Source organism: Sphingomonas sp. PvP055 (genome assembly GCF_040546365.1).
Classification (GTDB): Bacteria; Pseudomonadota; Alphaproteobacteria; order Sphingomonadales; family Sphingomonadaceae; genus Sphingomonas; species Sphingomonas echinoides_A.
The window spans coordinates 1017472-1132814 of record NZ_JBEPNS010000001.1 but is presented as its reverse complement, the minus strand read 5'-3'; the positions used below and the strand labels follow the sequence as shown (position 1 = coordinate 1132814).

The window sequence follows — 115343 nt, the reverse complement described above, 5'->3', positions numbered from 1 at the left end:
AAGCCCGCCTGATCGGACCCCGACGGACCGGTGACGCTCAGTCGCCGGTCCAGTCGGGGACGCGCTTGGTCCGTGCGAGAAAATCGCCGACACCCCTCCGGAAATCCGCGCTGCCATAGACCTGGTCGATCAGATCCTCGATCGCGGGCAGATCCGCGTGGGTCATGCGACGGATCGTTTCCTTGGTGACGCGCGTCGTCAGCGGCGCATTCTCGATCGCGCGAGCACACAGTGCCGCAACTTCAGCGTCGATCGCATCGCGCTCTACGATCTGGAGCAGGAAGCCGCTGTCGAGCAATTGCTCCGCAGTTAGAAACTGGCCGAGCAATACCATCCGCTTGGCGAACTGCACCCCGACCGCAGCCCCGATCCGCGCGACGCTCGCCGCCGACAGGCAATTGCCGATCGTCCGCCCAATCGGCGAGCCGAACCGCGCATCGCTGGTGGCGATGCGGAAGTCGCAGGCGGACGAGATATTGAGCCCCCCGCCGACCGCCCAGCCCTCGACGATCGCGATCGTGGTGCAGGGGATCGCATCCACCGCCGCCATGCATTCGTCGATTTCGCGCTCATAGGCGACGCCCTGCGCGCCCGTGGTGAAGTCCGCAAACTTGCTGATGTCGGTGCCCGAGATGAACGCCTTCCCCCCAACCCCGCGGAACGTCGCGACACGGATTGCCGGGTCCGCCGCAATCGCGCGTGCGGCATCACGCAGCGCGATCCACATTTCGCCGGTCAGCGCATTGTGCGCGGACGGATTGTCGAACCGGATATGCGCGGCATGACCGTCGCGCTCGAACAGAAGCTGTGCCGCGCTCATTCCGCCGTCTCCGGCTCGGCGGCAAGCAACCCGCGCTCGACCAGTTCGCGCCGGATCTCCGCGCTATGTTCGTTGATCAGCGGTGGCGGCAGGCGAACTTCCTGCGGCGTGCCGCGCATCTTGACCGGAAAGCCGAGCGCCTTGAATTGACCCTCGACCGGATGCGGGATCATCTGGACCATGTCGCGCGCGATCGCCTGTTCGCTCTCGACCGCCTCGCCGTAATCGAGGATCGGCGCGGCGGGCACGCCCGCTTCGAGCAATGCGTCGATCCATTCCTGCTTGGTCCGCGTCAGGAAGGTCGGCGCGAGATCCTCGATCAGCACCAGCCGGTTGGCGACGCGGTTGGCGTTGTTGGCATAGCGCGGATCATCCTGCAGCTCGGCGCGCCCGATCACCGCGATGAACTTGAGCCACAATCCCTGATTCGCCGCGCCGATCACGAACCAGCCGTCCGACGCGAGCACCGCCTGATACGGCGCGGACATCCGATTGGCCGAACCGATCGGCGTCGGCGACTTGCCCGTGCCCCACAATTCGGTCGTTTCCCAGATCGACAGGCCCATCGCGGCCTCGAGCAGCGACGCATCGATATATTGCCCCTGCCCCGAGGTCTGCCGCCCGATCACAGCACTGAGGATCCCGTAAACCGAGAACAGCCCCGCCCCGAGATCAGCGACCGCGATCGAATTCTTGGCGGGCTCCATGCCCGGAAAACCGTTGGAGCTGAGCACGCCCGACATCGCCTGCGCGATCAGGTCGAACCCGGGACGCTGCGCCCAGGGCCCGGTCTGGCCGAACCCCGAGATGCTCGCGTAGATCAGTCGCGGGTTGATCGCCGCGAGGGTGTCGTAATCGATGCCAAGCCGCTTCGACACGCCGGGACGCGCATTCTCGACGACGATGTCGGCGGTCTTGACCAGCGCGTAGAGCACCTCGCGGTCGGCATCGTCCTTGAGATCGAGCGTGATGCTGCGCTTGTTGCGGTTGAGCGCCAGGAAACCCGGGCTGTCCTCGCCCTTCAGGCGGAACCCCATGGAATGCCGCGTCGAATCGCCGACGCGCGGGGGTTCGATCTTGATCACGTCCGCGCCCATGTCGCCAAGCAGCATGCAGCAGAACGGTCCGGCCATGACCTGCGATATGTCGAGTACACGCAGACCCGCGAGCGGCAAGTTTGGCATCCGGTTTTCTCCCCTTGAAACTCGCCTTTAGCCGACGAACGCTCCGGATCATATTGTATATGATCCGACAGGTTGCTAGCATCCTCCCATAATCGAAACAATGCACGCTGCCAAAATTGCTGGTGGACGCGCATGATAGGAGAGATTGCCTTGAACCACCGGACCGTGCGACGATCATCCCGTGTCGGCATTGCCGCGACACTGCTGGCGTTGCCACTAGCCGCAGCGATCGGGCAAAGCGGGGGCGGGAAGAGCGCAACCGACTGGGCAAGCTACGGACGCGACGAGGGGCATGCGCGCAATTCCCCGCTGACCGAGATCACCCCGGCGAACGTCGCGCAGCTGCAACCTGCGTGGACGTATCACATGCGCCCCGCAGGAACGACGGGCGAGACGATCCCGATGCCCGACGGCGTACCGCAGAAGTTTCGCACCGGCTTCTCCGCGTCCGAAGCGACGCCGGTGGTGGTCGATAGCGTGATGTATCTCGCGACCCCGTATCGTCGCGTCGTCGCGCTGGATGCGGCGACGGGCAAGGAACTGTGGGTGTTCCCGCTCCCGGCCAACGACCAGCCGTCGACTCGCGGCGTCGCCTATTGGCCGGGGAGCAAGGGCATCGCGCCGCGCGTCGTGTTCGGCGGACGCGCGGGCAAACTGTACGCGCTCGACGCCAAGACCGGGAAACCGGCCGTGGGCTTCGGCACCGAGGGCGCGATCACCATGAAAACCCCCGAGGTGATGAACGGCACGCGCGCGCCGCTCGGTATGAGCGGGCCGCCTGCGATCTATCGCAACCTCATCATCACCGGATCGCGCGTCCAAGAAATGCCGACCAAGGGCGCGGCAGGCGACGTGCGCGCCTGGGATGCCGCCACCGGCAAGCTCGTCTGGACCTTCCATTCGATCCCGCAGCCGGGCGAAGCCAATTTCGGAACGTGGGACGGCGAGAGCTGGAAGGGGCGTTCAGGGGTCAATGCCTGGACCTTCGTCGTCGTCGACGACAAGCGCGGCATCGCCTATCTCCCGCTCGGCGCGCCGACATTCGATCGCTGGGGCGGGGACCGCAAGGGCAAGAACCTATACGGCAATTCGATCGTCGCGGTGGACGCCAAGACGGGCAAGTATCTCTGGCATTTCCAGACGGTGCATCACGACATCTGGGATGTCGACGTGCCAGTCGCGACGCTGGTCGACATCAAGCGTGGCGGGCGGACGATCCCGGCGATCGTGGTGATGAACAAGATGTCGATCATGTTCATCCTTGACCGCGTCACCGGCAAACCGGTGTTCGACGTGCGCGAAGTCCCGGTGCCGACCGATACCGACGTTCCCGGCGAACAGCCGTGGCCGACGCAGCCGATGCCCGCCAAGCCCGCGCCGCTGACGCGGCTGAGCTGGAACGCGGACGAGATCGTTGACGGACCGCCTGCACTGCGCGCGGCGTGCGAGAAGATGGTCAAGGATCTGACGATCGTCCCCAGCAAGATGTTCCAGCCGCTGCGCGCGGACTCGTCGGTCAACTTCTTCCCCGGAAGCCTCGGCGGGAGTGATTGGGGCGGCGGGTCGTTCGATCCTTCAACCGGGCTGTACGTCATCAACCTCAACCAGCTCGCGAGCCCGCAACAGCTCGCGCAGCAGCCCGACGGCAGTTGGGGAATGAAGCGCGGCTATGCCTATTTCAGCGATCCCGAGAGCGGAATCCCGTGCCACAAGGGCAAGGCGGGCGAGCTCGTCGCGGTGTCGGTCGCGACCGGCGAGGTCGCGTGGCGGACGACGCTCGGCAGCAATGCCGATCCCGCGCTCAAGGATGTCGGCGTGCTCAGCGCGGGCGGGCCGATCACGACGGCGAGCGGCGTAACCTTCATCGGCGGGACGCGCGACGCGATGTTCCGCGCGTTCGAGACGCGCACCGGCAAGCCGCTGTGGACGACGACGCTGCCCGCCTCGAGCTACAGCACGCCGATGACCTACCGCCCGCGCGGCGGCAAGCAAATGGTCGCGGTCGTCGCGACCGGCGGGTTCGCATTCCAACCGGCGACGAGCGACGCGGTCGTCGCTTATTCGCTTCCATGAGGTGTACGATGGCGTTCGGCAAAGTGCTTCTTTCGGGGGCGGTCGTCGCCTTCTTAGCGGCGGTGCTGCCTGCCGCTTGGGCGGTTCAGGCGCCGCCCGCGCCCCCAACCGCCCCGCCGACCGCCCCGCCGCCCGCCTTGCCCCCCGGCCCGGGGCTGGTGCTGATCAACGAGCGCTGCGGGTTCTGCCACGCGACAACGCAGGCGACCGGGGTGCGCAAGACGCGCGCGAACTGGGAGGCGGTCATGCAATCGATGGTCGACCGCGGTGCCGAGCTGACGCCAGAGGAACAGGCGGTGGTGACCGACTATCTGGCGACCAACAACGCGCCGGTTGAAACCGCCGGCGCGGCACCGGCGGGAACCAGCACACCCTGACGGCTTCACATCCGTCGTCCCGGCACGACCAGGTCAGCGCATCCGTATCAACCGCTACCGCGCATAGCGCGGCAGCACGCCCGCGACCTTGGTGCGCAACCGATAAACGCTCGTCGAGGCGGTAATGTACAGCGTCCGACCATCCCCGGCGAACGCAAGGTTCGCCGCGACTTCAGGCAGCCGGATCTGGCCGAGCACCTTGCCCTGCGGGGTGATGATCCGGATCCCGCCCGGCCCGGTCGCCCACAGATTACCGCGCGTATCGACCTTCATGCCGTCCGCGCCACCCTCTCCGCCGTCGGGCATGGCGATCACGGTGCGCCGCGCGCCAAGCTTGCCGCCCGCCGCGACGGGATAGGCGTAGATCGTGTTGACCGCATAATCGCTGACGTAGAGCGTCGCCCCATCAGGCGAAAAGGCGATCCCGTTGGGCAGTGCAAGATCGTTAATGACGGGCGTCAGCGTGCCGCCGGCGTAGCGCCACACTGCGTTATACGGCAGCTCCTTCGCGGGATCCTTGTTCATGCCATTGAACAGCCCGAACGGCGGATCGGTGAACCACAAAGCCCCGTCGCGCGCGAAGACGAGGTCGTTGGGGCTGTTGAGCCGCTTGCCGCGATAACGATCGACCACGCCGGTCACGCGCATCGCGGAATCGACCCGCGCGATCCGCCGTGCGCCCATCTGCGCCATCAGCACGCTGCCGTCCTTGTCGGGCGTCATGCCGTTCGGCCCGATGTTCTTGCCCGGCGGGGGATTGGGCAGGCCGCCGGCATTGGCGATCAACTGCTCGACCTTGCCCGCCGCGTCGACCGCGCGCATCCGGTCCCCCGCGACATCCGAGAACCACAGTCGCCCCTTATGCCAGAGCGGGCCTTCGGTGAAGGTGAAGCCAGTCGCGACGCGCTCGACCTCAGCAGTCGGCGCGATCAGCGCGTCGAGTGCGGGATCGACCCGCTCGACCTGCGGCGCATTGGTCTGCGCGGTCGCACCGACCGCGACGGTCAGCGCCAGCACAGCCACGGTGCGCCGCGCGAAAATCGACACGCGCATCATACCGCGTCGGTCAGCAGGACGAGATAGTCCTTGTTGAGCACCGTATCCTCGATCAGCGGCCAGACCTGCTGGTGGATCGCCGACTTGACCCAGACCTGGCGCTGCGCCTCGCTCTGATAGGTGAGCTGGAAGCGATAGTTGATCCCCGCTGCGGGCGCCGGACCGCCCTGAATGACGGTGCGCAGCTTGAGCATCTTGAGATCGAGAAAGCCGCGTCCGCGAAAGCTTTCCGCCGCCGGGCGGAAGCGGGTGTGGAACGCAGCAAGCATTTCCTTCTCGCGCGCCGGATCGATCGCAAGGTCGCAATAGAGCACGATCGCCTTACCGCCAGCGGCGGCACGCGGCGATTGCGCGACAGCGATCGCCGGGATCGTCGCGCTGGCGCCGGTCGCGCCGAGCAGTTTGAGCAAAGTCCTGCGGTGCATGTCTCTTCCCTTCGTAAATATGGAGGTTAGCGGCGCGGCGTGGTCGCGGCGGCGTAGGCAGCCTTGGCGGCCTGATCGCGCGCGATTCCGATCACCATGAACTCGAGCGGCGCGGCGCCACGCTGGCGGATCGCGCGCGGCTGATCGACGTCGACCGGGACCGCGTCGCCGGTGCGGACGGGAACGGCTTCCCCGGCGATCGTCATCTCGCCTTCGCCGCCGACGACATAATAGACTTCGCTCATCCCGGCCTTCGTCGCGCTGCCGACCGAGGCGCCGGGCGGAACCAGCAGGTGATCGACAAAGCTCCACGGTGTCGCAAACACGCTCGGCTGCAGCGCGCGGCGATACAGCACCGCGCCCTGCCCGCCGTCCATCGCCTGCATCGGGCGCAACAAAGCGCGGTCGAGCCGCATGCTGATGAACTGCGGCACCGGATCGATCGCCGCGCCGACGCGTGAATCGCCGAGGTCGAACGTGTCGTAGCGCTTGGTCATCCCGACATTGACGTTGAGCCATTGCAGCGGGCGGTCGCCCGCATTGTAGATGGCGTGCGCATGCCCCATCCGGTCGGGCACCGCCGCCGGACCGGCGAGCGTCGACGTACGCCCGTCGATCGTGAACTGCGCGTCGCCGTCGAGGATGACGAACATCTCCTCGCACTGGTTGTGGAAATGCTGCCCGATCCCGCTCCTGGGCGCGATTTCGCCGCGGTGGATGAAGATCAGGTTGGTGCTCAGCGCGTCGGTGCCGAGCAGCGGCGCGAACGCCATGCCCCCCGCGCCGGAATGGACTGCGGTCAGCTTGCGGAACTTGGCGGGATCGGTGTGGCCGACCTTGTCCGCCACCGGACCCGCAAACGCGGCGGTCCCGATCGTGCCGATAAGCACCGTCGCGATCGTCCAGCCCCAGCGTGAGATGCGCATCGCCAACCCTCCCCAATCCTGTCCGCCGGTGTCTGACCGGTCTTTACGCAGCGCTATAGTATGCCTACACCATAAATCCTATAGGATATTATGCGGGCTTACCGCAAGCAGGGGAGGCGTTTGATGGGCAGCACCGTTCGCTCGACGATTCGAATCCAGCTCGTTTTCATGCTGTTCGTGATCAGCGCGATCGCGTTTCTCGACCGGACCAACATTTCGGTCGCGGGCGTCCAGATGCGCGCGGAATATGGCATCGACAAGATCCGGCTGGGCTATGTCTTCAGCGCGTTCCTGATCGGCTACGCCGCATTCCAGGTGCCCGCCGGATGGCTTGCCGCCCGGCTCGGCCCGCGCAAGCTGCTGACGTTCGCGTTGCTGTGGTGGGGCGTGTTCAGCATCCTGACCGCGCTCGTCCCGCCGCAGGGGCAGCATGCGATCCTGTTCCTCGCGCTCGTCCGCTTCGGGCTCGGGATTGGCGAAGCGGCGGTCTATCCCGCGGGCAACCAGTTCGTGTCGCGCTGGATTCCGGCGCAGGAGCGCGGCAAGGCGAACGGCCTGATCTTCGCCGGAGTCGGCGCCGGATCGGGGCTGACCCCGCCGCTGATCACCGCAATCATCGCCGGGTCGGGCTGGCGCGCCTCCTTCTATGTCTGCGCCGCGATCGGCATCGTCGCGGCACTGATCTGGTACACGATCGCGCGCGACCGGCCGCAGGATCACGCCTCGGTCAACGCCGCCGAGCTCGCGCACATCGAGGCGGGGCTTACGCGACCGCCCGAGGACACCGTCGCGATCCCTTGGCGAGCGATCCTGTCGAGCCGCAACATGTGGGGGCTGTTCCTCAGCTATTTCGCGTTCGGCTATGTCATCTGGATCTTCTTCTCGTGGTTTTTCATCTACCTGGCGGAAGCGCGCGGGCTCGACCTCAAGTCGAGCGCGCTGCTCGGGATGGCGCCGTTCCTCGCGATGACCGCGGGGTGCCTGATCGGCGGCGTGCTCAACGACATGATCTCGCGGCGGTTCGGGCTGTACTGGGGGCGGTCGGGTCTCGCGATGGTGTCGTTCGTGCTGACCGGCGTGTTCCTGCTGATCGGATCGCGCGTCGACAACGTCCCGCTCGCGGTGATGACGCTCGCGCTCGGGGGCGGGGCGATCTACCTCTCGCAGAGCGCCTTCTGGTCGGTCACCGCGGATATCGCGGGGCGGCACACCGGGGTCGTCTCGGGGGTGATGAACGTTGGCTGCCAGGTCGGCGGTGCGATCACCTCGACGCTGACGCCGTGGATCGCGGCGGAATATGGCTGGGTCGCGGCGTTCGGCATGGGCGCGACGATCGTGCTCGTCGGCACGATCGCCTGGGCCTTCGTCGACCCGCGCCGCCTGATCGAGCCCGCGCCCGAGCCGATGCTCAGCGCGGTGTCCGCACCAGCCTTACCGTGATCGGCGACTGACCGGGCGCGTCGAGGAAAGTCGTGCCGATCACGCTGCGCCGAAGCCGCACCGCAGTCCCCGCGGCGGGCGGCGCGGCGCGGTCGGTCGCAGTGTCGAACGTCCGCCCGTCGTCGAGCGTCAGCCGGTACAGGCCATAGCGCTGCCGCGTGACGGTCGCGATCCGGCCGGTCGGTGCATCGCGGATGATGTCTGCGCTCGACGTGCTGGCGGGAAGCGCGGCGACAGGAACCGGTGCGGGTGGGATCGCCACGAGCGGCGCTGCGTTGGGTACGGCGGCGGGCGCGGTCGCCAACGGCGCTGCCGGACGCGCACTCGGTTCTGCGCGTTCCTGTGCATCGTAACAGGCGAGCCGCGCAGCCGAGTCGGCAATCGTCCGGCATGCCTGCGCCGGTGGCGCAGAACTTTGCGCGGTGGTCGCAAGGAAACCCAACAGGACGGACACGATCATACCGACTTCCCCGGAATAAGGCTTAAGGTCGCAACGACGACGGGTGTTGCCGGTTGCTTTGTAGAGCAGAATAGCATCATATCATATATGATAAGCGACCGATCACTTCGGCGCGACGGGGAGATTGAGCCATGAAGATCCATCCGATGCAAGCCGCGTGTCCGCTGCTGTTCGCCGCGCTGCTTCCGGCGACGGCGGCTGCGATGCAGGCCGCGCCGCCCCCCGCATCCGCACCCGCGCCGTCCGAAGCCACCCCGCGCGCGCGCTTCACCCCGCCGCCGCCGATGCGCGTCTGGGCGCCCAAGAAGACGCCCTACTCCGCCTATGTCGCACCCAACAAACCGTGGTGGAAACTCGCCGACGTGCTCGCGCTCCACAAGAACGAGAAGCGCTGGTCGCAGCCGATCATCCGCAACAAGGACATCGTCGCCGACTGGCACCAGATCGCCGCGGGCGAGAGGACGCAGGCGGTCGCCTATTCCGACAATCGTACCGCGATCATCGTGTGGAGCGGCACCGCGACGGTCAGCATCGACGGGCAGGCGCCGTTCACCGCGCGCAAGGGGTTCGAGCTCGACATTCCGTTCCGCGTCCCCTTCACGCTCGCGGCGACCGGCAGCGAACCGTTGCTGTATTTCGAGATCCATGCCGCCAGCGACATGCCGCTCTACCCGGTCGAAACGACCACGACCAAACCCAAGGCAGTCGATGGCTTCGTCTATGAGCAGCGCCTCGCGACGGGTGGCCCCGGCGGGTATGACGCGGCGAACAAGCCGTACCTCGATTATTACACCGACGTAGTCGGCGGCGGCGCCCGTCCGGGCGCGTTCATCGCAGCGCAGCATCTGTTCGTGAACAACATCCGCGGCCGCGCGACGGTGACGCCGCCCGCGTCCAACCTCGGCCATTATCATGTCGGCTACGACGAATTCTGGTTCGTGATGGAAGGCAATGTCGATCTGCAGGTCGAAGGCATCCCCGTCTTCACCGCCTCCGCCGGCGACGTGATCAGCGCGGCACAGGGCCGCTGGCACCGCGCGAGCTTCGGCGGTCCCGTCGGCCAGATGGGAACGCGCGTCGCGGTCAACCCCTATGCGTCGGGAATGCACGGCTACACCGTCGAATCTGGCGGGCGGCAGTAGCGGCTATTCGGCGAGCGGCTGGCTTCCCGCGATGGTGAAGCCCGGCGCGACCGGCGGCGGAACGGTCTGGTCAAACAAAAGCGCCGCCCCGGACTGGGATATCCGGGGCGGCGCACGGTAGCGCGAAGATTAGAACTTCACGCGCAATCCGAGCTGCGTCAGCCGTCCGAGCGGGTTGGAAACGAAGCCGTTATAGCCCGCCGCCCCGCCGAGGATGCCGCCCGTGTTGCCGTTGTAGAAAGGCGGGTTGGTGTCGAACAGGTTCTGCACGTCGACGAACACCTGCCATCCGCGCGCGAAGCTTTCGCCGCCGAACTCATATTGGACGTGGAGGTCGAACGTATTCCCGTCCTTGACCGGATCGCCGCCGCCATTCGGGTTGCCAGCCGCATCGACCGTGATCGGCAGGACTGAGGTGGAGCTGAAGTTGCGATACCCCCCGATGTGGTTCCAGAACAGGTCGGTCGAGAACCCGCTCAACGTCCAGCCCAATTGCGCGCGGTTCTTGAACTGCACCGACGGGAAAGTCGTGTTGTAGCCCGAGGTGTTGAGAATGCTGAACTCGCTGCCGCCCCCGAAGTTCTGCTTGAACTTGGTGAAATAGGTTAGGGCGGTTCCGATCGTGAACTGCCCCAGCCCGGACTTCGGCGTGTGGTAGCTGAACTGCGCATCGATCCCCTCGACCGTCAGGTTGAGCGCGTTGCGCGAACTCTGGTCGATCAGATAATAGACCGCAGGCGGCACTGCGCCCGAGATCGTCGCCCCGTTGGCGATATTGGCGAAGGTGTCGATCTGCGCCTGGGTGCAGCTCGCCGGGCACAGCGTCAGCAGGTTGCGCAAGCCCGCCGAATTGACGATCGCGGTCGGGCTCGGCGAGGATACGCCGCCGATGAACGTGTTGTGGAAATAGGTCCCCGCCGCAACAAATCCGGGCAAGAATTGCGGCGCGAAATCGACCCCGACCGACCAGCTCCGGCCGCGCTGCGGCACTTCGTTGGTGAACCCGCCTCCGAGCTGACGCCGCAGCCCCGAATTGCCTTGTCCGATCTGGCAAACGGCAACAGCAGTTGTGCAGGCGTTGCTGGTATTCGCCGCGACCGCACCGGGGATGTTGACCACCGCCGGATAGCTTGCGGTCGGCACGCTGATCACGCCGTTGGTCCCGATGCTGCCAGAGGCGTACAGATAGCCTTGGCTGGGATCGCCGATCACACCGATCGGCGGGGCGACGAATGCCTTCGACCAATTGCCACGGATCTTGAGGCCTTTGACGATTTCCCAATTCGCCGCAAATTTAGGATTGGTCGTGTCGCCGACGTCGCTGAAGCTATCGTACCGCACCGCCGCGCTCAGATCGACTTTGTAGAGCAGCGGGATTTCCATCTCCGGCGAAATCACCGGGATGTAGACTTCGGTATAGACCGACTTGATCTTCCGTCCGTAGTTGTAGACGCGGAAGTTGGACCCGGTAGTGGTCGGGCCGGTGTTGTTCGATCCCGAAATCTTCTGCGTTTGCTCCTGCCACAGATATTCGCCGCCGAGCGCAACCTTGAGCTGGCCGGCGGGCAGATCAAACAATCCCCCTTGTACGCCGAGCCGGATCTGGTTGAACGTATTGTAGTTCGTATTCTCGCTGTTCGCGCGGTAGAGGTTGCGCAACACGGTCGCAGACGTGCGGTTCGAACCGACCGGGTTCCATACGTCGAGCGCGTTGGCCGTCGTCAGCGGCAGGTTGAGCGCGATGACGTTCTGCCCGGCGATATTCGTCGCGGTCGTGCTGCCCGACGACTGCGCCGTGCCATTGAGCGCAAGCAACGCGCAGGCGCCGCAGAAGCCGTTGACCGTATTGAGCGCCGAGCGGTTCCACCCGAACGCATCGCTCAGCGTCACCGTCCAGTTGTCGGTGATTTTATAGTCGAACACCGCGGTCGAATAGATCACGTCGCTCTGCGACTCGCTCTCGCCGTATTGACCGTCGGGCGTGACCGCGAGGTAGTTGATGACCTCGCGCGTGGCATTGGGCGATCCGGCCGGTGCGCGGAAGAACGGGTTGACCTGTCCGGGAATCGTGGTTCCGCCCGGGCCAAACGCCGTGGCAGCGGTGATCCCGCCGGGGCCGAACGGTGAATGCGTCTTCTGCCGGTTGTAGTTGAGCATGTACTGCACACTCAGCTTGTCCGAAAAGTCGTTGACGACTTTAACGAGGACGTTGCCTCGCCCCTGGCCAGGGACCAGAACACCATAGACCGAGTTGTTGCAGGGCGAATTCGCCTGCGTGTTCGCGACGGTGGATGTGCCGTCGGGCGAAAGGTAGACACCGGAAGGCACCGCACCCGAGGAAACACTTGTGACCTGGATCGTCGCCGGGTTGCACTGGAAGCTGTTCGTGTTGGTCCCGCCGATCGGGCGATAGTCACCGAGACTGGTGAAAGGCCGGTCCCGATTGTACAGCGTGTTCTGCTCTACGATCGACCCCGCGACATAGACGCCGCCGGACGTCCAGGTCTTGCCCCAGATGAAATTGCCCGTGGCGTTGTGATAGTCTTTGGCGAAGCCGTACTGAACGTTGGACTCGAACCCGTCGAACGTTCGCCGCGTGATGAAGTTGACCACGCCTGCAACCGCGTCCGACCCGTACACAGACGATGCGCCGTCGGCGAGAACCTCGACTCGCTGGATCGCGCTGACCGGGATGATGTTGGGATCGGTCTGACTAAACTGTGTCCCGCCGCCCGGGAGTCGCAAGCCATCGACGATGACGAGCGTCGTGTTCGACGACGAGCCGGCGAGACTGTGGATCTGCGGAGAATAATAAGAGAACCCGTTCTCGCCTTGGGCAAGCGAACCCGCGGTGCTGATCGACGGAACGGTGTTGACCAGTTGCGACAGGTTGACCGGAGCGGTCTTCTCGATCGTCTGGGCACCCACCGAAACGAGATTGGACCCGATCGGCGCAACGCCGCGAATGGCCGTCCCGGTCACGATGATATCGGGATCGCCGGCAACCGGCGTGGGTACCGCAGGGCGGTCCTCTTCGGCCTGGTCAGCGGGTTCGGCGCTCCCCGGGGAGGCGGTGGGTACTGGCGGAACGGACTGCGCAAAGGCAGTTTCCGTAAGCAACAGCGCAATAGACAAAGCGGTACCTGACGCAGCAATGCTGCGCAAACGCGATCTAGCCATCCTACTCCCCTTTTTTTATTACTCTTATCGTATCGTATAGGATTTTTAAGTGCAATTATTTTTTTGGCATTCTGCGATTTTGTTTTATGAATGTTAATGTTCGTGAAATGGTCAATCGGCGCCACGATATTACGCCGACCCATCTAAGTGGCGATCTGACCGAACCCTCGATACGCCTGACGCAATAGGTGAAGCTGTGCGCAGCGGCGGCGTAGCGGACGGAAAGTCCGCCCAAGCGCGCACGCAACCGGCCGGTCTCGATCGATACAGAAGCGGCCGCGCGCTACGCCTGCTTGGTGCCTGCCAGCATCTGTGCGGTTATGATGATCAATCGAACGAGCGTTTCAGGCTCCCGGAAAACCGGGGCCTGGTCGTCAAGCGCGCAGCAAGATCCGACGTGACTCGCCTTCGGGATCGTCGACCATTCGGCAATGGTTGTCGAACACCATCGTCTGGCAACGGACCGGGTCGCTGGGGCTCCAGGTCAGCCCCGGCTGGCTGGGGTTGCCCGTTCGCGCGAAGGTCGCCCACGCCCCGGCCATGGTGCGCGCCAGTCGCTGCGCCTCGGGGGTATTGCCCGTGCCCTGTTCACACCGCGCGGTATTGTCGAAGCAAAAGGCGAGGTCGGCAGTATGCCACGCGCCCGCCACCCCATCGAGCTGCGGCGACTGCCACTGGAACAGATATTGATAGACCGGTGCGCCGCCCTGCGCGTGTTTGAGCCGCACCATATCCTGCACCCGATTGCGATAGGCGATGCTTTGCACGCCGTAGGACAATGTGCGAACCGCCTTTTCCGGGTGCGCCTTCCGCATCGAGGCGATCAGCGCATCGGCCTTGCCTGCGCCGAGCTGCCCGGTCAGGTCCTTGCGCCACTCGACCTCGCTCGGGTTCGATCCCCAGCGCATCCCCTCTTCACTGGTATTGCCGATCAGCATCGGCACGGTGCGCGACACCTCGGGCGCGACATCGGCGAACGATCGGACGTCGATCACCTTGCCGTCGAGCGTCGGCCCGCCGCCCACGCGCGGCGTTGCCGGCGGCCCGCCCAGGCCACGCACCATCGGCCCGTTGATTTCACCGGCCACGGTGCCGCTTGCGGCAGAAAGGTCGGCCCACGCCATTTTCTGGAGCGCCGCGATGTCGTTTCGCGCGATGCCGAGATGCTTGACCAGCCGCCGTGAATATTCGCGGGACTGCTCCGCCGTCGGCAACGCGCCGCCGCCCCCCGATTGCGCCGCGGCCCGGTGGATCAGCCCCTTGCCGGATTGCATGCCGAGCAGCGTGGTGACCTTCGACCCGCCGCCCGACTGGCCATAGATCATCACTGTGTCGGGGTCCCCGCCGAATGCGGCGATGTTTTCCTGCACCCAGCGCAACGCCGCGATGCAATCGGTCATGCTGACATTGACCGATTCTTCATAGGCCGACCCACCCACCTCGGTAAGGTCGAGGAACCCCAGCACGTTGAGCCGATGGTTGATCGACACCTGCACCACGTCGTGATGCCGTGCCATCTGCGCACCGTCGTGCGAGGCCAACTCATACGACGATCCGAAGGCGAAGCCGCCGCCATGGAAATACACCATCACCGGGCGATGGCCGCTGAGCGACGGCGTCCAGACGTTCAGCTTGAGCATGTCCTCGCCCTGGAAACCGTCGTCCCATTGCTGCAGGAACGTATGCTCGACCGCGCGGAAATTATGCGGCGTCTGCGGGCTGTTCGCGCCATAGGCGAGCGCGTTGTACGGCTCGGTCCACGGCTGCGGCGGCTTGGCGGGCAACCAGCGGTTTTCGCCGCCGGTGTCCTGCCCGTACGGAATGCCCTTGAAGGTGAAAACGTCGCCAGCGACATAGCCGCGCACGGGGCCATATCGCGTTTTGGCCATCGCGCTGCGCGGCGTCGTGCCGTCCCGCCCGGGTTTGCGCGACGCGGTGCCGATGCTTTGCGCCTGCGCCGCAGGCAGGGCCAGGCCGGCGCCTGCCGCCATCGAGGCAATCAATGCACGCCTACGGTCGATGAGCGGTCCGGCCATATCCTGTTCCCCTATCGCCGCCTCGTTTCGGGCGTGTATCGAGCGAAGCGTAAAAGCCGCTATCCACCGCGTCAATAGTCATACAAGATGCGCGAAAGATGGGGGAGAATATCGTATGCGTGTCGTGCCTCTTTTGCTTGCGCTTGCAGCCGTAACGATCGGTTCGATCGTCCATAGCCAGGAAGCAGAACACGGCAGCGGCCCCTATCCCGCGATCTTCGAAGCGCGAGCCGATCTTCCGAACCACGTCGTCTATCGCCCCAGCGATCTTGCACCGGCGCGTTCGGACAAGCTGCCTATCTATGTGTTCGGCAATGGCGGATGCAGCGCCGACGGCACCAGTTCGCGCAACCACCTGCTCGAGATCGCGTCGCACGGATATCTGGTCATCGCCTCGGGTACGATCCCGCGCGCCGCCCCACCGGCGGCCCCTGCCCCGCCGAAGCCCGGTGCGAAGCTGACGACCGCGACCGAAACGCGCCTGCTCACCGACGCGATCGACTGGGCGCAGCGCGAGAACCGCCGCGCCGGCAGCCCGTTCGAGGGCCGGATCGCGACCGACAGGATCGCCGTGTCGGGCTGGAGTTGCGGCGGCCTGCAGGCGCTGAACGCCGCGCAGGACCCGCGCGTTACGACGTCGGTCATCATGAACAGCGGCTTTTTCGCCGCGGGGACGAACCCTTTGAGCGGGGTGGTATCCGACAAGGCGCTGCTCAAGACGCTGCACGGCTCGGTCCTCTATATCCTGGGTGGCCCGACCGACATTGCCTATCCCAACGGCACCGACGACTACCGGCGACTGGAGACCATTCCCGCGGCAATGGTGAACATCCCGGTCGGTCATGGCGGCACCTATATGCAACCGCATGGCGGCGTCGGTGCCGAAGTCGTGACGGCATGGCTCGATTGGAAGCTGAAAGGGACAAAGGCCGCCGAAGCGCGGTTTACTGGCCCCGCATGCGGCCTCTGCACCGATCCGCGGCTGACGCTGGAACGCAAACACTTCTGAGATAGGCCGATGTTCGCCTACGCCGGCACGGGCCGATTTGCGGACATTCCTAGACCCGTATGGCCACCATCTCGGTGCGCGAACGGACGTGTATGCGTGATCGGCCCCTATTTCAGGACGCGCGCCGGGTTGCCCGCGACGGTCGCGCCAGCGGGAACATCCCGCGTCACGACACTGCCTGCGCCGATGATCGCATTATCATCAACGGTGATGCCAGGCAGGATCAGTGCCGCACCGCCGATCCAGACGTTCCGGCCGATGACGACCGGCCGACCGAACTCGAGCATCTGGCCACGCTGATCCGGATCGCGCGGATGATCGGCGGTGAGGATCTGCACCCCCGGACCGATCTGCGTGCCTGCACCGATCCGCACTGCCACTACGTCGAGCACCGTGCACCCGAAATTCAGGAACACGCCCTCCCCCAGATGAAGGTTATAGCCATAGTCGCAGTGGAACGGCGGTCGGATCGTCGCACCCAGACCCGCGTGACCAAGCCCTTCTGTCAACAACGCATGGCGGTCAGCCGGCGTCGCTGTCGATGACCGGTTGTAGCGGTCGAGCCATTCAGCAGCACGCGCCGCGTCCGCAACGAGTTCCGGGTCGTCGGCGACGTAAAGCTCACCCGCCAACATCCGTTCCTTTTGCGTCATCGCGATCAACTCAGGTCGTGGAGGTCTTTGCCCAACGGCGCGGTGATGCTCAGGTCGGAAAAGCGCACCTCCAGTCCGGCCCGTTCGGGCGTGCACGCCATCGGTCCGACCTGATAGGCGGAGGCGATCGGAAAGGGCGCTAGTCTAACCAGCGGCCAGGTCTTGCCGTCCGCCGAAACCTGCAACCGCAGGACACCCTTGGCAACCGTCGCACGCATCCAGAAATCCTGTGCGTCATGCTCGTAGGGGCCGGTTGCCCAGTCGGACTTTCCATCGGTCAGCACGCTGCTCAACATCGCGCGCCCGTCGGACAATTCGATCCCCGCCTTGACCCAGCGTCGCTCGTCGACCCGAACCATGATGCCAGCCTGATCATAGAGCTTTTGATACTGCCCGCGAATGCGCAGTTGGGCGGTGAAGGCGGCAGGCGCGGCGAAACCGAGAAAATGACCGCTGTCCCGCGTGAAGCCGTAATGCGTCTCGCGCCAGAAATCGCTGCCCTTGTCGGTAACGAGGGTCAGGTCGCCACTGGCTGCGACCTTCCACGACTTGGGTGCATTCAGCCAATGGCCATCACGGCGTCCGAGCGCCAAGGTTGCCGAGTCCTGCGCCGCCGCGCCGCCAGCATTGCCCGCGACCGCAAGTGCAGCAGCACCCCCGATTACCGCTCGCCTGCTCACTCGATCCTCGGTCATAGCCGCTCCCTTCCAATCACCCTCGATGTTATGTACATATGTACACATGTCGAAAACGGGGTAAAGAGGCGATGAACCAGCAGACCCGGCCCAACGATCCGGCACGCCGGCAGCGCATCATCGATGCGACGCTTGCGGTCATCGCCGATCTCGGGACCGCGGCGACGACCCATCGCCGCATCGCGGAGGCGGCGCAGGTGCCGCTCGGTTCGGTCACTTATTATTTCGCGACGTTGGAGGATCTGCTCACCGCGGCCTTCCTGCAACTCGCTGAGGAATCCTCAGCGGCCTTCCGCGCGCGCATCGCGGCTGCGACGGACCGCGCCACGGCGTGTACGGCCGTCATCGACATCATCGCGAACCAGATTTGGGCGGAACCGCGCACGCTGCTGTTGAGCTACGAATTATACGCCTTTGCAGCCCGGCACCCACCGGTCGGCGCGGTCATGCAACGTTGGATGGACAGCAGCCGTGCCGCTCTGGGCCGCTTCTTCGACCCGCTCACCGCACGCGCGCTCGATGCGCTGATCGAGGGGATCGGCATCCACAATTCGATCGACCCTGCGCCTCTCGATCGCGAAGCGATCACGATCATCGTCGAGCGGATTGCCGGATGATACCTTTGAAAACGAGGGCGCTAACGCAGGGTCTTAGCGGACACCCAAGAGCGTTGGGCCCTTTCGCTGATTGCAAATGCAAGATACGGACGTCGCTTACCAGCCCGTAAGAAAACGCCCGATGCTTGAAAGTCCTCTCGAAGCGCGCCTGTCGAAGCACCTGGCGCTGACCTTTTCGGAGCGTGACGCGCTGCGCTGGCTCGAACGTCGCGAACGCTCCTTTCGCTCCGGGCGACGTCGTCGTCCACGAAGGCGAGAGCTGCGACAGTCTGTATATCGTGGCAAGCGGCTGGCTGCACGGATCGGTCAAGCTCAAGGACGGCGGGCGACAGATCCTTCGGTTCTACTTCGTCGGCGACATAACCGCGACCTTCTCGATCGCCTGGGGATATAGCGCCGCGACGCTCCGCGCGGTCAGCGACACCACGCTCTACGAAATGCCCAAGGCCGCATTCGGGCGGCTGTTCCGGGATCATCCGCGGCTCGGGGCATTGCTGTTCGCGGTGGCGGCATCGGAGCAAGTCGCGATGGCGGACCGGCTGACGTCGGTCGGGCGAACCGACGGATTCACGCGCATCGCCACGCTGCTGCTCGACATCCGTTCGCGGTTGCGCATCGTCGATGGCCATGCGGGATCGACGTTCGAACTCCCGTTGACCCAGCAGGATCTCGGCGACGCGGTGGGGCTGACCAAGACGCATGTCAGCCGCTCGCTCAAGGCGCTCGAGGAAACCGGGCTGGTCGAACGCAACGCGCGCGTCATTCGCATCAACGATGTCGACCGGCTCGCCGAACTCGTCGACTTCCATGATCGCCACGGCGAAGTCGCGACCGACTGGTTGCCCCCGGTCGGTGCGCGCGGTGACATGGATCACTCCGAAACCCGCGTGCAGGAACATATGTAACGGCCGAAACGCTTTTTCGCGTCGCGCGCCCGATTCTACGAAGTCCATCCCTACCAGCTGGTTAACGATCCCGTTGGCCCATAGCGGGCCGCAGTAGGGATTGAGACATGGCAGAACGGCTTGGCGTGGCGATCGTAGGCGTGGGTGGCGCGGTCGCCACCACCGCGATCGCGGGTATCGAAATGATCAAGGCAGGGTCGAACAGCCTCAACGGGCTTCCCCTCGCCGACCGCGACGTGGCCGGCATGGTCGCCTACCGCGATCTGGAATTCGGCGGATGGGATCTGACCGAGGACTCGCTCGGCGCGTGCGCCCTGCGGCACGGCGTGATCGGCGACAAGGAACTGGCTGACGGCGCCGCCGCGCTCAACACCATGCGCCCGTGGAAGGCGGCGGGCAGCACCGGCTATTGCGCCAATATCGACGGTACCAACAAGCTCGAGAGCGGTCACCGCGCCGCCATCCAGCAGATCCAGTCCGATTTGCGGCGCTTCTGCGCGGAAAAGGGGCTCGACCGGGTCGTCGTCGTCAATCTCGCCTCGACCGAGCGCGTCCCGCATGCGGACGACGCCGCGCTGCAATCGCGCGAGGCGTTCGAGCGCGGGCTCGACGAGGATGACGCCGCGATCAGTCCGGCGATGCTCTACGCTTATGCTGCGATCGACTCGGGCACGCCCTACGCTAATTTCACGCCGTCGGTCGCCGCCGACATCGCGCCGCTCGCGGAGTTCGCGGAGGAGCGCAACGTTCCTGTCGCAGGCAAGGACGGCAAGACCGGCCAGACCTTCATGAAGACGGTGATCGCGCCCGCGCTACGCGACCGGGCGCTCCACGTCGACGGCTGGTTCTCGACCAACATCCTCGGCAATTCGGACGGCTTGGCGCTCGACGATCCCAAGTCGCTGGCGTCGAAGCTCGGCACCAAGGGGAGCGTGCTCAACGACATCCTCGGCTATCCGGTCGAGGATCACATCATCATGATCCATTATTATCGCCCGCGCGGCGATGACAAGGAAGCGTGGGACAACATCGATCTGACCGGCTTCATGGGCCAGAAGATGCAGCTGAAGCTCAACTTCCTGTGCAAGGACTCGATCCTCGCCGCGCCGCTCGCGATCGAAATCGCGCGGTGCCTCGACCTCGCGCAACAGCGCGGCGAAGGCGGCGTGCAGGACCAGATGGGGCTGTTCTTCAAGCTGCCGCAGACGAGCGGCGGCCGCAAGCCGGTCCATGCGGTCCCCGAGCAGCAGGCGATCCTCGATCACTGGCTCGACGGCAAGACCGCGTGAGCCAAACGCCCTTGTCCGGCGCGGCGGAGGCCCTCGTGCCCTCCGCCGGGCTGACCCCCGCCGCGCTGCCGTTCCTGCGCGAGCTGGGCGACCTCAAGCGCGTCTTCTCGGCGCAGGCGCCTGGCTCGATCGCGGAGCGGCTGTTCGGGCTCGGCTGGGCGGCGCTGCTGCGCGGCGATCCCCCCGCCGCGGTAATGGCGCAAGTCGTGAGCGCGGCGTTGGTATCGGCGCGGCTGGGGGATCTCGATCTGGCGACGCTGGCCGCGCTCGGGCTTGGCGACGATACGGTGACCGTGCTCGAACGCGCGTTCGACGAAGTGACCGGCAACCTCGATCCAGCGCTCGCGCAGCGGCTGCGCGCGGCGCTCGCGCAAGGGCGACCCGCCCCGGGCACGGTACCAAGCTTCGTCGGCAAGCTCGCGCGCCAACCGCGGGCGGGCGTCACTTGCCCGGGGCAACCCCGCATTCTGTTGCAGCCGGCGGAGAACCACGCCGAACACTGCCTGATGGTCGCGGTGTACGGCGTGCTCGCCAGCCCGTGGCACGGCGCGGACCCGGTCGCGGTGTTCCTCGCGGGCATGGCGCACCACTTCCACAATGCCGACATGCCCGACAGCGGCTATTCGGGCGAGATGCTGCTCGGCGACCGGCTCGACACCGCGATCGCGACCGCGCGTCAAGCGTGCCTCGATGAACTCACGGCGACCGCGCCTGACCTGGCGACGGTGGTGACGGCGGCGCTCATACCGATCGGGGGAGACGTTACGCCAGAGGCACGCGCGTTCCACGTCGCCGACGTGCTCGACCGCGTCCTCGAGATCGAGCAGCATCTGCGCGCCGCACGACTGACCATGGAAATCGTGCTCGACGAATACGGGCTGGTCCATGACGGCCCGGTCAAGGCGTTCCACGACCGCATTCTCGCCGACGCCGGGCTCGCCTGATGCCCGCATTGGTGTTTCCCGATATGCCGCTGGTGTCGCCCGTTACGGGGCGCGCGCTTGCGCATGACACGCCGCATTCGCTCGCCGCACCGGGCGAGCGTTGGCCGGTGGTCGACGGCATCCCTTATCTCCGGGTCGACAGCGAAGGGCTGGCGGCGGTCGCGCTCGATCATCTAGATGCGGGCTGCCCCGATGACGCGCTGGTTGCGTTGCTGACCGATCAGGATGCGTGGTGGACCGGCCCCGCGACCGACCTGACCGAACTCAAACGGCTCGTCCGCGAACGCGACACGCTGTCGCTGCGCGAGGCGATGGCGCTGCTGCGGCTCGGCCCGGTGGCGGACTATTTCGCCTATCGCTGGAGCGACCCGACCTATCTCGCCGGGCTGGCTTTGCTTGAAACGCACGGCTCCGCCCCGGGGAGCGCATTCGAACTGGCGTGCGGGATTGGCCATTACCTGCGCGAGCTGACGCGTCGCGGGACAGAGTGCCTCGGCGCGGACGTGGTGTTCGCCAAGTGCTGGCTGGCCAAGAACTGGGTCGCGCCCGATGCTCGGTACGTCGTGTTCGATGCCGCCGCGCCGTGGCCGATCGCGGACGCGCGGTTCGATCTGGTGATGTGTCACGACGCCTTTTACTTCCTCCCCGATCAGCCACGAGTCGCCGCACGCCTGCGCGCCGCGCGGACGGGGGGCGGAATGCTCGCGATCAGCCATCTCCACAATGCCGGCCACGCGGCGGGGGCGATGGGCCCCGCGCTGTCCGCTGCAGGGTGGGCGGCGCTGTTTCCGGATGCGCGTGTCTATGACGAACGCGTGCTACTCGACGCACTGATGACCTGCGCAACGCCGACTCCGAGCGGCTGGACGGAGGATCCATCGGTCGAGGCATGGTCGCTGGTGGAGGGAGCCGGTGCCCCCCGCCCCGTCGTGAAGGGCCTTGCCCTGCCCCCGGCGGAGGCGACGCTGCGCCGCAACCCGCTGATCGATGCGGATGGCGCGGTGCACTGGCCGTCCCCGCGCTATCACGCCGAATATGGCGGAGGATGCTACTGGGCGATGGCCACGGACGCGCGTCCGTTCGCGGCGAACGACGTCCGCCTGCGCCGCCTGGTCGATTTGCCGGAGCGTTGGTGATGCGGTGGGGCATTGTCGGCTACGGCTGGGTCGCGCGCGACTATATGGCGCCGGGGATCGCCGCGGCGGGCGGGGTCGTGACCGCAATCGCCGACCCCTCGCCCGCATCGCGCACCCGCGCCGCGGCGGCAGGGATCGCCGCGTTCGAGACGACCGAGGCGATGCTCGCATCGGGCCTGTGCGACCTCATCTATATCGCGACCCCCAACGATGCGCATCTCGCCCCCGTCCGCGCCTGTGCGGCGGCGGGGATTCCGATGCTGTGCGAGAAACCGATCGCCGCGTCACTCGAACAGGGCGAGGCGATGGCGGCGGCGGTCGCAGACGGCCCGCTCTACGGCACTGCATTCGACCAGCGCCATCACCCCGCGCATCGCCGGATCGCGGAGGCGGTCGCGGACGATGCGATCGGTCGCCCGGTGGCGATCCGTATCCTCTACGCCTGCTGGGTCGATCCCGACTGGACCCCCGACGGCGGCGCGCACGACAATTGGCGCGCCGATCCGGTCCGTGCGGGTGGCGGCGCGGTGATCGATCTCGCGCTCCACGGTCTCGATCTCGCCGAGCGACTGCTGGGCGAACCGCTGGTCGACCTGGCGATCGCGCTGCAACGCCGGATTCACGCCTATGCGGTCGACGACGGCGGGATGCTGAGCGCCCGCTCGGCGTCGGGCGTGCTGTTCCAAAGCCACGTCGCCTATAATTGCGCGGAGAACCTGCCGCGCCGTCGGCTCGAGGTGCTGGGCGAGCGCGGGTTGCTGATCGCGACCGACACCATGGGCCAGACCGCAGGCGGCACGCTGGTGCAGCAATGCGGCAGCACCGGCGCGCAGACGCCGCTCGCCTTCGACACCGCGACATCGCCCTTCGCCGCGCAGGCCGCTGCGTTCATGGCGGCGGCACGCGGCGGACCGCATGATTTTTCGATGCCCCGCGATCTGGCGCTGATGCGGCTGTTCGACCGGGCCTATCAGGAAGCACGTTCATGCCTTTGAGCTGGTTCGCCTGCGCCAATTGCGGGTTCTGGCAGCGCCATTTCGCGCCGCCCGATTGCCCCGTCTGCACCGATGTCCGCAACGACCTGCCCGAGGACGGCTGGCGCTTCCTCCCCGAGGCCGACGTCGCTGCGACGCATGACGGTGCCGCGCGCGAAGTTGCACCCGGCTTGTGGGCGTTCACCACCACGCCTGCGCTTGGGCTCGCCGGGACCGGCTGGTTGATCGTGCGCGACGGCGGCAACATCGCGTTCGAGGCAGCACCCTATTATTCGGACGCGATGCTCGAGCAGATCGAAGCGCTCGGCGGGATCGCGTTTCTCGCGGCGAGCCATGCGCACGGATACGGCGCGCTGTTCCAGCTTCAGCGCCGGTTCGACCCCGACGTGGTCGCGATCCAGCGCGACGATCTGCAGCTCACCAAGGCGTTCCGCGTCACCATGCCGTTCGACGACACGCTCGAACTCGCGCCGGGCTACACGCTGCATCATGTCGGCGGGCATTATGAGGGGCAGGCCGCGCTCCACGATGCGCCGGGACGTCGATTGTTCTGCGGCGACATGTTCAAGATCGATCAGGACCCCGCCGGCCGCTCGCACGCGATTTCGAGCCACAAGGCGTTTCACAAGGATATCCCGCTGACTCACGCCGAACTCCGCCGCTACCGCGACGCCATCGCCCCGCTCGATTTCGACGCGGTGCTGACCCCGTTCGAATATGCCCCCGAGGTCAATCGCGCGGTGACGCTCGCCGCGCTCGACGACGGGCTGGCGCGCGCCCCCGGCGTGCGGAGGCTCGCGCTGTGAGGACCGGGCTCCCCGCCGATCTCGGCCCTGCCGCGCATGCGTATCTAGACGCGTTTCCCAAGGGCGATGTCGTCGCCTTCCCGATCCACCCGCTCGACCGGCTCGGGCTGCCCGTGTGGGTCGTCGCGCTGTTCCCGGAGGATCCCGCGCTTGCGCGGGATCATGCCGTACGGCGTCGGCTATGGCGCGACCGACGAGGCGGCGGTGCTCGGCGGGCTTGGCGAGATCGCCGAGATGGTGTGGCCGACGCTGACGCTCGGCGCGCGCGCCAAGACGCGCGGGAGCTATGCCGAGCTGGTCCGCAGCCTCGGTGCGCGCGCTGTCGCCGATCCGCTGACCCTGTGCCTCCCCGCGGGGTCGCCGGTCGATCATGCGACGGTGCTCGAATGGGTGGAGGCCAGGCGTTGGGCGGATGGCTCCAGCGTGCTCGTGCCGATCGACCTCGCGGCCTATTCGTCGAAGGAACTCACCCCCGGCTACCAGCCGTTCACCACGATCATTTCGAACGGGATGGGCGCCGGCCCCGACCTCGACTGGGCGATCGGGCACGGGCTGTGCGAGATCCTCCAGCGCGACGGCAACGGGCTGCTGTTCCGCGCGCTCGACCGCGGGGTGATGCTCGATCTCGACATCAGCCTCGCGCCGTCGACGCGTGCGATCCTCGACCGGTTCGACGCGGCGGGGATCCGCGCGATGCCGAAGTTCGCGACCGACCAGTTCGGGATGCCCAACCTCTATTGCGTCGGGGTCGACCAACAAACGCCCCCCGCCGCGCCGATCATGGTGACCGCCTGCGGCGAGGCGTGTCATTCGGACCGCACCGCCGCGCTCGACAAATGCCTGACCGAATTCGCTGCCAGCCGCGCGCGCAAGGCCTTCGCGCATGGCCCCGCCGATCTCGTCGCGCAGGTCGCGCCCGCGGGCTATGTCGCGCGGTTCATGGCGCAGGCCGGGGGTGCCGCGAAATCGAGCGACAGTCGCGCGTTCGACGCGATGCGCGACTGGACCGGGCGCGATGCGGCTACCTTGCGGGGGTGGCTCGCCGAGTCGGTCCTGTCCGAACGCGGATCGCACCGCTTCGACGCCTTGCCCACGCTCCCCGCACCTGACGGCCATGCGCGCGCCGCCACCGCCCGCGCCGCGGTCGAGGCGGCGGGGTTCGACGTGCTCTATGTCGACATGTCGCCCGCCGACCGCGCGATCTCGGTCGTTAAGGTCATCGTCCCCGGCATGGAAGTCGAGACCATGAGCTATTACCGGATCGGCGCGCGCAACACCGAGAAGCTGCTCGCGCTCGAATCGCCGCTGATCCGGTTCGGGGCGGACGAAAGCCAGACGCTGCGCCGCATTCGCCTGACTCCGGCGGATGCCGAACGGCTTGGCCACCCCCTGTTCGACACCGCCGCCGCCGACGCGCTCGTCGGCCCACTCTACCCGCTTTACCGCGAGCCCGAGGCGCATCACGTCGCCTTTGCGCGCGAACGGGGGACCGCATGACCCTGCGCTACGCCTACAACACCAACGGCGCGGCGAACCACCGGCTCGACGATGCCCTGCGGCTGATCGCGGATTCAGGCTATGCCGGGGTCGCGCTCACGCTCGATCATCATCACCTCGATCCGTTCGCGCCGCGCTGGGAGCAGGAAGCGGACCGCGTCGCCGCGCTGCTCGCCACGGTGTCGCTCGGCAGCGTGATCGAGACCGGCGCGCGCTATCTGCTCGATCCGCGCCAGAAGCACGAACCGACGCTGATCACCCCCGACGCGGACGGGCGCGCGCGGCGCGTTGCGTTCCTGTGCCGCGCGCTCGACGTGGCGGCGCGGCTCGGCAGCGAGACCGTGTCGTTCTGGGCGGGCGTTCCAAAGACGGGCGTCGATTCCGCCGAGGCAAGATCGTGGCTCGACGCGGGGCTGGAACAGGTGCTCGACCATGCCGAGCGTGTCGGCGTCGACGCGAGTTTCGAGCCGGAACCGGGGATGCTGATCGAAACGGTCGGCGATTACGACACACTCGTCGAACGCCATCCGCGGCTCAGGCTCGCGCTCGACACCGGCCATTGCCTCGTCACGCAGGACATCGACCCAGCGGATGCGATCCGGCGCTATGCCGACCGGATCGGCACAGTCGCGGTCGAGGACATGCGGCGCGGCGACCATACGCATCTGCCTTTCGGTGAGGGCGACATGGACATGCCCGCGGTGCTCGCAGCGCTTGAGGCGATCCGCTTCACCCGGCTGGTCTGCGTCGAACTGTCGCGCGAAAGCCCACGGGCACACGCCGCGATCCCCGAATCGATCGCCTATCTCCGGAGCATCGCGGCATGAGAGTGTGCTTTGTCTCGCGCCGGTTCTTCCCGGCGATCTCCGGCATGTCGATCTACGCGATCAACCTTCTGCGCCAACTCGTCGCGGGCGGAGACGACGTGACGATGGTGAGCCAATATTACGGCGATCCGGCGCGTGCGGCTGTTTACGGCGGCGGCCCGCCGCCCGCGGTGCCGGGGGTGCACGTGATCGGGCTCGAAGCGCTGGGCGAACAGGATAACGGCGATTTCGAGCGCGACATCGACGCCCTGGTCGACGCCATCGCACGCGAACATGCGCGCGCGCCGTTCGACGTGCTCCACGCGCAATATGGCTATCCGACCGGCTGGGCGACGATGATCGCTGCCCGCCGCCTCGGCCTGCCCTGCGTCGTGTCGATTCAGGGCGGCGATGGCCACTGGGTCGGCTCATGCTGCGAGACGCACCGGCTCGCGATGGTGCGCGTGCTGGATCATGCAGGGGCGCTGCTGATCGGCGGCAAGAGTTTCGCGGGCGAAGTCCACGACCGGCTCGGCACCGCGCTCGACCGGTTCACGATCGTTCCGGGGGCCGTCGATACCGCCCATTTCACCCCGGCACGCGAGGACGCGCCCGAAGGGCCGGTCCGCCTGCTCTACCACGGCCGCGTCGACCGCCGCAAAGGCGTGCTCGACTTCCTCCAGGCGCTACCGGAGGTCCGCGGCGACTGGCGCGCGACCATCTCCGGCATCGGCCCCGACGTCGAGCCTGCACAGGCGCTTGCCACCGACCTTGGGCTCGGCGATCGCGTGACGTTCAGCGGCTATGCGGACTATGACGCAGTCCCCGAACTCTACCGCGCGCACGATGTCTTCGTGTCGCCGACCTATGCCGAGGGGTTTTCGAACACCATCCTTGAGGCGATGGCGTGCGGTCTCGCGGTCGTCTCGTGCCATGCCGTGGGTGTGGTCGACTGCATCCGTGATGACGAGAATGGCATTCTGACCGATCCTGGCGATGTACCGGCGCTGACGGCCTCGCTGACCAGGGTCGTTACCGATCCGGGCCAGCGCACGCGTCTGGCGACGGCCGCGCTGGAAGAATGCCGCCGGGTGTACAGCTGGGACGCGGTCGGGCGGCAGATCCGAGGAATTTACCACGACCTGCGTCATCGTCCGCAAACCGCGTTCGACACGGCGCTGCCGATGACGCCTTGCCGCTTCCGCAGCGAGCCGCATCTGCTGTGACCGACCGATGAAGCTGCTCGCGCTATCGCCCCATCTGGACGATGCCGCCTTTTCCGCTGGCGGGCTGCTTGCGTCGTGTGTCGATCAGGGGTGGGCCGTCACGGTGGCAACTTGCTTCACCGGCAACGTCGCGCACCCGACCGGGTTCGCGCTCGCGTGCCAGCTCGACAAGGGGCTGGGTCCCGACGTCGACTATATGGCGCTGCGCCGTGGCGAGGATCAGGCCGCGTGCGAAGCTCTTGGCGCACGCGCGATCCATTTGCCGTTCCTGGAGGCACCGCACCGCGGTTATACTTCGGCAAAGATGCTGTTCGCCGAACGTCTCCCCGAAGACCGGATCGTCGACGATGTCGCGGCGGCGTTGGCCCGGCTCCTCGCGACCGAACGGCCCACGCTCGTCCTCGGGCCGTTATGCCTTGGCAACCATGTCGACCATCACGTCGTTCTGGAGGCGATACGGCGATCCTGTGCCGGTCATACCGTATTGCTGTGGGAAGACTGGCCTTATGCCGACCGCGAAGACCGCGTTGCCGCCATGCCGGCGGTGATCGAACAGCTTACGCGCGAAACGCGCGCGCGGCGGATCGCCGCCTGCGCGGCGTATGGGTCGCAACTCGGCTTTCAGTTCGGCGGGGTCACGGCGATGACCGAGCGGACCGAAAAAATCACCGAGGAACGTTTTTACCCGCTCGACGCGTTCTGATCCGGCAACCGCCGCCACACCGCGTCCCCTTTTTCCAGGCAGAGCTATCATCATGACCGAAGTTTCCGTCGTCACCCTGGCAAAGGGGCGTCCAGACCATCTCGTCAACGTCGTCCGCGGGTTGATCCGCCAGACGCTGATGCCGCGCGAACTGATCGTCGCGGTCATGCAGGACGATCTGTACGATTTGCCCGAAGCGCCGTTTCCGATCCGGCAGGTACAGGTCGTCGCGGATGCCCTGCCGCTCGCTTCGGCGCGCAATACCGCCGCCCGCGTAGCGACCGGCGACCTGATCGTGTTTCTCGACATGGATTGCATCCCGACACCGACGCTGCTCGCCGACTATGCCGGGTTCCTCGAGCATTTCGACGGGTTGCTAATGGGCGAGGTCCTGTACCTGCCGGGCGGCGCAACCGACGGCGATTGGCAGTATGACCGGTTCGCCGAGATTGCGGTGAAGCATTCGGACCGCCGCGGCCCTCCGCCGGAGGGCATCGAGATCTGCACCGACTATCGCTGTTTCTGGTCGCTCAACTTCGCGATGCGGCGGACGACGTTCCTCGGCCTCGGCGGCTTCGACGAGCGCTATGTCGGCTATGGCGGCGAGGATACCGATTTCGGCAAGGTCCTCGACGAAGCCGGTGTCGCGATCGCGTGGATCAAGGGCGGTCTCGCCTATCATCAATATCATCCCCACCACATGCCGCCGGTGCACCATCTCGACAGCGTGATCCGCAATGCCGAGCTGTTCGAAACCAAATGGGGCTATCGGACGATGGGCCACTGGCTCCAGGCATTCCGCCTGATGGGCCTGATCGACCTGACCCCAGGTCGGTCGATCCGGATCCTGCGCCGCCCCGACGCCGCCGATTTCGCGCTGACCGGGCAGCAAAGTCACCAGCCCTATGCCAATACGGCGACCGTCATCCGCCTGCTCGAAGACCGGCTGGCAGCGACCGAGCGCGCCGTTGCGGCCGAATGACCGCCCGATGAGAATCGCTGTCCTCTGCCATGTCCGCCAGCCCATCGCCCAGCCTTTTGCCGGCGGGATGGAATCGCAATGCTGGCATCTGGCGGCAGGGCTCCAGGCGCGCGGGCACGACGTCGTGCTGTTCGCGTCGGGGGACAGCGATCCTCGCTTCACGATCGATGCCGTGATCCCGACACATTACGACCGGACCTTCCCCGGTGCCGAGCATCGCGGCTTCGCACCGCTGATCGCGCATCTCGACGATAGCTATGCCGCCGCCTGCGACCGGATCGCCGCGGGTGGCTTCGACGTGCTGCACAACAACAGCCTGCATCGCTTTCCGCTCGAGCCGGCGCGGACCGCGCGCGTGCCGACCGTCACGTCGCTGCACGTCCCGCCTTATGACGCGCTCCGCTGGTTCGTGCACGCCAGCATCGCACCGACTCACCGCCTCACCGCGACCTCGGCCCACCATCTTGCCGCCTGGTGGCCGGACGGCCCACCACGCGAGGCCTCGGTGCTGCACAATGGCATCGACCTCCAGGCCTGGCCGTTCGTCCCCGAGGGCGATGGCAGCGCGGTCTGGTTCGGCAGGATGACGCCGGACAAGGCCCCCCATCTGGCAGTGCAGGCGGCGCGGATCGCGGGCGTCCCGCTCACGCTGTTCGGACCGATCGAGGATCGGGACTATTGGGACGCCGACGTCGTGCCGTTGCTGGGCGGCAGCATCCGATATGGCGGGCATCTGGACGCGGCGGCAGTGGCGTTCGAGATCGGCCGTGCGTCGGCGTTCGTGTTCACCCCGTGCTGGGACGAACCGTTTGGCCTGGTCGCGATCGAGGCGATGGCCTGCGGCCTGCCGGTCGCGGCGTTCGACCGCGGCGCCTTGCGGGAAGTCATCGGCGAGACGGGGTGCTTCGCGCCGCCCGGCGACGTTTCCGCCCTCGCTCGTGCCATCACGACCGCGATCCAACGCCCCCGCGCGCCGCAACGCGATCGCGTCGCGAAAGCCTTTACCCGTGATCGGTGGCTCGATCGCTGCGAGGACCTTTACCGGGACGTGGTCGGCCGCGACCAGGGGCCGTCGGCATGACGGCGAGGGATCATCTGGCAGACCGGCACGCGCTGCTCGCAGCGGCCTATCGAACACATGTCACGCATGGTTCACGCTACGCGCTGGTCGATTTTCCGGACCATGCGAATGTCGGCGACAGCGCGATCTGGCTTGGCGAACTCGCACTGTTGCGACAGATCACGGGGCGCGATCCGTGCTACGTTTCGACCTGGCATGATTTCGACCTTGCTGCCTTCCAGGACGCTTGCACCGACGGGATCCTGTTCCTGCATGGTGGCGGAAACCTCGGCGACATCTGGCCGCATCACCAGCGGTTCCGCGAAGACATCCTGACACGGGTTCGCGATCGGACGGTCGTGCAGCTACCGCAGTCGATCCACTTCCGCGTGCCGGCGCAGGTTGCCCGGTTCGCCGCGCTCGTCGCCGACCACCCGGATTTTGTCCTGTACGTCCGCGACACCCGCAGCCTGGACTTCGCGCGCGAGCATCTGGCCTGCCCGACGCACCTCGCGCCGGACTCGGCCTATGCGCTCGGCCCGCAAGCGCGCGCCGCACCGCAGGGTGACGTGCTGATGCTGATGCGCACCGACGACGAACGCCAGGGCTATGCGATCCCGCCGAGCGACCCAGCCGTGGTCGTCGATTGGCTCGACGACGATGCCGATCTTCCGGTCGGAGTCGATGCCAAAGCGCGCGAGGCTCAAGCGCTCGCACGCGTCGACCGCGGGCTGCGGTTGCTCGCACGGGGCCGGATCATCGTGACGGACCGGCTGCACGGTCACATCCTCGCGGACTTGCTCGGTATTCCTCACGTCGTGCTGGACAACGACTACGGCAAGATTGCCGCGTACATGGATGCCTGGCCCGTCCGCGATGTAACCGTCGCACCGGCCATGACGATCGAACAGGCCCTGGTTCTTGCCGAACGACTTGTCGACGCGAAATGACGGCCGCCATCGACGTCAGTCTGCTCATCTTCACGCGCAATCGAGCGGCTTCGCTCGCGGCGACCCTCAAGTCCGTGGAGCGGGCGGCGAAGTATGCCGGCGGCACGTCCGTCGAGGTCATATTGGTCGACAATGGCTCGGTCGACGACACCCCGGAGCGATTGGCGGAATGGCAAGGCCGGCAGGCTTTTCCGGTCCGTCTCGTCGACGAACCGCACGCAGGGCTCGCCCGCGCGCGCAACGCCGGGCTCGCGTTCTGCAACGGGCGGATCGTGGCAATGACCGATGACGATTGTGTCCTGCACGAAGCGTATTTCACCGCCGTCTGCGCAGCGTTTGACCGGGTCAGCGGACCGGCGATTATCGGTGGCCGTATCCTGCTGGGGAACCCGGCCGATCTCCCCGTCACGATCAAGCTCGAGGACCACCCGATGATCGCGCCTCCGGGTGGATTCCCGGGCGGTTTCGTCATGGGCGCGAACCTGGCGTTCAGCGCCGATATCCTGCGGTCGACGGGATGCTTCGATGAACGCTTCGGTGCCGGTGCGCCGTTCGTTTCCGCAGAGGACACGGATCTCCTGTTTCGCGCAGCAGGTCTCGGTGTCGCCATTCGCTATGACCCGCTGATGGTGGTCGATCATCATCACGGGCGCCGCGATACGAGCGATGAAACCCGGTTGCTCGCGGGCTACAGCTTCGGGGACGGCGCCCTGTACGCCAAATATCTCTTCCGCGACCAGCGCGCGCGTCGTGCGATCATCGCGGATATTCTTGCGGTCCGCTTCGACTGGACACAGCCTGTGCGGACGCATGCGGGGATCCGTCGGTTCTACTGGTTTCGGCTGAGCCATAAGGTGCGGGGATTCGCCTACTTCTGGCGGATCGCGCTCACGGCGCGCCGGCAGCGACTTCGGTCACGCGATGGCGATCCGGCGGGTCTGTCGGCGGTTCGTCCTGCTGTGTCGGCAACGCGGCCGCATCGCTGGCGGCACGATCGCGCTGGACGCGAGCCACTGTCGCGTAGTGACCGCGCACGACCATAACCTCACGCCGGGCATGATCCGGCATCGCACGGAGCAGGTCTATGCCCCGCTCCAGCGCGACCGCGGCGTGTTCGACACCGCGGATCGGCAGGAGGCCGAGGCCCCTGCTCGCAAACTCGCCTGACCGCTTCCGGCGCCCGCGTGACGAGCGCGTGTCAGATGTGGGGGAACGGGGAAGACGGCGCAATTGTCCGGATTTCGGTCATCGCCGCTCCCGGCGCCCGGCGTCTCGGCCTCTGGTTACGATCGTCAAGGCGGATTGACGCCTGTCGCATAAGGCGTTGAAGCCTTTCGCCCGGCTTTCTACCAGGACCGTGTTGGTTCCTTGTCTCGCCTCCCGTCCGCCAACCGCGCACGGAAGCATGCATGAACTCGAATATTCAGGATTCTGAGCCGCAATGAATTATCGCCATTCCTTCCACGCTGGCAACAGTGCCGATGTCGTGAAGCACAGCCTACTGATTGCCCTCGTGCGGGCCTTGCAGCAAAAACCGGGCGCGTTGACCCTGATCGACACCCATGCCGGCTGCGGAGTGTATGATCTGGAGGGCGAGGAGGCCGGGCGCACCGGCGAATCCACCCAGGGCGTGCTGCGGGCCCTGGCCGACCCAAACCCCTTGCTGAGCGACTACCACGCCGCCGTAAAGGCAGTGAATGGCGAGGCCGAGACACGCTTCTACCCCGGTTCGCCGCGAATTCTGGCGCAGCTTCTGCGCCCGCAGGATTTCCTGATCCTGAACGAAAAACACCCTGAGGACGCCTATACCCTGCGCGGTGCGATGCGCGATACATCCGCTGCCGTGCACGAGCGCGACGCCTACGAGCTTTGGCTGGCGTTGCTGCCGCCCCGCACCGCGCGCGGCGTGGTGGTGGTCGATCCGCCGTACGAGCAGCTTGATGAACGCGCCCGTATCACCGCCACCCTGGCCGCCGCGCACCGCAAGTGGGCGCATGGCGTGACGGTAATCTGGTATCCGCTGAAAGACCGCGCCACGCATTGGCAGTGGACGGAACAGTTGCGCAAACTCGGCATCCCGAAAATGCTGCGGGTGGAGCATTGGTTGTACGATGACGATCAGCCCGGCATCTATAATGGCGCGGGCCTCTATATCGTCAATCCGCCCTACGCCTTCACGCAAGCGCTGCCGCCGCTGCTGGAAACCTTGCGCGCCGTGCTCGCGCCAGAGGGGCATAAGGGCGAGATCACGACCGATTGGCTGCGCGAATGAAGGAACCCCCTCCTCGCTGCGGCGCGGTCGCCGGTTTCCGTCGGTAAGGTCCTGCCTGACGGCCTTCACAAACTGCCTTTTCCCCGGAAATCAAAGACACGAAACCACTGGTCCGCGCCGTAATCTCTGCTAGCGCGCTCGCGTTGATCATGGTTTGGCAGGCATCTTCATGACGGTCGTCGCAGCGTATCTGTATCGGAACGGCGCCCGCATTCGGGAGATCGCGATCGACGAGAAGGTCGATTGCGCGCGCGACAAGTCCGAATTCGTCTGGATCGGGATCGCAGATCCGCTGGAAGCCGAATTGCGGACGCTCCAGGCGACCTACGGGCTCCACCCGCTCGCGGTCGAGGACGCCTTGAAGGCGGATCAGCTACCCAAGGTCGACATCTATGGCGATCAGTTGTTCGTCGTCGCCCGGACCGCGCATCTCGAGCATGCGGGAATCGCCTATGGCGAGACCGCGATCTTCGTCGGGCACAGCCACATCATCAGCGTCCGCCACGGTTCGGCGCGCGCACATACCGAATTGCGCGCCGACCTGGAGGCCGCACCGACGCTGCTGATGCACGGCGTCGACTATGTCCTCCACGCGATCCTCGACTTCGTCGTCGACGGCTATCTGCCGATGGTCGAAGCGATCGAGGAAGAGGTCGTGGAGATGGAGCGGCACACCATCGACAATTTCCTCGGCCGCGACGAGATCACGCGCATTTTCGCGCTCCGCCGGGAATTGATCCGCTTCCAGCGCATCCTGGTGCCGATGGGCGAAGTCGCGGGCAAGTTCGTGCGGCTCGACCTGCCGTGCATCGACCGCGAGGCGAAACCCTATTTCAGCGACGTCCTCGACCACGTCCGACGCGTCCAGGCGATGGTCGACGACCTGCGCGAGGTCCTGACCTCGGTCTTCGAGTTCAGTAACCTGCTCGAACAACAGCGCACCGGCGCGATCACGCGCCAGCTTGCGGCATGGGCCGCAATCCTGGCGGTGCCGACGGCGATCGCCGGAATCTACGGCATGAATTTCGAACACATGCCGGAGCTGAAGACGCAATACGGCTATTTCGTCGTGCTCGGGGTGATCGTCGTGATCTGCACCGCGCTGTTCGTCTGGTTCAAACGCACCAAGTGGCTTTAGGCGGCAGCGGTCAAGGACCGCGCCGGTTCCACCACCCGCCCCCCAGCGCCTGGAACAAGGCGGCGGTATCGACATAGCGCGCCGCCCGCACTTGCTGGAGCGTCACCGACGCCTGCCAATAGGCCTGCTCCGCGCTCAGCACCTGCAGCGGGGCAACGGCGCCGAGCCGGGCCTGTCCGCGCGCGATGGCAAGGCTGTCGGTCGCCGCCGCCTCGGCCCGCTCGGCGGTGTGGAGTGCTTCGGTATCCGCACCGATCGCGGCGAGCGTGTCGGAGACGTTCTGGAAAGCCCGCAGCACCGCGCCGCGATATTGCGCCTTGGCCTGGTCATACCCCGCCTCGGCCGCGCGCTGGCGATGCCGCAGCGTGCCCCCGTCGAACAGCGGCGCGGTCAGCCCGCCGACCACGCTCCAGAGGATATTGTCGGGCGCGAGCAACGTCGCGAACCGCGTCGATGACCCGCCCGCGCTGCCACCAAGCGTGATCGCGGGGAGCCGCGCGGCGATCGCCACCCCGACCTGCGCACCGGCGGCATGGAGCGTCGCCTCTGCTGCACGCACATCGGGCCGTTGATCGACCAGTGCGGCCGGAAGGCTCAACGGCAGATCCCGCGGCAGCGCGATTTCCGCAAGCTCGAGGCGCGGCTGTGCGCGATCGGGCATTTGTCCCGCCAGCACGGCGATGAGATCGCGCTGTTGCGCGAGCTGCTGGGTAAGCGCCGGCAACGCTTGTTGGGTCTGGGCAAGCAACGTCTGTTGCGCGGCGACGTCGGCGCGCGCGACATCGCCCAGGCGCAGGCGCGCGCGCAGGATTTCCAGAATACGGCCCTGCGCGGCGATGCTCTTTTCGACGGCAGCGATTTGCGCGCGCAACGACGCCTCGGTGATCGCCGCGACGACGACGGTCGAGGTCAGCGTCACATACGCCGCCTCGGTCTGGAAGCGTTGCGCCTCGGCCGCGGCGGCGCTGCTCTCTGCCTGACGACGCACCCCGCCGAACAGGTCGACCGTGTAGCCGACGTTCAGTTGAGCGGTGCTGAGCGTGTAAAGGTTGCTGTTCGACTGAAGCGGCGACGCCAGCACGCCAGGATTGCGCGCGCGCGCCGTCGAAGCGCCGACACCAACGCCGGGCAGCAACGCCCCACGATCGGCCTTCGCCAGTTCCTGCGACTGGCGGAGCGCCGCACGGGCAGCCGCGAGATCGGGGTTGGCGGCGATCGCCCGGCGCACCAGCGTGTCGAGCGCCGGCGAATGGAACAGCGTCCACCAGTCGGCGGGAATGTCCGCCCCGGCAACCACCACCTGGCTGTCGGGTTGGGCAGGCTGCGTCTTCGGCACGTTCGCATAGCCCGCATCCACCGGCGCGGACGGTCGCTGGAACGCAGGGCCGACCGCGCACCCCCCGACCAGCAGGAACGCCAGCGACGCCGTAGCGCGAAGGGCGGAATTCAGGCGCATCGGATCAGGCTCCCGTCTCTGGCTGCGGTGTCCGGCGTCCCGACTGACGCGACACCGCGCGTTCGATCACGAAATAGAGCGTCGGGATGACGAACAGCGTCAGCGCGGTCGCGACGATCAGCCCGCCGACGACCACGGTCGCCAGCCCGCGCTGGACGTCGCTGCCGACCCCGGTGTTGAGCGCGGCGGGCAGCATGCCGATGGTGGCGACGGTCGCGGTCATCAGCACCGGGCGCAACCGCTCGCCCGCGCCGTGCAGCACCGCCTCCAGCAGCCCCTCGCCATCGACGCGGTGGGTGTTGAGGTTCGACACCATGATGATCGCGTTCTGGATCGCCACGCCGAACAGCGCGATGAACCCGACCGCCGACGCGACGTTGAGCGTCGCGCCGGTCAGATGCAGCGCGACCAGCCCGCCCAGCGTCGCCAGCGGCACCGCGCCGAGGATCAGCAAAACCTGCCGGAACAGCGCGAACTGGATGTAGAGCAGCAACGCCATCGCCCCGAACATGATCGCCAGGATCATCCCCAACCGGCTTTCCGCCCGCGCCTGATTCTCGAACTGCCCGCCCCATTCGAGACGATAGGCACCCTTGTCGAACCGCACCTTGGCGGCGATGTTGGCCTTGGCGTCGCGCAGGAACGAGGTCAGGTCGCCATCGCGATAGCCGAGCTTCACGGTCAGATGGCGATGCCCCATCTCGCGCGTGATCGTGCTCTCCCCGGACTTGAGCGAAACCGCTGCCACCGCCGACAGCGGCACCTGTGCGCCGGTCGACGTCGTGATCGGCAGGGTGCGGATTTCGGCGACGGTGCTGCGGACCGCAGCGGGGAACCGCACCGCGATATCGTAGCGCCGGTCCCCGACGTACATCTGGTCGATCCCCTCGCCGCCGATCCCGGTCTGGATGAGATCGGTGATGTCCCCCGCACTCACCCCGAGCCGCGCGGCGGCGGCGCGATCGACCCGCACCACCAGCTGCGGCAGCGGCGGCTCCTGGTCGAGCGCGACGTCGGCGGCGCCGGGCGTTGCGTCCAGCACGTCGACGATCGCCGCGCCGATCCGGCGCAACTCGCGGAAATCGTCGCCATAGATCTTGATGACCAGCTCGCTGTGCGCGCCCGCCATCTTGTCGTACACACCGTCGATCATCGGCTGGCTGAACCCGACGTGGAAGCCCGGCATCGTCTTGAACCTGGCATCCATCCGGCGGATCAGATCGGCCTTGCTGTCCCCGGCGGGCCAGCTGCCATAAGGGTTCAGCCCCACGCTCGCCTCGATGTGCGAGGGCGTGAAGGGATCGGTGCCGTCGTCGTTGCGACCGAGCTGGGTGACGATATGCGACGTCTCGGGGAAGCTGCGGACGACGCGACGCAGCTCGCTCGCCATCGCTTTGCCCTTCTCCAGTGAAATTCCGCTCGGAAGCTGGACCTGCAGCCAGATCGAGCCCTCGTCGAGCGCCGGCAGGAACTCCCGCCCCACCGACGCGCCGAGCAGCACCACCGCCAGCGCCGCGGCACCCGCGATACCGTAGATGAGCATCGGCACGTCGAGGCAGCGGCGCAGCACCACCGCATAGCCACGATCGATCCACGCCAGCACCGGATTATGGAAGGTCTTGGCGGGCTTGCGTAGCGCGATATAGGCAAGGCCCGGCACCAGCGCGAGCGACACCAGCAGCGCGCCCAGCAGCGCATAGCCAACGGTGAACGCCATCGGCGTGAACAGCTTGGCCTCGATCCGCTGGAACGCGAACAACGGCATATAGGCGGTGATGATGATGATCGTCGCGAAGAAGATCGGGCGGCCGACCTGAACGGCGGCATCGGTCGCCTCGGCACGCGTCAGCGGCTTGTCGGGCCGCGCTTCGCGGCGGCGGAGCAGCGATTCCATCATCACGATCGCGCCGTCGACGATGATCCCGAAATCGATCGCGCCGAGCGACAGCAGATTGGCCGGCACATGCGTCAGGTTCATCAGGATGAACGCGATCAGCATCGCGAGCGGGATCACGATCGCCACGATCAGCGCACTGCGCGCACTGCCCAGGAACAGGATCAACACGATCAGCACGAGGCCGACGCCTTCGAACACCGTGTGCGACACCTTGTCGACCGTCGTGTGGACGAGATCGGAGCGATCGAGATAGGGCACGATCCGTGCCCCCTTGCGCGCCAGCGCCGCATTGAGCTCCGCCACCTTGGCATGGACATCGTCCATCACGCGCGACGGGTTCTCGCCGCGCAGCAGCGTGACGATCCCTTCGATCGTGTCGCCATGGCGGTCCTTGCCGACGATCCCGTGCCGCTCGACCTGGCTCAGCCGCACCGTGCCGAGATCGCGCATCAGCACCGGCGATCCACCCTTCTGCGTGACGACGACGCTGCCGAGGTCGGTCAGGTCATGCAATGCCCCGACGCCGCGCACGACATAGCCCTGCTCGCCGCGCGTGATCACGCTGCCGCCGGTGCTGTGGTTGTTCGCGGTGATCGCCCCCTCGACCGCCTTCAGCGAAAGGCCGAAACGCTCGAGCTGGGCGGGGTCGAGTTCGACCTGATATTGCGTGGTGATGCCGCCGAAATTGTTGACACCCGCCACGCCCTGGATCTGCGACAGCGCGGGGATGACCTCCCATTGCTGGAGTTCGGACAGTTCGCGCTGGCCGAGCGTGTCGGATTCGAGCGTGTAGCGATAGATTTCGCCGATCGGCGAGGTCAGCGCGTCGAGCCCCGGCGTGATGCCCGTGGGCAGCGTGACCCCGGTGATCCGTTCCTGGATGCGTTGCCGCGACCAGTAGTCCTCCGACCCGTCGCGGAACACGAGCGTGATCAGCGACAGGCCGAACGTGCTCTTGGAGCGCATGATCGCCAGCCCCGGCGTCCCGTTGAGCGCGCGTTCGAGCGGCACGGTGATCTGTTGCTCGACCTCCTCGGCGGCAAGACCGGGCGCCTGGGTGATCACCTGCGAGCTGACGTCGGCGATGTCGGGATAGGCTTCGATCGACAACTGCCGCCACGAATACCAGCCATAGGCGGCGATGAAGACCGCGATCAGCAGCACGATCTGGCGCCGCGTGATGGCGAGCCGGATGAACCGCTCAATCATCGAGCAATACGCCACCCGTGGCGATCACGCGCTGCCCGGCCGCGAGGCCGTGCGGGATCGCGGTGCGCGCGCCCTGCTCCGTGCCGGTGTCGACGGTGCGCCGCTCGAACGTCCAGGGCGCGACCTCGACATAGACCGTGGTCGCATCGTCCTTGAGCAGCAGCGCCGTGGTCGGCACGCTCGGCGCCGCTGTCGTCGGCGCGGTGAAACGGACGCTCGCGAACATCCCCGGCTTGAAGCGCCCGTCCGGGTTGGCGACGGCGATTCGCACCTTGGCGCGGCGCGTGTCGGGATCGAGCAACGGCGCGATCGACTGTACGCGCCCGGCAACGGTCTCGCCGGGATAGGCCGCGAAGCTGATCCCGACCGGCTGCCCCGCGCGGATCGCGGCGAGATCCCCCTCGGCGACGTTGGCGGTCACCCAGACCGTGCCGATGTTGGCGACCGTCATCAGCGGCGCCGTCAGGTCGGTCCAGAACGCGCCGGGTGCGGCGGCAAGCTCGGTGACGACCCCGGCGGACGGCGCGGTCAGCGTAAGGCCATTCCCGCGCCGTGCTCCGGACGCGCCGAGCTGGCGCAACCGCGCGCGCGTCCGCGCCGCTTCCGCCTGCGCCGCGGCATAATCGGCTTGCGCCTGCTGCACGTCCTTGTCGGCGGCACCGCCGATCGCCTTCACCCCCACCGCGCGGTCGCGCGCCGCGCTCGTCAACCGCAGCTGGCTCTGCGCCCGCGCATCGTCCGCAAGCGCCGAGGACATGTCGGGCGACGCGAGTTCCGCGAGCATCTGTCCGCCGCGCACCCGATCGCCGAGCCGCACGCCGAGCCGGACGATTCGCCCTGCCAGCGGCGTCAGGATGCGGCTCTGCGCGGCGGGATCGGCCTCGACCACGGCGGGCGCGGCAATCTGCTGCGCGATGTCCGCATCGCTAACTGCGGCAATGGTAAGCCGCGCGCGCAGCGGCGATCCTGCCGGAACCACGACCCGGTTCCCGTGCACGATGAACGCAGGCGCCTCCACGGGCGGCAGCGACGGCTTTGCCGCGCACCCCGCCAGCATCAGGGCGGTAAGCACGAGCGCGGTCGATCCGAGGATCGTGCGCGGCATTAATCCGCGACCGCCGCGTGCGAACGGCGTCGCCTTGAAGCCGTTCGGCATCGCAATCCCCCTGGTCAGTCCCCGTCATCGCACCGGACGAACATCCGATCGACGAACCGTCGCGGGCGTCCGGGCATCGGCCGACCCCGGGCTGATAGGTCGCGCCGCCGGTTGGGGCGACAGTCCATTCGGAAAGGCTCGCTATACGAAGGTATAGCGCGCCCGCGCTTCCGATTGGAACCGCGCGCGCCGCGCTCTATGCAGGGGGACCTCGCATCCCCGTCGTGGCCATCGACGCCACGGTGCCGCCCGCGAGCATGAAGGCGCAGAACACCATGAGCGACGCTCCGCGCGCACCATCAGGACCGATTCCGGCGGCGGCCGCCTGGGGATATCGCGCGTTCCAGTCGCCTGCGGTGCGGGCGCCCGTGATGGCGCTGGTGATGGCCGCCATCTTCATTTCCGACACGCTGACCGATCTGGAGATCGCGACCGCGATCTTCTACATCGCGGTCATCCTGCTCGCGGTCGGTCGCTTCCCGCGCCGCTATGTCGTCGGTCTTGCCGGGATCTGCCTCCTGCTCACGCTGGTCAGTTTCCTGCTGACCAAATCGGGCTCGCATGAGGCAGGCGTGGTCAATCTCGCGATCAGCCTGTCCACGATCTGCATCACCACCTATCTCGCGTTGAAGATGGTTGCGGCGGAAGGCGCCGCCTATGAAGCACGCGCGCAATTGATCCGAGTGGCGCGGGTGACGAGCCTCGGCGAACTGGCCGCCTCGATCGCGCATGAGGTGAACCAACCGCTCGCGGCGATCGCGAGCAGCGGCGACACCGCGCTCCGCTGGCTGAGCACGGAGCCGCCCGGCGTGGGGCGTGCGCGCGACGCGATCGACCGGGTGATCGCCGATGCCAACCGCGCCAGCACCATCATCGCACGGGTACGCGACCATGCGCGCAGCGCACCGCCGCAGCGGCAGGCGATCCGGATCGACAGCGTCATCGAGGAGGCCATCGCCTTGTCGCACGCCGAGCTCGACCGGCAGGACATCGCGCTTGATCTGGCGATGGCCGACCAGCTCCCGCTGGTGCAGGGCGACCGCGTCCAGTTGCAGCAGGTGCTGTGCAACCTGATCCTGAACGCGATCGAAGCGATGGCGACCGTCCCGCCGCACCGCCGATCGCTGGCGATCGCCGCCGTCTCCGACGCGAACGGCGATATCGAGCTTTCGGTGAGCGACACCGGGCCGGGCATCCGCGAGGAGCATCTGCCCCGCCTGTTCGATGCGTTCTGGACCACCAAGCACGGCGGAACGGGAATCGGCCTGACGATCATCCGCACGATCGTCGAGGCGCATGGCGGCGCGATCTGGGTCGACCGGATGAAGCCCCACGGCGCGCGCTTCCATGTGCGGCTCCCGGCGAATGGGAGCGCCGCCGCATGACCGCGGATACGCAGCCTGCTCCCATGGTCTATGTCATCGACGACGATCCCTCGGTCCGGGCGGCGCTGGAGGATCTGCTCGCCTCGGTCGGCCTCGCGGCGACGCTGTTCGGTTCGACCCGAGCCTTCCTTGATTCCACGCCGGTCGATGCACCCGCCTGCCTCGTTCTGGATGTGCGGATGCCCGGCCAGAGCGGCATGGAGTTCCATCGCCAGCTGGTGGAACGCGGGAACCGCTTGCCGGTTGTTTTCATCACCGGGCATGGCGATATAGCGATGTCGGTGCGCGCGATGAAAGCGGGTGCGATCGAGTTTTTGGCAAAGCCGTTCGACAATCAGGCACTGCTCGACGCAATCCATCGCGGAATCGCGGTAAACGAGACGCACCGTGCGCAAAATCGACGGCAAGATGCGTTGAAACGGCGCTACGATGCGCTTTCTGACGGCGAAAAAGCGGTCATGGCGCGCGTCGTGCGGGGCCTGCTCAACAAACAGATCGCGGGCGAGCTCGGCGTCAGCGAGATCACCGTCAAGGTCCGCCGCCGTCAGGTGATGGTAAAGATGGGCGCTACCTCCTTGCCGGAACTGGTCCGCCTGTCGGACGCGCTCGCGATCGCCACATAGGATCCAGCATCGTACCGCCGGCCTTGCTCAGACCGTGTAGCGAGCGCCAAAATTGCACCGCGCGCCAATGCCTTGGAACAACCGGATGCGCTAGATCGCCGAGCGTTCCGCACCGCGCGGCACGGGGCGGCCACCGGAATCCTGCCCAAACACCGCCATGTCGAGGATCCCGGCACGCTTCGCGACGATCGTCGGGACCAGCGCCTGCCCCGCGACGTTGACGGCGGTGCGTCCCATGTCGAGGATCGGGTCGATCGCAAGCAACAACCCCGCGCCCTCCAGCGGCAAGCCAAGCGTCGACAGCGTCAACGTCAGCATCACGGTCGCGCCGGTGAGCCCCGCGGTCGCGGCGGACCCGATCACCGACACGAAGGCGATCAGACCGTAATCCGACGCATGCAGCTGCAAGCCGAAGAACTGCGCGACGAAGATCGCCGACAAGGCCGGATAGATCGCCGCGCACCCATCCATCTTGGTCGTCGCGCCGAGCGGTACCGCAAACGCCGCATAGGCCCGCGGAACGCCCAGACCGTGTTCGGTGACTTGCTCGGTCATCGGCAGCGTGCCCACCGAGGAGCGCGACACGAACCCCAGCTGGATCGCCGGCCAGGCGCGTGCGAAAAAGCGCAGCGGGCTCAGGCCGTTGGCGAGCAGCAGCAGCGGGTAAACCACGAACAGCACCAGCGCGAGCCCGAGATACACCGCGCCCGCAAACGCACCGAGCGCGGACAGCGAGCTCCAGCCGTAGCGGATCACCGCATCGCCGATCAGCGCTGCGGTACCGATCGGCGTGAGCGCGATGACCCAGCGCAACAGCCGCCGGAAAACGATCAATGCGGACGCGTTGAACGCGAGGAACCCGGCCCCGCCCTCCCCGGTCCGCACCGCCGCCGCGCCGATCGCGATCGCCGCGACGATGATCTGCAGCACGTTGAACGACACCGCGGTCTTGGCGACGCCATCCTCGATCGTGGTCGACGCGCCGATCCCGAACACGTTGGCGGGAACCAGCCCCTTGAGGAAATCGAGCCACGACCCGCTGCTCGACGGCAACTTGGCAGCGGCGCGGTCGATCCCGGCGTGCAGCCCCGGTTCGATCACCAGCCCCAGCACGATCCCGATCGTCACCGCGATCAGCGCGGTCAGCGCGAACCACAGCAGCGTCTGCACGACCAGCTTCGCCGCATTCTCGAGGTCGCGCAGCGCCGCGATCGACGCGACGATCGCGGTGAACACCAACGGCGGGACCAGCGCCTTCAACAACTGCACGAAAATCTGGCCGAGCGTATGCAGCGCCTCGGCCAGCACCGCAGCCGCAGGGCCATCGAAGCTGCGCCCGGCAAAACCCAGCGCGAGCCCGATCGCCATGCCGAGCAACACTTGCGCGCCGAACGGCAGACGCAAGGCCGAGCGCGAAGTCGGCGCGAGTGAAGACATGAAGAAGCTCCGATATCGTGAGTCGCCCGTCTGCGCAGGCGTTTGCGCGAGCGCGCGCAGGACAGCACGCTATTGGCCCAATCGATCCGCCACGTCCGCAAAGCCATGCTTGCACCGACCGAAGCAATTCTTTTATATCATACTGACCTGGTGGGATATGATCGGTGCCGGAGGTTCTCATGACGACCCACACTGCATTCGCCGAGCGGTCATACCCCGCGACCCCGCCGTCCCCGGTTCACGCGGCGGTCGCGGATCTGCGGAACGCGCGCGATGCCTGGCGGAACCGTCAGGACGAGGCGCGCGACGTCGCGAGCTTTCCGTCCCGCAGTGCGCTGGAGCAGGTCGTGGGGTTGCTCTCCGCCACGCTGTATCCGCGCCGTCTCGGGCATTTTCGGGGATCCCCGCTTGAAGAAGACCAGTTCGTCGTCGCGCGGCTGCTCGCCGCGCTGACCGAACTGGAGCGCGAAATCGGCGCGGAACTCGGCTATTGGCAACAGGAGGCCGGCCCGTTCGACCCCGATCATGCCGCGACGATGGTGCGGCTGTTCACCGCGACGCTGGGCGACATCCGCCGCCTGGTCGACAGCGACGTCGAAGCCGCGTTTCTCGGCGATCCCGCCGCGCGCAGTGTCGACGAGATCCTCGTCTGCTATCCCGGTGCGATCGCCAGCCTGCACCACCGCATCGCGCATGAACTCCATAATCTCGGCGCGCCGATCGTCGCCCGCGTCATCTCGGAGATCGCCAACGAGCACACCGGGATCGACATCCACCCCGGCGCGACGATCGGCGAGAGCTTCTTCATCGATCACGGCACCGGCGTGGTGATCGGCGAAACCGCGATCGTCGGCGCGCGCGTCCGCCTATACCAACACGTCACGCTCGGCGCGCGCAGCCCGGTCGGGCTGACCCGCGACGATGTGCGTGAACGCCATGCGCGCCACCCGATCATCGGCGACGACGTCGTGATCTATGCCGGAACGACGATCCTCGGTCGCGTGACGATCGGCGCGCGCGCGACGATCGGCGGGAATGTCTGGCTGTTGTCGGACGTTCCGGCGGACAGCGTGGTGGTCCAGCCCGAGGCGATCCGCCTGGACGACGCCGCCGGGCTCGACCTACGCGACGTGCTCCAGCGGGCGGCAGCGCAATGATCCACGCCCGCTTCCAGCGCTCTGCGCTCGCGTCCGGTCCGGCGCGCCCGGTGATCGGCGTGCTGTGCTGCAACGAAACGCGCGATCGCCCGGTGCAGGCGGTCGCCACGCGCTTCATCACGCCGCTGACGCGATTTTCGGACGCGGCGGTGGTGCTCGTCCCCGCAGTGCGCGACGACGCGAACATCGCCGCGCTCACGCTGCTGCTCGACGGCCTGCTGCTAACGGGCTCGCGCTCGAACGTCGCGCCCGAATGCTATGGCGGCGCGCCCTTGCCCGCGGGACAGCGCTGCGACCCCGACCGCGACGCGGTGGCGCTCGCGCTGGCGGGCAGCATGATCGAAGCGGGCAAGCCGGTGTTCGGCATCTGTCGAGGTTTGCAGGAGATCAACGTGCTGTTCGGCGGAACGCTGTCCGCCGCGACCTGTGCGGAACGCCATCACCGCGGATCGTGGGACGGCTGTTACCAGGCGCTGTTCGGCCATGGCCACGATGTCGAGCTCGGCGCGGGCGGCGTGCTCGCGGCATCGACCGGGCGTCGGCGGATGCGCGTCAATTCGGTCCACGAACAGGGCATCGACCGGCTCGGCACTGGGCTCACAATCGAAGCCACCGCCGCGGACGACGGGCTGATCGAGGCGGTCCGCGCGCGTCCGTGCGGTGCGGACGTGCTCGGGGTCCAGTGGCACCCCGAATGGGATGCCGACCGGTCCGCCGAAAGCCGCGCGTTCTTTGGTTTGATCGGGCAGTCGCTGCGCATCGCAGCGGCCGCGCGATGACGGTTCACCACTCTGAAAGGGTAAGGATGCTACGCACTTTTCTGACGGCGGCGACACTCGCCACCACATTGATGACGGTCTCTGCCTGCGCCAAGCATGACGATGCGGCAAATGCGGTGATCATCAACGAAACCGTGCCGAACGATCCGGCCGCAGCGGATGCCAACACCACGGCGCCGGACGCGTTCGACAACGATATTGCGGCGGCGAACGATGCCGCCCCGCTCAATGCCGCCGATGCTGCCGGCAACGCGCAATAGCCTTTCGATCCGATGGGTCGATGACGGACACGCTGGGTAAGCTCCCGCGTCCACCTTGGCCTGGCACTTCGCGTGCCGGGCCAATTTTTTCCCCGCGCCCATAACGGATTTCTTTGCGTCGCCGTCGACAGCGATCTGTCACGGGATCGTCATAAACGCGCCAGAACGCACAGCGTCTGCACGCATCTTCAAAAGGGACCGCTGTCATGATCACCCCTCGGCCGTTGTTCGCCGTTGCCGTTTCGACGCTTGCGCTCGCGGTCTCGACCAGCGCGCAGGCACAAGTCGCGCCCGCTGCCGCGCCCGAGGCGGCATCCGCCAGCCCCGCCGAAGCCCCCGCCGAGCCCATCGACATCGTCGTCACCGGCACGCGCACGACCGGTCGCTCGCGGCTCGACAGCGCCGCGCCGGTCGACGTGCTCAGCGCCGCCACGCTGCAACGGCAGGGCACGACCGAACTCGCCAGCGCGCTTGCCGCAGTGGTCCCGTCGATCGATTTCCCGCGCTCCTCCGCCGTCGATGGCACCGATTCGGTCCGTCCCGCGACGCTGCGCGGCCTGTCGCCGGACCAGACGCTGGTGCTCATCAACGGCGTCCGCGCGCATACCTCGGCGCTGATCAACACCAACGGATCGGTCGGGCGCGGCGCGGCGGCGGTCGATCTCAACACCATCCCCTCGGTCGCGCTCGACCGGATCGAAGTGCTGCGCGACGGCGCGGCGGCGCAATATGGCTCGGACGCGATCGCCGGCGTCGTCAACCTGCGGTTGCGCGAAGCGCGCAGCGGCGGCGGCGCGACCGTGACCTACGGCCAGTACATCACCGACGTGACCACCGCGCGCGGTAACCGCAGCGAGCGCGACGGCGAGACCGTGACGGTCGCGGGCTGGCAGGGCATCGGGCTGGGGACGGACGGGTTCCTGACGCTGTCGGGCGAATATCTCGACCGCAACCCGACCAGCCGGGGCGACTTCGACCCGCGCAAGACCCCGATCCGGGTCCGCTCGCGCTTCGGCGATCCGGATGTCCAGCAGTACAGCGGCTACATCAACGCCGGGAAGCCGCTCGGCGACACCGGCTGGACGCTCTACGGCTTCGGCGGATACCAGTATCGCGACAGCACCAGCGCCGCGACCCCGCGCATCAACGGCGGGACCGACAACAACGCCAACGCGGCCGCGCTCGCCAGCCTCTATCCCGACGGGTTCACCCCGCTGATCAACGTCGTCTCGAACGACCTGACCGCAACCGGCGGGATCCGCGGCGAACTCTCCGGCTGGAAGGTCGACTTCAACTTGTCTTACGGGCGCAACCAGTTGAACTTCGACACGCGCAACTCGGGCAATTCGACGTACGGCGCGGCATCGCAGACCAGCTTCTACGACGGTAAGCTGACCTACGACCAGCTGGTCGGCGGGATCGACGTATCGCGCGAACAGCCGTTCGGGGAAGGCACGATCAACATCGCCTGGGGGCTCGAATATCGCCGCGAAGGCTTCAAGATCGGCGCGGGCGAGCCGACCTCGTACAACCGTGCCCCCGGCGCGAGCAGCGCGCTCGGCTCGGGGGCGCAGGGGTTCCCCGGGTTCCAGCCGTCGAACGCCGTCAACGAGCACCGCGACAACGTCTCGGGCTATGTCGATCTGGAAGCCAAGCCGATCGACGGGCTGACGCTCGGCGCGGCGGTACGTGGGGAAAGCTATTCCGACTTCGGCGAGACCGCGACGGGCAAGCTGACCGCGCGCTATGATTTCACGCGCTGGTTCGCGCTGCGCGGCACGGCCTCGACCGGCTTCCGCGCGCCGTCGCTCCAGCAGCAGTTCTTCACCTCCACGTCATCGGTGCTGACCAACGGCAATATCGTCGAGACCGGCCTGTTCCCCTCGACCAGCCTGGTCGGCCGTGCGCTGGGCGGGCAAGCCCTACAGCCCGAACGCGCGCGCAACCTGTCCGCCGGGTTCGTGATCCGCTCGGGCGGGTTCGATCTGTCGGTCGATGCGTATCACATCAAGATCCGCGACCAGATCGCGCTGTCCGAAAACCTCAGCGGCGCGGTCGTGATCGGGCGGTTGCGCGACGAGGGGATCACCGCGGTCACCGCGGGGCGCTATTTCCTCAACGGCATCCGTTCGACCACCAAGGGGATCGACGTGGTCGCGCATTACCGCAAGGCGACCGGGGCCGCGGGCACGTTCGACCTAACCGCCGCCACCAACATCAACGACATCAAGGTCACCCGCGCGCCGGCGCCCGCGACGATCACGTCCTCCACGGGCACCACCACGCTCCCGATCTTCAGCCGCCAGCGGATCGTGTCGTTCGAACAGGGGACCCCGCGCGAGAAGGTCGTGGGCACGATTGACTGGTCGCTCGACCAGCTCGGCGCGACCGCGCGCGCGTCCTATTACGGCGACGTCAACCAGCCGAGCAGCACGGGCTTCGCCGCAGACGACATCCACACCGGGCGCCATACGATCTTCGACCTGGAGCTGCGCTACAAGGTGATGCGCAATCTCAACCTCGCGGTGGGGGCGAACAACGTGTTCGATACCTACCCGGATTACGTCCGGATCGCTTCGTCGCGCGGGACCGCGCTCAACAGCACCGGTCTGGTGGGCTTCCCTTATTACTCGCCGTTCGGGTTCAACGGGCGGTACGTTTATGGGCGAGTCGGCTTGAACTGGTAACGCAACGGCGGGCGGTGGGATCGGCGCGGTATCGCGCCCAATCCCACCGTCGCTTCACGCGGATTGACATTGTTACGCCTCTGGTATGATTCAGGAGCAATGATGGCCCCGGCCCGCCTGTCGATCGTGTTCGTTGGCGCCGGCATCACGTGCCTGCTCGGCATCACCCTGGCGCTGGTGTATCTGGCGATCGCCGACCGTCCCGATGTGCTGGCGATCGGCGATCTTCAGGTGCAAATCCCCGGCAACGGTCCGGCTGATGCGCCCGCATCTCCGGACGATCTTCCGCTCGAAACCTATCTCCCTCAGCAAAAGCGCGCGCTCGACGCGATGCAGGCGTTTGCGGAGAATTACGCACGGCCGTTGACCCGGATCAATCCGCTGCCCCCGCCCTTCGACGCACGCTGGCTGTCCGAACCCGATCGCGCCGCCGCATCGACCTGTCTGGCGACCGCACTCTATTACGAAGCGGACGGCGAACCGCCATCGGGCCAGCGCGCGGTCGCGCAAGTCGTCCTGAACCGCTTGCGCAACCCGCATTATCCCAAGACGGTGTGCGGCGTGGTGTATCAAGGCGCGGACCGCCCGACCGGATGCCAGTTCACCTTCGCCTGCGACGGATCGTTGGTCCGCCGTCCGGCAGCAGCAGGCATGGCGCGCGCCCGCGCGATTGCCGATGCGGCGTTAAACGGCGGAGTTTCTCCCACGGCGGGCCAAGCCACGCACTACCACACGGTGTGGGTCGTACCGCGCTGGGCGGGCGAGCTTTTGAAGGTCGCGATCGTCGGCCACCACATCTTCTACCGTCCGCCCAGACCCTATGACGGCTATGACGTGGCATCGACCCCGTCGGCACAGCCGCTACCCAGTCCGAGCACGGCGACGGCCCTACCGGACGCCCCGCCCCTTCCCCCAATCCCTGTCGGGGCAAGCGCGGACCGCGATCCGGCTGCCAGCACCCCCATCGCGAGCCCTGTCCCCGCACCGGTGCCGACATCACTGACTTTGGCGATCGGTCCCCCCGGGAGCGCGGCAAACGTACCGCCATCCCCACAGCCTGCGCGCACGCGGCCGACCGTCTACTTCCCGACGACCCGCCGAACGAAGCCATCGCTGGCGATTCCGGCGCAATAGACCGACAGCGTCGACGCCCGTCGTCTGGTCAAAGTCCTCCTCCCTCGATCCAATACTTAGCATGGCGTAATCGACCTACTTCGAATGGTTTATTCCTGTGTTTTCCGTTGGATAGACCCTATGTTTTGTTTGTGCCCCAACCCGTGTTGCGATACCCTGATCGCCTTCTTCGACGTTGTACCGCATCGTATTGCGCGCCCCACTCTTCGAAGACTGTACCGCGGACCCGTGCAGGCTTTGAGGACATCGAGGAGACTATGGTTCATCTCGCAGAGGTCGCCCCGACCGCGATGGGTTTGCCAACCATTCCGCGCGATATCACGCGCATCCTCGATATTTCGATCAGCTTTGTCCTGCTGACCTTTTTCGGACCGCTGTCGCTCCTGGTCGCCCTGCTCGTCAAAATGACCAGCGACGGTCCGGTCATTTATCGCCAACGGCGCGTCGGCTATCAGGGCCGCGAATTTTATTGCCTGAAGTTCCGGACGATGCGCCGCGATGCCGACGAACGTCTGGCGTTCCTGCTGCAACACGATCTGCTCGCCCGAATGCAATGGTCGTACGACCACAAGCTGCAGCAAGACCCGCGCATCACGCCGCTCGGCAAGTTCCTGCGGCGGTCGAGCATCGACGAGATTCCCCAACTCATCAACGTCCTGCAAGGGTCGATGAGTCTCGTCGGCCCACGTCCGATCGTTGCGGCGGAGATCCCCCGATATGGTCGGCGCTTCGTGCATTACACGGCGATGCGGCCCGGGATCACCGGCTTGTGGCAAGTCAGCGGCCGCAACAACACGACCTATCGCCGCCGGATCGCGCTCGACGTCGTGTTCGCCCGACACCGCAGCCTTGGCCTGTACGGACGCATCATGATGCTGACGGTCCCCGCGGTCCTCCTCCAGCGTGGCGCCCGTTAGGACGGTTGCCCGCCGGCGTCGCCCGACGTCACGCGCGCGTCGGCCGCGCGGCCCGGTCCGACCGACATCGGGACTCCTGTGGCGCGCGCGAAGCCTGGCGCTGATCCTCATGCTGCCGTTTGCCCTCGGGGGCGCCAACAGCGCCGTGCTGACCGCCGCGACGGCGGCCCTCGACCTCGGCTGGGTCGCGCTCGCGCTCGCCACGTTGCCGAGCGATCGCCGGCTGGTCGCGCGGATGGCGCCGGTCGCGCTGCCGGCCTGCCTGCTGCTCGGGTGGACCGCGCTCCCCTTCGTCCCGGGCATCGCGCCGGATCTGATCGCGCGTCCGGCGGCCCCGGACCTGCTCGCGCTCGGCTGGTGCCACGCCTTCTCGCTCGTGGCTTTGTTGGTCGGATGTGCCACCGCGGGCCGCGTTCCCGGCTTCGCTTACGCAACCGCGACGTGGCTGTGCGTGTTCGCCGGCGTGCTGATCGCCGTGACGCTCGGGCTGCGCGCGTTCGGGGATCCGGCGATGATGCAACGCGTCATCGTGGATCACCGCTATCATCGCTTCGCCGGTTTGATGGGGAACGCCAACGCCGCCGGGATCGGCTACGGCATGATGAGTTTGCTGTTGCACGGCATCGCGCGGGACCGGTGGCGCGCCTGGCGCACGCAACCCCACGGGCACATCCCGATCGCCGCGACGATCGCGGCGCTAGGCAGCGTGATCGCACTCAGCCTGGTGGCGCTGTCGCAATCGCGGACCGCACTCGCCGCGACGGTGGTCGCGCAGCTCGCCTACGCCGTCGGCTTCCCCGCGCTCCCGCGTGCTGGCCGCGGCTGGCTCCCGGCGGTCGCGCTGCTCGCGCTCGCGGTCGTGCTGGGGCTGTCGTCCGGCAGCGCGCTGAGCCGGTACGGCGCGCTTGGCGACGACGGGTCCGGGCGCCTGTCCGTCTTGCGCCATTATGCCGACCTTGCCCGCACCGCGCCGCTGTCCGGCTATGGCCTCGGCGGATTCGATGCGGTGAACCAGCGCCACCTCACGCCCGAAACCGTGCTGCTGGTCGGCGATTTCGGGGCAGCGCATAATGCGATCCTGCAGCTAGCGATCGAAGCGGGATGGCCCGGCGTGGTCCTGCTCCTCTTAACCCTGGCCGCGCTGGTCGTGCGGGTCGCGCGAACCACGACGATCGGCAGCGACCGATCGAACGCGATCGCGCGCGCGATGCTGTTCGCGGTCGCGGTCGCGGTCGTGGGGTCGATGGTCGATATTGCGCTCAACGTCCCGGCGATTGCGGCGCTGAGCGCGGCGCTGCTGGGGATCGTCTGGGGGCGCACGCTTCGGGACGATCCTAGACGCCGCCCGCCCCGCGCGCCTCACCTCGCGCCGTGGCCGATCGCCGCCATCCGCAGCTGATAGGCCACCCCGGCGGGGGTATCGCCCAGCAGCCGTTCGATCGCGCCACGCTGGCCGTCGTCATAGCGCGTTTGCCAGACCGCCTCGGCAATCCCGGCGCGACGGGTCGCCGGATCGAGGTCGCGCCAATACAGCCGCGTGAACGCGATCCGCCAGATCGCGGCGCGATTATGGAACGGACGCACGCGGTAGCTTGCCGCGAACGCCGCGAGCGCCGTGGGCGTGGCCGCGCCGTGAACCAGCAGTTCGCGCTGCGTCACCAGCAGCAGCGTGGCATCCCAGTCCGGGCGCGTTCGCGCGAGACGGCGGATCAGGCGATCCGCCCGCGCCGCGTTGATCGCGCGCAAGCCGGGACTGGCCCCGGACCGCGCGCCATTCAACGCGAGCTGTGACAAGGGGGCCGCAGCGCGGATCGGCAATCCTGCGGGGGAACGATCGCCATACGCCTCAAGGGTAGCATCGCGCACCGTCGCGGACCGATCGGCCACCGCTTGCACCAGGTCCGCGGCGAGCCACTCGTCCCGCGTTACGCGCGCCGCGAGCACGCACCCGGCAAGACACGCAAGACTGCCAAGGATCGCGACCGGCGAGACCCGTCGCCGTCGCGCGTGCCCCATAGCGTCACGGGCGGGGCCCGGCGTCATTGCTGGTAATAGCGATTGTACCGCGCCGAATAATATTGCCCGCCCAACGCCTCCGAATGCGGATCGACCATGGTGAGCACCGCCCCCAGCACGTGCGCGTCATCCTGTTCCAGCCCGGCCAAAGCGCTGTCGATCGCCGAGACCGGAGTCGCATTCCATTTGACCAGCAACACCACGCCATCCGCCAGCTTCGCCAGCGTGCGCGCATCCGCGACGCCGAGCAGCGGCGGCGTATCGAGCAGGATGTAATCGTACCGCGTCCGCGCCTGATCGAGCAGCATCGCCATCGCACCGGTGTCGAACAGGTCGATCGGGGTAAAGGTCGGCGCCCGCACGCACAGCAGCTCGAGCCCGCCGATCTCGTCGCGGATCGTCGCGTGCGCCAGGTCGATGTCACCGCGCAGCACCTCGAGCGTGCCGGCGATCGGTCGCTGCCCCAAGCCGTCAGCCAGTCCGGCGCGACGGACGTCGCAGTCGATCAGCAGGACACGGTCCCCCGACAACGCCATGACGCGCGCCAGCGACAGCGCGCAGGTCGTCTTGCCTTCGGACGGCAGCGTCGATCCGATCGCGATGATCTTCGCGCCCCCGGGCCGTATGAACGCGCGGATCGTCCGGAAGGCTTCGGAATAGGCGGAGATCGGACGATCGCGCAGCGTGTCGGCCGGGGTACACCGTCGCCCTTCGGAATCGCGCAACCGCCGCGCGCGCAATTGCGGGATCGCGGCGACGAAGGTCACCCCCAGCATCGTCTCCACATCTTCCGAGCTCCGGATCGCGGTTTGCAACGCCTCCGCCGCCGCCGCTGCGCCGATCCCGAGCACGAAGCCGACCAGCAACCCGGCAACCCCGATCGCGGGACGATTGGGATAGGTCGGCCCGCGCCAGCACCACGGCGCTTTCCAGGATCCGCGCTTGCGGCTCAGTGCTGCGTTGCGCCTGCGCCGCCTGCTGGACCGTTCCGGCCATGCGATTGTACGCGGTGGTTGCGGCATCCGCCTTGCGCTGGAGTCCCTCGGCGCGCACCGCCGCCTGCCCGTTGACCGCGATTTCCTGCTTGAGCACCGCGAGTTGCTGCGCGAGGTCGGACGCCTTGGCCGCGGCGGACCGCGCTTCGCTTCGCAATCCTTCGATGATCCGCGTCTGCTCGAGCCGGATCTGCTGGTCGAGCGCCTCGATCTGCTGCTTGCTCTGGATCAGCGCGGGAAACTTCTCGCCATACCGCGCGGCCAGTTGCGCGCGCTGGCGCTCGGCCTCGGTGCGCTGACGCCGCAAGTCGGTGATGACGGGCGCCGACAGCACCGCGGACACCGCGTCCGATCCGCCGGTCGCGATCTGGCGCTCGGCCGCGGCGACGTTGGAGCGCAACGCGGCAGCCTCCGCCTTCGCCGACGCGAGCTGCTGCGCGATCGGCCCGACCTGCTGATCGTTGATCGTGCCGACCCCACCGCCCTGGACGATCCCGCTGTCCGCCCGATACCGCGCGACGCTGGCCGCAGCGGCCTCGGCTTCGCGGCTCAGCCGGAGCAGCGCGGCTTGCCCAGTCGCGGTCTGGCGGGTCGCGCTGCTCGCCTGAACGTCGGCGGTGCTGTCGATGTAGGCCAGCGCCAGCGCATTGGAGATCCGCGCCGCCTTGCTCGCGTCGCGCGACCGAACCCCGATCGTGAGGACGTAACTGCGTTCCTGTTGCGCCACCGTCAGACGCTGGAGCACCGCAGACGTCGCGGTTTCGATCGCCCGCGCAGTCGCGATCGTGTCGGCGTGCGCCCCACCCCCCGCCCCCACGAATTCCGGGTCCCCCTGCAGCCCGAAGCGCGTCACCACGCGGCGCGCGATGTCGCGGGAGCGGATCGTCGCGATCTCGGTGTTGACCAGCGCCTGGTCGAGCGGCGGGTCCTTCGCGGTCTCGAAATCCAGCGGCGCCTGTCGCGCCGGGGTGATCCGGATCCGCGCCACCGCATCGTATTTCGGCGTGATCAACACCGCGACCGAAACCGCCGCCAGCATCGTCAGCAGAACCATCGCGCCGATGATCCGCCAGCGACGACGAAGGACGCCCCCCAGCGATGCCAGCGTGACCGGTTTTCGTCCGATATGCCGGCTCTGGTCGAGCCGACTGCCTTGCACCAGGATCGAGGGTTCGGTCTTCATATCCATGCGGGCGCTTTCGTCATGGCGGCCGTTATCGCTGCGCGACGATGGACAGGAGCACCCGCGTCTCGTGATAGGACGGCCCCGAGCCTGTGCCATGCGCGGATCGCAGATCGTGCAGGACCGACATCCCGACCCCGAACACGCGAGTCAGCACATAGCGCGCGCCGGCGCTCGCGCGGACGATGTCGAGCGTGGCGTTGGTGTCTTTGAAGGTGTCATGCTCATACCCGACCTGCGCGTTCAGCAGGACATAGCGCAGCAGCTCGTGGTCCATCCGCAGCGCGACCGTAGTGTTGACGAACCCGCCGGAATTGAGGAACGACGCATCCTCGATCAGGCGCCGCCCGGTCAGTGTGACGGTGGTGAGCGCCGTCGGGAAATACTCGACCCGCGCTTCCGCGGTGATCCCGCCGATCGGACGGTAGAGCGCCGCGTCATACCGTCGCCGAATATAGCCAACCCCCAAGGACCCCCGCAGCAAGGTACTGAGATCGAACGTCGCGCCGCCCAGCGCGCGGAACGTGTCGGAACTCCGGTTGGGGATGCCGGTCGCCAGCGGTCGAGCATAGTCGATCCGGTCGTAGCTGCTTTGCACGAACACCGACGTGTCCGGGCTGATCGCATATTCCACGCGGCCCGATCCGCTCTTGGTGTGCGAATTGCGGTTGCTCTGGCTGATGACCCCATTGCCGAACGTGAGCACATCTTCGAACGCGAGCGCGCCGAACGTGAAACCGCCCTGCAGCCGAAGCCGACCCGCCGCATAGCCCGCGTTCGCCTGAAGCTGCGTGCTCTGATATTGCGATGCCGCGGCGGCGGCGCTGGGATAGGCGGCGGAGGTCGGCGGCTCGGTCGCGCGTTCGGTCCGCGCCGCCCCCGACACCGTGATCTGTCCGCCCACGTCGTAGCGTCCCGTTCCAACGATGCGCCAGCTGTCCTGGTTGCGCCGGGTTTCGGTCAGGAACCGCTTGATGTCGGCCCCGCCCTCGAGCGTCAGCGAATGCCGCGACCAGGTGCTGGCCAAGCGCGCGGAGGGCGCCACCGTCGCGCTGGCGTCGGCCTTGCGGTTGGACGAGGTCTGATAGACGTTGTCCTCATAACCAAGCGCCGATTCCACGCGCGGAAATAGTGTAAAGCCGCCGAGTTTGAGGCCGAGTGCGTCGAATTCAGGCCGCGAACGATCGAGCACGCCCGTGTTGCGCCCGCGGTCATAGTCGATCGGCAAGTTGGGCACGACGAAGCTGTCGCCAACGTTCTGCGCCACCGCCGGCGTCGCCCCCAGCGCCCCGATCAGGCCGATTCCCGCGCCGAGGGAGCGTCCCCAAGACGGCGCGTACCAGGTCACGCGCCTCCCCCGCCGGTCGTCGCGGTCTGCGGCGGGGTGTAGTTCGAGCTTCCCCCGGACAGGCCCAGCGTCGTTCCCTGCTGGAGGACGGATTGCGCATCGGCGAGTGCGCCGGTGCCTTCGGTCTCGCAGCGTTCCAGCGCGCCAGAGATGTTCTTGAGCGCGACCTTGGCCGCATCGCTCAGCGCCCCAGCCTGCCCCGCCGCCTGAGTCAGCGCGGATTTGGAATCGCCGCAGCCCGATTGGGCCTGGCCGATCAGCAGCGACAATTGCGCCTCGATCTGCGCGGTTTGCGTGCCGCCGGCTTTCAGCGCGGCGAGCAGCACCGCGGCCAATGCAGAAACCTGCTTCTCGCGATCGGCTTGCGTCGGCGCCGCTGGCACCGGGACGCCGGGAACCGGCGCTTCCTGGTCCTGCAGACCCGCGGCGGTGGCGGGAAGATCGCTGCCGAACCACGCGCCCGACAGAATCAGCAGGAGAGCTCGGACTGCCGTCGACCTGATCACATTGCCCTCCATCGATGAGTGTCTTCGCGCTGTCGCCGCATCACAGATACCGTTCCCCGACCCTGATCGTGTCGCCCGGACGCACCTTGAGATCAGGCGCGATCCGGGCTTTGACCGACTGCGCCGCACCAGCGTGCTTGATGAAGACTTTCCGCTTGTCCGCGCGGTACGTGTAGCCTTGCGCGGTCGCCACCGCGCCATCGATGGTGAGCCCCGAAGAGTAAGGATACTCCCCGGGCTTGTTGACCTCGCCAAGGATGTAGAACGGCCGAAACGTCAGGATGTCGATGCTGACGCGGGGCTGGAGCACATACCCATCCATCAAGTGCCGCCGGATCACCGTCGCCACTTCGGTCGCGGTCTGGCCGACCGCGCGCACGTCCCCGATCAGCGGCAGCGACAGCGCGCCGTTTGCGTTGACCGTGAACTCTCCGGAAAGGGACGGCTCGTCGAAGACGATGATGCGGACCTTGTCGGCAACCCCCAGCGGGTAATCGGTTTCGGGTGGATCCTGCGCGACGGCGGTTTCCATTTGCGCCGCAAGGGACAGCGACGTCGCTGGCGATGCCGGCACGGCCAGACTTATCGACATCGCAACTATACTTCCTCGGAAGATCCCCACGACGCACCACCTCGCGCGCTCCATTTGGGATATCCATGCCCCGGATGACAATACTGCGTTTAGATTACTTCGCACCCGTTCCGAGCAACTTCATGAGATTATCACGTCTATAGCCAGATTTGGTGAACACCTCTTCTTGCTCGACTGCTCCTTGCAACTTTGCGACTCTTCCTAAAGACACGACACCCTTCGAAGTACGTACAATAACAGGAGCTGGAGTCGTGGCTAACGAAAGAAAAACCATCCTCCTTCAAACGACCTCATTCTCAAGAATGAAGCTATATCTTTCGGACGATCTGGATCTTCATCCATAGGTCTGTCCTGCCGGTATTTCGAATTAGGCACTTGCACCGCATAACCAAATCCTAAGACCCGCCTGAGCAAGGCTCCGCCACTTTCAACGGTGGAGCAGGTGTCGTGAGGATCTTCTGGTTATGCGTCGCCTTTCTGCTGTTCGGGGCGAACATCGCACACGCGAAGCCCGCGCCCCGTCCGTTCGTATCCTTCGGCGCCGCGACCGCCATGCCGACGGGCCTCGACGAACTTTGCCGGTCGCAACCCGCAGTGTGTGCGACGATGGCGGGCGCAGGGAACGCCATGCTGACCGCTACCGCGACCGATCCGGAGGCGGATCGCGCGCGGCTACGCCTGCTGAAGCGCGTCGACGCGACGATCAACGCGCATGTCCGCCAGCAAAGCGATCGCGCCAGCTATGGCGTCGGCGACCTGTGGCGCCCCAGTGGCGTGGGCCGGAACGCGGTTGGGGACTGCGAGGATCTGGCGATCCAAAAGCGGCTGGAATTGCTTCAGGCCGGCTTCCCGCCCGAACGTTTGTTCCTCGCGATCGTCTATCGCACCGATCTCGGCCTGCACACGGTGCTGGTCGCCCGGCTGGATGGTGGCGACATGGTGCTCGACAGCCGATCCAGCTTCATCGCGTCCTGGGCCAGAACGCCCTATCAATGGGTAATCGCAGAACAACCCGGCTCCCCAACGCAGTGGAACGCCGTATCGTGACCTATTCTTGGCGATCACGCCAAGGATCGCCTACTCGTTTCATCGCATAGACTGGCGCACCAGGGGTTTTACACTGTTTCGGTCCTGGGGGGGGGGCTCGAAACACGGTGCGTGTCGCGATCATTCATTACTGGCTCGTCGGCATGCGCGGCGGGGAACGCGTGCTCGAAATTCTATGCCGGATGTATCCCGACGCGGACATCTTCACGCATGTCGTCGATCGCACGGCGATGTCGTCGACGATTTTACACCACGACATTCACACCACCTTCATCGCCAAGCTCCCGTTCGCGAAGCGGCACTATCAGAAGTACCTCCCGCTGATGCCCCGCGCGCTCGAGCTGATCGATCTCGAAGCCTATGATCTCGTCATCAGTTGCGAAGCGGGGCCGGCGAAGGGGGTCATCACCCGCCCCGATGCGATCCACCTCACCTATTGCCATTCGCCGATGCGCTACGTCTGGGATCAATATGCGCAATATCGCGCGTCCGGGGGCTGGGCCACGCGGATGATGATGCCGCTGTTCGCGCCGTCGCTGCGGCAATGGGACACGACCAGCGCCGCCCGCCCCGACCGCATCATGGCCAACAGCGCGTATATCAAGGCGCGGATCGCGAAGAGCTGGCGACGCGACGCGACGGTCGTCTATCCCCCGGTCGACACGGCGCTGTTCACCCCCAGCCGCGACGTCACCGACGAATATCTGCTGGTCGGGCAGCTCGTCCCGTACAAGCGCCCGGACCTCGCGGTCGATGCGTTCACGCGCACCGGTCGCAAGCTCCACGTTATCGGTGACGGCGCGATGCTGGCGGCGTTGCAGGCGCGCGCGGGGCCGACGATCCGCTTCACCCGGCGCGCGGATTTCGCGGCCCTGCGTGCTGCCTATGCGACCACGCGCGGGCTCGTCTTCCCGGCGGAAGAGGATTTCGGGCTGATCCCGGTGGAGGTCATGGCATCGGGACGCCCGGTGCTCGCCTTCGGGCGCGGCGGGGCGTTGGAAACCGTCGTCGCCGGGGAAACCGGCCTGTTCTTCGACCACAAGACGGTCGACTCGCTGATCGCGGGGCTCGACCGGTTCGAGGCGTGGCTCCCGCACTTCGACCCCCTGACGGCGATAGCCCGCGCGCGCCAGTTCGATCCGGACCGGTTTCGCCAGGGCTTTGCCGCGGTCGTCGCGCAGGCGGTTGCGGATCGTGGATGACCGGTCCGCGCGAGGATCAGCGCCGCTCGCGCGCGACCTCGCGCAGCACGTCCATCAGGCTTTCCCCGGCGCGCGCCCACGTGAAGCCCGCTGCGCGAGCTCGCCCCATCGCCGCATATTTCGCCCGCTTTGCAGGATCGTCCGCCAACGCGCGGATTGCGGCGATCCAGACCTTGGGGCGATCCGGATCGGCATAGAGCGCCGCATCGCCGCACACTTCGGGCAACGCACCCCGGAGGCTGACCACGGCGGGGCAGCCCGACAGCATCGCCTCCAGCGGCGGCAGGCCGAAGCCCTCGGTCCGCGACGGCATCGCGTAACACAGCGCGGCCTCGGTCAGCGCGCGCAACGCGCCATCCGAGACGCGCCCGGCGAAACGCACGTTGGGCGGAACCACCAGCCCCGCCGCCAGTGCCTCCGCGCGACCCGCTGCGCCGAACAGCACGAGCGTCAGATCCGCCAGACGGTCGGAGGCGAACGCTTCCAGCAGCACCGCGAGGTTCTTGTGCGCCTGCACGTTCGACAGCGCGAGAACGAACCTTCGTTCGCCAAGCCCAAGGTCCCGCAGGATCGCGGGATCGCGCGTCGTCTGGAAGGCATGGTCGACGCCGTTGTGCACCACCCGGATCCGCTCCGCGGGTGCCACCTTCCAGCGGACGAGCTGTTCGGCGGAATAGCGCGACACCGTCAGGATCCGCACCGCCCGCGCACCGAGCAGCGGTTGCACCGTGCGATAGAAATGCACGAACGCGCGCGCATAGGAGTCCGGGCTGGTAAACACCTGCGTGTCGTGAATCATCGTGATCGCCGCCGCCGATGCCACCGGCGCGAGGTTGCAGAAGTTGAGCAACAGCTTGCCCCGCGTTCGCACGGGAAGCTCCAGCTGTTCCCAGGCCTGCCCGCTCAGAACGCTGCGCGAATCGATCGTCATTCCCGGAAAACGATCCGATTGCACGACCGTGCGCGGCGCTACGATCGTGGCACGCGTCCCGAACATCTCTTCGATTTCGGCCTGATGGCAATGGATCTGCTCGACCAGACCAGTCGCCACCCGATGAACCCCGGTCATCGGTGCAGACAGGAACTTCCCGTTGATGACGACCGCCTCTTTCACGGAAAGATCGGTAAAGCTTAGTAGCGCTCCTGGATACACATAATATAGATCCGGTTTTTAAGCGTCTATATTTGGAATACCTCATTTGCACCAAGAGTAATATCGGATTTCATCCCATACCACGTTAGCCTTTACTCGAATCTGCCCACAGGACTTTATTATAGGGATCGAGACCGTGACGTGACACACTCCCCCCGGACGCAGACGACCCCGCCTGTTCGCCGATGACGGAGCAAGCGCAGCCTGCGATGGCGCACCGCATCGCGGCCGGTGCCGCGTGGTTGATCGCCGCGCGTTTGGCCACGCGCGCGATCGATTTCGTCGGCCTGCTGATCCTCGCCAATCTGCTCGTCCCCGCCGATTTCGGCCTGATCGCCGTAGCGATGACCGTCGTGCAGATCGTCGAGGCGGTGTTCGAACTCCCGGTCAACCAGGTCCTGCTCCGGTCGGATGCGGTCACCCGCGGCCTCCTCGACACCGCCTTCACGATCGGCCTCCTGCGCGGAGTCTCGCTGGCGGCGGTGATCGGAATCGCGGCGGAACCGTTCGCGCGCCTCTATCACGATCCTCGGCTGGCGGTGCTGCTCTGCGTCCTGAGCGCGGCCCCGGTCGCGCGGTCGCTCCTCAGCCCGGCGATGATCCGGTTTGCCAAGGTGATCGACTTTCGCCGGGACCTGATGATCGAACTGCTCGGGAAAAGCGCGGCATTGAGCTGCTCGGTCGCGTTCGCGCTCTCGACGCGCAGTTATTGGGCGCTCGCGATCGGCACCGTCGTCAACCCGACCGTCATGATGCTGGCAAGCTATGGGTTCGCGCCACACCGCCCCCGTCTTTCGCTCAAACACTGGCCCGACTTCGCGCACTACGTCGGCTGGTCGACCGCGGCGCAACTGGTCAGCGCGCTCAACTGGCAAGCCGATCGGTTGTTGCTCGGCCGGATCGTGTCGCGCGCGGACCTCGGCGCTTATGTCCTTGCGGGGGAAATCGCCGCGGTGCCCGAACAAGCGCTGCTCAAGCCGATTGACCGACCGTTGCTCGCGGCCTTCGGCACGATGAAGCGGGATCCGCACCGCTTGGTCGCCGCCTATCTGCAGACGGTCCATTCGGTGCTCGCGGTCGGGGTTCCGGTCATGCTCGGGCTCAGCCTGCTCGCCGAACCCGCCATTCGCCTCGCGCTTTCCGCCAAGTGGCACGCAAGCGCGCCGATGCTGCAATGGCTTGCGCTCACGCTGATCCCGCCGCTCCTCACCGCCCCGCTCGGCGCGCTGTCGGCGACGCTTGGCCGGACCGACATCTCCCTGAAGCGCAACCTGATCGAACTGGCGGTCGGGCTGCCATCGGTGATCGTCTGCGCCTGGCTGTACGGGATTGCGGGCGTGATCGCGGCCCGGCTCGCGATCGCCCTCGTCATGGCGCTGGTGACGATGCTGTTCGTCCGCAGGCTGCTCCACGTCTCGGTCGCCCGCCAACTCGCCGGCCCGTGGCGCGCAATGGTCGCGGCGGCGGGATTGACGCTGGTGCTGCTCGTCATGCGCGATCGGCTGCACGGGCTCGCGGGGGTTCCACTCGCCGCCGGGCTGACCGTCTGCGCGGGCAGCGCGCTCGCGGTGTACGGCGCGATCCTGCTGCTGTTGTGGACATCGACCGGTCGACCGAAGGGGATCGAGACGATGCTCGCCACCTGGGTCGCCGCCGCCTGGTCGCGGCGCCAGACCCGCAATCCCGCTTAAGGCAGCACGAAGCGCAACGTGAACTTCGCGCCCCCGTCGGGGTCGTTCTGCGCGGCGATCCCGACGCCCATCGCCTCGGCAAAGCCCTTGGCGATCGCGAGGCCTAGACCGCTCCCGCCATGCCGGTCCCCGCCGCGCCCCTGCGCGAAGGTCTCGAACACCTGTGCTTCCGATCCCGCAGGCAGGCCGGGTCCGTGATCGCGCACCGACAAGGTCACCCCATCCCGAATCCGGCTTCCCCCGATCTCGATCGCCCCGGCGCCGCCGTGGACCGCGGCGTTGGCCAGCAGGTTGATCAGGATGTGGTGCAGCAGCGTCGGGTCGGCCTGCACCAGCGGCAGATCGGGCGGAACCCGCAACGCGATCCGGTTGGCGAGCAGCAGCGGCTTCAGGTCGTGCACCGCGCTGGCGACGGCATCGGTCAGGTCGATCGCCTCGGGCGCCAGCCGAAGCGCGCCCGAATCGATCCGGACCATGTCCACCAGATTGTCGAGAAACCGCCGCAACCGTGCGACTTCGCTCCGCGCGACCGGCACCGCCGGAGACTCGGGATGATCTCGAGCGATCGCGTCGATCGCCGCCCCCACCGACGTCAGCGGGGTGCGCAGATCGTGCCCGATCGACGACAGCAACGCCGCCCGCAACCGATCGCGCTCGCGAAGGACCGACACTTCGCGAACCTGGTCCTCCAGCTTGAGCCGTTCGTGCGCCAGCGCCGCCTGCCCCAGCAGCGTCGCCAGCAGCACCGCCCGCCCCGCCCCGACCGGATCCCCGCCATCGGAGGCGGACAGCCCCACCACCGCCAGCACTCCAAGCGACGTCTTGAGCGGCTGGAACTGCCAGTCGGACGAGACCAGCGTACCCGTCCCCGCGCCGGTCGCCTCGCCCTTGCTCCAGCACCAGTCGGCGGCCGCACGATCGACCGGGCCAAGCGTCGGAAGGACTTCGGTCGAGGCCGCGTTGCACACGAGTTGCCCCCCGCGATCGTCGAGCACGATCACGTCCAGGTCGAGCAGGCGGGCCATCTCGATGCTGACGGTCCGGCTGGTGGCTTCCCAATCGGATACCCGAGTCAGCGCCTGCCCGAACGCCGCGACCGCGGCATTCTCCAGCGCGCCGCGCACGCCCAGCGTCGCGCGCGCCTTCAGCCGTCCCGTGAGGTTGGCGGTGAAGGTGGCGATGCCGATCAGCACGAACATCGTCAGCAGGCTTTGCGGGTCCGCGATCGTGAAGGTGTAGAGCGGCGGCAGGAACAGGAAATTGTACGTCAAGCCCGCCAGCACCCCGGTCGTCACGCCGGGCCACAGCCCGAACACCCCCGACGCGATGATGACCGGCAGCAGGAAGATCAGGTCGATCCCGCCGACCCCGATCACCGGCTCGACCAGTTTGCAGAACCCCGCGGTCAGCGCGATCAGCGCGACGATCGCGGCGGCCTTGAGCGCGGTTCCGCGATCCGCGAGCGCCACGCGCCGCGGCTGGTTCGGCGGCGCGGCACCCGCCGGAATGACGTGCACCGCCAGCCCGGCATTCCCCGACAACATCGCCTCGACCACCGAGCCATGCCGGAGCCGGAACCACCGGCTGCGCACCGATTTGCCGATCACCAGCTGAGTCGCGCGCATTTCCTCGATCTGGGTGCGGAGGCCTGCGGCAACGCTTTCGGCGGGGATCGTCGCGATCGTCCCGCCCAGGCTGGCGGCGAGGCTCAGGGTGTCGGCGATCTGGCGGCGTTGCTGGTCGGTGAACCCTTCGCTGCGCGGCGTCTCGATCGACACCGCTTGCCACGGCGCCTTGAGCGCATCCGCCAGCCGCTTGGCGGTGCGGACCAGCGCCTCGGCGCCGGGGAGTTCGCTGACCGCGACCAGCACGCGCTCGCCCCCGGCATAAGTGCCGCCGACCGCGTGGATGTCGAGATGCTCGAGCATCGCCTGGTCGACGCTCTGCGCGGCGCGGCGCAACGCCATTTCGCGCAACGCGGACAGGTTCGCCTTGGAGAAGAAGCGGTCGAGCGCGCGAGTCGCCTCGGCGGGGATATAGACCTTGCCCGCCTTGAGGCGTTCGATCAGCTCGTCAGGCGGAAGATCGACGACCTCGACTTCGGCATCGTCGAACACGCTGTCGGGCACCGTCTCGCGCACGCGGACGCGGGTGAAACTGGCGACCACGTCGTTGAGGCTTTCGACATGCTGGACGTTGAGCGTGGTGTGGACGTCGATCCCGGCGTCGAGCAATTCCATCACGTCCTGCCACCGTTTGGGGTGGCGGCTGCCGGTGACGTTGGTGTGCGCGAACTCGTCGACCAGCGCGAGCTGCGGCGCGCGCGCGAGCAGGCCGTCGATGTCCATCTCGTCCAGCGTCTGCCCCTGATAGGCGATCTGGCGCCGCGGAAGCACCTCGAGCGGCGCGACCAGTGCCTGCGTTTCGGCGCGGCCGTGCGTCTCGACGATCGCGATGACGACGTCGGTCCCGGCCTTCAGCCGCTCCGCGCCTTCGCGCAGCATCTCGAAGGTCTTCCCCACCCCGGGCGCCGCGCCGAGGAAGATCTTGAGCTTCCCCCGCGACTCCCGCCGTGCGGCACGCAGCAGCGCCTCGGGGGACGGTCGGTCGTCGATTACCGGCACGCGGAAGCCCTTTCGGCAGGACGCAACGCCCCCGTCGTTTCGTCAAGGCCCGCCCCTACCTCCGCGGGCCAACGGAACGAAGGGATTCCCGCCTGCGCGGGAATGACGGTGGCGGGGTAACGGACAATCACGAACAAAGCCTAGGCACCCCATCCCGACAACGCCACCGCCACGCCGCGATCCTTATGCTTTCTTAATGCCGCGCGCCCGCCTTACCCGGCGCACCTTAATGCGGCTCGCGCCTATCTCGCCCCTCGGAAGCCGCCATTCGGGGCGGCATCGCCGGGAAAGGCCCCAACATGCCCGATCTTCTCTGGCTCGCCATTCTTGGCGGGCTGTTCCTGCTGACCCTCGCCTTCGTCCGCCTGTGCGACGAAGCCTGAAGGGGCCTGACATGACACTCCACCTCGCCATCGCCGGGCTGACCGCGGTCGCCCTCCTGCTGTATCTCGTCGCCGTGCTCGTCCGGCCCGAGCGGTTCTGAAGGACCTGCATCGATGACCATTCAGGGATGGGCGCTGATCGCGCTCTTCGTCGCCGTCCTGGCGGCGATCACCAAGCCGATGGGGATGTGGCTGTTCGCGCTCTACGAGGGGCGGCGCACCCCGCTCCACGTCGTGCTCAGCCCCGTCGAGACCGGCTTCTACAAGCTCGCCGGGATCGACCCGACGGTCGAGCAGGGCTGGCGCCGCTATGCGGTCCACATGCTGCTGTTCCAGCTCGTCACCGTGCTGCTGACCTACGCGGTGTTGCGGCTCCAGGCGTTCCTGCCGCTCGACCAGAGCGGGTTTGCCGGCGTCGGGCCGGACGGCGCGATGAACACTGCGATCTCGTTCGTCGCCAACACCAACTGGCAGTGGTATTCGGGCGAGGCGGTGATGTCGAACCTCAGCCAGATGCTCGGGCTGACGATCCACAACTTCCTCAGCGCCGCCACCGGCATTGCGATCGGCTTCGCGCTGTTCCGCGGTTTTGCGCGGCGGGAGAGCAAGACGATCGGCAATTTCTGGGCCGATCTGACGCGCGTCACGCTGTACCTGCTGCTCCCGATCTGCGTCGTCTATGCGCTGTTTCTGATCGTCAGCGGCGTGCCGCAGACGCTCGCCATGTCGGTCGACGCGACGACGCTGGAAGGCGTCAAGCAGACGATCGCGCTCGGCCCGGTCGCGAGCCAGGAAGCGATCAAGATGCTCGGCACCAACGGTGGCGGCTTCTTCAACGCCAACAGCGCGCACCCGTTCGAAAACCCCACCGCGCTCACCAACCTCGTCCAGATGCTGTCGATCTTCGCGATCGGCGTCGGGCTGACCTGGACCTTCGGCAAGGCGGTCGGCAACACCCGGCAAGGCTGGGCGATCCTCGGCGCGATGACCGTGCTGTTCCTCGCAGGGATCACCGTCTGCTACTGGCAGGAAGCGCAGGGCAACCCGATCCTCCAGCACATCGGCGTCGCCGGCGGCAACATGGAGGGCAAGGAAGTCCGCTTCGGCATCGTCGCGTCCTCGCTGTTCGCGGTCGTCACCACCGCCGCCTCGTGCGGCGCAGTCAATGCGATGCACGACAGCTTTACAGCACTCGGCGGGATGATCCCGCTGTTCAACATGCAGCTCGGCGAGATCGTCATCGGTGGCGTCGGCGCCGGAATCTACGGCTTCCTGCTGTTCGCGATCCTCGCGGTGTTCGTCGCCGGGCTGATGGTCGGGCGCACGCCCGAATATGTCGGCAAGAAGATCGAGAGCCGCGAGGTCAAGCTCGCGGTCCTCGCCATCGCGATCCTGCCCTTGTGCATCCTGGGGCTGACGTCGCTGAGCGCGGTGATGCCCGCCGGTCTCGCGGGGCCGCTCAACAAGGGGCCGCACGGCTTCTCGGAGATCCTCTACGCCTTTACCTCGGCGACCGCCAACAACGGCTCCGCCTTCGCGGGTCTCTCCGCGGGCACGCCCTGGTACAACGGGATGCTGTCGATCGCGATGTGGCTCGGGCGGTTCTTCATCATCGTGCCGGTGCTCGCGATCGCGGGCAGCCTCGCCGCCAAGAAGCACATTCCTGCCGGCGCGGGCTCGTTCCCGACCACGGGCGGGCTGTGGATCGGATTGCTCGTCGGGATCATCCTGATCCTCGGCGGCCTCACCTTCCTGCCCAGCCTCGCCCTCGGCCCGATCGCTGATCATCTCGCGATGATCAACGGCCAGCTCTCCTGAAGGTCCTGACAATGGCAACCGCATCCTCCATGTTCTCGGCGAAGCTGATCGTCCCGGCGATCGGCGACTCCTTCAAGAAGCTCGATCCGCGCCAGCTGGTGAAGAACCCCGTGCTCTTCACCACGGCCGTGGTCGCCCTGCTGCTCACCATCCTGCTGGCGATGGGGGGCGAGCCGCTCGCCGCCGCGTTCCAGATCCAGCTGATCGTCTGGCTGTGGCTGACGGTGCTGTTCGGCACGTTTGCCGAAGCGCTCGCGGAAGGCCGCGGGCGCGCCCAGGCGGCCAGCCTCCGCGCCGCCAAGTCCGAACTGACCGCCAAGCGGCTGATCGGCGTGGCGGGCGCGTGGGAACTCGTCCCCGCGACGCAGCTGGCCAAGGGCGACACGGTCCTGGTCGAGGCGAACGACCTGATCCCGGCGGACGGCGAAGTCATCGTCGGCGTCGCCTCGGTCAACGAAGCCGCGATCACCGGCGAGAGCGCCCCCGTCATCCGGGAGGCCGGTGGTGACCGGTCTGCCGTCACCGCGGGCACGCGCGTCCTCTCCGACCAGATCACGGTGCAGGTCACCGCGGAACCCGGCCAGGGCTTCCTCGATCGCATGATCGCGCTGGTCGAAGGCGCCGAACGCCAGAAGACCCCGAACGAAATCGCGCTGACGATCCTGCTCGTCGGCCTGACGATCATCTTCCTGATCGCGGTCGCGACGATTCCGGGCTTCGCCAACTATGCCGGCGGCGGGATTTCGGTCGCGGTGCTGGCGGCACTGCTGATCACGCTGATCCCGACGACGATCGCGGCGCTGCTGTCGGCGATCGGCATCGCAGGAATGGACCGGCTGGTGCGCTTCAACGTCCTCGCCAAGTCGGGGCGCGCGGTCGAGGCGGCGGGCGACATCGACGTGCTGCTGCTCGACAAGACCGGCACGATCACGATCGGCGACCGTCAGGCGAGCGAATTCCGTGCTCTCGCCGGGATCGACGTCGCAACGCTGGCCGAAGCGGCGATGACCGCGAGCCTTGCCGACGAAACCCCCGAGGGCCGCTCGATCGTCGTGCTGGCGCGCGACACGTTCCACCAGACCGCCACCCTGCCCGACGACGCCGAGATCATCCCGTTCACCGCGCAGACGCGCGCCTCGGGCGTGAAGATCGGCGGGGTCACCCTGTTGAAAGGCGCGGTCGATTCGATCCTCAAGACGCTCCCCGCCGACGCTGCGGGTGCGGTCGAACTCAAGCGCATCACCGACGAGATCGCACGCGGCGGCATGACCCCGCTCGCGGTGCTCCGCGACGGGCGCCTGTTGGGCGCGGTGGCGCTCAAGGATGTGGTCAAGGCGGGGGTGCGCGAACGCTTCGTCGAGCTGCGCCGGATGGGAATCCGCACGGTGATGATCACCGGCGACAACCCGCTCACCGCCGCCGCGATCGCCGCCGAAGCGGGCGTCGACGATTTCCTCGCCGAGGCGACGCCCGAGGACAAGCTCGCGCTGATCCGCAAGGAACAGCAGGGCGGCAAGCTCGTCGCGATGTGCGGGGATGGCACCAACGACGCCCCCGCGCTCGCCCAGGCCGATGTCGGCGTGGCGATGAACACGGGAACCCAAGCCGCGCGCGAGGCGGGCAACATGGTCGACCTCGACAGCGATCCGACCAAGCTGATCGAGATCGTCGGCCTGGGCAAACAGTTGCTGATGACGCGCGGCGCGCTGACGACCTTCTCGGTCGCCAACGACGTGGCGAAATATTTCGCGATCATCCCCGCGATCTTTATCGCGCTGTACCCCGGATTGGGCGTGCTCAACGTGATGGGCCTGTCCAGCCCCAACAGCGCGATCCTGTCGGCGATCATCTTCAACGCGCTGATCATCCCGCTGCTCGTCCCGCTCGCGCTGAAGGGCGTCAAATACACCCCGATGGGGGCTGGCCCGCTGCTCGCCCGCAACCTCGCGATCTACGGCCTCGGCGGGCTGATCGCGCCGTTCATCGGGATCAAGCTGATCGACCTCGTCGTCGCCGGCCTCCACCTCGCCTGAGGATCTGCACCATGCTGACCGATTTCAAATCCGCGCTTCGTCCCGCGATCGTGCTGACGCTCCTGTTCGCGCTGCTGCTGGGCATCCTCTATCCGCTCGCGCTCACCGGCCTCGGCCAGGTGATCGCGCCGTCCGCCGCCAACGGCAGCCTGCTCCGCAACGCGAAGGGAACCGTGATCGGCTCTTCGCTGATCGGTCAGGGCTTTGCCGGCGCGGGCTATTTCCACGGCCGCCCGTCCGCGGCCGGCAAGGGCTATGACGCCGCCGCTTCGTCCGGTTCGAACCTGGGTCCGACGAGCAAGGCGCTGGTCGATCGGGTTTCGGCGGACATCGCCGCTGCACGCGTTACGGCACCAGGTTCAACTGTTCCCGCCGATCTGGTGACGACCTCCGCCTCGGGGCTAGACCCCCATATCAGCCCCGAGGCGGCTTTTTATCAAACCGCCCGCGTCGCCAAGGCGCGCGGGATCGCGGAGGCCCAGGTGCGCGCGCTGGTCGCGCAGACCGCGGAGACGCCGCTGCTCGGGTTCCTCGGCGAACCGCGCGTCAATGTGCTCGCGCTCAACCTTGCGCTCGACCGAATGACCAAGCGGCCGTAACACGCCTGCCATGCCTGCCCAGAAAGTCCTGATCGTGGAGGACGACGCGCACATCCGCCGGTTGCTGCGCGTCGCCCTGGAACGCGCCGGTTACGGCGTGTCCGAAGCCGGCACCGCGCGCGAGGGCCTGTCGCTGGTCGACATCGCCAAACCCGACGCGGTGCTGCTCGACCTCGGCCTGCCCGACCGCGACGGGCTCGAGCTCATCCAGCTGATCAAGACCCGCTCGCAAGCGACGGTCATCGTCGTGTCGGCGCGCGACGACACCAGCGAAAAGGTCGCCGCGCTCGATCTGGGCGCGGACGACTACGTCTCCAAACCGTTCGATACCGAGGAATTGCTGGCGCGGCTGCGCACCGCTTTCCGCCACCGGCTGTCGACTCAGGCCGAACGCGTGCTGGTCCGGGCCGGCAATGTCGAGATCGACCTCGACCATCGCCGCGTCCGGCGCGGCGACAACGCCGTCCACCTGACCCCCAAGGAATATGACGTGCTGGCGGAACTCGCCAAGCGCCCGGACCGCGTCATCGGCCACACGCAATTGCTGCGCACGGTCTGGGGCCCCGCGCACCAGATGCACGTCGACTATCTGCGGATCGTGATCCGCGGTCTGCGGCAGAAGCTGGAGGAAGACGCCGCCGCGCCGCGCTTGCTGATCAACGAACCCGGCGTGGGGTATCGGCTGGCGACGGGGGAACGGTAGACGGTGCCCGTTCTGCCAAACCGTCCGTCATCCTGAACCCGTTTCAGGATCCAGCCCTCCGCGAGTCCGGACTCTGCCTGTTGCGCGGTGGATGCTGAAACGAGTTCAGCATGACGCCAGCCTTTGGGGCGCAGGTGACGATCAAGCCGCCGTTCGCCTTCATACGAAGATTGCGCCTGCGCGGCGATGCCGGAAGAGCAGGCGACACCAACCAGCAGCCCGCCCCCCGTCGAATATCCTTGTCGAACCATCTTGGTAGCGTTACCTTTGCCCCAACCCGCGCCAACGAGCGCGAGATTCGGGAGAAGTGCGATGAAGAAAGGCCTGTTTTTAGCCGCGGCAAGCGGCTTGGCCGTGGTTGGCCTGGCATCCGGTGCGGCGCTGCTCGCGCAGGATCATTCCGCCGCGACGCCGTCCGACCCCAAGGGTTTCCTGTCGCAGCCGCTGGTCACCTCGATCTACACCGCCGACCCTTCGGCGCACGTGTTCGGTGGCAAGATCTACGTCTACCCCAGCCACGACATCCCGACTCCGACCGCGGACGATGATCTCGGCAACCAATATGCGATGCGCGACTACCGCGTGCTGCGGATGGACCGGATCGGCGGCAAGGTCACGGTCGGCCCGGTCGCGCTCGACGTGAAGCAGGTGCCCTGGGCCTCACAGCAGATGTGGGCGCCCGACGCCGCCTATAAGAACGGAACGTACTATTTGTACTTCCCGGCGCGCGACAAGACCAAGGACAAGAACGGCCTCGGCAAGTTCATGATCGGCGTCGCGACCTCCAAGAACCCGATGGGCCCGTTCAAGGCCGACCCCAAGCCGATCGCGGGCGCGTTCTCGATGGACCCGGCGGTGTTCACCGACACCGACGGCAAGGCGTACATGTATTTCGGCGGGATCTGGGGCGGCCAGCTCCAGCGCTGGAAGGACGGCAAGTTCGATCCCAACGGCAGCGATACCGATCTCGGACAGGACACGCAGCCTGCGCTGACCGGCAAGGTCGCGCGGATGAACCCCGACATGAAGAGCCTCGCCGAAACGCCACGCGACGCGGTGATCCTCGACGCGAACGGCAAGCCGATCCTCGGCGGCGACCATGAGAAGCGCTTCTTCGAGGCGTCGTGGGTGTTCAAGCGCGGCGGGCAATATTACTACACCTACTCGACCGGCGACACGCACTTCCTCAACTATGCGACCGGCACCAACCCGTACGGTCCGTTCACCTATCGCGGGCATTTCCTGCTGCCGGTGCAGGGCTGGACGACACACCATTCGATCATCCAGACCGGTGGCAAATGGTGGCTGTTCTACGCGGACACCCAGCTGAGCAACAAGAACCACCTCCGCAACGTCAAGGTCACCGAACTCCGCTTCAACACGGACGGCACGATCCAGACGATCGATCCGCTGGTAAAGTAAGGCAGGCGATGTTTCTCGGAATCGATATCGGCACGTCGGGCGTCAAGGCCGTCGTCCTCGACACGCACGGCGCGGTCGTCGGTCAGGGCGTCGCCGCGCTGACCGTCCAGCGTCCCCAGCCCTTGTGGTCCGAACAGGACCCCGAGGACTGGTGGAAGGCGACCAGCGCGGCGGTCCTCGCGATCGACCCTAGCGTGCGCCGCGCGGTCCGCGGGATCGGGCTCGCCGGGCAGATGCACGGCGCGACCCTGCTCGGCGCGGACGACAAGCCCCTGCGTCCCGCGATCCTGTGGAACGACGGACGCTCGTTCGCCGAATGCGCCGCGCTGGAACAGGCGACGGGTGACTTCCGCACCGTCGGCGGCAACACCGTGATGCCGGGCTTCACCGCCCCCAAGCTCGAATGGGTCCGCCGCCACGAGCCGGAGATCTTCGCGCAGGTCACGACGGTACTGTTGCCCAAGGATTACGTCCGGCTGCGGATGACCGGCGAGAAAGCATCCGACATGTCGGATTCGGCGGGCACCTTGTGGCTCGACGTCGCGGGCCGCCGCTGGAGCGAGACGCTCCTCGCCGCCTGTGGCCTCACCGAGGCGCAGATGCCGCGGCTGGTCGAGGGCACCGACGTTGCGGGCACGCTGCGCGCCGACATCGCCGAAGCCTGGGGCATCCCGCAGGTCCCGGTCGCGGGTGGCGCTGGCGACAATGCCGGTGGTGCGGCTGGGGTCGGCGTCGTCACCGATGGCAAGGCGTTGCTGTCGCTTGGCACGTCGGGCGTGATCTTCGTCGCCAACGATCAGTTCCGCCCCAACCCGGCGCGCGCGGTCCATGCGTTCTGCCACTGCCTGCCCGACATGTGGCACCAGATGTCGGTCCATCTCAGCGCCGCCTCTTGCATCGACTGGGTTGCCCGCCTCACCGGCGCGACCGGCGCCGCCGAACTGTTCCAGCGCGCCGAGGCGGCTGGCATCGCGAATGGCCCCGAGGGTTTCCTCCCCTATCTCTCGGGCGAGCGCACGCCGCACAACGACGCGCAGGTCCGCGGCGCGTTCTACGGGCTCGACAATGACACCGACGCCAACCGGCTCGCGCAGGCGGTGCTCGAAGGCGTCGCCTTCGCGCTCGCCGATGGGCTCGACGTGCTGCGCGAAGCGGGCACCGAAGTCGCCGAGCTCGCGGTCATCGGTGGCGGCGCACGCTCGCGCTACTGGGGCGAGACGCTCGCGGCGGCGATGGACGTGCCCCTCGTCTACCTCCAGGGCGGCGAAGTCGGCCCCGCGCTCGGCGCGGCGCGGCTCGCGCAACTCGCGGTCGACGGCGGCACCCCAGCCGAGGTTTGCGTCGCCCCACCCGTTTCGCACCGCATCACCCCCGACGCGGAATTGACCGCCCGGCTCGCACCCAAGAAAGCTGCGTTCCGGGCTGCCTATGCCGCGATTTCCCCCCTTACCGCATCCAACTGACCCTTTGAAGGAGCGCCCCAATGGCCAATGATTTCTTTGCCGACATCCCCCAGATCAGCTTCAAGGGGCCCGAGACCGACGACGAGCTGGCGTACCGCTATTACGACAAGGACCGGGTCGTCATGGGCAAGCGGATGGAAGACCATCTGCGCTTCGCCGCCTGCTTCTGGCACACCTTCTGCTGGCCGGGTTCGGACGTGTTCGGTGGCGGGACGTTCAACCGCCCGTGGCATGCCGGCGCGAACGACGCGGCGGCAGCGGCGGCCAAGCGTGAAGTCGCGTTCGACTTCTTCACCAAGCTCGACATCCCCTTCTACGCGTTCCACGACGTCGACGTGATGGCGGATGCCGCCAACATCACCGAGCATCGCCGCAACTTCGCCGAAGCCGTCGACCATCTCGAGAAGCTGCAGGCCTCGTCGGGCCGCAAGCTGTTGTGGGGCACCGCCAACCTGTTCAGCCACCCGCGCTTCGCCGCCGGTGGTGCTACCAACCCCAACCCGGAAGTGTACGCGTTCGGCGCGATGCAGGTCCGTGACGCGCTCGAAGCGACGCATCGCCTCGGCGGCGCGAACTACGTCCTGTGGGGCGGTCGCGAGGGCTATGAGACGCTGCTCAACACCGACATGAAGCGCGAACTCGACAATTTCGGGCGCTTCCTGTCGCTCGTCGTCGAGCACAAGCACAAGATCGGCTTCACCGGCACGATCCTGATCGAGCCGAAGCCGTTCGAGCCGACCAAGCACCAGTATGATTTCGACACCGCGACGGTGTACGGCTTCCTCAAGCGCTACGGCCTCGAGAATGAAGTGAAGGTCAACATCGAGGCGAACCACGCGACCCTCGCCAGCCACACCTTCGAGCATGAGATCGCGACCGCAGCGGCGCTCGGCATCTTCGGCTCGATCGACGCGAACCGCGGCGATCCGCAGAATGGCTGGGATACCGACCAGTTCCCCAACTCGGTCGAGGAACTGACGCTCGCCAATCTCGAGATCATCCGCGCGGGCGGCTTCACCACCGGCGGGTTCAACTTCGACGCTAAGGTCCGCCGCCAGTCGATGGACGCGGTCGACCTGTTCCACGGCCATGTCGGCGCGATCGACGTCGTCGCCAAGGGCCTGCTCAATGCGGCAGCACTGATCGAGGACGGTCGCCTCGATGCGATCAAGACCGAGCGGTACGCCGGCTGGGATGCGGACTTCGGCCAGAAGGTCGGTGGTCTCGATCTGGCAGGGATCGCGGATCTCGCGGTCGAGCACAGCATCGACCCGCAGCCGCGCTCGGGCCGTCAGGAGCGGATCGAGAATCTAATCAACCGCTTCATCTGATCGGTCGCCCCGATCGGGCAAACGGAAAGGGCCGCGAGCAGACATGCTCGCGGCCCTTTTTTGCGGTGGTTGAAGTTCGAGGACTTCAGCTTCACCCGTTCCAGCTCGCGGACACAGACCGATGTACGATCCTGGACATTTCCCACCCGTCCGCTCGGCGTCATTCTCGCCGACGGCGAAGGTCGCGAGTTCGGTGATTAAACGAAAGGCTGCTTCAAGAAGGCAAGCTTATGAAGATGACAGTTGCCTTACACTTTCGTTTGTAAGACGCTATGATTATGAAAACCAAGCATTCGGCTGATCGGTGAATCCGAAAGTAGCCAACGCTCCATCCCCTTGGGGTTCGTACGAGATCGAACTCCCATCGGGTGACCATGTCGCGATGCTGTATCAAGTAATACTCTCGGATTGCCATTGTTCCAAGATTTGTCGATGACAACTTTTCATAAGAGACTATAGGTCCGTAAGCTTTAACGGCAGCGTCTATCTGTCCAACCATTTGTTCGCTTGCGCCGGCGCGTTGTGCCCACAATGGAGACGATGACAATAAGGTGTGAACAGCTTCTTGACCTTTTCCAGCTTTTAGAGCCGAAAGAAACTGCTGAACTTGCTGATCGTCTTGGCTCGTTTGGTTCGGTGCGGACGAGCCTACCACCGCTGAATAGGGTATCGTCGCTGCAAAGATGGCAAGTGCGACGCGAACAGTTATGGACATTAAATCTCTCCCCCAAGGGCACACCTTATCGGTCCGGTGATGTCCGTCAATTCGGACCGACTGTTTGCTTTCGAGCAGTCTCTCACGGACGCTGCCGTCTTCCATCGGGCGTTTCTGGTCAAAACGCCGCTTAACTCGATCTGCTAGTCCTAGACGTTTTGCCGAGCCGTTCGGCATTCCTCTCCTACAAAACGCGCAATGATCGTCTCACTTCCCGAGCCGCGCGGCTGTCGCAGCGATCGCCGAACCCGCTTGCCACCCGCTCGAGGCTGCTGCCGCAGGCACACCCCCCATGCTCGCCATGCGATTGGCCGTCACGCTTCCGGCGCGCCACGCGTCATAGGCGGCGAAGAAATCCGTGAAAGGCTTCTCGAGCACCGGCAGACGGTCCGAAGCGAAGGCCGGAAAGGTCGCTGGCGTCGATGTCGCGCTGTCGGCGAGGGTGGCAGCGGCGGCGCGGCAGAAGGGCTCGCGGACCTGGGACTGGGAGAAGAAATTGTAGAGCCGCGTCATCTGGTCGTCGTAGCGGTCCTGCCACGCGCCGCCTTGCGCCTTATACTCGGCGGACAGCCGCGCCTGCGCCGTCTGGAGCAGCGCTTTCTGACGGGTCAGCAGCGCATTGTAGCTCGCCACGATCCTGTCTTCGTCCGCCCCCCGGCACGCGAGCGCGGCGACGTTCAGCGCAGCCCGCAAATGCCAGACCGTGCCGTCGGCGGAAAGATTGCGATTGGGCGTGAGATAGCGGCCATCGCTCATGCGCGGGGGAGTCCGCATGCCGACATAGGCCCCGGCCGGCATGGTCGGTTGCAGCGGCGCAGGCACGGGCGGCGGTGGGAGCGCCGTGACGATCCGCGGTTTGTGGCTGCACGCGGAGAGCAGGGCGAGGCTGATCGCGGGGAAAGCAAGAAAACGGCGCATGGCATACTCGTCGTTGAGACCGTCGGCATCGCACGCCTGTGGGATCGCCATCGGCCGCGACACGGGGACCCTACGGCATCAGGGTCGCGATCGGCTACACCGGAGTTACGCGGCCTGCCTCACCGCAAGCTGCGCAACCGCGCCAGATCCTCGGGCCGATCCACGTCGAGCAACTCCGCTTCCGGCGCGATCACATGCCGCCCCGCCCGTACCATCGCGCGCGCGCCTTCGTCGCCCTCCAGCGTCAGCAACGCCTCGAACTGATCCGCCCCGAACACCGCGGGCGGGGTCGGGTGGACGCCGTTGCTCGATGCGATCACTGCATCCCGCCCCGCTGCCGCCTCGAGCAAGCGATAGATGTGCGTCGCGGTCACGCGCGGCATGTCCGCCAGCGCGATCACCACCGCGTCGCACCCGATCGCGCGCGCCGCCGCCACGCCGAGCTTGACCGAGCCCGACATGCCGTCGCCCGGATCGTCATTGTGAATCACGCGGTAGCCGCGGCTGGCAAAGTCGAGGTCCGATCCCGAGCAGACCGCCAGCCGCGCCTTGAACGGCATCGCTTCCAGCGCGGTCACGACATGGAAGGCGAGCGGCTTGCCGAGGAAGTCCTGCTGGAGCTTGTCCACATCCCCGAACCGTACCGATCGCCCCGCCGCAAGCAGGACCAGCACGCACTGTTCGGGGGTCAGCATCGCGCTCATCCCTTCTTGCGTTGATCCGCGTTGAACGCACCGACCATTGCCGCGGCGATCGATAGTGCGATTTCCGCCGGGCCGACCGCGCCAATGTCGATCCCGACCGGTGCGTCGATCCGGTCGAGGTCCGCCTCGGACACGCCCGCCGCCGCAAGCCGCTCGCGCCGCGCGGCATGGCTTCGGCGCGAGCCGAGCGCCCCGACATAGGCGGTCGGATGCGCCAGCGCCGCGATCAGCGCGGGATCGTCGATCTTGGTATCGTGGCTGAGCGTCACCACCGCGGTCGCGGGACCGGGATCGAGCGCCTCGACCGCCTCGTCGGGCCAGCGATCGTCGAGCGTGACGCCGGGGAACCGCTCCTCGGTCAGGAAGCGCGCACGCGGGTCGATCACGGTCGTCGCGATCCCCATCTCGCGCGTGAGGCCCGCGAGCGCCTGTGCGATCTGCACCGCGCCGACGATCAGCAACCGGCGCGGGGGATCATAGCGGTTGACGAACGCCGCGCCCTCCTGCGGGCGCAGCGAGCTCTGGCCCGACGCGAGATCGGTCACGACCTGCAACGCCTTGCCGTCATCGCGCGCTTCGGCGATCCGGTCGAACAGTTCGGGGTCGAAGCCTTCCGCCGACACCGGCTGGACCAGCACCGAGATCTCGCCCCCGCACGGCAGCCCGACTTCCCACGCGGCGGCATCCGCGATGCCGTAATTCTTGAGCTGGAACGGCGCCCCCGCGATCACCTCGGCGGCGGTCGTGAGGATGTCGTTCTCAACGCACCCGCCCGAGACCGATCCCTCGAACCGGCCATCGGCGTGGACGAGCATATGGCTCCCGCGCGGACGCGGCGCGGAGCCCCAGGTCGACACCACGGTGGCGAGCGCAAGCGGCGCACCCTTCCACTGGGTGGCGGCATTCAGCACGGAATCATTGTCAGCCATTTCTACTCCCTCTCCCGCTTGCGGGAGAGGGCCGGGGAGAGGGGCGTGCCGCAAAACCGGCCATCACCCTAATCGCACAGCCCCCTCCCCAAGGAATCACATATCCGGCAACCCGCCGAGGATCTTGTCGAGCGTCAGCGGGAAGTCGCGCACGCGCACCCCGCACGCATTGTAGATCGCGTTGGTCACCGCGGCACCCGCGCCCGAGATCGACAATTCGCCCAGCCCCTTCACCCCGATCGGGTTGGCATGCCGGTCGATATGCTCGACGAACAGAACGTCGAGCGGCGGCACGTCGGCATGGCTGGGGATGTGATATTCACCGAGGTCATGATTGACGAACGCGCCGTGCCGCTGGTCGAGCACCGCTTCTTCCATCAGCGCATAACCGATCCCCCAGATCATCCCGCCGATCGCCTGGCTCCGCGCAAGCTTGGCGTTGAGGATCCGCCCCGCCTCGAACACACCGAGCATCCGCCGCACGCGCACTTCGCCGGTCACGCTGTTGACCGCGACCTCGGCGAATTGCGCGCCGTGCGCGGCCTGGCTGAAGGTCTTGGCGTTGCTGCCCTGGCTGATCTTGCCGAGCGCCGCGAGCGGCTCGCTCCCGACCAGCTCGGACAGCGGCACCCGGCGGTTGCCCGCGATCGCATGGCCGTCCTTGAGCGTCATGTCCTTGGGGTCCGCCTGCATCCGCTCGGCGAGCGTCGCGACGATATCCTCGCACGCGAGCGCGACCGACGATCCGGCGCTCGCCGCGCCGAACGACCCGCCCGATCCGGCGCCCGGCGGCAGATCGGTATCGCCCAGAATCACGTCGACGCAATCCATCGGCAAACCGAGCGATTCCGCCGCAATCTGGCCGAGAATCGTGTACGTTCCGGTACCGATATCGGTCATATCGGTCTCAATTCGCGCGCGTCCGTCGGGCGAAAGCGTCACGCGCGCCTGTGAATCGACCAGCAGGTTGATCCGGACAGCCGCCGCCATCCCCATCCCGATCAGCCACTCGCCGTCGCGCACTTGCCCTGGCTGCGGCGCACGGTTGGCCCAGCCGAACCGCTCCGCACCCTTGTCGAGACACTCCACCAGCGCCCGCGTCGAGAACGGCGCGCCCGTCATCGGGTCGACCGGCGGCTCATTAAGTTTGCGAAAATCAATGGGATCGCGCCCGAGCGCCTCGGCCAGCTCATCGATCGCCGTCTCGAGCGCGAGCATCCCGACCGCCTCACCCGGCGCCCGCACCGCGCCCGCCTGCACCATGTCGAGCGTCACAATCTTGTGCGTGAAGTGCCGCACCGGCGCATCGTACAAGGCGATCGACCCCAATGCGACCGGCTCCATGAACCCGCCGTCCGGCCCCTGGCTTACCACGCTGTCATGCGCCAGCGCGGTCAATTTTCCATCCTTATCAGCGGCTAAGCGGATCCGCTGATGCGTATCGGTGCGGCGATAGATGTTGTGGAACAGCTGTGATCGCGCCATCGCGATCTTCACCGGGCGCCCGACCTTTTGCGCCGCGATCGCCGCAAGCACCGCCTCCGGCCCGAGCATTTTCCCGCCAAAACCACCGCCAATATAAGGCGATAGGATACGAACCTTGTCCGCCGCGATCCCGACCGACTTGGCGAGGATGCCCTTGGCGGCATGCAGGATCTGCAAGCTGGAATGGAGCGTGAGCGTGTCACCTTCCCACACCGCGACCGACGCGTGCGGCTCCATCGCCGCATGCACCTGATTTGGGGTGGTATAAACCTGGTCGATCGTAACCGCGGCATCGGCCATCGCCGCGTCGATATCGCCCTTGGCCATATCCTGCAGGCGCGAATCCGTGGGCGGACCGTCGGCATCGCCAACCCCCGCCATCGTGTCGAAATGCCCCTGTTCGGGTGCGATCGTCATCGTCACCGATTTCGCCGCGTCGCGCGCCGCCTCGAAGCTGGTCGCGACTGCGACGCCAACGATTTGATCCCAATGGTCAATTTCGTCGTTGCCGGCGTGCGCCGGAACGAACGCCGCCGCCTGACGCGGAATGCGGGGGTCGTCGACGATCACGTCGAGCACCCCCGGCAAGCCTCGCGCGGCAGCGGTATCGAACCCGGTGATCCTGCCCCTGGCAGCGGGCGCGGTGATCAGATAGCCGTACGCCACCTCCCCCGCGACCGGATGTTCATAGCCATAGCGCGCGGCACCGCTGACCTTGAGCGCGCCCTCGCTCCGGTCGAGCCCGGCGCCGAGCACCCCCTGGACCCCACGCTCCAGCGCGAGGCCGGAGTGATCGGCGTCCATTTTGAAATCGGCCATGATGTTCCCCGCGCGCGGCCGGCCCTTACAGTTCGGGAAGGCCTTCCAAGATCTTATCGAGCGTAAGTGGGTAGTCCCGCACACGGATGCCAGTGGCGTTGTACACCGCATTCGCGATCGCCGCACCTGCGCCCGAGATCCCCAGCTCGCCGATACCCTTGGCGTGCATCGGGTTGGCGTGGATGTCGCGTTCCTCGAGGAACTCGACCTCGAGCTGCGGGACGTCCGCGTTCACCGGCAGATGATATTCCGCGAGATCGCGGTTCACCAACTTCCCGTTGCGCGGATCGTGGATCAGATCCTCGGTCAGCGCGGTGCCGATCCCAAAGGTCATTCCGCCAAGGCACTGCGATCGCGCGGTCTTTGCATTGAGGATCCGCCCAGCCGCGAATACCCCGAGCATCCGGCGGACACGAACTTCGCCCGTCACCGCATTGACGCCGACTTCGGCGAAATGTGCACCGTAGGACGACTGGGTCGTCTCCTTCTCCTGCTTGCCCGGCTTGATCGAGCCGATCGCGACGATCCCCTCGCCTGCCAGCTCACCGAGCGGCACGCGCCGATTGTCAGCGATCGCATGACCGTCCTTGAGCGTCAGCGCGTCGACATCGACCCCCATCGCCTTGGCAAGCTTCTCGCGGATCGCTTCCGCGGCGAGATACACAGAGGTCCCGCTCGACCCGGCGCCGAACGACCCGCCCGACCCTGCTGCTGTCGGGAAGTTGGTGTCCCCCAGCTCGACGTCGACATGCTCGAGCGGAAGCCCGAGCACTTCACCCGCGATCTGCCCGAGGATCGTGTACGTTCCCGTCCCGATGTCGGTCATGTCGGTTTCGACCGTCGCACGCCCCGTCGCGGACAAGGTTACCCGCGCTTCCGAAGGCTGGAGCATGTTCGCGCGCGCTGCCGCCGCCATGCCGATGCCGACGAGCCACTCGCCTTCGCGGCGCGTTCCGGGGGTCGCGTTGCGCTTGTCCCAGCCGAAGCTGGTCGCACCGACGTCCATGCACCGCACGAGTTCGCGCGACGAATGCGGCACACCTTTTTCGGGGTCCATCTCGGGCTCGTTGATCTTGCGAAACTCGATCGGGTCGATCCCGAGCTTTTCCGCCAGCTCATCCATCGCGCCTTCCAGCGCGAGCATCCCGACCGCTTCACCCGGCGCGCGCATCGAACCCGACAACAACCAGTCGAGCCGGACGATGTCGTGGTTGATCTCGCGGTTTTCCGCCGCATACATAAAGTGCGTCGCCTGACCCGTCGGCTCGAAATAATCATCGTCCGGCAGGTTCGACGTCAGCGTTTCATGCCCCATCGCGGTCAGCTTGCCGTCCGCGGTCGCAGCGAGACGGATCCGCTGCTCGGTATTGGAGCGGCGCACGGTCGCATCGAACACCTGCTGGCGCGCCATCACCGCCTTGACCGGACGCCCGAGCGCCTTGGCCGCAAGCGCCGCCGCGACCGATTCGGGCGCGATGCCGAGCTTCGACCCGAAGCCGCCGCCGACATAGCGCGCGACGATCCGAACCTTCGACTTGCTGACACCCAGCGCCGCCGCAAGCTGTTCGACGTCATTGCCGGGCATCTGATACGAGCCGTGGAGCGTCAGCATTCCGCTGTCGTCCCAAGTCGCGATGCTGGCATGCGGCTCCATTGCCGCGCTGTTCTGGCTCGGCGTGGTAAAGGTGACGTCGAGCGTCACCGGCGCATCGGTCATCGCCTTGTCGAGATCGCCCTGCGAGAAATGCGAGGGGATGTCGCCCTTGGCAGGCTTCTCGGCCTCGCCCTTCAGCGCCTCGAAATCATACCGGCCATCGTCCGCCGCTTCGTGGTTGATCACGACCTGCTGCGCTGCGTCGCGTGCGGCTTCGAAGCTCTCCGCCAGCACGATCGCGACGATTTCGCCGAAATACTGAACGTTCTCCACGCCCTGGGGTGCCTTGGGGGCCAGTCCCTGCGCGGGTGTCGTGAGGAACTTGTCGAAATCCGTCACCACGTCGATCACGCCGGGCAAGGCCTTGGCGACATCCGAATCGATCCCGGTGATCTTGCCCTTGCCGAACGGCGCACCGACCAGAACGCCGTACGCCAGATTCTCGATCTGATATTCGGCGGCGTAGGTCGCCGCGCCCGAGACCTTGAGCGGCCCCTCCTTGCGGTCGAGCGGCTTTCCGATGATTCCCTGCGTGCTCGTATCGAGCAAGCTGTCGGGAACCGGCTTGTCCATCTTCAGTGCATTGGTGGTACTCATGCGGACACTCCCGTCAGCTCACGCAGGCTCGCAATCAGGGTGCGGCGCGTAAGCGGAATCTTGAAATCGTTGGTGCCATAGCCCTTGGCATCCTTGAGCAGCGCATCGGCCGCCGCGGCGAACGCGGCATCAGATGGAGCCTGCCCGATCAGCGCAGCCTCGACCGCAGGGTCGCGCCACGGCATCGGGCCGAGACCACCGAACGCGAGCGCCGCGGAAGCAATCTTGCCGTCCTCGACCGAGACGATCCCGGCCACCGAAACGAGCGCGAACGCATAGGACGCACGGTCGCGCACCTTGCGGTACAGCTGCTCACCCTTGGGCGGCGTCGGCAATTCGACGTGGGTGATCAGTTCCCCCGCCTCGAGCACGTTCTCGATCTGCGGCGTGTCGCCCGGGAGCCGGTAGAAGTCCCCGATCGCGATCCGGCGGCGGTCGCCGTCTGCCTTCAACGTGACGATCGTCGCATCGAGCGCCCGCATTGCGACCGCCATGTCGCTCGGGTGCGTCGCGATGCAATGCTCGCTCGTGCCGAGGATCGCCAGAATGCGGTTCACCCCGCCGATCGCGGAGCAACCGGTGCCCGGCTCGCGCTTGTTACAGGCAGTCGCCTTGTCGTAGAAATAATAGCAGCGCGTCCGCTGGAGCAGATTGCCCCCGGTCGACGCCTTGTTGCGCAACTGGCCCGAGGCACCCGCCAGCAACGCCCGACTGAGCACTGGATAGCCCGCGATCACGCGCGGATCGGCAGCAAGGTCGCTGTTGGGAACGAGCGCGCCAATCGTCAGACCGCCATCCTCGCGCTCTTCGATCTTCGCAAGGTCGAGCCGGCTGATGTCGACCAGCGATTCCGGCGTCTCGATCTGCAGCTTCATCAGGTCGAGCAAATTGGTCCCGCCCGCGATGAAGCGACCACCCGCGGCGACCGCGGCTTCAGGGCTATCCGCCCGGCTATAGGCAAAGGTCTTCATGCGTCCGCCGCCTCTTTCTGCGCGGGCGTCAGCCCGGAAACTTCCGAAATCGCATCCACGATGTTGGGATAGGCCGAGCACCGGCACAGATTGCCGCTCATCCGCTCCGAAATCTCATCGTTGCTGAGCGAGACACTATCGAGCTTGTCGCTGACATGGCTCGGCCAGCCCTTCTTGACCTCGTCGAGCATCCCGACCGCAGAACAGATCTGCCCGGGGGTGCAATAACCGCACTGATAGCCGTCATGCTTGACGAACGCAGCCTGCATCGGATGCAGATTGTCCGCGCTGCCAAGCCCTTCGATCGTCAGAATGTCATCATCCTGATGCATGACCGCGAGCGTGAGACACGAATTGATACGGCGCCCGTTCACCAGAACGGTGCACGCACCGCATTGGCCGTGGTCGCAGCCCTTCTTGGTGCCGGTCAGACCGACGTGTTCGCGCAGCACGTCGAGCAACGATGCGCGGATATCGGGTTCGACGTCGTGGGTTTCGCCGTTGATGGTAAATTGCATGGGGCAGCGCCTCCTTTTCAGTACGGGTTAACGAACATGAATGAATTGGTTTCCGCAGAAACGCGCGGGTTTCGGCTTTATTCTCGCCCCGTTCGGCGCGGAGTGACGCGGCTGGCGGCACTGTCGCTGCTGGCGGTGGCATCCGCAATGGCGCACGGTGCGCCGATGCAATCTCCTGCGCCACAACCGCTCGCCCACCCGCTCTCCCCGCCGATCGTGATCGCGCATCGCGGCGCCAGCGGGTTGCGCCCGGAACATACCCTTGCCGCTTATACGCTTGCGATCGAACAAGGCGCCGATTTCATCGAGCCCGACCTCGTCCTCACCAAGGACAATGTCTTCGTCGCGCGTCACGAGAATGACATCACCGGCACCACCAACGTCGCGACCCACCCCGAATTCGCTGCGCGCCGCACGACCAAGCTGATCGATGGCGAGCGCCACACCGGCTGGTTCACCGAGGATTTCACGCTCGCCGAGCTCAAGACGCTCCGCGCGGTCGAGCGGCTTCCCAAACTGCGTCCCGACAACGTCAAATATGACGGCCAGTTCGAAGTGCCGACGCTAGCCGAGGTGATCGCGCTCGCCAAACGCCATTCGGTCGGTGGCCGGGTCGTCGGCATCTATCCCGAGACCAAGCATCCGACCTATTTCGCGAGCATCGGCCATCCGATGGAAGCCCTGCTGGTCACGCAACTCAAGGCCGCCGGGTGGAGCAAGCCGACCGACCCTGTGTTCATCCAGTCGTTCGAGGTGGACAATCTGAAACGGCTGCACCGCATGACCGGGCTGCGCCTGATCCAGCTGATGGACGCAAGCGGCGGCCCCGCCGACCACGCCACCCCGAGCTACGCCGCAATGGTCACCCCCGCCGGGCTCAAGACCGTTGCAAGCTATGCTTACGGGATCGGTCCCGGGCTCGCGATGATCCAGAATGGCGATGCTCCCCCGACGACGCTGGTGGCAGATGCGCATGCCGCCGGGCTGCGGCTCCACCCCTGGACCTTCCGCGCGGAGAATGTCTTCCTGCCGAAAAGCCTGCAAAACGGCGTCGATCCGGCCACGCATGGCAAGATTGAGGAGGCAATACGTCGCTATCTGGCGCTCGGTATTGACGGTTTCTTCACCGATTTCCCCGGAATTGGGGTAAAGGTCCGCGACGCCGTGAAGGAAAACCGATGAACTACCGCCTGCTGCTCGCCACCGCGATGCTTCCGTTGCTTGCCGGAGGCTGCGTCCGCACCGCCGCCAGCATCGTCACCTTCCCGGTCAAGGCCGTCAGCAAGACCGTCGACTGGACGACGACCAGCCAGTCCGAAGCCGACCGCAATTACGGCAAGAAGATGCGCAAGCAGGAGGAACGCGAAGGCCGCGAGCGCAAGCGCGCGCAGCGGGAATGCCGCGAGGAGCGCCGGAACGACTGCTGATCGGGATCAGGCGGCGGACGTACGCACGCTCTCCCCAAGCACGCGCGCAACCGCGAGCAGCACTTCGGGGCGCAGTTGCACCAGCACATGGCTGCTGCGAACCTCGATCGTCCGCCCGTTTGCATCGTGACAGATCATGCCGTTGACGAAGCCGTCGCTGCGACTCCAGATCGCGGTCGACGGCATCGGAAGCGGCTCGGCCACCAGCTTGCGTTGCGCCAGCACCGAGGGGGAATCGATCTGCTCGCCGGTCAACAGCTGGAACGTGCGCCACACGTTGGTCGCGCGGGGGGATCCCGCGAAGGGCGAGCTGATCGTGATGACTTCCGCCACTTCCGATGGAAGACGGTGCGCGGCATAGCGCGCCATGATCCCGCCCAGGCTGACCCCAATCAGCGTGACCGGCTTGCCGGTTTCGGCATGCAGTGCGCGGATCCGGTCGAGCAGCAGCGTCCCCTCATAGCCGATCGCCCGCACCCCGAGGTTCCGCCCCAGCCCCCAGCCCTCCGCGCGATAGCCGAGGTGGCGCAGGTACCGCCGCAGCACGGCCATCGACCGATCGCTGTTGATCATCCCCGGAAGCAGCAGAACCGGCCGCCCGTCTCCGCGCGGCGCGGTGCCGAGCTTGCGGCGCGCGCCCAGCAACGACGCCAGCCCGAACGCGGCGCGCGGCAACTCTGCTGCCCAGAGGAAGCGAGAGGGCGGCTTCACGCCGGGAACCATTCGAGCACCGTCATCGCAAAGGGCGTCCACGCCCCGATCCGCACGCCGGCCGCGCGCAAGGCGTCGCCGGTCCAGTCGTTGCAGGTGTGGATTGCGTCATAATGGCCGACCGCGGCGTAAAAGGCATCATCCATCCCGTATCCCGTCCGATGCCAGCCGCGTGGCGCGAAGCTTGCGCGAATGAACGCGGCCAAGCGGCGATATTCCTCCGGGCGCAGCAAGACGACGCGCGAATCGGCCCCTGCTTGAGGCGGGGCGATATGCTCGACGTGCATGACGGTTTGCCCGCTTCCAAGCGCCGCCCATAGCACCGTCATCGGCCGGACGTCCGCCCAGGTCGGCGTCTCGACGTAGAATTTGCGGTCGCCCCAGCCGATCGCGACGTGGTCATAAGCGGCATAACGCGGATCGGCGAGATCCCCCGCCGGCAACACACCGCGCCAATCCACACCCGCTGCGACCTTGGGTAGAACCAGCCCGGTATGGACTCCGTTGCTCTCGACGATCACCGGAATACCGTCCGCCGGGCGCATCGAGCCGCTATTGGTCGCGATCATGCCGCCGACCAGACCCGCGATGCCGTAACTCCCCAGCGCAAGAAGCAGGATGAGGAGGCCGGCTCCGACCGATAGGCGTAACTGTCGCATTCGCTTCCTGTTTCAACCGCAGCAATCGCTATGATAGAGGCGATGGATGACCGATGATACGCATGTTCTCGACGCCCCTCCCGCGGGGGCCAATGCCGACTGGACCATTCCGCAGAACTGGAGCGCGTTTACCGACGAAGACCACCGCGTGTGGGATACTTTGTTCGAACGCCAGGCAAAACTGCTGCCGGGACGCGCTTCCAACGCGTATCTACGCGGGCTTGATGTACTGAAGCTGTCCAAACCGGGCATCCCCGATTTCGAGGAACTGTCCGAACGGTTGATGGCGCTCACCGGCTGGCAGGTCGTCGCGGTGCCGGGCCTGGTGCCGGACGACGTGTTCTTCGACCATATGGCGAACCGTCGCTTCGTCGCCGGCAATTTCATCCGCCGCGCCGATCAGCTCGACTATCTCCAGGAACCGGACGTGTTTCACGACGTGTTCGGCCATGTGCCCATGCTCGCCGATCCGGTATTCGCCGATTATCTCGCGGCCTACGGCCGCGGCGGGCAGCGCGCGCATGGGCTCGACGCGCTCAAATATCTCGGGCGGCTCTATTGGTACACGGTCGAATTCGGGTTGATCGCCGAGCCCGAGGGCTTGCGCATCTACGGCGCAGGAATCGTATCGAGCTTCGCCGAAAGCCGCTTCGCGCTCGATGACGCGAGCCCGAACCGCATTGCCTTCGATTTGGAACGCGTGATGCGCACGGACTATCGCATCGACGACTTCCAGCAGAATTATTTCGTTATTCCGAGCTTCGAGGAATTGCTGCGCGTGACGGTGGAGACCGATTTCGCCCCCCTGTATCGCACGCTGGCGACCTTGCCCGACGTCCCCGTTGCAGAAATTCTGCCGCAGGACACGATGATCACCACCGGAACGCAGGCTTACGCGTTAGGAAAAAAATGACCGATACGCACAAGGAAACCACCATGATCGTCGTCAGCGTGCTGTACGAATCGGCGGGCCGGTTCGACGAGGATTATTATCTCGACCAGCACATGCCGCTGGTCCGCGAACGCTGGAAAGCGGAGCTGTCGGGCACGCGCGTGCTCAAGGGCATGCCGGGGCCCGATGGAAGCCCGCCGCCGTTCATCATCGTCGCCGAACTGTCCTTTGCCACGATGGGCGACGTCCAGCAGGCGATGAACGGCCCGCATGCCGCCGAAATCTTCGGGGACGTCGCCAATTTCACCGACGCCAAGCCCAAGCAGATGATCAGCGAAGTGATCGGCTGACGGTCTGATCCGCGTCCCGCCAAAGGGGACGCGGAGCACGCCTCCGGACGCTACAGGTCCAGTGCCCAGCCATCGCGGCCCTTGGGGTCGATCGGCGCGGTTGGAACATGACGCTCCGCCCCTGCCACGAGCCGCAGGACGCTCCAGTCGCCGCGGCGATCGGTCTCCTCCAGCGTGCAACCGCACGCCGTGAACGCGGCCACCACGTCTGCACGTTGCGTCTCCAGCAGCCCCGCCAGCACGATCGTCGCGCGCGGCGCGGCGATCGCGGCGATCTCGGGCGCCATCGAGACGAGCGGTCCCGCCAGGATGTTGGCGATCACCAGATCATAGGGCGCCCGCGCGACGATCCCGTCGTCGAGCGTCCCGTCCGCCACGATCAGGTCGATCGCTTCGACCGCGTTGCGCTCGGCATTCTCGCGCGTGACGACGATCGCGCGCGGGTCGATGTCGGTCGCGACGATCTCCGCCTGCGGCCACAGATGCCGCGCCGCGAAAGCGAGCAGCCCGGTCCCGGTGCCGATGTCGATCGCCCGCGTGACGTCCTGCCCCGCCATCCGGTCGAGCATCGCGAGACACCCCGACGTGGTCGCGTGATGGCCGGTTCCGAACGCCTGCCCGGCGTCGATCAGGAACGCCCGTCCGCCGACGGGCACGTCCACCGGATGCACGCTGGTATGGACGACGAAGCGCCCCTCGGTGATCGGCTCGAGTCCCTGCTGGCTGAGCGTTACCCAATCCTCTTCGGGCAGCGCCTCGATCTCGGGCACCACCGCCACCGCGCTGGGGACGAGCGCCTGGATCGCGGCGATCGTCGCGGCGTCTGGCTCGGCCTCGAGATAGGCGTCGAGCCGCCAATGCTCGCGATCGTCCTCTTCGAGTTCGGTCGTCATCAGCACGACGCCGTCCGCAATGTCCTCGGCGGCATCGATCGCCTCGGCCTCGGCGCGGGTACAAGGCAGGCTCAATTTCCAGCTAGTCATTGCCCGCTCCTGCCCGCGCACGCATCGACGCGCAAGCGTCCTACAAACTCTGCTTCTCTTTGTGGCTTTGTGCCTTTGTGCGAGTCCATCCTGCCTTCTTCAGAAGACGATGGACTCGCACAAAGCCACAAAGCCACAAAGGTAGAAGAGAGGAAGTTGCTGCGCTGCGCGCGCCTATTCGTGGCGGAGGGCGTCGATCGGGTTGAGCGCGGCGGCGCGGCGGGCGGGGAAATAGCCGAACACCACCCCGATCACCGCCGAGATGGCGAAGGCGATCATGTTGATCTGCGGGTCGAACAGATAATCGACCTTCATCACCCCCGTCAGCGACAGCACCGCGACCTGCGCAACGACCAGCCCGATCACCCCGCCGAGCATCGACAGCGCGATCGCCTCGACCAGGAATTGCAGCAGCACCTCCCCCGCCACCGCGCCGATCGCAAGGCGGATGCCGATTTCGCGCGTCCGTTCGGTCACCGAGACGAGCATGATGTTCATGATCCCGATCCCGCCGACAACCAGGCTGATCCCCGCCACCGCGGTGACGATCCCGGTCAGCAGCGTCGTCGATTGAGTCAGCGTCGCCGAAATCTGCGCGGTGTCGAAAATGTTGAAGTCATCGTCCTTGCCGCCGGTGATGTTGCGGCGTTCGCGCAGCAGATCCTCGATCGACGCCTGGACCGCGGAGGTCGCATAGGCCTGATCGACCCCGACCAGCAGCAGCTTGAGATCGGTCGATCCAGTGAAGCGGCGTTGCACCGCCTTGAGCGGCATGATCACGACATCGTCCTGGTCGCCGCCGAACCCGGCCTGCCCGCGCGCCGAGAGCCGCCCGATCACGTCGCACGAAATCCCGCCGATCCGCATCCGCGTGCCGAGTGGGGAACCGCCACGGTAGAGGTTGGTGTTGACGGTATTGCCGATGATGCAGACCGATTTGCCCGCGGCTTCTTCCGCCGGCGTGAAATACCGCCCTTCGGTCAGCGGCCACGGCTGGACCTGGAAATAGGCATTGGTCGTGCCGTTGAGCGTGGTCGACCAGTTCGCCCCCTCATAGATCGCGGTCGCGGTGGTCCCCGCTTGCGCCGCGACCGCGGTGACGCCCGCGATCTGGTCGCGGATCGCGATGGCGTCCTGTGGTTTGAAATCGGGCGGACGCGGGCCGCCGCCGCCCCGTCCGAAGCCCTGCCCCGGGCGGACCTGGAGGATATTGGTGCCAAGCGAAGAGATCGATTTCTGCACGGCAGCGGTCGTCGCCTTGCCGAGCGTGACCATCGTCACGACCGCCGCAACGCCGATGATGATCCCGAGCGTGGTGAGGAACGAGCGCAGCTTGTGCCGCGCGATCGAGCGCAGCGCGAGGGAGAGGGTTGTGCCGAACATTACTCTAGCCCCTCCCCTTCAGGGGAGGGGTTGGGGTGGGGCAGTGCAGCATAGCAACGCTGGGTTAACTGCACAGCCCCACCCCCAACCCCTCCCCTGAAGGGGAGGGGCTTTTTTCTTGCGCGCATCACGCCGGTTCCTCCCCGGCACGATGCTGCGTGTCGATCCGCTCCACCAGCCCGTCCTTGAAATGCACGATCGTCCGCGCGAACGCCGCCATGTCGGGCTCGTGCGTCACCATGATCACCGTAATCCCGCTGTCGCGGTTGAGCCCTGCCAGCAATTCCATGATCTCGACCGAACGCTCCGAATCGAGGTTCCCCGTCGGCTCGTCCGCAAGCAGCACCGCCGGACTGGTGACGATCGCTCGCGCGATCGCGACGCGCTGCTGCTGCCCGCCCGAAAGTTCGGCGGGCGTATGGTCCCACCAGTTCGCGAGGCCCACCTTGTCGAGCGCCGCCATCGCCGCCGCCCGCCGCGCGCCCTTGGCGTCGCCGCGATACAGCAGCGGCAGTTCGACATTCTCGAGCGCGGTCGTCCGCGCGAGCAAGTTGAACCCCTGGAACACGAAGCCAAGATACTTGCGCCTGAGCAACGCGCGCTGGTCGCGATCGAGCGTCTCGACATGGACGCCCTTGAACGCGAACGTCCCCCCCGTGGGGACGTCGAGACAGCCGAGGATGTTCATCGTGGTCGATTTGCCCGATCCGCTCGCGCCCATCACCGCGACGAAGTCGCCCTGCGCGATGTCCAGGTCGATCCCCTTGAGCGCGAGGAACGCAGTCGCGCCGTCTCCGTAGCGCTTGGTGACGTCGCGGAGCGAAATGATCGGCGCGACCGCAGCCGCTTCCGACACCGCCGGGGAGGCGGAATTACTGGCCACCGCCCTGCCCGCCCGATCGCCGCCGTTGCCCGCTCGCCCCGCCGGTCGCATCCTTCGCGAGCTGTCCGGTTATCACCTTGTCGCCGGGCTTGAGCGCACCGCCAAGGACTTCGGTCATCGATCCATTGCTTTCGCCGGTGGTGATGTCGACCGGCTTTGGCGTCCCGTCTGCGGCAAGCACATAGACCGTCTGCGCACCCCCGCGCTTGACCGTCTCGCCCTTGCCGCTGCCCGCGCCGCCACGGCGGCGTGGACGGGGAACCAGCGCCCCCGCAATCCCGCTGCCGCCGCTCGAAGCCCCGGTATCGGTGGGCTTGAACCGCAAGGCGGCGTTGGGAACGAGCAGGACGTTGGGCTTGGCGGTCGTCACGATATCGGCGGTCGCGGTCATGCCCGGGCGCAACTGCAGCCCGGCATTCGCGACCGAAAGCGTCGCGCTGTACGAAACGACCTGCCCCGCGGTGGAGGTGGTGGTCGTCGTGCTGCCCGACGCACTGGTCGACGCGCTGAGGTTCGACCCGAGATCGACGCGCGTGATATCCGCCGGGAAGGTCTTGCCCGGGAAGGCATCGACCGTGAAGGTCGCGCTTTGCCCTTCCTTGACCGACCCCACGTCCGCCTCGTCGATCGCGACCGCAAGCTTCATTCGGCTGAGGTCCTCGGCGATCACGAACAGCGTCGGCGTGCTAAACGAAGCCGCGACGGTCTGCCCCGGTTCGATCTGCCGTGCGAGCACGACGCCGTTGACCGGCGAGCGGATCACCGTCTTAATCAACTGCGTCGCGTTGGACGAGAGCGTCGCGCGCGCCGACACCACGTTCGCCTGCGCGGCGCGGACGTTGGCGATCCCGCGATCCCGGTCGGCGCGTGCCTGGTCGAGCTCGGTCTTGGCGGGCACGCGTCCCCCCGACAGGCGGCTGACTTCCTCAAACCGCGACAGCGTGGCATTCGCCTGCGCCAGCGTCGCCTGATTCTGCGCGACCGTGGCGACCGCCGCGTCGAGCGCGGCCTGGCTTTGGTTGACGGTATCCTGGAACCGCGACGGATCGACCAGCGCGAGCGGCTGGTTCTTGGTCACCCGGTCGTTGACGTCGACCACCACCTTGGTGACGAGCCCCGACAGTTCCGACCCGACCTGCACTTGATTGGTCGGCGCGAGCTTCCCCGTCGCCGACACGCTGACCGACAGCGCGCCGCGTTCGACCGCGGCGGTCGCGTACTCGGGCTTGGCGTCGCCGGCAAAGCAGCTCTTGAGCGCCAGCAGCAGCAGGATCACGCCGAGCGCGACGAGGACCCATTTGCCCCAACGCTTCCACGCGGGAACGGGCTTGGTGCCGAGGAAGGCATCCAGATCGGGGCTGGGTGCGGTCGGGGGCGTGGTGGCCATTTAGCGTTCCTGCCGGACGATGGGGTTGGACGCGGGGGGTGCGATCAGCGCGGTCGGATCGGCGCGGCTGTCCCACCCGCCGCCGAGCGCGAGGAACAGTTGCACCAACGCGGTTGCGCGGTCGGATTGTGCCTGGCTCAATCCGTTGCGGGCGTTGAGCAGCGCGGTTTCGGTCGTGTTGAGCGTGACGAAATCGGTCAGCCCAGCGCGATACTGGCTACGCGACAGGATCGCGCTGGTGTTCGCCGCATCGAGCGCAATCGTGAACTGTTCGGCACGGCGCTTGGCCGAATCGAGCGCGACGACCGCATTCTCGACGTCCTCCAGCCCTTGCAGCACGGTCGACTTGTACGCCGAAAACGCCCCGTCCGCCGCGGCTTCGCTGCTCCGCACTTGCGAACGAAGCCGCCCACCGTTGAAGATCGCCTGCGTCAGCCCGGCAAACACTTGCCCTGCAATCGTCTGGAACAGGTTGCCGATCTTGGAGGCGTCGGTCGACAGGCTCCCGCTGATCGCGAACGCGGGATAAAGCTGCGCCTTCGCCACGCCGATCTGCGCGGTGGTCGCGGCAAGCTGGCGTTCGGCGGCGCGGACGTCGGGGCGCTGGCGCAATGTGTCGAGCGGTACCCCAACCGCGACGCTGTCCGGGCCGGTCGGAATCGATCGCGTTGCCGCCAGCTCGGCCTTGAGCGCGCCCGGGGCCTGCCCGGTCAGCACACCAATCCGCGAAACCGCCGCGTTGTAATTCTGCTCGATCGTCGGGATCGTCGCGGCGGTCGTCGCGCGCTGCGAGCGTGCCTGTTCGGCGTCGAGCGAGGACACCAGCCCGGCCTGAACCCGGAAACCCGCGATCTCGAGATTGTCGTCCTGCACGCGCAGCGACGCGCGCGCATTGGCGAGTTGTGCCTGATACAGCCGCGCCAACATGTAGTTGCGCGCCGCCTCCGCCTCGGTCGAGAGCAACACCGTCGCCAGATCATAGCCCGACGTCTCATATTGCGCGCGGCTCGCTTCGACCGTCCGCCGGACCTCGCCGAACAGGCCGACCTGATATTGCACGTCGAGCCCGAGCGACAGCGTATCGCCCGATCCGCGCCCGGTGATGACCGTCGCCCCGCCGGGCAAGGTGGTCGTCCCGCCGACGATGCTTTGCGAGCGCGTATAGCCCGACGAGCCGTTCACCGTCGGCAGCAATTGCGCGCGCGACTGGACCAGCGCCTCGCGCGCCTGCCGCAACCGCGCGACCGCTTGCGCGATATCGAGATTGTTGGCGCGCGCGCGCTCGACCACGCTGGTGAGCAGCGGGTCGTCGAACCGAGTCCACCACGCGGTCAGGTCGCCGCTGGCCTGCGCCGGAAGCGGGACCGAATAGGTATCGGGCACGCCCAGCGCGGTCGGGGTCGCCGGATGGTAATCCGGACCGACCGTACACGCCGCGATCGGCACCGTCAGCGAGAGCAACAGGAGGGATCGAAGCCGCATACGTCCTGTGTGACTAACACACCGGTCGCGGTCCATCGATTAATTGTCGCAATGTGTCGCGGCGGAGCCCGTTTCTGTCATTCCATTTCGAGAATGACCGCGTCGACCGCCAGACTGTCGCCGGTCTTGGCGTTGACCGTCTTGACCGTCCCGGCCTTTTCGGCGCGCAGGATGTTCTCCATCTTCATCGCCTCGACCACCGCGAGCGGCTGCCCCGCCTCGACCTTGTCGCCCACGCCGACGTCGAGCCGCATCAGCAGGCCCGGCATCGGGCACAGCAGGAACTTGGACAGGTCTGGCGGGATCTTGTCGATCAGGTGCTGCGCATAGGGCGCGACATGCGCGGGCAAGACGCGCGCCTCGTGGCTCGCGCCGCGCGTGGTCAGGCGGAAGCCGCCGCGCGTGCGGACGATCTTCACGCTCAGGTCGGTGTCCTCGATCTCGGCGTGCACCATCCGGTCGCCCGGGGTGTATTGCAGCGCGATATCCAGCTCTTCGCCGTCCACGGTGACGCCGTCGGTCGAAATGTCGACGACATGCGTGGCCTCGCCGATCTTGACCGACCATTGCGCGGGCGGGCGCAGCCGCTTGCCGAGCTGGCCGTCGATGCGGCGCGCCCGATCCGCCTCGGCGGTCGCGGCGAAGGCAGCGATCGCGGACAAGTCGCGGATGAGCTCGGGCGATGCAGGCGCGCCGTGGAAGCCGTCGGGATATTCCTCGGCGATGAACCCGGTGGTGATATTGCCCGACCGGAAGCGCGGGTGCTGCATCAGCGCGGATAGGAAGTCGATGTTGTTGCCGGGGCCGGTGATCTCGAACGCATCGAGCGCGGCGATCTGCTCGTCGATCGCTTCCTCGCGCGTCGGCGCCCAGGTGATGAGCTTGGCGATCATCGGGTCGTAGAAAATGCTGACCTCGCCGCCTTCGCGCACGCCATCGTCGACACGCACGTAGGGCTCTCCTTCTCCTTCTTGCCCCTCCCCTTCAGGGGAGGGGTAGGGGGTGGGGGCGGTCTCACCGAGCCCGACGTCGGTGGAGTCCGCTGCACGGCCCCACCCCAACCCCTCCCCTGAAGGGGAGGGGCTAAAGGTCGAATAAGGCGTGCCCACACTCTCCGGCGGCTGATACCGCACCAATCGCCCAGTGCTCGGCAAGAACCCGCGATACGGATCCTCCGCATAAACCCGGTTCTCGATCGCCCACCCCTTGAGCGTCACATCGTCCTGTGAAAACGGCAGCGCCTCACCCGCCGCCACCCGGATCATCAGCTCGACCAGATCCAGCCCTGTTACCGCCTCGGTCACCGGATGCTCGACCTGCAGCCGCGTATTCATCTCAAGGAAGTAGAACCCCTCCCCCGTCGTATCCGCGCCCGAGACGATCAGCTCGACCGTCCCCGCCGAATAATAGCCAACCGCCCGCGCGAGTGCGACCGCCTGCTCGCCCATCGCCTTCCGCATCTTGGGCGTCACGAACGGCGACGGCGCTTCCTCGACCACCTTCTGGTGCCGCCGCTGGATCGAACATTCGCGCTCGCCGAGATAGACGATGTTGCCGTGCTGATCGCCCATCACCTGGATCTCGATATGGCGCGGCGATTCGATGAACTTCTCGATGAACACGCGGTCATCGCCGAACGACGCCAGCCCCTCGCGTTTGGTCGCCTCGAAGCCCTCGCGAACATCCTGTTCGGCATAAGCAAGCCGCATCCCCTTGCCGCCGCCGCCCGCGCTGGCCTTCATCATCACCGGATAGCCGATGTCGGTGGCGATCTTCACCGCTTCCTCGGTGTCGGCGATCTCACCGAGGAAACCGGGGACGACGTTGACGCCGGCCGCCTTGGCGAGCTTCTTGGACTCGATCTTGTCGCCCATCGCCGCGATCGCCTTGGGCGGCGGCCCGACGAACGCGATCCCGGCATCGGCGCAAGCGCGCGCAAAGCTCTCGCGCTCGGACAGGAAGCCGTAGCCGGGATGGATGCAGTCCGCGCCGGTTTCCTTGGCCGCAAGCAGAATCAGGTCGGCGAGCAGATAGCTCTCGCCCGCCGGCGGCGGCCCAAGACGCACGCTTTCATCCGCCATCAGCACATGCGGGCTGCGCGCGTCCGCGTCGGAATAGACCGCGACCGTGGCGATCCCCATCTTCTTTGCGGTCCGCATCACGCGGCAGGCAATTTCGCCGCGGTTCGCAACCAGGATTTTCTTGAACATCGCTCGCCCTAAACTGTGCCGTCTCCCCGACCGGATGCCGGGTGCGGACTGATCGTTATTGGTACCAGATCATCGATTTGAGCTGCGCAGTGCGCGCCCGCGTCAGGCTGGTCCGACAGGCCGCCATCGTCATGCCCTGCGCCGACCCGCCCGCATATTGCCCGCCCTCGATCACGCACTGCGTGTCGCGAAACTTGAGCCACGCGCGCTGGCTCTCGAGCAGCGCGCCCGCATAACCGAACCCGCCGCCGCGCGACGTGTCCTGCGCGTCGCGGCGCTTCATATAGGCGTAGGTCCGCTTCCACTGCGCGGTCATGGCCGCATCGGCCTGCGCATAGCTCGACCCGGCGGTGCGGTTCATTGCCGCCTGGGTCTGGACCGGCGCGGCCGTGGCCATCAGCAACGCGATCAACAGCATGTCTTTTCCTTCCGCATCGGTTCTTCCCCAACCATCGGGACGAGCCCGAGCTTGGCCAGCAACGCGGCGTCCTTGTCGTCGCCGGCATTGCCCGTGGTGAGCAGCTTGTCGCCGGTGAAGATCGAGTTCGCGCCCGCCATGAAGCACAGCGCCTGCGTCGCATCGGACATGCTCTCGCGCCCAGCGGACAAGCGCACCATGCTCAGCGGCATCGTGATCCGCGCGACCGCGACGGTGCGGACGAACTCGATCTCGTCGATCGCGGCGAGCGGCGTGTCGGCGAGCATGTTGCCGAGCACCGTGCCCTTGACCGGCACCAGCGCATTGACCGGCACGCTCTCCGGGTGGCGCGGCAAAGTGGCGAGCGCATGAATGAAGCCGACGCGGTCGCCGCGCGTCTCGCCCATCCCGACGATCCCGCCGCAGCACACGTTGATCCCCGCCTCGCGCACATGATCGAGCGTATCGAGCCGGTCCTGGAAGGTGCGCGTGGTGATGACCTCGGCGTATTTCTCGGGGCTCGTGTCGATGTTGTGGTTGTAATAATCGAGCCCTGCGTCGGCGAGCTGCTCCGCCTGGCTCGGCGTCAGCATGCCGAGCGTCATGCAGGTTTCCATCCCCATCTGGCGGACGCCCTGCACCATCTCGATGATCGCGGGCATGTCCTTGTCCTTGGGGTTGCGCCACGCCGCGCCCATGCAGAACCGCTGCGACCCCGCGTCGCGCGCCTGCGCGGCGGATTGCAGGACGGCACGAACGTCCATCAGCTTGCTGGCTTTCAGCTCGGTGTCGGCGCTGGCGGACTGGTTGCAGTACCCGCAATCCTCGGGGCAGCCGCCGGTCTTGATCGACAAGAGCGTGCAAAGCTGCACCTGCCCCGCGGCATGATGCGCGCGGTGGGTGGTCTGCGCGCGGAACATCAGTTCGTCGAAGGGAAGATCGAACAACGCGGCGATTTCCTGGCGCGTCCAGTCGTTCCTGGTCCGCCCCTCCCCTTCAGGGGAGGGGATGGGGGTGGGGGAAGTCTCACCGAGCCCGACATCGGTTGAGTCCGCTGCACGGCCCCACCCCAACCCCTCCCCCAAGGGGGAGGGGCTTTGAACGGCGGTCAGTCCATCAGTCATTCCACATTTCCCTCAACCGGGGGCATATTATGCCCCAGCAATCGCAACACTTCGCCCGCCGCCTCGACCAGATTGGTCCCGGGCCCGAAAATCCCCTGCACGCCCGCATCGCGCAGCACCTGATAATCCTGCGCGGGGATCACTCCGCCCGCGATCACCTTGATGTCGCCGCGCCCCGCCTCGCGCAAATGCCCGATCAGCTCGGGGATCAGCGTCTTGTGCCCCGCCGCAAGCGACGACGCGCCCACCACGTCGACATCGCGCGCGATCGCGAGCGCGGCGGCCTCGGCGGGCGTCTGGAACAACGGCCCCGGCACCACCTCGAACCCGAGATCGCCGAACGCCGACGACACGAGGTTCGCGCCGCGGTCATGCCCGTCCTGCCCCATCTTCGCGACGAGCATCCGCGGGCGACGGCCATTGCGCGTCTCGAGCGAGACGACGCCTTCCTTCAGCCCCTGCCACGCCGCGTCGAACTCATGCGCGCCGCCGTAAATGCCCGAAACCGGCGTCGGCACGGTATCGTAGCGCCCGAACACATCCTCCATCGCGGAGGAAATCTCGCCAAGCGTCGCCCGCTGCCGCGCACATTCGACCGCAAGCGCGAGAAGGTTCGACTCCATTCCTCCCCCGGCGGGGGAGGTGGCAGCCGAAGGCTGACGGAGGGGTTCCGCCACAGACGCTGCGCCCGGATCGACCCCTCCACCGTTCGCTGAATGCTTACGGTCCCCCTCCCCCGCCATGGCGGGGGAGGATTTGCGCGCACCCTCGCGCAACGCGTTCAGCGCCGCCTGGCACTTCGCCTCGTCACGCCCTGCCTTGGACTTCGCGATCCGCGCGATCTGCGCCTCGCGCACCGCGACGTTATCTACGTCGAGAATGTCGATCGGGTCCTGCTCGGACAATTTGTACTTGTTGACGCCGACGATGACGTCCTCGCCCTTGTCGACCCGCGCGGCACGACCGGCAGACGCTTCCTCGATCATCGCCTTGGGCCATCCCGCCGCGACCGCCTGCGCCATCCCGCCCTCGGCCTCGACGCGCTGGATGATCTCCCACGCCTTCTCAACGAGTTCCTCGGTCAGGCTCTCGATATAATAGCTGCCGCCCAGGGGATCGACGACCTTGGTCATCCCCGTCTCTTCCTGCAGCACGATCTGCGTGTTGCGCGCGATCCGTGCGGAGAAGTCGGTCGGCAGCGCGATCGCCTCGTCGAGTGCATTGGTGTGGAGGCTCTGCGTCCCCCCCAGCATCGCCGCCATCGCCTCGACCGTGGTGCGGATCACGTTGTTATACGGGTCCTGCTCGGTCAGCGACACGCCGCTCGTCTGGCAATGCGTCCGCAGCATCTTGGAACGCTCGTCCTTCGCGCCGAGATCGGTCATCACCCGGTGCCACAGCTTGCGCGCCGCACGCAGCTTGGCGATCTCCATGAAGAAGTTCATGCCGATCGCGAAGAAGAAGCTCAGCCGCCCGGCGAACGCATCGAGGTCGAGCCCGGACGCCATCGCCGCCTTGGCGTACTCGCGCCCGTCCGCGATCGTGAACGCCAGCTCCTGAAGCTGCGTCGCGCCCGCTTCCTGCATGTGATAGCCGGAGATCGAGATAGAGTTGAACTTCGGCATGTGCGCCGACGTGTAGCCGATGATGTCCGAGATGATCCGCATCGAAGGCGCGGGCGGGTAGATATACGTGTTGCGGACCATGAACTCCTTGAGGATGTCGTTCTGGATGGTCCCGTCGAGCAAATGCTGCGGCACGCCCTGTTCTTCGCCCGCGACGATGAAGAAGGCGAGGATCGGGATCACTGCGCCGTTCATCGTCATGCTGACCGACATCTTGTCGAGCGGAATCCCGTCGAACAGGATCTTCATGTCGTCGATCGTATCGATCGCGACGCCGGCCTTGCCGACATCGCCGGTCACGCGCGGATGGTCGCTGTCATAGCCACGATGCGTCGCAAGATCGAACGCGACCGACAGCCCCTTCTGCCCGGCGGCGAGGTTGCGGCGGTAGAAAGCGTTCGACGCCTCGGCGGTCGAAAACCCGGCGTACTGCCGGATCGTCCACGGCCGCCCCGCATACATCGACGCGCGCACGCCGCGCGTGAACGGCGCGAAGCCGGGGAGACCGGGGTCGATCTCCGCCACGTCCGCCGCGGTGTACAGCGGCTTGACGTCGATCCCTTCGGGCGTGTGCCAGGTCAGGTCCCTGCCCTTGACCTCCTTCGCCGCCGCCGCCGCCCAGGCATCGAGCGTCGGGCGCTTGCTCGGCTCGGGAAGATCGCGCGGGGCCGGCGTGCTGCCGGCATCCTCACCCGAATTGGTTTCAATCTCTACCATCAGGTTCCTGTGAACTGTGGCTTTCGTTTCTGCAAGAAGGCCATGCCGCCTTCCATCGAATCGGCGGTCCCGCGGACATGCCGCTGGTTTTCGGCCTCCCGCAGCATCGCCGTGGCGTAGTCGGCCTCGTAAGCATGGCGGATCTGGCGCCGGATCAGCCCCATCGCGACGGTCGGCCCGGCGGCGAGCCGTTCCGCCAATGCGACCGCTTCGGCATCGAGCACGTCGTCGGCCACAACCTTGTGGATCATCCCCCAGTCGAGCGCCTTGGCGGCCGGAACGCGTTCGCCGAGCAGCATCATCTCGGTCGCGCGCGCGCGGCCGATCAGCCGCGGGAGCATCCACGACGCGCCACCATCCGGCACGAGCCCGATGTTGACGAAAGCCTGAAGGAAATAGGCAGTCTCGCTCGCGACGCAGAAATCGGCGGCGAGCGCGAGGCTGCACCCGATCCCCGCGGCAGGCCCGCGCACCGCGCTGACGACGGGAACGGACAGGTCGGCGATCGCGGCGATCGTCGGGTTATAGGCTTCGGTCAGTGCCTTGAAGGTCGCGTTGCCGGGGTCCTCGCTCCCGAGTGCCCCACCGCCGACATCCGCACCCGAACAAAACCCCCGCCCCGCCGCCGCAATCAGCACCGCCCGTGCGCCGTCCAGCGTGGTCAGCGCGGCGCGGAGGTCCGCGAACATCTGCGGCGGGGCGGCGTTGAGCCGGTCGGGGCGGTTGAGCATCACGATCAACACATCGCCGCGCCGCTCGGTCTGGATCATCGGGTCGGGCATCGGTTTGTCCTTGGAAACGTTGGCCGCGTGGTAGCGTAAGGCGGGGCTTTGTTCACCCCAATCCATTGGTTGAAGAGAACGGGATCGCCGCCTCCTTCCGTCATCCCGCGAAGACGAGAGGTTTGCAAAACCGTCCGTCATCCTGAACGCGTTTCAGGATCCAGCCCTCCACGAGTCCGGACTGAGCCCGTTGCGCGGTGGATGCTGAAACAAGTTCAGCATGACGGCAGCTTGTGGGGCAAGGGGTCACGATCAAACCTTCGATTGCCTTGCAAAGGTCTCCCCTTCGCCGGGGGGCAGGGCGGACGACACGCACCCCTCACCCCGCCGCCGCCAGCGCGGCGAGCAACAGCAACGCCACGATATTCGTAATCTTGATCATCGGATTCACCGCCGGCCCCGCCGTATCCTTATACGGATCCCCCACCGTATCCCCCGTCACCGCCGCCTTATGCGCCTCGGACCCCTTGCCGCCGTAATTCCCATCCTCGATGAACTTCTTGGCATTGTCCCACGCGCCGCCGCCCGACGTCATCGAAATCGCAACGAACAGCCCCGACACGATCACCCCGAGCAACATCGCGCCCAGCGCCGCGAACCCCTCGGCCTGCCCCGCGACGAAGGTGACCACGAAATACACCAGGATCGGCGACAACACCGGGAGCAGCGACGGGACGATCATCTCGCGGATCGCCGCACGCGTCACGAGATCGACCGTCCGCGCATAATTCGGCCGGCTGGTGCCGAGCATGATCCCCGGATTGTCGCGGAACTGCGCGCGGACCTCCTCGACGACAGCGCCCGCCGCGCGCCCGACCGCGGTCATCCCCATCGCGCCGAACAGATAGGGCAGCAACGCGCCGAGCAGCAGCCCGACGATGACGTAAGGGTTGGACAAAGCAAAATTGACCGTAAGCGTCGGGAAATCACGCGCCAGATCCGACGTATAGGCATTGAACAGCACCAGCGCTGCTAGCGCCGCCGACCCGATCGCATACCCCTTGGTCACCGCCTTGGTGGTGTTGCCGACCGCGTCCAATGCATCGGTGCGATGCCGCACGTCATCGGGCAGCCCCGCCATCTCGGCGATCCCGCCCGCATTGTCGGTCACCGGTCCATACGCATCGAGCGCAACCACCATCCCTGCCTGCGCCAACATTGCAGTCGCGGCAAAAGCAATCCCGATCACCCCCGCCAGTTGATACGCCGCGATCACCGCGACGACGATCACCAGCGTCGGTAGCGCGGTCGATTCGAGGCTGATCGCGAGCCCCTGGATCACGTTGGTGCCATGCCCCGTCTCGGACGCCTTGGCGATCGAGCGGACCGGGCGGAAATTGGTGCCGGTATAATATTCGGTGATCCACACCAGCAGGCCGGTCACCGCCAGCCCGATCATCATGCACCAGAACAATTGCATGCCGGTAAAGCTCGTCGCCGCCATCCCCGCGATCGCTTCGGGGGTGGCGGCGTCAAGGAAGGCGTTGCCGCCGATCCGCGCATCCATGTCCCCAAGTGTGTAGCGCGTGACGATATAAATCGCCGGGATCGACAGGCCCACGCTCAGCCAGAACCCCTTGTAGAGCGCCCCCATGATCGTGCCCGACCCAAGCCGCACCGCATAGGTGCCAAGGATCGAGGTCAAAATGCACACCCCGCCGACGATCAGCGGCAGCGTCATCACACTCAGCAAATGATCCGCATTCTTGAGCGCGAGCGCGACCGAGATCATCGTCACGCCGATCGTGACGACATAGGTCTCGAACAGATCCGCCGCCATCCCCGCGCAATCGCCGACATTGTCGCCGACGTTATCGGCGATCGTCGCGGGATTGCGCGGGTCGTCCTCGGGAATTCCCGCCTCGACCTTGCCGACCAGATCCGCGCCGACATCTGCCGCCTTGGTGAAGATGCCGCCGCCCAGCCGCGCGAAGATCGAAATGAGCGATGCGCCGAACGCCAGCGCGGTCAGCGCCTTGACCACCACCGGCGCGCCCGCGTCGGCACCGTTCGGCCCCGCGAGATACAGGAACGTCCCCGAGATCGACAGCAACCCGAGCCCCGCAACGAGCAACCCCGTCACCGCGCCCGAGCGGAACGCCATCGTCAGCCCGCCCTGGAGCGAGGTCCGCGCCGCCTCCGCGGTCCGCACGTTCGCGCGGACTGAGATGTTCATCCCGACATACCCCGCCACGCCCGACAGCACCGCGCCCAATGCAAAGCTCAGCGCGGAGACGGGCGTCCGCATCCCGTCGAGGAACACCCACACCAACAGCAGGACGATGACACCGACCACCGCGATCGTGCGATATTGCCGCCCGAGATAGGCCTTCGCCCCCTCCTGGATCGCGGCGGCGATATCCTGCATCTTTTCGTTGCCCGCGGGCGCTCGGAGGACCTGCTGGCTGGTGATCGCGCCGTAAGCGACGGCGATCAGGCCACAGATGATGGCGGCATAGACGATCGTCATGCGTTTCCTTTCCCTGAGGGTTGGCAAGGATCGCGACTGCGGTCTCGTCCCCGCTCTTGGGGGTCATCCTACAGGTGGAGGACGGGTTGGCAAGCGCGCGCGGCTTGGGCTTACCGGTTGTGCTGAAACCCAAGATTGCCGGGGATCGGAACGGCTTCGGTTTCATCGACGAGCATCAGGCCATTGCCGGCGGCGAACAGGCCTACGCATGTCGCCGCACAAGGGACAGCGACGCCGGGGGCGGCTGCGAACAACAGCTGGTAATCGTCCCCCGCCGTCGCTGCTGCGAGCCTGGCGGCGCGGTCATCCCCGGCGAAGGTGCGATAGGCGTCGGAGAGCGGGACTTTGGCAAGATCGACCATGACGGCAAGGCCACTTGCCGCGCCCATCCGTTGCGCGTCGATCAGCAAACCGTCGGAAACGTCCATCATCGCGGTGACGACGCCGGCCAGAGCACGACCTTCGACGAGACGTGGCTGCGGGCGGCGATAAGCGGCGAGCAGCGCGGCGGGACCGACCGTCCCCTGCGCCACGCTGAGTCCGGCCCCGGCGTCCCCGATCGTACCGGTCACGTACAGCATGTCCCCAGCGCGCGCGCCGGTCCGGATCGGTGCGGCGCTGGCCTGGCCAATCGCGGTCAGCGTGATGACTCGGGGGGCGTGCGCCGGCAGCGATACGGTATCGCCGCCAAGCAGCGGGGCGGCGAGCATCGTCAGGGCGTGCGCAAAGCCTTCGAGGAAAGCGGCGTCCCAATGTCCCGCTTCCTCCGGCGAAGACGGTACCGCCCGCAGCGGATAGTTGAGCATTACCCCCAGCGGCACCGCCCCCTTGGCGGCGAGATCGGACAAGTTGGTCGCGACCAGCTTCCACGCCACGTCCCCCGCCGGATCGTCGGGAAGGTAATGCACCCCCTCCACCAGCGTATCGGTGGTGAGCACCAGATCCCCCAGCCGCGCCGCATCGTCGCGCAGATCGAGCGCGCCCGGATGGAGCGGCAGGCGCCGCAGGGCGACGAGGAATTCGGCTTCGGTCATGCGCTGGGGTCTAGCGGGAGTGGCAGCACCACAGGTACGAATTTTTCGGGGTAGCCGCGCCACGGCGCGCAACTAGGGTCTTCGCCATGACCATGACGGCAAGAGACGGAATCGGCACGCTCACCGAAAAGGAGAAGCAGACCCTTCGCCTGATCGTCCGTGGGCACGATGCCAAATCCACCGCGCGCAGCCTCAACCTCTCGGTCCACACGATCAACGAACGCCTCCGCGACGCGCGCCGCAAGATGGCGGTGTCGAGCAGCCGCGAGGCCGCGCGCATCCTGTTCGAAGCCGAGGGCGAGCGAAGCGCGCCGCCCACCCCCGAATTGTCCGGGGACACGCAAATCGGGGAAGACGCGCCCTCCTCCGCGCCGGATCAGGACGAGGCGCCCGGCAAGGGCGTCGGGCCGGCCGCTCGCCGCCCCGCAATGCTGATCGGAGTCCTCGTCATGACGCTTGCCCTCGCGCTCCTTGCGCTCCTCGCAATGCCGCACAGTGCGCCCCCCGTGCCGCCCCCGGCAGATAGCGCCAAGGCGCCCAATGCAGCGGTGGTCGACACCGCCCGGAATTGGCTGGCGCTGCTCGACCAGTCCCGCTGGGACGACAGCTATCGCCTGACCGGCAAGGCATTCCGCAAGGCCAACTCGGTCCAAGTCTGGACGGCGGCATCGAACAAAGCACGCGTGCCGTTGGGAGGAATGGTTTCGCGTGTGCTGGAGAGCCAGCAATATTTACCGGCGCCGCCGGAAGGCTATCAGGTGGTCAAATTTCGCACTGCCTTCGCGAACAAGGCGGAGGCGGTCGAGACGGTCACGCTCGAACAGGAAGACGGCGCCTGGCGCATCGTCGCAGTGACCATCGACTAGCGATCGCTGGCAGATCGGGCGCGAGGGCTCACTCCTCGCGTTTCGCTCCGTCGAGCAGCCGTGCCTGCCGCTCGGCGTCCGCTGTCGTGGCATCGCGCTCCGCCTTGGTCCGCCCGAACGCAGCGCGGTTGACGGCGGCCCCTTCCGCCGCCGCATCGCGCGCGCGGGCCTTGCGCGCGCGGCGGAGGTTGATGACCTCCGCCATGCTCAGCCGCGCACGTCCTTGGCGATCGCGTCGAGCAGCCCGTTGACGAACCCCGACTCTCGCTTGTCGAAGAACGCGTGCGCGACGTCGACATATTCGGTGATGACCGCGCCGGTCGGCACATCTGCACGCGCCAGCAATTCATACGTCCCCGCGCGCAGGATCGCACGCATCGCCTTGTCGAGCCGCGCGAGGTTCCACCCCGCCGCCAGCTTGCCCGCAATCGCGGTGTCGATCTCGGACAGGCGCGCGGTCGTGCCCTTCACCACGTCGTCGAAGAAATCGACTTCGGGCTCGGCATATTCGGCATCCTCGATCGTCGCGCCGAGGCGGTGATTGTGGAATTCATGGAGCAGCACCGGGATCGCGGTGGCTTCCATGTCATGCTGGTACAGCGCCTGGACGGCGGCAAGGCGAGCGGCGGCGCGCGCCTTGGAGCGCGGGGCGGTGCGGGGAGTGGAATGGGAAGACATTGCGCGGCCCTTAAGCGAAAAAGCCGCGGACGGGAACCGTGGGTTTTGCGCGGCGGGCCAAGCGCCCAAAACCCCCCGCATCGGCGGCGGCGTCAGCGCAGGATCTGCATCAGCGTCGGCAAATCCAGGATGGGCGTGAATTGCAACCCGACGTCGCCGTCGCGCGCCCAGCGGATGAAACCCCGGCGCGGCGCGATATGATCGAAGATCAGGCTGGCGGGCGTATCGCAGCGAAGCCCCTCGACACCCCGCAGCCGCGCGCCACCCGCGCTCAGATCGACCAGCTCGACCGCGACCGTCGCCCCCGCGACCCGCAGGTGCGCCAGTCGATCGGTCGCAAAGCGCGGCGCGCGCGCGCAATAGCCCTGCCGCGTCCCGCGATCCGACACCGTGGCGAGATCCTGCGGCGTATCGAACGCCAGCCCGACCAGATGCTCCCGGTTCCACACGACGCGCGCGCCGCACGGGCCGAGCCCACGCATCTCGAACGCAAGCCGTTGCCCGATCGGCGGCACCGTCAGCGTCTCGATCTTGGCGCCGCCGACCGACAAGTCGCGGACGAAGCAGAACATCTCGCAATCGTTGAGGATCAGCTTGCCGGTCGCAAGGACACGCCGGTAGCGCTGGTCCTCGCGGCGTTCGGCGACAATGCCCATTTTCGCGATCGGTGGCATGTAGGTCATTGGATCTTCACCCTGTATCGGATCTGGAAGGAACCGTTGGTTGCGAAAGTGGTGACCGGCTTGACCCGGATCGCGCGGACCCGCGCGTCATAGCCGTCGGCGTCTGGGCTCGGGACGTAGCTCCAGCTCGTCCCGTCGGAGAAGTCGATGCAGTCGGTCGTGCTGGCATAGGAGGTGAAGCCGCAGCTCAGCCCGCTGCCCCCCAGCCCGAGCCCCAGCAGACTGCCGTCGAGAAACTCGACCGGCCCCTTCCCCGCAGCGGCAATATCCGCGACGCGCAGCACCACGCGCGTCGGCAAGACGTCGTCGATGGTGATGTTGCGCACCGGGGTCAGCAGGTTGCCCGACGGGTTGCTGAACAATACGCGATAATCGACCGTCGCGCCGGGAAGCGCCTTGGGCGCGACGGTGCTGATCTGGTCCGAGACGACCGCCGCGGTCTTGGTCACGGTCAGCGGATCCGCGCGTGCCGCAGCGGGCAAGATGGCAACACCCAGCGCCGCGAGACCGGCCATCATCCGCCGCATCACTTCGCCCCCCCGAAGATCGTGCGACCCGCGCGCCCGAGCGACCATTGGTCGAACTTGAGGCGGGCGGTGACATAGGCGCCCGAGCGGGTGTAGCGATCCGCCTCGAAATCGCGGTCGCGATAGCCGGTGATGTTGTAGCCGACCGAAACCCACACGTTCTTGGCAGGCGACACGCCCGCGGACGGCCCGCCGCTGAACGCGACGCTGCCGCGATCCCAGGCGTGCTGAACCGAACCCTGCACCCCGATGTCGAAGCGGCGGCCCAGGTCGCGGCGCAGATCGAACCCGATCACGTCGATATAGCCGGTGTAATCGTCCTCGCCGAACGCGCCCCGCACCCATTTCGCGCCATAATAGACCGTTGCCTCGAACCCGTGGCCCGCGCCTTCCGGCCCGGTGCGATAGTTGACCGCGACGTTGTTGATCAGCCGCAGCGTCGACTGGAAGCCGCCGCCGAAGGCGGGCACGCCGATCACGTTGGTGCCGGTGATCCCGGCATCGGCATGTTCGTTGCGGACCTGCAGCCGCTCGAGCAGCGACCAGCGGCTGTCCTGCGGGCGCAGCGCGAGCGCGAGGTCGGCGGTGCCGAAGGCGGCGCGCGCGCCGCGCGTGTCGGTCAGGTCCGAATAGCGCACGCTCGCCGCCAGCGTCCGGCCCTGGCCGAGCGAGCGCAGCGCGTCGGTGTTGATCGTCCAGCGGTTGCTCTGGTCGGACCGGCGATATTCGACGCGCCCGTTCCACGACCAGCGTTCGGCACGATAGCCCGCGCCGAGCGTCGCCGCGACATAGTCGCCGTCATTGCCGTACTGCCCCGCGATCGGCGTGTTGGCGGTGCTCGCGAAGGCGTTGACCAGCGCGCCGGTCGGCACCCGCCCGCGCAGCGTGCTGTTGGCGTCGAGCGTCAAGTCCAAGGTCCAGCGCTTGCCGAGCTTGATCGACTGGTTGAGGCCATATTGCGCATAGGTCCGCTGGCCGTTCTCGCCGCCGGTCGACGCGGTGTTGCCGACCGGCAGCTCCGCCTGGCTCGCGGCCTGCTGGTTGAGCGTGCTCATCAGTTTGGCGCCCGACCACGGCGCGACGTCGAACCCGACGCGCGCGGTGTTGGCGGTGAAATCGCGCCCTTGCGAAATCTCGTAGCCGGCGAGCAGGCGGATCCCCTCACGCACCCGCAACGCGGCGGTGAGTTGCTGGCGCAAGGGGAAGTCGACGCTCTCCTTGTCGCCACCCGGCGCGATCTGCGCCTGCGCGCCGATCACCAGCTTGCCGCCGAACAGGTCCTGCGTCCCGCCGAGCGTCAGCAGTCGCGAATGCCGCGCTTGGCCATCGATCCCGCGGTCGTCGGCATAGGTCCCGCCGACGAACAGCGTCCCGTGCGTCCGGCGATATTCGAGCCGGGTCTCGGCGGCGGTGCGCGTGCCGGGGGTGTCGAGCTGCGTCGCGTTCCACGCGGTCAGCGTCAGCGCGAGCTTGTCGGCAAGCGCGACGCGCCCGTCGATGCCGAACTTGCGCGTCCCCGCCTCGACCACGTTCTGCTGGCCGAGCCCGAAGCTCCGGTCCTGGCTGCGGCCATAGACGAGCACGTCGGCGCGCCGGACGTGGACCTCGCCCTCGGCCAGCCACGCCCGCCCGGATCCGATGCCCAGCCGCCCGCCGGTCGCGATCTCGCCGCGGATTTCGGTGTTGGCGGTCGGCTTGGCCTTGAGGTCGATCCCGGCGACGGTCGCGTTGCCCGCGCTCTCGTCGCGCAGCAGGCTCGCGCCGATCTGCGCGCGGCCCTTCGCCAGCCGGATCGCGGTGCGTCCGCCCGCCGCGAGCTGTCGCGTGCGGCCTTCGGTTTCGTAATCGACGACGATGAACACCGGGTTGTTCGCGCCGTCGCGCCCCAGCACGGGCTCGCGGAAGCGGATCGTCCCCGCGCTCGCGTCGATGTCGTAATCGATGTGGCGAGTCAGTGACTTGGCCGATAGCACCAGCTCGGGCCGGATCCGGTCGCGCGTCTCGATCCGCAGCTTGTCGCTGTTGGGGACGATGTCGCGGCCTGACAGGCGATACGGGCCGGACAGGCCGTTCCCCTGGATCTCGTCGCGCGCATACAGCTGGTCGGTGTTCGCCGCGAACGCGCTGAACAGGATGCGATTGCCCTGATATTCGGCCTTCACGCCATTGAGCGTGCGGCTGTAGCGCGTCAGCTGCGTGTCGGTCAGCCCGGTCTCGAAATCGCCGAGCATGGCGTACAGGTTGCGGCGTTCGAGCCGCAGGTACAGCTTGCGCTGGGTCGCTGCGTCATAGCCCTGCTGCGAGCCGTCGCCATAGACGGTGTAATAACGATCCGGGTCGATCGTGCCGAGCAGCCCACGGCTGCGGTCGATCTTGCGATCGCTGTCATAGGCGATCGTCGCAAGCCACGACCCCTTGATCCGGCCCTTGGCGTAGAAGGCGAGCTGCCCGTCGGTGACGACCCCGCCGCGCATCCCGCGTGGGAGCATGCGGCTGTGCGCCTTGAGCGTATCGTAGCCGAGCGTGCCCGCGCCGAAGCCGACCACCATCCAGTCGCGCGCCACGCCTGACAGCCAAGCGCGGATGTCGCTGGTGTGGACCTGCTCCTTCTCCGCCAGCGCGACCGAGACGTGCACCGCACCCGCCTGCGTCGTCGGTTCCAGCGCGATGAACGCGAGGCCGTCGTCGCCGGTGACGCGCGCGGTCGCGGCGGCGCGGCCACGGCTTTCGAGCGGGCGCTGCTGCGCCAGGTCGGCGTCGAGCGCGGCGGTGTAGGGCTGGTCGACGGCGAACGGGACGACGGTCCCGTCGCGGACCGGGCGGCCGTCGCGATCGGTCACCCGCACCGCGATCAGTGGCCGAGTCAGGCCGTCCGCGACGAGCCGGCTTTGCGCAGCGGCATAGGTCGCCCGGACGGCGGCGGTCGACGAATGCACCGTGCGTTCCAGCGTGGTGACGAGCTGCCCCGAGTCGTCGAGCACGCGCGCGACGATCCGGTTGTCGCCGTCCTTGAGCCCGAGCCCCGACCAGCGCGACACCGCGAAGGTCTTGTCCGGGCTGGTGTCGGTGGTGTCGAAATTGAGCACGTCGGCCAGCGTGCCGTTGACGCTCAGCGCCACCCGCTGCCCGGGAAGATGCTTGATCGCGACCCGCGTCACCGGCGCGCGTGGGTTGGTGTCGGCGGTCGGGAACAGGATCTCGGTCCCCGCCGCTTGCCCGGTCAGCCAGTCGCGGTCGCCCGCCGCCACGCTGTCGCTCGCCACCGTGATCGGCAGGGCATTGGCGGCAGCGGCCTTGACGCCGGTCGGGCGGAGCTGGAAGTCGACGCGCTTGAGCAGCCCGCCCTCGGCCTCGACGAAGCGCGAGATCGCGCTGCCCGCGGTGCGCGTGTCGCTGTCGCAGGCGACGGGCTCGTGCGAGGCGGGGAGGCTGTTGGTGTCGAGCTGGACGACATGTCGGCCCGGGCGGATGCCCTCGACGTGATAATAGCCGCCCTTGTCGGTAACGACGAAGGTCCCGTCCTCGAGCACCAGCCGGATTCCCCGAATACCGACGCGCCCGCTGTCGGGATCGCCGCAGCCGCCTTCGGTCACGCGACCAATCAGCGTGAAGCCGCTGGTGAACAGCAATGGCGTGATCCGCACCGATGCCGCCGCCTCGTTGCTGGTCGCGCCCGCGCTGCCCGCCGCAAGGACGCGGTTGAGCGCCTCGCCGGTCGGCGCGCCCGGCGCGATCGACACGACGTAACGAATGTCGACGCGCTGCCCGACCGGGATCGGCGGGACCGCGAAATCGAGCGTGCGCCCGTCCGCACCGGGCACGGCCTCGCTCGCGCCACGCGTCGATCCGCGCTCATAGCGCAGGCCGGCGGGCAGGATGTCGGTCAGATGAACGTTGCGCGCGGTGTCGGTGCCCCGGTTGGTCACGCTCACCAGATATTGCACGAAATCCCCCGGCGACGCCTCGCGCACCGATGCGGTCTTGGCGAGCAACAGCGCGCTCGGCCCGGCGCGATCGAGCGGAATGTCCGAATAGAACGGGTTGGGGGTGTCGATCTTGAAGCGTTTGCCGAAGGACGCGTCGTTCAGGATGAACGGCAGCCCCTTGGGGTCGCGCAAGGCGGTGAGGTCGGTCAGCGACCGCGTGGTCGGCGCCGTATAGACCCCGGGCGGGACGATCCGCAGGTGATAGACGCCGGGCGCGACAAGCGGGAAACGGTAATTCCCCTGCGGGAAATCGTAGAGACGACCGCTCGCATCGGTCGCCTGCGCACCGCTGATGACGGTCGCCGGGTAGCGGCTGACGCCATCGTCGCCGAACACCATCGCGAGCTGGTCGTTGTCGTCGAGCAGCGACACCGTCGCGCCGTCGATCAGCGCGCCGGTGGCCGAATCGAACACATAGCCCGCCGGATCGACCAGCACCGACGCGCTCGACGCGAGGCTGAAGTCGTCTTCGGTGAACGACAGCGTGAAATTGACGCCGCGACCGCGGGTCACGTCGCATGGCGCGAGTTCGGGCGAGCCGCCGCCGCTTTCGGGAACACCACCCGCGAACACACCGGTGTCGACGTCCGTTTCGAGCAGGTCGATTTCGCCCGTCGTGGTCGACGTGGTCACGGTGATGTGCGAGGTTTCGCGCACCTTGGGGTCGCGATTGCCGCCGACATTGTCGAGCACCAGGATGAGCGGTGACGTGATGTCGATCGCGGCCACCTTCGGCGCCGCGGCCAGCGTCGCGACGTCGATCGGCGCGGGCGTGAATTTTCGCGGTGACGTTTCGCACTTCAGCCCGGTCAACTGATACCCGATGGGCAACAGGCGGAAACTGAGCGTCGTCGGACGCTTGATGCGCGTCACGTCGAGCGCGACCGTATTCGAGGAAATCGTTTGTCGGCCGCTCGAGGCGTCGAAGCCGAGCGTCGCCGTATTGGCAATGCGCGTCACATCGGCCGCTGTCCCGGGGACGGCGGCGGCAAGCCCTGCAAGGGCGCCAAGGTGCGCGATATGCCTGAATCTGGACATGGCGGGGCGTTCCCCGGCGCGCGGGTTTCGCGCGCCGGAGGGACACTTCTCCTGTAGTATTGAGCGCGAAGGCGGCTAGTTGATCGTCACCTTGAACGCGACCGCGACCGTACCGCCGCCGCCGACGTTCCCGACGATCGCGTTGACGTTGCGGTTGGTGCTGTTGAACGAGGCGGTGACGCCGTCGGTCTCGGTCGCATCGTCCGCATCATCATCCTCGGTCGACCCGAGCGACACGCAGGTGCCGCCCGGCGTACCGATCGTGATCGATCCCGGAACATAAGTGGTATTGGCGGGGACGATGTCGTTGAGCTGGACGCCGTTGGCCGACGCCGTCAGCGTGGCGTTGCGGACGAACAGGCAATATTGCACCAGCGCCCCCGGCAGCGCCTTGGGGTTGAGCGAACTGACCCCGTCCGACAGCACCAGCGCGGACTTGGTCACCGTCAGCGCGACGTTGCGCGTCCCGATTTCATACGAGGCATAGGCGCGTCCCTCGCCGTTGCGCGGAAGATCGACGCCGATCCCGTCATTGTCGTCGTCGGCGAAGACGATGTCCACGGTGGCGTCGCTGTTGAGCAAGGTCGGCACCAGCAGGTCGCCGCGGGTGTTCGACAGGCCACCGGCCGCCGCGATCACCTGCAGGTTGACGTTGGCCTGGCTGAGCGTTCCCGACCCCGGCACGTTGCCGACGATGAACACCGCGACAGACGCATCCGGCGCGAGCTCGTCGACATAGGTCTTGGTATCGACCCCGGCATCATACACGCCGTTGTTGTTCGAATCGACGAACACCCGCAGGCTGCTCATGTCGAAATCGTCGATCCCGGTGACCAGCCCGTCGGCGATCAGCGACTGACCCGGATCGAGGTAGAAATCCTGGATGCCGTTGGTCGTGTTGGTCACCTTGAACTTGGTGACGGCATCCACCTGCCCCAGGTTCACTTGCGTCTTTGTCCCACCCTGGTCCGCGATGACGGTGAAGTTGACCTTGCGATCGACCACGAAGGTGGCGGTGGTCGAGTTGGTCGTCTGCGCGGTGCCGTTGACGGTGTAGGTCACCGACGCGGTATTGCTGATGCTCGTGCCGGCCGTCGTATTCTGCGCCGCGGTCTGCGCGTGCGCGGTCCCGACGGTGGCGACCGCGGCCGACCCCGTCAGCAGCAAGGTTCGAACCCTGTTTCGAAACATGTTGTATACTCCCTGTTACACGGTGTTTTTATTGGACGGTGGTGCGGATCATCGCAGGACGGCATCGAAGGCGAGTTGGCCCTGCGCGCCGGCCGTGATCGGACGCTCGAGCCGCCACCGGACATGGGTGACATCGTCGGGGGTCGCGGCGCGCGTCGTGCCGTTGGCGGCGGCGACGCGCAGGCTGGCAAGCGGCCCAAAGGTCTTGCCGTCGACCGAAAGATCGGGCGCGGCGGAAGTGGCGGCGGGCGCGCGATAGGCGATGCCCTTGGGAACCGGGTTGTCGAGCACGACATTCCCGATCGGCTGCGCGCCGGTATTGCGGTACGCGAGCACGAAGGTGACGCGGTCGCCCGGAACGATCCGACGCGCCGGCACCAGCGCGACCCGCACCGTGCCGTCCGCCGCGCGAGTCTTCTGTTCGGTCAGCACCTTGGCTTCGACCTGCAACGGGCCTGCCGCGAGCGCGGGGGCAGCGCACAGCAGCGCCGCGAGCGGTATCGCGATCGGCGCGATCGTACGGATTGGGTTGGGCATCGACTGGCTCCTCACTGGATTTTCACACTGAACTGGATGTCGCGGCTTGCCGCCGCGGGCACGTCGCCGAGCGCGACGCGGATCGCGGTTGCGCCGGCACTCCCCGCGTCGCCGTCGTTCGCATCGGACAGGCTGACGGTGTCGAGCTTGAGGCTGCCCGCGACGTACGTCGTGCCCGCCGGGATCGCGTCGTCGATCACCACGCCGCGAGTCGCGGCCGGGAAGCTCGCGAGCAACCGATAGGTCACGATCGCGCCCGGCACCGCGCGCGCGCCGCCGTCGGGGGACAGCACGCTCTGCGACTTGGCGAGCATCGGCACGCCCGCCGTCGGGCCGAGCTGCGTCGTCGCGCTGGCAGTCGCACTGGTCGCGCCGACGACCGCGTCACCGCCCGCGTCGCCCGCGGCGGGATAGACCGTCCCCGGCGCACCGCTTCCGGTCCGCGCGGTGGCGGTCGCGGTGATCGTGGCGGCGGCGCCGACTTGCGCGCCATCGAGCAGGACGAAGACCCGCGTCTTCTGCCCCGGCGCGAGCGATACCGCAGTGCCCGGCGCGAGCGACCGATCCGTCGCCGCGGTATAGACGCCGTCCCCATCGCTATCGATGACGAGCCGATCGACCGCTACGCCCGAAGATCCGCTGCCGAAAACGACGGTATAGTCTTCCTGCCCGTTACCCGTGTTGGTGACGACGAAGCCGACCGCGACCGTCTCGCCACCGCGCGTTTCCGCCGTCGCGCGGTCGGCGGCGATCGTGACGTCCAGGATCTCTGCGGTCGTGAGCGTGACTGTATTGGAACTCAGCGACTGCGGCACGCCGCCGTCGGTCGTCGCGGTCAGCGTCGCGGTATTGGCAATCGCGCTGCCGGCCTGCGTCGCGGCCAGTGCAGGCGTAGCCGTAAGGACTGCGGCGGCGGCAGACGCGACGAAGCAACCCGGCGCGTACCGCCTGTTGTTCCTGTCGCTGCCCTTCCCGAGTTGCA

Annotated in this window: 100 protein-coding genes (2 of these 100 only partly in view); 49 read left to right on the top strand and 51 right to left on the bottom strand. The window is 66.9% G+C overall.

Going from position 1 to position 115343, the window contains the following annotated elements:
- On the top strand, positions 1 to 12 hold the final stretch of the coding sequence (locus ABIC16_RS05565; RefSeq protein WP_354290357.1) for a c-type cytochrome. It extends 441 nt beyond the left edge of the window; only the last 12 of its 453 coding nucleotides appear in the window; its start codon lies beyond the left edge, outside the window; its stop codon occupies positions 10 to 12.
- 25 nt (positions 13 to 37) lie between these two features.
- On the opposite strand, the gene ABIC16_RS05560 is transcribed toward ABIC16_RS05565, so the two are convergent.
- Both ABIC16_RS05560 and ABIC16_RS05555 read right to left on the bottom strand, forming a co-directional pair.
- Positions 38 to 820 (bottom strand): enoyl-CoA hydratase, encoded by a 783-nt coding sequence (locus tag ABIC16_RS05560; RefSeq protein WP_354290356.1) that lies wholly within the window; start codon positions 818 to 820, stop codon positions 38 to 40.
- Complete coding sequence (locus ABIC16_RS05555; RefSeq protein WP_354290355.1) at positions 817 to 2004, bottom strand: CaiB/BaiF CoA transferase family protein; 1188 nt, start codon at positions 2002 to 2004, stop codon at positions 817 to 819. Before ABIC16_RS05555 ends, ABIC16_RS05560 begins: the two co-directional genes overlap by 4 nt.
- 150 nt (positions 2005 to 2154) lie before the next feature.
- On the opposite strand from ABIC16_RS05555, the gene ABIC16_RS05550 reads away from it, so the two are divergent.
- Positions 2155 to 4077: an outer membrane protein assembly factor BamB family protein gene (locus ABIC16_RS05550; RefSeq protein WP_354290354.1), complete on the top strand. Its 1923-nt coding sequence runs from the start codon at positions 2155 to 2157 to the stop codon at positions 4075 to 4077.
- Between the two features lie 8 nt (positions 4078 to 4085).
- Positions 4086 to 4454 carry a hypothetical protein gene (locus ABIC16_RS05545; protein ID WP_354290353.1) on the top strand — a complete coding sequence of 123 codons (369 nt, stop codon included), beginning with the start codon at positions 4086 to 4088 and terminating at the stop codon, positions 4452 to 4454.
- Positions 4455 to 4508: 54 nt separating this feature from the next.
- On the opposite strand, the gene ABIC16_RS05540 is transcribed toward ABIC16_RS05545, so the two are convergent.
- Genes ABIC16_RS05540 through ABIC16_RS05530 form a run of 3 tightly spaced genes read right to left on the bottom strand, consistent with a single transcriptional unit; the run spans position 4509 to position 6861 of the window.
- On the bottom strand, positions 4509 to 5507 hold the full coding sequence (locus ABIC16_RS05540) for an SMP-30/gluconolactonase/LRE family protein (protein ID WP_354290352.1): 999 nt from the start codon (positions 5505 to 5507) through the stop codon (positions 4509 to 4511).
- Positions 5507 to 5935, bottom strand: coding sequence for a hypothetical protein (locus ABIC16_RS05535; protein WP_354290351.1), 429 nt, complete (start codon positions 5933 to 5935; stop codon positions 5507 to 5509). The genes ABIC16_RS05540 and ABIC16_RS05535 overlap by 1 nt, the downstream gene beginning before the upstream one ends.
- Positions 5936 to 5961: 26 nt before the next feature.
- Entirely contained in the window at positions 5962 to 6861 is a 900-nt protein-coding gene (locus tag ABIC16_RS05530) for a cupin domain-containing protein (protein ID WP_354290350.1), read from the bottom strand.
- Positions 6862 to 6984: 123 nt separating this feature from the next.
- On the opposite strand from ABIC16_RS05530, the gene ABIC16_RS05525 reads away from it, so the two are divergent.
- Positions 6985 to 8301 (top strand): MFS transporter, encoded by a 1317-nt coding sequence (locus ABIC16_RS05525; RefSeq protein ID WP_354290349.1) that lies wholly within the window; start codon positions 6985 to 6987, stop codon positions 8299 to 8301.
- Here the strand turns inward: ABIC16_RS05525 and ABIC16_RS05520 are convergent.
- Positions 8270 to 8761 (bottom strand): hypothetical protein, encoded by a 492-nt coding sequence (locus ABIC16_RS05520; protein ID WP_354290348.1) that lies wholly within the window; start codon positions 8759 to 8761, stop codon positions 8270 to 8272. The genes ABIC16_RS05525 and ABIC16_RS05520 overlap by 32 nt on opposite strands.
- A 131-nt stretch (positions 8762 to 8892) precedes the next feature.
- On the opposite strand from ABIC16_RS05520, the gene ABIC16_RS05515 reads away from it, so the two are divergent.
- A complete protein-coding gene (locus tag ABIC16_RS05515; RefSeq protein WP_354290347.1) occupies positions 8893 to 9903 on the top strand; it encodes a cupin domain-containing protein in 1011 nt (336 codons plus the stop codon).
- Positions 9904 to 10032: 129 nt separating this feature from the next.
- On the opposite strand, the gene ABIC16_RS05510 is transcribed toward ABIC16_RS05515, so the two are convergent.
- Complete coding sequence (locus ABIC16_RS05510; RefSeq protein ID WP_354290346.1) at positions 10033 to 12885, bottom strand: TonB-dependent receptor domain-containing protein; 2853 nt, start codon at positions 12883 to 12885, stop codon at positions 10033 to 10035.
- Between the two features lie 572 nt (positions 12886 to 13457).
- Positions 13458 to 15119: a carboxylesterase/lipase family protein gene (locus ABIC16_RS05505; RefSeq protein ID WP_354290345.1), complete on the bottom strand. Its 1662-nt coding sequence runs from the start codon at positions 15117 to 15119 to the stop codon at positions 13458 to 13460.
- Positions 15120 to 15234: 115 nt separating this feature from the next.
- Between ABIC16_RS05505 and ABIC16_RS05500 the strand changes: the two genes are divergently transcribed.
- Positions 15235 to 16128 (top strand): alpha/beta hydrolase, encoded by an 894-nt coding sequence (locus ABIC16_RS05500; protein WP_354290344.1) that lies wholly within the window; start codon positions 15235 to 15237, stop codon positions 16126 to 16128.
- A gap of 107 nt (positions 16129 to 16235) precedes the next feature.
- Here ABIC16_RS05500 and ABIC16_RS05495 read toward each other — a convergent pair whose 3' ends face one another.
- Together ABIC16_RS05495 and ABIC16_RS05490 are read right to left on the bottom strand one after the other, a co-directional pair.
- On the bottom strand, positions 16236 to 16763 hold the full coding sequence (locus ABIC16_RS05495; protein ID WP_354290343.1) for a sugar O-acetyltransferase: 528 nt from the start codon (positions 16761 to 16763) through the stop codon (positions 16236 to 16238).
- Between the two features lie 23 nt (positions 16764 to 16786).
- On the bottom strand, positions 16787 to 17476 hold the full coding sequence (locus ABIC16_RS05490; RefSeq protein ID WP_354290342.1) for a DUF1349 domain-containing protein: 690 nt from the start codon (positions 17474 to 17476) through the stop codon (positions 16787 to 16789).
- A gap of 71 nt (positions 17477 to 17547) precedes the next feature.
- Between ABIC16_RS05490 and ABIC16_RS05485 the strand changes: the two genes are divergently transcribed.
- The 18 genes from ABIC16_RS05485 (at position 17548) to corA (ending at position 34802) form a co-directional block, all read left to right on the top strand.
- On the top strand, positions 17548 to 18093 hold the full coding sequence (locus tag ABIC16_RS05485; protein ID WP_354290341.1) for a TetR/AcrR family transcriptional regulator: 546 nt from the start codon (positions 17548 to 17550) through the stop codon (positions 18091 to 18093).
- 182 nt (positions 18094 to 18275) lie between these two features.
- Positions 18276 to 18998, top strand: a complete 723-nt coding sequence (locus tag ABIC16_RS05480; protein ID WP_354290340.1) for a Crp/Fnr family transcriptional regulator — start codon at positions 18276 to 18278, stop codon at positions 18996 to 18998.
- Positions 18999 to 19105: 107 nt separating this feature from the next.
- The gene (locus tag ABIC16_RS05475) at positions 19106 to 20287 is read left to right on the top strand and encodes an inositol-3-phosphate synthase (protein ID WP_354290339.1); all 1182 of its coding nucleotides are present in this window, start codon (positions 19106 to 19108) and stop codon (positions 20285 to 20287) included.
- Positions 20284 to 21231, top strand: coding sequence for an HD domain-containing protein (locus tag ABIC16_RS05470; protein WP_354290338.1), 948 nt, complete (start codon positions 20284 to 20286; stop codon positions 21229 to 21231). The genes ABIC16_RS05475 and ABIC16_RS05470 overlap by 4 nt, the downstream gene beginning before the upstream one ends.
- Positions 21231 to 22367, top strand: coding sequence for a class I SAM-dependent methyltransferase (locus tag ABIC16_RS05465; protein WP_354290337.1), 1137 nt, complete (start codon positions 21231 to 21233; stop codon positions 22365 to 22367). Before ABIC16_RS05470 ends, ABIC16_RS05465 begins: the two co-directional genes overlap by 1 nt.
- Positions 22367 to 23362, top strand: coding sequence for a Gfo/Idh/MocA family protein (locus ABIC16_RS05460; RefSeq protein WP_354290336.1), 996 nt, complete (start codon positions 22367 to 22369; stop codon positions 23360 to 23362). Before ABIC16_RS05465 ends, ABIC16_RS05460 begins: the two co-directional genes overlap by 1 nt.
- A complete protein-coding gene (locus ABIC16_RS05455) occupies positions 23353 to 24168 on the top strand; it encodes an MBL fold metallo-hydrolase (RefSeq protein WP_354290335.1) in 816 nt (271 codons plus the stop codon). The genes ABIC16_RS05460 and ABIC16_RS05455 overlap by 10 nt, the downstream gene beginning before the upstream one ends.
- Positions 24169 to 24330: 162 nt before the next feature.
- On the top strand, positions 24331 to 25665 hold the full coding sequence (locus ABIC16_RS05450; protein WP_354290334.1) for a YcaO-like family protein: 1335 nt from the start codon (positions 24331 to 24333) through the stop codon (positions 25663 to 25665).
- Positions 25662 to 26492, top strand: coding sequence for a sugar phosphate isomerase/epimerase family protein (locus ABIC16_RS05445; protein WP_354290333.1), 831 nt, complete (start codon positions 25662 to 25664; stop codon positions 26490 to 26492). The genes ABIC16_RS05450 and ABIC16_RS05445 overlap by 4 nt, the downstream gene beginning before the upstream one ends.
- Positions 26489 to 27697, top strand: a complete 1209-nt coding sequence (locus tag ABIC16_RS05440) for a glycosyltransferase family 4 protein (protein ID WP_354290332.1) — start codon at positions 26489 to 26491, stop codon at positions 27695 to 27697. Before ABIC16_RS05445 ends, ABIC16_RS05440 begins: the two co-directional genes overlap by 4 nt.
- A gap of 7 nt (positions 27698 to 27704) precedes the next feature.
- The gene (locus tag ABIC16_RS05435; RefSeq protein ID WP_354290331.1) at positions 27705 to 28400 is read left to right on the top strand and encodes a PIG-L deacetylase family protein; all 696 of its coding nucleotides are present in this window, start codon (positions 27705 to 27707) and stop codon (positions 28398 to 28400) included.
- Between the two features lie 52 nt (positions 28401 to 28452).
- Positions 28453 to 29382, top strand: coding sequence for a galactosyltransferase-related protein (locus tag ABIC16_RS05430; protein ID WP_354290330.1), 930 nt, complete (start codon positions 28453 to 28455; stop codon positions 29380 to 29382).
- A 7-nt stretch (positions 29383 to 29389) separates the two neighbouring features.
- Positions 29390 to 30463: a glycosyltransferase gene (locus tag ABIC16_RS05425; RefSeq protein WP_354290329.1), complete on the top strand. Its 1074-nt coding sequence runs from the start codon at positions 29390 to 29392 to the stop codon at positions 30461 to 30463.
- Positions 30460 to 31392 carry a polysaccharide pyruvyl transferase family protein gene (locus ABIC16_RS05420; protein ID WP_354290328.1) on the top strand — a complete coding sequence of 311 codons (933 nt, stop codon included), beginning with the start codon at positions 30460 to 30462 and terminating at the stop codon, positions 31390 to 31392. The genes ABIC16_RS05425 and ABIC16_RS05420 overlap by 4 nt, the downstream gene beginning before the upstream one ends.
- On the top strand, positions 31389 to 32435 hold the full coding sequence (locus tag ABIC16_RS05415; protein ID WP_354290327.1) for a glycosyltransferase family 2 protein: 1047 nt from the start codon (positions 31389 to 31391) through the stop codon (positions 32433 to 32435). Before ABIC16_RS05420 ends, ABIC16_RS05415 begins: the two co-directional genes overlap by 4 nt.
- Entirely contained in the window at positions 32416 to 32559 is a 144-nt protein-coding gene (locus ABIC16_RS05410) for a hypothetical protein (protein ID WP_354290326.1), read from the top strand. The genes ABIC16_RS05415 and ABIC16_RS05410 overlap by 20 nt, the downstream gene beginning before the upstream one ends.
- A gap of 274 nt (positions 32560 to 32833) precedes the next feature.
- The gene (locus tag ABIC16_RS05405) at positions 32834 to 33664 is read left to right on the top strand and encodes a 23S rRNA (adenine(2030)-N(6))-methyltransferase RlmJ (protein WP_354290325.1); all 831 of its coding nucleotides are present in this window, start codon (positions 32834 to 32836) and stop codon (positions 33662 to 33664) included.
- A gap of 169 nt (positions 33665 to 33833) precedes the next feature.
- Complete coding sequence (corA, locus tag ABIC16_RS05400; RefSeq protein WP_354290324.1) at positions 33834 to 34802, top strand: magnesium/cobalt transporter CorA; 969 nt, start codon at positions 33834 to 33836, stop codon at positions 34800 to 34802.
- 10 nt (positions 34803 to 34812) lie between these two features.
- Here the strand turns inward: corA and ABIC16_RS05395 are convergent, their stop codons facing one another.
- Genes ABIC16_RS05395 through ABIC16_RS05385 form a run of 3 tightly spaced genes read right to left on the bottom strand, consistent with a single transcriptional unit; the run spans position 34813 to position 40520 of the window.
- Positions 34813 to 36258, bottom strand: coding sequence for an efflux transporter outer membrane subunit (locus ABIC16_RS05395; protein WP_354290323.1), 1446 nt, complete (start codon positions 36256 to 36258; stop codon positions 34813 to 34815).
- Between the two features lie 4 nt (positions 36259 to 36262).
- Entirely contained in the window at positions 36263 to 39364 is a 3102-nt protein-coding gene (locus ABIC16_RS05390; RefSeq protein ID WP_354290322.1) for an efflux RND transporter permease subunit, read from the bottom strand.
- Positions 39357 to 40520: an efflux RND transporter periplasmic adaptor subunit gene (locus ABIC16_RS05385; protein ID WP_354290321.1), complete on the bottom strand. Its 1164-nt coding sequence runs from the start codon at positions 40518 to 40520 to the stop codon at positions 39357 to 39359. Before ABIC16_RS05385 ends, ABIC16_RS05390 begins: the two co-directional genes overlap by 8 nt.
- Before the next feature lie 224 nt (positions 40521 to 40744).
- On the opposite strand from ABIC16_RS05385, the gene ABIC16_RS05380 reads away from it, so the two are divergent.
- Both ABIC16_RS05380 and ABIC16_RS05375 read left to right on the top strand, forming a co-directional pair.
- Positions 40745 to 41905: a sensor histidine kinase gene (locus tag ABIC16_RS05380; RefSeq protein WP_354290320.1), complete on the top strand. Its 1161-nt coding sequence runs from the start codon at positions 40745 to 40747 to the stop codon at positions 41903 to 41905.
- Entirely contained in the window at positions 41902 to 42528 is a 627-nt protein-coding gene (locus ABIC16_RS05375) for a response regulator transcription factor (RefSeq protein WP_354290319.1), read from the top strand. The genes ABIC16_RS05380 and ABIC16_RS05375 overlap by 4 nt, the downstream gene beginning before the upstream one ends.
- A gap of 90 nt (positions 42529 to 42618) precedes the next feature.
- Here ABIC16_RS05375 and ABIC16_RS05370 read toward each other — a convergent pair whose 3' ends face one another.
- Positions 42619 to 43965: a dicarboxylate/amino acid:cation symporter gene (locus ABIC16_RS05370; protein WP_354290318.1), complete on the bottom strand. Its 1347-nt coding sequence runs from the start codon at positions 43963 to 43965 to the stop codon at positions 42619 to 42621.
- Positions 43966 to 44144: 179 nt separating this feature from the next.
- Here ABIC16_RS05370 and epsC point away from each other — a divergent pair, with 179 nt between their 5' ends.
- The 7 genes from epsC (at position 44145) to ABIC16_RS05335 (ending at position 52298) form a co-directional block, all read left to right on the top strand.
- Positions 44145 to 45122: a serine O-acetyltransferase EpsC gene (gene epsC, locus ABIC16_RS05365; protein WP_354290317.1), complete on the top strand. Its 978-nt coding sequence runs from the start codon at positions 44145 to 44147 to the stop codon at positions 45120 to 45122.
- Positions 45119 to 45901, top strand: coding sequence for a gamma-glutamyl-gamma-aminobutyrate hydrolase family protein (locus ABIC16_RS05360; RefSeq protein ID WP_354290316.1), 783 nt, complete (start codon positions 45119 to 45121; stop codon positions 45899 to 45901). The genes epsC and ABIC16_RS05360 overlap by 4 nt, the downstream gene beginning before the upstream one ends.
- A gap of 26 nt (positions 45902 to 45927) precedes the next feature.
- The gene (locus ABIC16_RS05355) at positions 45928 to 46161 is read left to right on the top strand and encodes a hypothetical protein (protein WP_277970793.1); all 234 of its coding nucleotides are present in this window, start codon (positions 45928 to 45930) and stop codon (positions 46159 to 46161) included.
- Positions 46162 to 46367: 206 nt separating this feature from the next.
- The gene (locus tag ABIC16_RS05350; RefSeq protein WP_354290315.1) at positions 46368 to 48848 is read left to right on the top strand and encodes a TonB-dependent receptor plug domain-containing protein; all 2481 of its coding nucleotides are present in this window, start codon (positions 46368 to 46370) and stop codon (positions 48846 to 48848) included.
- Between the two features lie 99 nt (positions 48849 to 48947).
- Positions 48948 to 49982, top strand: a complete 1035-nt coding sequence (locus ABIC16_RS05345; RefSeq protein WP_354290314.1) for a cell wall hydrolase — start codon at positions 48948 to 48950, stop codon at positions 49980 to 49982.
- Positions 49983 to 50239: 257 nt separating this feature from the next.
- Positions 50240 to 50899, top strand: a complete 660-nt coding sequence (locus ABIC16_RS05340) for a sugar transferase (RefSeq protein ID WP_277970796.1) — start codon at positions 50240 to 50242, stop codon at positions 50897 to 50899.
- Positions 50900 to 51008: 109 nt separating this feature from the next.
- Positions 51009 to 52298 carry an O-antigen ligase family protein gene (locus ABIC16_RS05335; RefSeq protein ID WP_354290313.1) on the top strand — a complete coding sequence of 430 codons (1290 nt, stop codon included), beginning with the start codon at positions 51009 to 51011 and terminating at the stop codon, positions 52296 to 52298.
- On the opposite strand, the gene ABIC16_RS05330 is transcribed toward ABIC16_RS05335, so the two are convergent.
- From ABIC16_RS05330 to ABIC16_RS05305, 6 genes are read right to left on the bottom strand one after another with little or no spacing between them, the layout of a single operon-like run.
- Complete coding sequence (locus ABIC16_RS05330; protein WP_354290312.1) at positions 52259 to 52942, bottom strand: hypothetical protein; 684 nt, start codon at positions 52940 to 52942, stop codon at positions 52259 to 52261. The two genes, ABIC16_RS05335 and ABIC16_RS05330, sit on opposite strands and share 40 nt — an antisense overlap.
- Entirely contained in the window at positions 52939 to 53463 is a 525-nt protein-coding gene (locus tag ABIC16_RS05325) for a tyrosine-protein kinase family protein (RefSeq protein ID WP_354292264.1), read from the bottom strand. The genes ABIC16_RS05330 and ABIC16_RS05325 overlap by 4 nt, the downstream gene beginning before the upstream one ends.
- Positions 53387 to 55099: a GumC family protein gene (locus ABIC16_RS05320; RefSeq protein WP_354290311.1), complete on the bottom strand. Its 1713-nt coding sequence runs from the start codon at positions 55097 to 55099 to the stop codon at positions 53387 to 53389. The genes ABIC16_RS05325 and ABIC16_RS05320 overlap by 77 nt, the downstream gene beginning before the upstream one ends.
- Before the next feature lie 25 nt (positions 55100 to 55124).
- The gene (locus ABIC16_RS05315; RefSeq protein ID WP_354290310.1) at positions 55125 to 56441 is read right to left on the bottom strand and encodes an outer membrane beta-barrel protein; all 1317 of its coding nucleotides are present in this window, start codon (positions 56439 to 56441) and stop codon (positions 55125 to 55127) included.
- On the bottom strand, positions 56438 to 56947 hold the full coding sequence (locus tag ABIC16_RS05310) for a hypothetical protein (RefSeq protein WP_354290309.1): 510 nt from the start codon (positions 56945 to 56947) through the stop codon (positions 56438 to 56440). Before ABIC16_RS05310 ends, ABIC16_RS05315 begins: the two co-directional genes overlap by 4 nt.
- 40 nt (positions 56948 to 56987) lie before the next feature.
- Complete coding sequence (locus tag ABIC16_RS05305) at positions 56988 to 57539, bottom strand: polysaccharide biosynthesis/export family protein (RefSeq protein WP_354290308.1); 552 nt, start codon at positions 57537 to 57539, stop codon at positions 56988 to 56990.
- Positions 57540 to 57986: 447 nt separating this feature from the next.
- On the opposite strand from ABIC16_RS05305, the gene ABIC16_RS05300 reads away from it, so the two are divergent.
- Together ABIC16_RS05300 and ABIC16_RS05295 are read left to right on the top strand one after the other, a co-directional pair.
- The gene (locus ABIC16_RS05300) at positions 57987 to 58586 is read left to right on the top strand and encodes a transglutaminase-like cysteine peptidase (protein ID WP_354290307.1); all 600 of its coding nucleotides are present in this window, start codon (positions 57987 to 57989) and stop codon (positions 58584 to 58586) included.
- Positions 58587 to 58693: 107 nt separating this feature from the next.
- On the top strand, positions 58694 to 59788 hold the full coding sequence (locus ABIC16_RS05295; RefSeq protein ID WP_354290306.1) for a glycosyltransferase: 1095 nt from the start codon (positions 58694 to 58696) through the stop codon (positions 59786 to 59788).
- A 16-nt stretch (positions 59789 to 59804) separates the two neighbouring features.
- Here the strand turns inward: ABIC16_RS05295 and ABIC16_RS05290 are convergent, their stop codons facing one another.
- Entirely contained in the window at positions 59805 to 60902 is a 1098-nt protein-coding gene (locus tag ABIC16_RS05290) for a glycosyltransferase family 4 protein (protein ID WP_354290305.1), read from the bottom strand.
- A 248-nt stretch (positions 60903 to 61150) separates the two neighbouring features.
- Between ABIC16_RS05290 and ABIC16_RS05285 the strand changes: the two genes are divergently transcribed.
- Positions 61151 to 62632, top strand: coding sequence for a lipopolysaccharide biosynthesis protein (locus ABIC16_RS05285; RefSeq protein ID WP_354290304.1), 1482 nt, complete (start codon positions 61151 to 61153; stop codon positions 62630 to 62632).
- On the opposite strand, the gene ABIC16_RS05280 is transcribed toward ABIC16_RS05285, so the two are convergent.
- Complete coding sequence (locus tag ABIC16_RS05280) at positions 62629 to 65256, bottom strand: DUF4118 domain-containing protein (RefSeq protein ID WP_354290303.1); 2628 nt, start codon at positions 65254 to 65256, stop codon at positions 62629 to 62631. The genes ABIC16_RS05285 and ABIC16_RS05280 overlap by 4 nt on opposite strands.
- A 394-nt stretch (positions 65257 to 65650) precedes the next feature.
- Here ABIC16_RS05280 and kdpF point away from each other — a divergent pair, with 394 nt between their 5' ends.
- From kdpF to xylA, 8 genes are all read left to right on the top strand, one after another.
- Positions 65651 to 65740 (top strand): K(+)-transporting ATPase subunit F, encoded by a 90-nt coding sequence (gene kdpF / locus ABIC16_RS05275; protein ID WP_277970060.1) that lies wholly within the window; start codon positions 65651 to 65653, stop codon positions 65738 to 65740.
- A 13-nt stretch (positions 65741 to 65753) separates the two neighbouring features.
- Positions 65754 to 67457 carry a potassium-transporting ATPase subunit KdpA gene (gene kdpA, locus ABIC16_RS05270; RefSeq protein WP_354290302.1) on the top strand — a complete coding sequence of 568 codons (1704 nt, stop codon included), beginning with the start codon at positions 65754 to 65756 and terminating at the stop codon, positions 67455 to 67457.
- Positions 67458 to 67468: 11 nt separating this feature from the next.
- A complete protein-coding gene (gene kdpB / locus ABIC16_RS05265) occupies positions 67469 to 69490 on the top strand; it encodes a potassium-transporting ATPase subunit KdpB (protein ID WP_354290301.1) in 2022 nt (673 codons plus the stop codon).
- Between the two features lie 11 nt (positions 69491 to 69501).
- Positions 69502 to 70089, top strand: a complete 588-nt coding sequence (gene kdpC, locus ABIC16_RS05260; RefSeq protein WP_277970063.1) for a potassium-transporting ATPase subunit KdpC — start codon at positions 69502 to 69504, stop codon at positions 70087 to 70089.
- 10 nt (positions 70090 to 70099) lie between these two features.
- A complete protein-coding gene (locus tag ABIC16_RS05255) occupies positions 70100 to 70792 on the top strand; it encodes a response regulator (protein WP_354290300.1) in 693 nt (230 codons plus the stop codon).
- A gap of 312 nt (positions 70793 to 71104) precedes the next feature.
- Positions 71105 to 72214 (top strand): glycoside hydrolase family 43 protein, encoded by a 1110-nt coding sequence (locus ABIC16_RS05250; protein WP_354290299.1) that lies wholly within the window; start codon positions 71105 to 71107, stop codon positions 72212 to 72214.
- A gap of 8 nt (positions 72215 to 72222) precedes the next feature.
- Positions 72223 to 73677 (top strand): xylulokinase, encoded by a 1455-nt coding sequence (gene xylB / locus ABIC16_RS05245; protein WP_354290298.1) that lies wholly within the window; start codon positions 72223 to 72225, stop codon positions 73675 to 73677.
- A 20-nt stretch (positions 73678 to 73697) separates the two neighbouring features.
- Positions 73698 to 75008 (top strand): xylose isomerase, encoded by a 1311-nt coding sequence (gene xylA, locus ABIC16_RS05240; RefSeq protein ID WP_277970067.1) that lies wholly within the window; start codon positions 73698 to 73700, stop codon positions 75006 to 75008.
- Positions 75009 to 75930: 922 nt separating this feature from the next.
- Here the strand turns inward: xylA and ABIC16_RS05235 are convergent.
- The 7 genes from ABIC16_RS05235 to ABIC16_RS05205 all read right to left on the bottom strand — a co-directional run bounded on the left by ABIC16_RS05235 (position 75931) and on the right by ABIC16_RS05205 (position 84318).
- Positions 75931 to 76692 (bottom strand): hypothetical protein, encoded by a 762-nt coding sequence (locus tag ABIC16_RS05235; protein ID WP_354290297.1) that lies wholly within the window; start codon positions 76690 to 76692, stop codon positions 75931 to 75933.
- Between the two features lie 68 nt (positions 76693 to 76760).
- On the bottom strand, positions 76761 to 77336 hold the full coding sequence (locus ABIC16_RS05230) for a nucleotidyltransferase family protein (RefSeq protein WP_354290296.1): 576 nt from the start codon (positions 77334 to 77336) through the stop codon (positions 76761 to 76763).
- A 5-nt stretch (positions 77337 to 77341) separates the two neighbouring features.
- Positions 77342 to 78274: an XdhC family protein gene (locus ABIC16_RS05225; RefSeq protein WP_277970071.1), complete on the bottom strand. Its 933-nt coding sequence runs from the start codon at positions 78272 to 78274 to the stop codon at positions 77342 to 77344.
- A 96-nt stretch (positions 78275 to 78370) separates the two neighbouring features.
- Positions 78371 to 80578, bottom strand: coding sequence for a xanthine dehydrogenase family protein molybdopterin-binding subunit (locus ABIC16_RS05220; RefSeq protein ID WP_354290295.1), 2208 nt, complete (start codon positions 80576 to 80578; stop codon positions 78371 to 78373).
- 25 nt (positions 80579 to 80603) lie between these two features.
- Positions 80604 to 82829: a xanthine dehydrogenase family protein molybdopterin-binding subunit gene (locus ABIC16_RS05215; RefSeq protein WP_354290294.1), complete on the bottom strand. Its 2226-nt coding sequence runs from the start codon at positions 82827 to 82829 to the stop codon at positions 80604 to 80606.
- Positions 82826 to 83800: an FAD binding domain-containing protein gene (locus tag ABIC16_RS05210; RefSeq protein ID WP_354290293.1), complete on the bottom strand. Its 975-nt coding sequence runs from the start codon at positions 83798 to 83800 to the stop codon at positions 82826 to 82828. Before ABIC16_RS05210 ends, ABIC16_RS05215 begins: the two co-directional genes overlap by 4 nt.
- Positions 83797 to 84318, bottom strand: a complete 522-nt coding sequence (locus ABIC16_RS05205; RefSeq protein WP_277970075.1) for a 2Fe-2S iron-sulfur cluster-binding protein — start codon at positions 84316 to 84318, stop codon at positions 83797 to 83799. Before ABIC16_RS05205 ends, ABIC16_RS05210 begins: the two co-directional genes overlap by 4 nt.
- Positions 84319 to 84465: 147 nt before the next feature.
- Between ABIC16_RS05205 and ABIC16_RS05200 the strand changes: the two genes are divergently transcribed.
- Positions 84466 to 85500: a glycerophosphodiester phosphodiesterase gene (locus tag ABIC16_RS05200; protein WP_354292263.1), complete on the top strand. Its 1035-nt coding sequence runs from the start codon at positions 84466 to 84468 to the stop codon at positions 85498 to 85500.
- Positions 85497 to 85745, top strand: a complete 249-nt coding sequence (locus ABIC16_RS05195) for a hypothetical protein (RefSeq protein ID WP_354290292.1) — start codon at positions 85497 to 85499, stop codon at positions 85743 to 85745. The genes ABIC16_RS05200 and ABIC16_RS05195 overlap by 4 nt, the downstream gene beginning before the upstream one ends.
- A gap of 6 nt (positions 85746 to 85751) precedes the next feature.
- On the opposite strand, the gene ABIC16_RS05190 is transcribed toward ABIC16_RS05195, so the two are convergent.
- The gene (locus tag ABIC16_RS05190) at positions 85752 to 86456 is read right to left on the bottom strand and encodes an esterase/lipase family protein (protein ID WP_277970077.1); all 705 of its coding nucleotides are present in this window, start codon (positions 86454 to 86456) and stop codon (positions 85752 to 85754) included.
- Entirely contained in the window at positions 86453 to 87115 is a 663-nt protein-coding gene (locus ABIC16_RS05185) for a TIGR02117 family protein (RefSeq protein ID WP_354290291.1), read from the bottom strand. Before ABIC16_RS05185 ends, ABIC16_RS05190 begins: the two co-directional genes overlap by 4 nt.
- Before the next feature lie 46 nt (positions 87116 to 87161).
- On the opposite strand from ABIC16_RS05185, the gene phhA reads away from it, so the two are divergent.
- Together phhA and ABIC16_RS05175 are read left to right on the top strand one after the other, a co-directional pair.
- Complete coding sequence (gene phhA / locus ABIC16_RS05180) at positions 87162 to 88028, top strand: phenylalanine 4-monooxygenase (protein ID WP_354290290.1); 867 nt, start codon at positions 87162 to 87164, stop codon at positions 88026 to 88028.
- Complete coding sequence (locus ABIC16_RS05175) at positions 88025 to 88357, top strand: EthD family reductase (protein WP_354290289.1); 333 nt, start codon at positions 88025 to 88027, stop codon at positions 88355 to 88357. The genes phhA and ABIC16_RS05175 overlap by 4 nt, the downstream gene beginning before the upstream one ends.
- 50 nt (positions 88358 to 88407) lie before the next feature.
- Here ABIC16_RS05175 and ABIC16_RS05170 read toward each other — a convergent pair whose 3' ends face one another.
- The 12 genes from ABIC16_RS05170 to thiL form a co-directional block, all read right to left on the bottom strand.
- Positions 88408 to 89340 (bottom strand): 50S ribosomal protein L11 methyltransferase, encoded by a 933-nt coding sequence (locus ABIC16_RS05170; RefSeq protein WP_277970081.1) that lies wholly within the window; start codon positions 89338 to 89340, stop codon positions 88408 to 88410.
- 174 nt (positions 89341 to 89514) lie between these two features.
- Complete coding sequence (locus ABIC16_RS05165) at positions 89515 to 90723, bottom strand: ABC transporter permease (protein WP_354290288.1); 1209 nt, start codon at positions 90721 to 90723, stop codon at positions 89515 to 89517.
- A gap of 127 nt (positions 90724 to 90850) precedes the next feature.
- A complete protein-coding gene (locus ABIC16_RS05160; protein ID WP_354290287.1) occupies positions 90851 to 91657 on the bottom strand; it encodes an ABC transporter ATP-binding protein in 807 nt (268 codons plus the stop codon).
- Complete coding sequence (locus tag ABIC16_RS05155; protein WP_354290286.1) at positions 91596 to 92993, bottom strand: efflux RND transporter periplasmic adaptor subunit; 1398 nt, start codon at positions 92991 to 92993, stop codon at positions 91596 to 91598. The genes ABIC16_RS05160 and ABIC16_RS05155 overlap by 62 nt, the downstream gene beginning before the upstream one ends.
- On the bottom strand, positions 92994 to 94475 hold the full coding sequence (locus ABIC16_RS05150; protein ID WP_277970085.1) for an efflux transporter outer membrane subunit: 1482 nt from the start codon (positions 94473 to 94475) through the stop codon (positions 92994 to 92996). It abuts the gene before it with no gap.
- Between the two features lie 77 nt (positions 94476 to 94552).
- Positions 94553 to 96685, bottom strand: a complete 2133-nt coding sequence (locus tag ABIC16_RS05145; protein ID WP_354290285.1) for an ATP-binding protein — start codon at positions 96683 to 96685, stop codon at positions 94553 to 94555.
- 55 nt (positions 96686 to 96740) lie between these two features.
- Positions 96741 to 97103 carry a lysozyme inhibitor LprI family protein gene (locus ABIC16_RS05140; protein WP_354290284.1) on the bottom strand — a complete coding sequence of 121 codons (363 nt, stop codon included), beginning with the start codon at positions 97101 to 97103 and terminating at the stop codon, positions 96741 to 96743.
- Entirely contained in the window at positions 97094 to 98227 is a 1134-nt protein-coding gene (gene bioB, locus ABIC16_RS05135; protein WP_354290283.1) for a biotin synthase BioB, read from the bottom strand. Before bioB ends, ABIC16_RS05140 begins: the two co-directional genes overlap by 10 nt.
- Positions 98224 to 100569 (bottom strand): methylmalonyl-CoA mutase, encoded by a 2346-nt coding sequence (gene scpA, locus ABIC16_RS05130; protein ID WP_354290282.1) that lies wholly within the window; start codon positions 100567 to 100569, stop codon positions 98224 to 98226. The genes bioB and scpA overlap by 4 nt, the downstream gene beginning before the upstream one ends.
- Positions 100569 to 101351, bottom strand: a complete 783-nt coding sequence (locus ABIC16_RS05125) for an enoyl-CoA hydratase-related protein (protein ID WP_354290281.1) — start codon at positions 101349 to 101351, stop codon at positions 100569 to 100571. The genes scpA and ABIC16_RS05125 overlap by 1 nt, the downstream gene beginning before the upstream one ends.
- A 319-nt stretch (positions 101352 to 101670) precedes the next feature.
- On the bottom strand, positions 101671 to 103821 hold the full coding sequence (locus tag ABIC16_RS05120) for a sodium-translocating pyrophosphatase (RefSeq protein WP_354290280.1): 2151 nt from the start codon (positions 103819 to 103821) through the stop codon (positions 101671 to 101673).
- A 110-nt stretch (positions 103822 to 103931) separates the two neighbouring features.
- Positions 103932 to 104855: a thiamine-phosphate kinase gene (gene thiL / locus ABIC16_RS05115; protein ID WP_354290279.1), complete on the bottom strand. Its 924-nt coding sequence runs from the start codon at positions 104853 to 104855 to the stop codon at positions 103932 to 103934.
- A gap of 86 nt (positions 104856 to 104941) precedes the next feature.
- Between thiL and ABIC16_RS05110 the strand changes: the two genes are divergently transcribed.
- Entirely contained in the window at positions 104942 to 105721 is a 780-nt protein-coding gene (locus ABIC16_RS05110) for a helix-turn-helix domain-containing protein (RefSeq protein ID WP_354290278.1), read from the top strand.
- 28 nt (positions 105722 to 105749) lie between these two features.
- On the opposite strand, the gene ABIC16_RS05105 is transcribed toward ABIC16_RS05110, so the two are convergent.
- The 8 genes from ABIC16_RS05105 to ABIC16_RS05070 all read right to left on the bottom strand — a co-directional run.
- The gene (locus ABIC16_RS05105) at positions 105750 to 105926 is read right to left on the bottom strand and encodes a DUF4169 family protein (protein WP_354290277.1); all 177 of its coding nucleotides are present in this window, start codon (positions 105924 to 105926) and stop codon (positions 105750 to 105752) included.
- 2 nt (positions 105927 to 105928) lie between these two features.
- The gene (gene nusB, locus ABIC16_RS05100; RefSeq protein ID WP_277970095.1) at positions 105929 to 106399 is read right to left on the bottom strand and encodes a transcription antitermination factor NusB; all 471 of its coding nucleotides are present in this window, start codon (positions 106397 to 106399) and stop codon (positions 105929 to 105931) included.
- Positions 106400 to 106491: 92 nt separating this feature from the next.
- Positions 106492 to 107082 carry a PilZ domain-containing protein gene (locus ABIC16_RS05095; protein ID WP_354290276.1) on the bottom strand — a complete coding sequence of 197 codons (591 nt, stop codon included), beginning with the start codon at positions 107080 to 107082 and terminating at the stop codon, positions 106492 to 106494.
- Positions 107079 to 107600, bottom strand: coding sequence for a hypothetical protein (locus tag ABIC16_RS05090; protein ID WP_354290275.1), 522 nt, complete (start codon positions 107598 to 107600; stop codon positions 107079 to 107081). Before ABIC16_RS05090 ends, ABIC16_RS05095 begins: the two co-directional genes overlap by 4 nt.
- An 8-nt stretch (positions 107601 to 107608) precedes the next feature.
- Positions 107609 to 112633 carry a DUF11 domain-containing protein gene (locus ABIC16_RS05085; RefSeq protein ID WP_354290274.1) on the bottom strand — a complete coding sequence of 1675 codons (5025 nt, stop codon included), beginning with the start codon at positions 112631 to 112633 and terminating at the stop codon, positions 107609 to 107611.
- 75 nt (positions 112634 to 112708) lie between these two features.
- Positions 112709 to 113824: a hypothetical protein gene (locus ABIC16_RS05080; RefSeq protein WP_354290273.1), complete on the bottom strand. Its 1116-nt coding sequence runs from the start codon at positions 113822 to 113824 to the stop codon at positions 112709 to 112711.
- A 48-nt stretch (positions 113825 to 113872) separates the two neighbouring features.
- Complete coding sequence (locus tag ABIC16_RS05075; RefSeq protein WP_354290272.1) at positions 113873 to 114361, bottom strand: hypothetical protein; 489 nt, start codon at positions 114359 to 114361, stop codon at positions 113873 to 113875.
- Positions 114362 to 114372: 11 nt separating this feature from the next.
- A protein-coding gene (locus ABIC16_RS05070; RefSeq protein WP_354290271.1) for a hypothetical protein crosses the window boundary here: on the bottom strand, positions 114373 to 115343 show its 3' portion. Its footprint extends 7 nt past the window's final position; the window shows 971 of its 978 coding nt (coding positions 8-978); its start codon lies off the right edge, out of view; its stop codon occupies positions 114373 to 114375.

Bases quoted from the DNA above. Each gene is read 5' to 3' on its own strand.
- ABIC16_RS05560 (WP_354290356.1), bottom strand. From the start codon at position 820: ATGAGCGCGGCACAGCTTCTGTTCGAGCGCGACGGTCATGCCGCGCAT.
- ABIC16_RS05555 (WP_354290355.1), bottom strand. From the start codon at position 2,004: ATGCCAAACTTGCCGCTCGCGGGTCTGCGTGTACTCGACATATCGCAG.
- ABIC16_RS05545 (WP_354290353.1), top strand. From the start codon at position 4,086: ATGGCGTTCGGCAAAGTGCTTCTTTCGGGGGCGGTCGTCGCCTTCTTA.
- ABIC16_RS05540 (WP_354290352.1), bottom strand. From the start codon at position 5,507: ATGCGCGTGTCGATTTTCGCGCGGCGCACCGTGGCTGTGCTGGCGCTG.
- ABIC16_RS05535 (WP_354290351.1), bottom strand. From the start codon at position 5,935: ATGCACCGCAGGACTTTGCTCAAACTGCTCGGCGCGACCGGCGCCAGC.
- ABIC16_RS05530 (WP_354290350.1), bottom strand. From the start codon at position 6,861: ATGCGCATCTCACGCTGGGGCTGGACGATCGCGACGGTGCTTATCGGC.
- ABIC16_RS05525 (WP_354290349.1), top strand. From the start codon at position 6,985: ATGGGCAGCACCGTTCGCTCGACGATTCGAATCCAGCTCGTTTTCATG.
- ABIC16_RS05520 (WP_354290348.1), bottom strand. From the start codon at position 8,761: ATGATCGTGTCCGTCCTGTTGGGTTTCCTTGCGACCACCGCGCAAAGT.
- ABIC16_RS05515 (WP_354290347.1), top strand. From the start codon at position 8,893: ATGAAGATCCATCCGATGCAAGCCGCGTGTCCGCTGCTGTTCGCCGCG.
- ABIC16_RS05505 (WP_354290345.1), bottom strand. From the start codon at position 15,119: ATGGCCGGACCGCTCATCGACCGTAGGCGTGCATTGATTGCCTCGATG.
- ABIC16_RS05500 (WP_354290344.1), top strand. From the start codon at position 15,235: ATGCGTGTCGTGCCTCTTTTGCTTGCGCTTGCAGCCGTAACGATCGGT.
- ABIC16_RS05495 (WP_354290343.1), bottom strand. From the start codon at position 16,763: ATGTTGGCGGGTGAGCTTTACGTCGCCGACGACCCGGAACTCGTTGCG.
- ABIC16_RS05490 (WP_354290342.1), bottom strand. From the start codon at position 17,476: ATGACCGAGGATCGAGTGAGCAGGCGAGCGGTAATCGGGGGTGCTGCT.
- ABIC16_RS05485 (WP_354290341.1), top strand. From the start codon at position 17,548: ATGAACCAGCAGACCCGGCCCAACGATCCGGCACGCCGGCAGCGCATC.
- ABIC16_RS05475 (WP_354290339.1), top strand. From the start codon at position 19,106: ATGGCAGAACGGCTTGGCGTGGCGATCGTAGGCGTGGGTGGCGCGGTC.
- ABIC16_RS05465 (WP_354290337.1), top strand. From the start codon at position 21,231: ATGCCCGCATTGGTGTTTCCCGATATGCCGCTGGTGTCGCCCGTTACG.
- ABIC16_RS05460 (WP_354290336.1), top strand. From the start codon at position 22,367: ATGCGGTGGGGCATTGTCGGCTACGGCTGGGTCGCGCGCGACTATATG.
- ABIC16_RS05455 (WP_354290335.1), top strand. From the start codon at position 23,353: ATGCCTTTGAGCTGGTTCGCCTGCGCCAATTGCGGGTTCTGGCAGCGC.
- ABIC16_RS05450 (WP_354290334.1), top strand. From the start codon at position 24,331: ATGCCGTACGGCGTCGGCTATGGCGCGACCGACGAGGCGGCGGTGCTC.
- ABIC16_RS05445 (WP_354290333.1), top strand. From the start codon at position 25,662: ATGACCCTGCGCTACGCCTACAACACCAACGGCGCGGCGAACCACCGG.
- ABIC16_RS05440 (WP_354290332.1), top strand. From the start codon at position 26,489: ATGAGAGTGTGCTTTGTCTCGCGCCGGTTCTTCCCGGCGATCTCCGGC.
- ABIC16_RS05435 (WP_354290331.1), top strand. From the start codon at position 27,705: ATGAAGCTGCTCGCGCTATCGCCCCATCTGGACGATGCCGCCTTTTCC.
- ABIC16_RS05430 (WP_354290330.1), top strand. From the start codon at position 28,453: ATGACCGAAGTTTCCGTCGTCACCCTGGCAAAGGGGCGTCCAGACCAT.
- ABIC16_RS05425 (WP_354290329.1), top strand. From the start codon at position 29,390: ATGAGAATCGCTGTCCTCTGCCATGTCCGCCAGCCCATCGCCCAGCCT.
- ABIC16_RS05420 (WP_354290328.1), top strand. From the start codon at position 30,460: ATGACGGCGAGGGATCATCTGGCAGACCGGCACGCGCTGCTCGCAGCG.
- ABIC16_RS05415 (WP_354290327.1), top strand. From the start codon at position 31,389: ATGACGGCCGCCATCGACGTCAGTCTGCTCATCTTCACGCGCAATCGA.
- ABIC16_RS05405 (WP_354290325.1), top strand. From the start codon at position 32,834: ATGAATTATCGCCATTCCTTCCACGCTGGCAACAGTGCCGATGTCGTG.
- corA (WP_354290324.1), top strand. From the start codon at position 33,834: ATGACGGTCGTCGCAGCGTATCTGTATCGGAACGGCGCCCGCATTCGG.
- ABIC16_RS05395 (WP_354290323.1), bottom strand. From the start codon at position 36,258: ATGCGCCTGAATTCCGCCCTTCGCGCTACGGCGTCGCTGGCGTTCCTG.
- ABIC16_RS05390 (WP_354290322.1), bottom strand. From the start codon at position 39,364: ATGATTGAGCGGTTCATCCGGCTCGCCATCACGCGGCGCCAGATCGTG.
- ABIC16_RS05385 (WP_354290321.1), bottom strand. From the start codon at position 40,520: ATGCCGAACGGCTTCAAGGCGACGCCGTTCGCACGCGGCGGTCGCGGA.
- ABIC16_RS05375 (WP_354290319.1), top strand. From the start codon at position 41,902: ATGACCGCGGATACGCAGCCTGCTCCCATGGTCTATGTCATCGACGAC.
- ABIC16_RS05370 (WP_354290318.1), bottom strand. From the start codon at position 43,965: ATGTCTTCACTCGCGCCGACTTCGCGCTCGGCCTTGCGTCTGCCGTTC.
- epsC (WP_354290317.1), top strand. From the start codon at position 44,145: ATGACGACCCACACTGCATTCGCCGAGCGGTCATACCCCGCGACCCCG.
- ABIC16_RS05360 (WP_354290316.1), top strand. From the start codon at position 45,119: ATGATCCACGCCCGCTTCCAGCGCTCTGCGCTCGCGTCCGGTCCGGCG.
- ABIC16_RS05355 (WP_277970793.1), top strand. From the start codon at position 45,928: ATGCTACGCACTTTTCTGACGGCGGCGACACTCGCCACCACATTGATG.
- ABIC16_RS05350 (WP_354290315.1), top strand. From the start codon at position 46,368: ATGATCACCCCTCGGCCGTTGTTCGCCGTTGCCGTTTCGACGCTTGCG.
- ABIC16_RS05345 (WP_354290314.1), top strand. From the start codon at position 48,948: ATGATGGCCCCGGCCCGCCTGTCGATCGTGTTCGTTGGCGCCGGCATC.
- ABIC16_RS05340 (WP_277970796.1), top strand. From the start codon at position 50,240: ATGGTTCATCTCGCAGAGGTCGCCCCGACCGCGATGGGTTTGCCAACC.
- ABIC16_RS05335 (WP_354290313.1), top strand. From the start codon at position 51,009: ATGCTGCCGTTTGCCCTCGGGGGCGCCAACAGCGCCGTGCTGACCGCC.
- ABIC16_RS05330 (WP_354290312.1), bottom strand. From the start codon at position 52,942: ATGACGCCGGGCCCCGCCCGTGACGCTATGGGGCACGCGCGACGGCGA.
- ABIC16_RS05320 (WP_354290311.1), bottom strand. From the start codon at position 55,099: ATGGATATGAAGACCGAACCCTCGATCCTGGTGCAAGGCAGTCGGCTC.
- ABIC16_RS05305 (WP_354290308.1), bottom strand. From the start codon at position 57,539: ATGTCGATAAGTCTGGCCGTGCCGGCATCGCCAGCGACGTCGCTGTCC.
- ABIC16_RS05285 (WP_354290304.1), top strand. From the start codon at position 61,151: ATGGCGCACCGCATCGCGGCCGGTGCCGCGTGGTTGATCGCCGCGCGT.
- kdpF (WP_277970060.1), top strand. From the start codon at position 65,651: ATGACACTCCACCTCGCCATCGCCGGGCTGACCGCGGTCGCCCTCCTG.
- kdpA (WP_354290302.1), top strand. From the start codon at position 65,754: ATGACCATTCAGGGATGGGCGCTGATCGCGCTCTTCGTCGCCGTCCTG.
- kdpB (WP_354290301.1), top strand. From the start codon at position 67,469: ATGGCAACCGCATCCTCCATGTTCTCGGCGAAGCTGATCGTCCCGGCG.
- kdpC (WP_277970063.1), top strand. From the start codon at position 69,502: ATGCTGACCGATTTCAAATCCGCGCTTCGTCCCGCGATCGTGCTGACG.
- ABIC16_RS05255 (WP_354290300.1), top strand. From the start codon at position 70,100: ATGCCTGCCCAGAAAGTCCTGATCGTGGAGGACGACGCGCACATCCGC.
- ABIC16_RS05250 (WP_354290299.1), top strand. From the start codon at position 71,105: ATGAAGAAAGGCCTGTTTTTAGCCGCGGCAAGCGGCTTGGCCGTGGTT.
- xylB (WP_354290298.1), top strand. From the start codon at position 72,223: ATGTTTCTCGGAATCGATATCGGCACGTCGGGCGTCAAGGCCGTCGTC.
- xylA (WP_277970067.1), top strand. From the start codon at position 73,698: ATGGCCAATGATTTCTTTGCCGACATCCCCCAGATCAGCTTCAAGGGG.
- ABIC16_RS05235 (WP_354290297.1), bottom strand. From the start codon at position 76,692: ATGGCGATCCCACAGGCGTGCGATGCCGACGGTCTCAACGACGAGTAT.
- ABIC16_RS05230 (WP_354290296.1), bottom strand. From the start codon at position 77,336: ATGCTGACCCCCGAACAGTGCGTGCTGGTCCTGCTTGCGGCGGGGCGA.
- ABIC16_RS05225 (WP_277970071.1), bottom strand. From the start codon at position 78,274: ATGGCTGACAATGATTCCGTGCTGAATGCCGCCACCCAGTGGAAGGGT.
- ABIC16_RS05220 (WP_354290295.1), bottom strand. From the start codon at position 80,578: ATGGCCGATTTCAAAATGGACGCCGATCACTCCGGCCTCGCGCTGGAG.
- ABIC16_RS05215 (WP_354290294.1), bottom strand. From the start codon at position 82,829: ATGAGTACCACCAATGCACTGAAGATGGACAAGCCGGTTCCCGACAGC.
- ABIC16_RS05210 (WP_354290293.1), bottom strand. From the start codon at position 83,800: ATGAAGACCTTTGCCTATAGCCGGGCGGATAGCCCTGAAGCCGCGGTC.
- ABIC16_RS05205 (WP_277970075.1), bottom strand. From the start codon at position 84,318: ATGCAATTTACCATCAACGGCGAAACCCACGACGTCGAACCCGATATC.
- ABIC16_RS05200 (WP_354292263.1), top strand. From the start codon at position 84,466: ATGGCGCACGGTGCGCCGATGCAATCTCCTGCGCCACAACCGCTCGCC.
- ABIC16_RS05195 (WP_354290292.1), top strand. From the start codon at position 85,497: ATGAACTACCGCCTGCTGCTCGCCACCGCGATGCTTCCGTTGCTTGCC.
- ABIC16_RS05185 (WP_354290291.1), bottom strand. From the start codon at position 87,115: ATGCGACAGTTACGCCTATCGGTCGGAGCCGGCCTCCTCATCCTGCTT.
- phhA (WP_354290290.1), top strand. From the start codon at position 87,162: ATGACCGATGATACGCATGTTCTCGACGCCCCTCCCGCGGGGGCCAAT.
- ABIC16_RS05175 (WP_354290289.1), top strand. From the start codon at position 88,025: ATGACCGATACGCACAAGGAAACCACCATGATCGTCGTCAGCGTGCTG.
- ABIC16_RS05170 (WP_277970081.1), bottom strand. From the start codon at position 89,340: ATGACTAGCTGGAAATTGAGCCTGCCTTGTACCCGCGCCGAGGCCGAG.
- ABIC16_RS05165 (WP_354290288.1), bottom strand. From the start codon at position 90,723: ATGTTCGGCACAACCCTCTCCCTCGCGCTGCGCTCGATCGCGCGGCAC.
- ABIC16_RS05160 (WP_354290287.1), bottom strand. From the start codon at position 91,657: ATGCGACCGGCGGGGCGAGCGGGCAACGGCGGCGATCGGGCGGGCAGG.
- ABIC16_RS05155 (WP_354290286.1), bottom strand. From the start codon at position 92,993: ATGGCCACCACGCCCCCGACCGCACCCAGCCCCGATCTGGATGCCTTC.
- ABIC16_RS05150 (WP_277970085.1), bottom strand. From the start codon at position 94,475: ATGCGGCTTCGATCCCTCCTGTTGCTCTCGCTGACGGTGCCGATCGCG.
- ABIC16_RS05145 (WP_354290285.1), bottom strand. From the start codon at position 96,685: ATGTTCAAGAAAATCCTGGTTGCGAACCGCGGCGAAATTGCCTGCCGC.
- ABIC16_RS05140 (WP_354290284.1), bottom strand. From the start codon at position 97,103: ATGCTGTTGATCGCGTTGCTGATGGCCACGGCCGCGCCGGTCCAGACC.
- bioB (WP_354290283.1), bottom strand. From the start codon at position 98,227: ATGACTGATGGACTGACCGCCGTTCAAAGCCCCTCCCCCTTGGGGGAG.
- scpA (WP_354290282.1), bottom strand. From the start codon at position 100,569: ATGGTAGAGATTGAAACCAATTCGGGTGAGGATGCCGGCAGCACGCCG.
- ABIC16_RS05125 (WP_354290281.1), bottom strand. From the start codon at position 101,351: ATGCCCGACCCGATGATCCAGACCGAGCGGCGCGGCGATGTGTTGATC.
- ABIC16_RS05120 (WP_354290280.1), bottom strand. From the start codon at position 103,821: ATGACGATCGTCTATGCCGCCATCATCTGTGGCCTGATCGCCGTCGCT.
- thiL (WP_354290279.1), bottom strand. From the start codon at position 104,855: ATGACCGAAGCCGAATTCCTCGTCGCCCTGCGGCGCCTGCCGCTCCAT.
- ABIC16_RS05110 (WP_354290278.1), top strand. From the start codon at position 104,942: ATGACCATGACGGCAAGAGACGGAATCGGCACGCTCACCGAAAAGGAG.
- ABIC16_RS05105 (WP_354290277.1), bottom strand. From the start codon at position 105,926: ATGGCGGAGGTCATCAACCTCCGCCGCGCGCGCAAGGCCCGCGCGCGC.
- nusB (WP_277970095.1), bottom strand. From the start codon at position 106,399: ATGTCTTCCCATTCCACTCCCCGCACCGCCCCGCGCTCCAAGGCGCGC.
- ABIC16_RS05095 (WP_354290276.1), bottom strand. From the start codon at position 107,082: ATGACCTACATGCCACCGATCGCGAAAATGGGCATTGTCGCCGAACGC.
- ABIC16_RS05090 (WP_354290275.1), bottom strand. From the start codon at position 107,600: ATGATGGCCGGTCTCGCGGCGCTGGGTGTTGCCATCTTGCCCGCTGCG.
- ABIC16_RS05085 (WP_354290274.1), bottom strand. From the start codon at position 112,633: ATGTCCAGATTCAGGCATATCGCGCACCTTGGCGCCCTTGCAGGGCTT.
- ABIC16_RS05080 (WP_354290273.1), bottom strand. From the start codon at position 113,824: ATGTTTCGAAACAGGGTTCGAACCTTGCTGCTGACGGGGTCGGCCGCG.
- ABIC16_RS05075 (WP_354290272.1), bottom strand. From the start codon at position 114,361: ATGCCCAACCCAATCCGTACGATCGCGCCGATCGCGATACCGCTCGCG.